Source organism: Amycolatopsis sp. NPDC089917 (assembly GCF_040684635.1).
Classification (GTDB): Bacteria; Actinomycetota; Actinomycetes; order Mycobacteriales; family Pseudonocardiaceae; genus Amycolatopsis.
This window is the reverse complement of the sequence record NZ_JBFBGL010000020.1, coordinates 1-113999: the sequence shown is the minus strand read 5'-3', so window position 1 is coordinate 113999 and position 113999 is coordinate 1. Positions and strand designations below refer to the sequence as shown.

The 113999-nt window shown below is 69.5% G+C and carries 106 protein-coding genes (1 of these 106 running past the window's edge); 62 read left to right on the top strand and 44 right to left on the bottom strand.

The window, feature by feature from the left end; all coding sequences use genetic code 11:
* The 4 genes from AB0N89_RS17190 to AB0N89_RS17175 all read left to right on the top strand — a co-directional run.
* Positions 1-2355, top strand: the 3' portion of a protein-coding gene (locus AB0N89_RS17190; protein ID WP_364205376.1) for an EAL domain-containing protein. It extends 222 nt beyond the left edge of the window; only the last 2355 of its 2577 coding nucleotides appear in the window; the start codon falls outside the window, past its left edge; the stop codon is at positions 2353-2355.
* Positions 2356-2485: 130 nt separating this feature from the next.
* Positions 2486-3073: a hypothetical protein gene (locus AB0N89_RS17185; RefSeq protein ID WP_364205374.1), complete on the top strand. Its 588-nt coding sequence runs from the start codon at positions 2486-2488 to the stop codon at positions 3071-3073.
* A gap of 314 nt (positions 3074-3387) precedes the next feature.
* On the top strand, positions 3388-3951 hold the full coding sequence (locus AB0N89_RS17180) for a TetR/AcrR family transcriptional regulator (RefSeq protein ID WP_364205372.1): 564 nt from the start codon (positions 3388-3390) through the stop codon (positions 3949-3951).
* 1 nt (position 3952) lies between these two features.
* Positions 3953-4315: a tautomerase family protein gene (locus tag AB0N89_RS17175; RefSeq protein ID WP_364205370.1), complete on the top strand. Its 363-nt coding sequence runs from the start codon at positions 3953-3955 to the stop codon at positions 4313-4315.
* Here AB0N89_RS17175 and AB0N89_RS17170 read toward each other — a convergent pair whose 3' ends face one another.
* Complete coding sequence (locus AB0N89_RS17170; protein ID WP_364205368.1) at positions 4316-5011, bottom strand: CDP-alcohol phosphatidyltransferase family protein; 696 nt, start codon at positions 5009-5011, stop codon at positions 4316-4318.
* Positions 5012-5071: 60 nt separating this feature from the next.
* Between AB0N89_RS17170 and AB0N89_RS17165 the strand changes: the two genes are divergently transcribed.
* From AB0N89_RS17165 to ribA, 6 genes are read left to right on the top strand one after another with little or no spacing between them, the layout of a single operon-like run.
* The gene (locus AB0N89_RS17165) at positions 5072-6052 is read left to right on the top strand and encodes a zinc-binding alcohol dehydrogenase (RefSeq protein ID WP_364205366.1); all 981 of its coding nucleotides are present in this window, start codon (positions 5072-5074) and stop codon (positions 6050-6052) included.
* A 21-nt stretch (positions 6053-6073) separates the two neighbouring features.
* Positions 6074-6472: a 6-carboxytetrahydropterin synthase gene (locus AB0N89_RS17160; RefSeq protein ID WP_364205365.1), complete on the top strand. Its 399-nt coding sequence runs from the start codon at positions 6074-6076 to the stop codon at positions 6470-6472.
* Positions 6469-7536: a glycosyltransferase family 4 protein gene (locus tag AB0N89_RS17155; protein ID WP_364205363.1), complete on the top strand. Its 1068-nt coding sequence runs from the start codon at positions 6469-6471 to the stop codon at positions 7534-7536. Before AB0N89_RS17160 ends, AB0N89_RS17155 begins: the two co-directional genes overlap by 4 nt.
* Positions 7533-8351 carry a class I SAM-dependent methyltransferase gene (locus AB0N89_RS17150; RefSeq protein ID WP_364205361.1) on the top strand — a complete coding sequence of 273 codons (819 nt, stop codon included), beginning with the start codon at positions 7533-7535 and terminating at the stop codon, positions 8349-8351. Before AB0N89_RS17155 ends, AB0N89_RS17150 begins: the two co-directional genes overlap by 4 nt.
* Positions 8348-9334 carry a lysylphosphatidylglycerol synthase transmembrane domain-containing protein gene (locus AB0N89_RS17145; protein ID WP_364205360.1) on the top strand — a complete coding sequence of 329 codons (987 nt, stop codon included), beginning with the start codon at positions 8348-8350 and terminating at the stop codon, positions 9332-9334. The genes AB0N89_RS17150 and AB0N89_RS17145 overlap by 4 nt, the downstream gene beginning before the upstream one ends.
* Positions 9331-9936, top strand: coding sequence for a GTP cyclohydrolase II (gene ribA, locus AB0N89_RS17140; protein ID WP_364205358.1), 606 nt, complete (start codon positions 9331-9333; stop codon positions 9934-9936). The genes AB0N89_RS17145 and ribA overlap by 4 nt, the downstream gene beginning before the upstream one ends.
* A 286-nt stretch (positions 9937-10222) precedes the next feature.
* Here the strand turns inward: ribA and AB0N89_RS17135 are convergent, their stop codons facing one another.
* Entirely contained in the window at positions 10223-10918 is a 696-nt protein-coding gene (locus AB0N89_RS17135) for a creatininase family protein (protein ID WP_364205357.1), read from the bottom strand.
* A gap of 17 nt (positions 10919-10935) precedes the next feature.
* Here AB0N89_RS17135 and AB0N89_RS17130 point away from each other — a divergent pair, with 17 nt between their 5' ends.
* The 3 genes from AB0N89_RS17130 to AB0N89_RS17120 all read left to right on the top strand — a co-directional run bounded on the left by AB0N89_RS17130 (position 10936) and on the right by AB0N89_RS17120 (position 13692).
* A complete protein-coding gene (locus AB0N89_RS17130; protein WP_364205355.1) occupies positions 10936-11724 on the top strand; it encodes an inositol monophosphatase family protein in 789 nt (262 codons plus the stop codon).
* An 81-nt stretch (positions 11725-11805) separates the two neighbouring features.
* A complete protein-coding gene (locus AB0N89_RS17125) occupies positions 11806-12900 on the top strand; it encodes a glycosyltransferase family 4 protein (RefSeq protein WP_364205353.1) in 1095 nt (364 codons plus the stop codon).
* 54 nt (positions 12901-12954) lie between these two features.
* A complete protein-coding gene (locus tag AB0N89_RS17120) occupies positions 12955-13692 on the top strand; it encodes a Long-chain-fatty-acid--CoA ligase (protein ID WP_364205352.1) in 738 nt (245 codons plus the stop codon).
* Positions 13693-14203: 511 nt separating this feature from the next.
* Here AB0N89_RS17120 and AB0N89_RS17115 read toward each other — a convergent pair.
* The 10 genes from AB0N89_RS17115 to AB0N89_RS17070 all read right to left on the bottom strand — a co-directional run bounded on the left by AB0N89_RS17115 (position 14204) and on the right by AB0N89_RS17070 (position 27306).
* Positions 14204-15169, bottom strand: a complete 966-nt coding sequence (locus AB0N89_RS17115; RefSeq protein ID WP_364205350.1) for an LLM class flavin-dependent oxidoreductase — start codon at positions 15167-15169, stop codon at positions 14204-14206.
* A 17-nt stretch (positions 15170-15186) separates the two neighbouring features.
* Positions 15187-17109, bottom strand: coding sequence for a translation factor GTPase family protein (locus AB0N89_RS17110; RefSeq protein WP_364205348.1), 1923 nt, complete (start codon positions 17107-17109; stop codon positions 15187-15189).
* A gap of 177 nt (positions 17110-17286) precedes the next feature.
* The gene (locus AB0N89_RS17105; RefSeq protein WP_364205346.1) at positions 17287-18729 is read right to left on the bottom strand and encodes a glycoside hydrolase family 3 protein; all 1443 of its coding nucleotides are present in this window, start codon (positions 18727-18729) and stop codon (positions 17287-17289) included.
* A gap of 3 nt (positions 18730-18732) precedes the next feature.
* Positions 18733-19563 (bottom strand): carbohydrate ABC transporter permease, encoded by an 831-nt coding sequence (locus tag AB0N89_RS17100; protein WP_364205344.1) that lies wholly within the window; start codon positions 19561-19563, stop codon positions 18733-18735.
* Complete coding sequence (locus tag AB0N89_RS17095) at positions 19560-20546, bottom strand: sugar ABC transporter permease (protein WP_364205342.1); 987 nt, start codon at positions 20544-20546, stop codon at positions 19560-19562. Before AB0N89_RS17095 ends, AB0N89_RS17100 begins: the two co-directional genes overlap by 4 nt.
* Positions 20543-21835: an extracellular solute-binding protein gene (locus AB0N89_RS17090; RefSeq protein WP_364205340.1), complete on the bottom strand. Its 1293-nt coding sequence runs from the start codon at positions 21833-21835 to the stop codon at positions 20543-20545. The genes AB0N89_RS17095 and AB0N89_RS17090 overlap by 4 nt, the downstream gene beginning before the upstream one ends.
* A gap of 299 nt (positions 21836-22134) precedes the next feature.
* Positions 22135-22557: a DoxX family protein gene (locus tag AB0N89_RS17085; protein WP_364205338.1), complete on the bottom strand. Its 423-nt coding sequence runs from the start codon at positions 22555-22557 to the stop codon at positions 22135-22137.
* A 500-nt stretch (positions 22558-23057) separates the two neighbouring features.
* Positions 23058-24260, bottom strand: a complete 1203-nt coding sequence (locus AB0N89_RS17080; RefSeq protein ID WP_364205336.1) for a ricin-type beta-trefoil lectin domain protein — start codon at positions 24258-24260, stop codon at positions 23058-23060.
* Positions 24261-24377: 117 nt separating this feature from the next.
* Positions 24378-26432 carry a hypothetical protein gene (locus tag AB0N89_RS17075; protein WP_364205334.1) on the bottom strand — a complete coding sequence of 685 codons (2055 nt, stop codon included), beginning with the start codon at positions 26430-26432 and terminating at the stop codon, positions 24378-24380.
* A gap of 79 nt (positions 26433-26511) precedes the next feature.
* The gene (locus AB0N89_RS17070; protein ID WP_364205333.1) at positions 26512-27306 is read right to left on the bottom strand and encodes a thioesterase family protein; all 795 of its coding nucleotides are present in this window, start codon (positions 27304-27306) and stop codon (positions 26512-26514) included.
* 58 nt (positions 27307-27364) lie between these two features.
* On the opposite strand from AB0N89_RS17070, the gene AB0N89_RS17065 reads away from it, so the two are divergent.
* The gene (locus AB0N89_RS17065) at positions 27365-28060 is read left to right on the top strand and encodes a TetR/AcrR family transcriptional regulator (protein WP_364205331.1); all 696 of its coding nucleotides are present in this window, start codon (positions 27365-27367) and stop codon (positions 28058-28060) included.
* 10 nt (positions 28061-28070) lie between these two features.
* On the top strand, positions 28071-29276 hold the full coding sequence (locus tag AB0N89_RS17060) for a GAF domain-containing SpoIIE family protein phosphatase (protein WP_364205329.1): 1206 nt from the start codon (positions 28071-28073) through the stop codon (positions 29274-29276).
* Between the two features lies 1 nt (position 29277).
* Here the strand turns inward: AB0N89_RS17060 and AB0N89_RS17055 are convergent, their stop codons facing one another.
* The gene (locus AB0N89_RS17055; protein ID WP_364205327.1) at positions 29278-29640 is read right to left on the bottom strand and encodes a hypothetical protein; all 363 of its coding nucleotides are present in this window, start codon (positions 29638-29640) and stop codon (positions 29278-29280) included.
* Between the two features lie 92 nt (positions 29641-29732).
* Here AB0N89_RS17055 and AB0N89_RS17050 point away from each other — a divergent pair, with 92 nt between their 5' ends.
* Complete coding sequence (locus AB0N89_RS17050) at positions 29733-30092, top strand: arsenate reductase family protein (RefSeq protein WP_364205325.1); 360 nt, start codon at positions 29733-29735, stop codon at positions 30090-30092.
* A 281-nt stretch (positions 30093-30373) separates the two neighbouring features.
* Here AB0N89_RS17050 and AB0N89_RS17045 read toward each other — a convergent pair whose 3' ends face one another.
* Both AB0N89_RS17045 and AB0N89_RS17040 read right to left on the bottom strand, forming a co-directional pair.
* Positions 30374-33457, bottom strand: a complete 3084-nt coding sequence (locus tag AB0N89_RS17045; protein WP_364205323.1) for a BTAD domain-containing putative transcriptional regulator — start codon at positions 33455-33457, stop codon at positions 30374-30376.
* Positions 33458-33674: 217 nt separating this feature from the next.
* Positions 33675-34832: an epoxide hydrolase family protein gene (locus AB0N89_RS17040; RefSeq protein ID WP_364205321.1), complete on the bottom strand. Its 1158-nt coding sequence runs from the start codon at positions 34830-34832 to the stop codon at positions 33675-33677.
* A 61-nt stretch (positions 34833-34893) separates the two neighbouring features.
* On the opposite strand from AB0N89_RS17040, the gene AB0N89_RS17035 reads away from it, so the two are divergent.
* On the top strand, positions 34894-35853 hold the full coding sequence (locus tag AB0N89_RS17035) for a YafY family protein (protein WP_364205319.1): 960 nt from the start codon (positions 34894-34896) through the stop codon (positions 35851-35853).
* 170 nt (positions 35854-36023) lie between these two features.
* Here the strand turns inward: AB0N89_RS17035 and AB0N89_RS17030 are convergent, their stop codons facing one another.
* Positions 36024-37685 carry a sulfatase gene (locus tag AB0N89_RS17030; protein WP_364205317.1) on the bottom strand — a complete coding sequence of 554 codons (1662 nt, stop codon included), beginning with the start codon at positions 37683-37685 and terminating at the stop codon, positions 36024-36026.
* A gap of 84 nt (positions 37686-37769) precedes the next feature.
* Between AB0N89_RS17030 and AB0N89_RS17025 the strand changes: the two genes are divergently transcribed.
* From AB0N89_RS17025 to htpG, 3 genes are read left to right on the top strand one after another with little or no spacing between them, the layout of a single operon-like run.
* Positions 37770-38387 carry a hypothetical protein gene (locus AB0N89_RS17025; RefSeq protein ID WP_364205315.1) on the top strand — a complete coding sequence of 206 codons (618 nt, stop codon included), beginning with the start codon at positions 37770-37772 and terminating at the stop codon, positions 38385-38387.
* Between the two features lie 49 nt (positions 38388-38436).
* Positions 38437-40023 carry an alkaline phosphatase D family protein gene (locus AB0N89_RS17020; RefSeq protein WP_364205313.1) on the top strand — a complete coding sequence of 529 codons (1587 nt, stop codon included), beginning with the start codon at positions 38437-38439 and terminating at the stop codon, positions 40021-40023.
* 29 nt (positions 40024-40052) lie between these two features.
* Positions 40053-41918, top strand: coding sequence for a molecular chaperone HtpG (htpG, locus tag AB0N89_RS17015; RefSeq protein WP_364205311.1), 1866 nt, complete (start codon positions 40053-40055; stop codon positions 41916-41918).
* A gap of 60 nt (positions 41919-41978) precedes the next feature.
* Here the strand turns inward: htpG and AB0N89_RS17010 are convergent, their stop codons facing one another.
* The 8 genes from AB0N89_RS17010 to AB0N89_RS16975 all read right to left on the bottom strand — a co-directional run bounded on the left by AB0N89_RS17010 (position 41979) and on the right by AB0N89_RS16975 (position 51070).
* Positions 41979-44057 carry an iron ABC transporter permease gene (locus tag AB0N89_RS17010; RefSeq protein ID WP_364205309.1) on the bottom strand — a complete coding sequence of 693 codons (2079 nt, stop codon included), beginning with the start codon at positions 44055-44057 and terminating at the stop codon, positions 41979-41981.
* Positions 44057-45034: an iron-siderophore ABC transporter substrate-binding protein gene (locus AB0N89_RS17005; RefSeq protein WP_364205307.1), complete on the bottom strand. Its 978-nt coding sequence runs from the start codon at positions 45032-45034 to the stop codon at positions 44057-44059. Before AB0N89_RS17005 ends, AB0N89_RS17010 begins: the two co-directional genes overlap by 1 nt.
* 18 nt (positions 45035-45052) lie before the next feature.
* Positions 45053-45868 carry an ABC transporter ATP-binding protein gene (locus AB0N89_RS17000; RefSeq protein ID WP_364205306.1) on the bottom strand — a complete coding sequence of 272 codons (816 nt, stop codon included), beginning with the start codon at positions 45866-45868 and terminating at the stop codon, positions 45053-45055.
* A 72-nt stretch (positions 45869-45940) separates the two neighbouring features.
* Positions 45941-46810 carry a metal ABC transporter permease gene (locus AB0N89_RS16995; RefSeq protein WP_364205304.1) on the bottom strand — a complete coding sequence of 290 codons (870 nt, stop codon included), beginning with the start codon at positions 46808-46810 and terminating at the stop codon, positions 45941-45943.
* Entirely contained in the window at positions 46807-47550 is a 744-nt protein-coding gene (locus AB0N89_RS16990; protein ID WP_364205302.1) for a metal ABC transporter ATP-binding protein, read from the bottom strand. Before AB0N89_RS16990 ends, AB0N89_RS16995 begins: the two co-directional genes overlap by 4 nt.
* A complete protein-coding gene (locus AB0N89_RS16985) occupies positions 47547-48461 on the bottom strand; it encodes a metal ABC transporter substrate-binding protein (protein ID WP_364205300.1) in 915 nt (304 codons plus the stop codon). Before AB0N89_RS16985 ends, AB0N89_RS16990 begins: the two co-directional genes overlap by 4 nt.
* Before the next feature lie 48 nt (positions 48462-48509).
* Positions 48510-50609 carry a (Fe-S)-binding protein gene (locus AB0N89_RS16980; protein WP_364205298.1) on the bottom strand — a complete coding sequence of 700 codons (2100 nt, stop codon included), beginning with the start codon at positions 50607-50609 and terminating at the stop codon, positions 48510-48512.
* A 23-nt stretch (positions 50610-50632) separates the two neighbouring features.
* Positions 50633-51070 (bottom strand): hypothetical protein, encoded by a 438-nt coding sequence (locus AB0N89_RS16975; RefSeq protein ID WP_364205297.1) that lies wholly within the window; start codon positions 51068-51070, stop codon positions 50633-50635.
* A 466-nt stretch (positions 51071-51536) separates the two neighbouring features.
* Between AB0N89_RS16975 and AB0N89_RS16970 the strand changes: the two genes are divergently transcribed.
* The 9 genes from AB0N89_RS16970 (at position 51537) to AB0N89_RS16930 (ending at position 65414) form a co-directional block, all read left to right on the top strand.
* Complete coding sequence (locus AB0N89_RS16970) at positions 51537-52130, top strand: hypothetical protein (RefSeq protein WP_364205405.1); 594 nt, start codon at positions 51537-51539, stop codon at positions 52128-52130.
* Between the two features lie 17 nt (positions 52131-52147).
* On the top strand, positions 52148-54157 hold the full coding sequence (locus tag AB0N89_RS16965; protein ID WP_364205295.1) for a flotillin family protein: 2010 nt from the start codon (positions 52148-52150) through the stop codon (positions 54155-54157).
* Complete coding sequence (locus AB0N89_RS16960; protein ID WP_364205293.1) at positions 54154-59037, top strand: DNA repair ATPase; 4884 nt, start codon at positions 54154-54156, stop codon at positions 59035-59037. The genes AB0N89_RS16965 and AB0N89_RS16960 overlap by 4 nt, the downstream gene beginning before the upstream one ends.
* Before the next feature lie 266 nt (positions 59038-59303).
* Entirely contained in the window at positions 59304-61502 is a 2199-nt protein-coding gene (locus AB0N89_RS16955) for a bifunctional SulP family inorganic anion transporter/carbonic anhydrase (protein WP_364205291.1), read from the top strand.
* A 104-nt stretch (positions 61503-61606) separates the two neighbouring features.
* Positions 61607-62329, top strand: a complete 723-nt coding sequence (bioD, locus tag AB0N89_RS16950) for a dethiobiotin synthase (protein WP_364205289.1) — start codon at positions 61607-61609, stop codon at positions 62327-62329.
* Positions 62330-62412: 83 nt separating this feature from the next.
* Positions 62413-63429, top strand: coding sequence for a biotin synthase BioB (gene bioB / locus AB0N89_RS16945; protein ID WP_364205287.1), 1017 nt, complete (start codon positions 62413-62415; stop codon positions 63427-63429).
* Positions 63416-63619, top strand: a complete 204-nt coding sequence (locus AB0N89_RS16940) for a hypothetical protein (protein WP_364205285.1) — start codon at positions 63416-63418, stop codon at positions 63617-63619. Before bioB ends, AB0N89_RS16940 begins: the two co-directional genes overlap by 14 nt.
* A gap of 84 nt (positions 63620-63703) precedes the next feature.
* Positions 63704-64309, top strand: a complete 606-nt coding sequence (locus tag AB0N89_RS16935; RefSeq protein WP_364205283.1) for a DUF2567 domain-containing protein — start codon at positions 63704-63706, stop codon at positions 64307-64309.
* A 46-nt stretch (positions 64310-64355) separates the two neighbouring features.
* Complete coding sequence (locus tag AB0N89_RS16930) at positions 64356-65414, top strand: M48 family metallopeptidase (RefSeq protein ID WP_364205281.1); 1059 nt, start codon at positions 64356-64358, stop codon at positions 65412-65414.
* 79 nt (positions 65415-65493) lie between these two features.
* On the opposite strand, the gene AB0N89_RS16925 is transcribed toward AB0N89_RS16930, so the two are convergent.
* Both AB0N89_RS16925 and AB0N89_RS16920 read right to left on the bottom strand, forming a co-directional pair.
* Entirely contained in the window at positions 65494-66210 is a 717-nt protein-coding gene (locus AB0N89_RS16925; RefSeq protein ID WP_364205279.1) for an LON peptidase substrate-binding domain-containing protein, read from the bottom strand.
* Between the two features lie 40 nt (positions 66211-66250).
* The gene (locus AB0N89_RS16920) at positions 66251-66886 is read right to left on the bottom strand and encodes an NUDIX domain-containing protein (protein WP_364205277.1); all 636 of its coding nucleotides are present in this window, start codon (positions 66884-66886) and stop codon (positions 66251-66253) included.
* Between the two features lie 122 nt (positions 66887-67008).
* On the opposite strand from AB0N89_RS16920, the gene nadA reads away from it, so the two are divergent.
* The 4 genes from nadA to AB0N89_RS16900 are packed head-to-tail and all read left to right on the top strand — an operon-like array spanning position 67009 to position 71786.
* A complete protein-coding gene (gene nadA / locus AB0N89_RS16915) occupies positions 67009-68019 on the top strand; it encodes a quinolinate synthase NadA (protein WP_364205275.1) in 1011 nt (336 codons plus the stop codon).
* Positions 68016-69671 (top strand): L-aspartate oxidase, encoded by a 1656-nt coding sequence (locus AB0N89_RS16910; protein WP_364205273.1) that lies wholly within the window; start codon positions 68016-68018, stop codon positions 69669-69671. Before nadA ends, AB0N89_RS16910 begins: the two co-directional genes overlap by 4 nt.
* Positions 69668-70558 (top strand): carboxylating nicotinate-nucleotide diphosphorylase, encoded by an 891-nt coding sequence (nadC, locus tag AB0N89_RS16905; RefSeq protein ID WP_364205271.1) that lies wholly within the window; start codon positions 69668-69670, stop codon positions 70556-70558. The genes AB0N89_RS16910 and nadC overlap by 4 nt, the downstream gene beginning before the upstream one ends.
* Positions 70559-70604: 46 nt before the next feature.
* Positions 70605-71786: a S8 family serine peptidase gene (locus AB0N89_RS16900; protein ID WP_364205269.1), complete on the top strand. Its 1182-nt coding sequence runs from the start codon at positions 70605-70607 to the stop codon at positions 71784-71786.
* A gap of 64 nt (positions 71787-71850) precedes the next feature.
* On the opposite strand, the gene AB0N89_RS16895 is transcribed toward AB0N89_RS16900, so the two are convergent.
* From AB0N89_RS16895 to AB0N89_RS16870, 6 genes are all read right to left on the bottom strand, one after another.
* On the bottom strand, positions 71851-72228 hold the full coding sequence (locus tag AB0N89_RS16895) for a hypothetical protein (protein ID WP_364205268.1): 378 nt from the start codon (positions 72226-72228) through the stop codon (positions 71851-71853).
* Between the two features lie 10 nt (positions 72229-72238).
* Positions 72239-73585, bottom strand: a complete 1347-nt coding sequence (locus AB0N89_RS16890) for an alpha/beta hydrolase (protein ID WP_364205266.1) — start codon at positions 73583-73585, stop codon at positions 72239-72241.
* Positions 73586-73615: 30 nt separating this feature from the next.
* On the bottom strand, positions 73616-74929 hold the full coding sequence (locus tag AB0N89_RS16885; RefSeq protein WP_364205264.1) for a WXG100 family type VII secretion target: 1314 nt from the start codon (positions 74927-74929) through the stop codon (positions 73616-73618).
* Positions 74926-75330, bottom strand: a complete 405-nt coding sequence (locus AB0N89_RS16880) for a hypothetical protein (RefSeq protein ID WP_364205262.1) — start codon at positions 75328-75330, stop codon at positions 74926-74928. Before AB0N89_RS16880 ends, AB0N89_RS16885 begins: the two co-directional genes overlap by 4 nt.
* A 109-nt stretch (positions 75331-75439) precedes the next feature.
* Positions 75440-75742 (bottom strand): hypothetical protein, encoded by a 303-nt coding sequence (locus AB0N89_RS16875; protein ID WP_005155348.1) that lies wholly within the window; start codon positions 75740-75742, stop codon positions 75440-75442.
* Positions 75743-75763: 21 nt separating this feature from the next.
* Positions 75764-76105, bottom strand: coding sequence for a WXG100 family type VII secretion target (locus AB0N89_RS16870; protein ID WP_073848466.1), 342 nt, complete (start codon positions 76103-76105; stop codon positions 75764-75766).
* Between the two features lie 230 nt (positions 76106-76335).
* On the opposite strand from AB0N89_RS16870, the gene AB0N89_RS16865 reads away from it, so the two are divergent.
* From AB0N89_RS16865 to AB0N89_RS16855, 3 genes are all read left to right on the top strand, one after another.
* Positions 76336-77289, top strand: a complete 954-nt coding sequence (locus AB0N89_RS16865; RefSeq protein ID WP_364205404.1) for a hypothetical protein — start codon at positions 76336-76338, stop codon at positions 77287-77289.
* Between the two features lie 79 nt (positions 77290-77368).
* A complete protein-coding gene (locus tag AB0N89_RS16860; RefSeq protein ID WP_364205260.1) occupies positions 77369-78166 on the top strand; it encodes a hypothetical protein in 798 nt (265 codons plus the stop codon).
* An 11-nt stretch (positions 78167-78177) separates the two neighbouring features.
* Entirely contained in the window at positions 78178-78483 is a 306-nt protein-coding gene (locus AB0N89_RS16855; protein WP_364205259.1) for a hypothetical protein, read from the top strand.
* Between the two features lie 69 nt (positions 78484-78552).
* Here the strand turns inward: AB0N89_RS16855 and AB0N89_RS16850 are convergent, their stop codons facing one another.
* Positions 78553-79251 carry a trypsin-like serine protease gene (locus AB0N89_RS16850; protein WP_364205258.1) on the bottom strand — a complete coding sequence of 233 codons (699 nt, stop codon included), beginning with the start codon at positions 79249-79251 and terminating at the stop codon, positions 78553-78555.
* A gap of 387 nt (positions 79252-79638) precedes the next feature.
* Between AB0N89_RS16850 and cpt the strand changes: the two genes are divergently transcribed.
* Positions 79639-80250, top strand: coding sequence for a chloramphenicol phosphotransferase CPT (gene cpt / locus AB0N89_RS16845; RefSeq protein ID WP_364205256.1), 612 nt, complete (start codon positions 79639-79641; stop codon positions 80248-80250).
* 10 nt (positions 80251-80260) lie between these two features.
* Here the strand turns inward: cpt and AB0N89_RS16840 are convergent, their stop codons facing one another.
* Complete coding sequence (locus tag AB0N89_RS16840) at positions 80261-81298, bottom strand: DUF222 domain-containing protein (protein ID WP_364205254.1); 1038 nt, start codon at positions 81296-81298, stop codon at positions 80261-80263.
* A gap of 223 nt (positions 81299-81521) precedes the next feature.
* Between AB0N89_RS16840 and AB0N89_RS16835 the strand changes: the two genes are divergently transcribed.
* Entirely contained in the window at positions 81522-81908 is a 387-nt protein-coding gene (locus AB0N89_RS16835) for a hypothetical protein (protein WP_364205252.1), read from the top strand.
* A 234-nt stretch (positions 81909-82142) separates the two neighbouring features.
* Positions 82143-82832, top strand: coding sequence for a GAF and ANTAR domain-containing protein (locus AB0N89_RS16830; RefSeq protein ID WP_364205250.1), 690 nt, complete (start codon positions 82143-82145; stop codon positions 82830-82832).
* 11 nt (positions 82833-82843) lie between these two features.
* Here AB0N89_RS16830 and eccCa read toward each other — a convergent pair whose 3' ends face one another.
* The gene (gene eccCa, locus AB0N89_RS16825) at positions 82844-86785 is read right to left on the bottom strand and encodes a type VII secretion protein EccCa (protein WP_364205249.1); all 3942 of its coding nucleotides are present in this window, start codon (positions 86783-86785) and stop codon (positions 82844-82846) included.
* A gap of 153 nt (positions 86786-86938) precedes the next feature.
* Here eccCa and AB0N89_RS16820 point away from each other — a divergent pair, with 153 nt between their 5' ends.
* From AB0N89_RS16820 to eccD, 6 genes are read left to right on the top strand one after another with little or no spacing between them, the layout of a single operon-like run.
* Complete coding sequence (locus AB0N89_RS16820; protein ID WP_364205248.1) at positions 86939-87718, top strand: WXG100 family type VII secretion target; 780 nt, start codon at positions 86939-86941, stop codon at positions 87716-87718.
* A gap of 20 nt (positions 87719-87738) precedes the next feature.
* Positions 87739-88794 carry a hypothetical protein gene (locus AB0N89_RS16815; RefSeq protein WP_364205246.1) on the top strand — a complete coding sequence of 352 codons (1056 nt, stop codon included), beginning with the start codon at positions 87739-87741 and terminating at the stop codon, positions 88792-88794.
* An 18-nt stretch (positions 88795-88812) separates the two neighbouring features.
* Entirely contained in the window at positions 88813-90162 is a 1350-nt protein-coding gene (locus tag AB0N89_RS16810) for a WXG100 family type VII secretion target (RefSeq protein ID WP_364205244.1), read from the top strand.
* 14 nt (positions 90163-90176) lie between these two features.
* Positions 90177-90686 (top strand): hypothetical protein, encoded by a 510-nt coding sequence (locus AB0N89_RS16805; protein ID WP_364205402.1) that lies wholly within the window; start codon positions 90177-90179, stop codon positions 90684-90686.
* Complete coding sequence (locus AB0N89_RS16800; protein ID WP_005155307.1) at positions 90683-91012, top strand: YbaB/EbfC family nucleoid-associated protein; 330 nt, start codon at positions 90683-90685, stop codon at positions 91010-91012. The genes AB0N89_RS16805 and AB0N89_RS16800 overlap by 4 nt, the downstream gene beginning before the upstream one ends.
* Positions 91009-92385, top strand: coding sequence for a type VII secretion integral membrane protein EccD (gene eccD / locus AB0N89_RS16795; RefSeq protein WP_364205242.1), 1377 nt, complete (start codon positions 91009-91011; stop codon positions 92383-92385). The genes AB0N89_RS16800 and eccD overlap by 4 nt, the downstream gene beginning before the upstream one ends.
* A 96-nt stretch (positions 92386-92481) precedes the next feature.
* On the opposite strand, the gene AB0N89_RS16790 is transcribed toward eccD, so the two are convergent.
* Entirely contained in the window at positions 92482-93546 is a 1065-nt protein-coding gene (locus AB0N89_RS16790; protein WP_364205400.1) for a type VII secretion protein EccE, read from the bottom strand.
* A 169-nt stretch (positions 93547-93715) separates the two neighbouring features.
* Between AB0N89_RS16790 and eccB the strand changes: the two genes are divergently transcribed.
* Genes eccB through AB0N89_RS16775 form a run of 3 tightly spaced genes read left to right on the top strand, consistent with a single transcriptional unit; the run spans position 93716 to position 96530 of the window.
* On the top strand, positions 93716-95140 hold the full coding sequence (gene eccB, locus AB0N89_RS16785) for a type VII secretion protein EccB (protein WP_364205240.1): 1425 nt from the start codon (positions 93716-93718) through the stop codon (positions 95138-95140).
* A gap of 14 nt (positions 95141-95154) precedes the next feature.
* Positions 95155-95877 (top strand): response regulator transcription factor, encoded by a 723-nt coding sequence (locus AB0N89_RS16780; protein ID WP_364205238.1) that lies wholly within the window; start codon positions 95155-95157, stop codon positions 95875-95877.
* Positions 95874-96530, top strand: a complete 657-nt coding sequence (locus AB0N89_RS16775; protein WP_364205237.1) for a response regulator transcription factor — start codon at positions 95874-95876, stop codon at positions 96528-96530. The genes AB0N89_RS16780 and AB0N89_RS16775 overlap by 4 nt, the downstream gene beginning before the upstream one ends.
* An 18-nt stretch (positions 96531-96548) precedes the next feature.
* Here the strand turns inward: AB0N89_RS16775 and AB0N89_RS16770 are convergent, their stop codons facing one another.
* Positions 96549-97445, bottom strand: a complete 897-nt coding sequence (locus AB0N89_RS16770; protein WP_364205235.1) for an SMP-30/gluconolactonase/LRE family protein — start codon at positions 97443-97445, stop codon at positions 96549-96551.
* Between the two features lie 68 nt (positions 97446-97513).
* Here AB0N89_RS16770 and AB0N89_RS16765 point away from each other — a divergent pair, with 68 nt between their 5' ends.
* On the top strand, positions 97514-98002 hold the full coding sequence (locus AB0N89_RS16765; protein ID WP_364205233.1) for an Lrp/AsnC family transcriptional regulator: 489 nt from the start codon (positions 97514-97516) through the stop codon (positions 98000-98002).
* Here the strand turns inward: AB0N89_RS16765 and AB0N89_RS16760 are convergent.
* A complete protein-coding gene (locus tag AB0N89_RS16760; RefSeq protein ID WP_364205231.1) occupies positions 97950-98744 on the bottom strand; it encodes a carbon-nitrogen hydrolase family protein in 795 nt (264 codons plus the stop codon). The genes AB0N89_RS16765 and AB0N89_RS16760 overlap by 53 nt on opposite strands.
* A gap of 84 nt (positions 98745-98828) precedes the next feature.
* Between AB0N89_RS16760 and hisD the strand changes: the two genes are divergently transcribed.
* The 5 genes from hisD to AB0N89_RS16735 all read left to right on the top strand — a co-directional run bounded on the left by hisD (position 98829) and on the right by AB0N89_RS16735 (position 102787).
* Positions 98829-100154 carry a histidinol dehydrogenase gene (hisD, locus tag AB0N89_RS16755; protein ID WP_364205230.1) on the top strand — a complete coding sequence of 442 codons (1326 nt, stop codon included), beginning with the start codon at positions 98829-98831 and terminating at the stop codon, positions 100152-100154.
* Entirely contained in the window at positions 100151-101251 is a 1101-nt protein-coding gene (locus AB0N89_RS16750) for a histidinol-phosphate transaminase (RefSeq protein ID WP_364205228.1), read from the top strand. Before hisD ends, AB0N89_RS16750 begins: the two co-directional genes overlap by 4 nt.
* The gene (gene hisB / locus AB0N89_RS16745) at positions 101248-101847 is read left to right on the top strand and encodes an imidazoleglycerol-phosphate dehydratase HisB (RefSeq protein WP_005155296.1); all 600 of its coding nucleotides are present in this window, start codon (positions 101248-101250) and stop codon (positions 101845-101847) included. Before AB0N89_RS16750 ends, hisB begins: the two co-directional genes overlap by 4 nt.
* 162 nt (positions 101848-102009) lie before the next feature.
* Entirely contained in the window at positions 102010-102165 is a 156-nt protein-coding gene (locus AB0N89_RS16740; RefSeq protein WP_005155295.1) for a hypothetical protein, read from the top strand.
* 61 nt (positions 102166-102226) lie between these two features.
* Positions 102227-102787 carry an NADAR family protein gene (locus AB0N89_RS16735; protein WP_364205226.1) on the top strand — a complete coding sequence of 187 codons (561 nt, stop codon included), beginning with the start codon at positions 102227-102229 and terminating at the stop codon, positions 102785-102787.
* A 51-nt stretch (positions 102788-102838) separates the two neighbouring features.
* Here AB0N89_RS16735 and AB0N89_RS16730 read toward each other — a convergent pair whose 3' ends face one another.
* Positions 102839-105025 carry an MMPL family transporter gene (locus AB0N89_RS16730; RefSeq protein ID WP_364205224.1) on the bottom strand — a complete coding sequence of 729 codons (2187 nt, stop codon included), beginning with the start codon at positions 105023-105025 and terminating at the stop codon, positions 102839-102841.
* Between the two features lie 160 nt (positions 105026-105185).
* Between AB0N89_RS16730 and AB0N89_RS16725 the strand changes: the two genes are divergently transcribed.
* The gene (locus AB0N89_RS16725) at positions 105186-105758 is read left to right on the top strand and encodes a TetR family transcriptional regulator (RefSeq protein WP_364205222.1); all 573 of its coding nucleotides are present in this window, start codon (positions 105186-105188) and stop codon (positions 105756-105758) included.
* Positions 105759-105804: 46 nt separating this feature from the next.
* Positions 105805-106677, top strand: a complete 873-nt coding sequence (locus AB0N89_RS16720) for a hypothetical protein (RefSeq protein WP_364205220.1) — start codon at positions 105805-105807, stop codon at positions 106675-106677.
* On the opposite strand, the gene AB0N89_RS16715 is transcribed toward AB0N89_RS16720, so the two are convergent.
* The gene (locus AB0N89_RS16715; RefSeq protein WP_364205218.1) at positions 106651-107217 is read right to left on the bottom strand and encodes an RNA 2'-phosphotransferase; all 567 of its coding nucleotides are present in this window, start codon (positions 107215-107217) and stop codon (positions 106651-106653) included. The two genes, AB0N89_RS16720 and AB0N89_RS16715, sit on opposite strands and share 27 nt — an antisense overlap.
* A gap of 46 nt (positions 107218-107263) precedes the next feature.
* Positions 107264-107725, bottom strand: a complete 462-nt coding sequence (soxR, locus tag AB0N89_RS16710; RefSeq protein ID WP_005155287.1) for a redox-sensitive transcriptional activator SoxR — start codon at positions 107723-107725, stop codon at positions 107264-107266.
* A 52-nt stretch (positions 107726-107777) separates the two neighbouring features.
* Here soxR and AB0N89_RS16705 point away from each other — a divergent pair, with 52 nt between their 5' ends.
* From AB0N89_RS16705 to AB0N89_RS16695, 3 genes are read left to right on the top strand one after another with little or no spacing between them, the layout of a single operon-like run.
* Positions 107778-108470, top strand: a complete 693-nt coding sequence (locus tag AB0N89_RS16705) for a transketolase (RefSeq protein ID WP_364205216.1) — start codon at positions 107778-107780, stop codon at positions 108468-108470.
* A gap of 4 nt (positions 108471-108474) precedes the next feature.
* Positions 108475-109365 carry a transketolase gene (locus AB0N89_RS16700; protein WP_364205214.1) on the top strand — a complete coding sequence of 297 codons (891 nt, stop codon included), beginning with the start codon at positions 108475-108477 and terminating at the stop codon, positions 109363-109365.
* A gap of 10 nt (positions 109366-109375) precedes the next feature.
* Complete coding sequence (locus AB0N89_RS16695; RefSeq protein WP_364205212.1) at positions 109376-109804, top strand: NUDIX domain-containing protein; 429 nt, start codon at positions 109376-109378, stop codon at positions 109802-109804.
* Here the strand turns inward: AB0N89_RS16695 and AB0N89_RS16690 are convergent.
* From AB0N89_RS16690 to AB0N89_RS16680, 3 genes are all read right to left on the bottom strand, one after another.
* Positions 109790-110473, bottom strand: coding sequence for an NIPSNAP family protein (locus AB0N89_RS16690; RefSeq protein WP_364205210.1), 684 nt, complete (start codon positions 110471-110473; stop codon positions 109790-109792). The genes AB0N89_RS16695 and AB0N89_RS16690 overlap by 15 nt on opposite strands.
* A gap of 39 nt (positions 110474-110512) precedes the next feature.
* Positions 110513-111685 carry an acyl-CoA dehydrogenase family protein gene (locus AB0N89_RS16685; protein WP_364205208.1) on the bottom strand — a complete coding sequence of 391 codons (1173 nt, stop codon included), beginning with the start codon at positions 111683-111685 and terminating at the stop codon, positions 110513-110515.
* 72 nt (positions 111686-111757) lie between these two features.
* Positions 111758-111937 (bottom strand): hypothetical protein, encoded by a 180-nt coding sequence (locus tag AB0N89_RS16680; protein ID WP_364205206.1) that lies wholly within the window; start codon positions 111935-111937, stop codon positions 111758-111760.
* A gap of 135 nt (positions 111938-112072) precedes the next feature.
* Between AB0N89_RS16680 and hisH the strand changes: the two genes are divergently transcribed.
* The 3 genes from hisH (at position 112073) to AB0N89_RS16665 (ending at position 113870) form a co-directional block, all read left to right on the top strand.
* Positions 112073-112696 (top strand): imidazole glycerol phosphate synthase subunit HisH, encoded by a 624-nt coding sequence (gene hisH, locus AB0N89_RS16675; protein WP_364205398.1) that lies wholly within the window; start codon positions 112073-112075, stop codon positions 112694-112696.
* 9 nt (positions 112697-112705) lie between these two features.
* Positions 112706-113443: a bifunctional 1-(5-phosphoribosyl)-5-((5-phosphoribosylamino)methylideneamino)imidazole-4-carboxamide isomerase/phosphoribosylanthranilate isomerase PriA gene (gene priA / locus AB0N89_RS16670; RefSeq protein WP_007029948.1), complete on the top strand. Its 738-nt coding sequence runs from the start codon at positions 112706-112708 to the stop codon at positions 113441-113443.
* Positions 113444-113522: 79 nt separating this feature from the next.
* Complete coding sequence (locus tag AB0N89_RS16665; protein WP_364205203.1) at positions 113523-113870, top strand: DUF1330 domain-containing protein; 348 nt, start codon at positions 113523-113525, stop codon at positions 113868-113870.
* The last annotated feature ends 129 nt before the right edge of the window (positions 113871-113999 follow it).

Genomic DNA, 113999 nt, shown 5'->3' with positions numbered 1-113999 from the left:
GACGGCGGGACATTGGGCACCCAATATCTCACGATGGTCGAGGCGAGCCCTTACGGGATCTGCGTCCATCAGCGCGGCAAAGTCGTGTTCGTGAACTCCGCCGCCATGCGGTTCGTCGGCGCGAAGGTGTCGACCGAGATCATCGGGATGCACATCACGGACCTGGTCGACGCCGGTTCGCAGGACGCGTTGCTGGCGCGGATCGGTTCGCTGGTCTCGCCCGGCTCGTTCAGCGAACCGACCGAAATGACGCTGCGCACCTTGAAGGGGGGCGGTGTCGCCGTCGAATCGCAGGCGGTGCTGACGACCTGGGAGGGCGAGCCCGCCTACCAGGTGATCATGCGCGATCTGACCACGCAGAAGGCGGCCGAGGCCGGACTGCGGTTCCAGGCCGCGCTGGTCGGGCACGCGAGTGACGCGATCATCGCGACCTCGCCGGACGGCTTGGTGACGAGCTGGAACCCGGCGGCCGAAGCCGTCTACGGACACGAACTCGACCAGGTCATCGGGGTTCCGGTGGCCGAGGTCGTCGGCGCGCCGATGAGCCCGCGGCAGGTCGTCGCGGCGGGCGGGGTCGTGCAGGCGACGCATTTCAGCGCCGACGGCACGGCGCTGGCGGTGCGCGTCTCCGCGGCCGAGATGTTCGACGGCTACGTGCTGCTGTGCGCCGACGAGACCGCGCAGCGCCGGGCCGAGGCCGAATTCGCCACCGTCGTCGAAACGCTCGACGAAGGAGTGCTGGTGGTCGGTCCCAGCGGGCGGATCGAGCTGGCCAACACCGCGGCGCACCGGATCGCCGGCGTCCCGGAAGGCTCCCTCGTCGGCTTGGAGAGCCGGACGCTGCGACTGCACGACGAAAGCGGCGCCCCGGTGCCGGTCGAGGATCTGCCGTCCGCGCGGGTGCGGCGCTCCGGGAAGGTCGAGACCGGGCGGGTCGTGCAGGTGCGGCGCCGCGACGGCGCGCACCGGTGGCTTTCGCTGACCTCCGGTCCGCTGATGGCGCCGGGGCAGAGCGTGCCGTCGGTGCTGACGTCCTTCGCCGACATCACCGAACGGCGGGCGATCAGCGAGCGGCTGGCCTACGAGGCCACCCACGATCCGCTGACCCGGCTCGCGAACCGCACGCTCGCGCTGAACCGGCTGCACCGCACGATCGCCGATCCGGTCCGCACGACCACCGTGATGTTCATCGATCTCGACAAGTTCAAGATCATCAACGATTCGCTCGGTCATACCGTCGGCGACCAGGTGCTGCGCATCATCGGCGACCGGCTGCGGGCCGCCGCCGGCCCGTCGGACCTGGTCGGCCGGCTCGGCGGGGACGAGTTCCTGGTCATCACCACCGGTTATACCGAAGCAGCCGAGGTACGGGCGCTGGCCGATCACCTGCAGCGACGGCTCGCGGAATCGCTCACGGTGCACGGCCGCGAACTGCATATAAATACAAGTATCGGAATAGTGATCGCCGAACCCGGTGATATCCGCAGTGCCGACGAATTGCTGGAAGACGCCGATTTGGCGATGTACCAGGCGAAAACATTCGGGCCGGGCCGCTACGCCTTCTACGATCCGACGATGCGGAAACGAGTGCGGGATCGTTTCGCGCTGGAGCAAGATCTGCGGAACGCCGTCGCGGAAGGCCTGGTCGAGACCGTTTATCAGCCCGTCGTCGATTTGCGGACCGGCGAAACGGTCGCCGTGAAGGCGAAGTCCCGGTGGGATCACCCGGTCCGGGGATCGATCGATCCTGCGGAATTGGCCGAGATCGCCGACGACGGCGATCTTTTGACGATCATCGGTGCGAAAGTCCTTGCCAAGGCCGCCGGCGAGATCTCGCGATGGCGTGCCGATCATGGTGTGCACTGTAATGTGAATGTGAGCCTTTCGGTCCGCCAACTGGGCGATCCCACGTTGCTGCAAGTGGTACAGACAACTTTGGAGAGCGCGGGGCTGGGGCCGCAGGACCTCAGTCTCGACGTCGACGAGACGGCGCTGAAGGACGCGGCCGACGCCGTCGACGCGCTGCGGAAGACCGGTGTCCGGGTGACCGCGGAACGGTTCGGCGCCGGGTATTCCTCGCTCGCGCAGCTGTGCAGGCTCGATCTGAACGTGATCGAAGTCGACCGGTCGTTCGTGGCGGGGCTCGGGATGTCGAGCGACGCCGAGCCGATCGTCGCCGGGATCATGGCGATGGCGCACGCGGTCGACCTCGTGGTGGTCGCCGAGGGAGTCGAGACCGCGCAGCAGTTGACGGTGCTGCACGAACTCGGCTGCGATTGGGCGAAAGGGCCGCTGGTGGCGCCGCCGGGCCGGGTCGAGGACCTGAAGGCCGCCTACCCGCACGTCGTGCGGTGAACCGGACCGCCGCCGCGTACGTGCTCCCGGGTGAGATCGTTCCTCGCCGCTGACGGGACCAAAGCCTCCTATCACTCCGGCTCTTCGCGACGCAGTCTTGTCGGTGGGGAACAGGTGAAGGAGGCCCGTCGTGTCGTTCGTTTTCCTGTGGCGCCGGATTCACCCCGGCCGGAATCCGCTCGCCCGGATCACCGACCGGATCGAGGCGGTGATCCTCGTCGGCGCCGTCGTCGCCGCGCTGCTCGGCATCCCGCTCGCCGCCGCGGCCGGTTCGGAGGCCTACGCGACGATGATGGCGCGTTCGGCGTTCGAGACCGCCACGCGTCACGCGACGAACGCTGTCCTCCTCGAAGACGCTCCGCCGGCGCGGGTCGGTTTCGACGGCACCCCCGCCGCCGAGACCGCTCGTGTGCCCGCCCGCTGGGAAGTGCCGGACGGGAGGATTCAGGACGGGCTCGTCACGGTCGACCTCGGCGCCTCGGCGGGGGACAAGGTGACCGTGTGGCTCGACGGGTCCGACGCCGTCGTCGAACCGCCGGTGATGCCGCTGGACGCGGCCGGCACCGGGATCGGCGTCGGGGTGGGGGTGTGGCTGATCGCGGCGATGCTGCTGGCGTCGGGGTACCTGGTCGCCCTGCGTCTGTTGAACCGGGCGCGGCGGGCGGCGTGGGACCGGGAGTGGGAGCGGCTCGGCCAGGACTGGACGCCAGGCGGCTGACCCTTGCCGCATTCAGAGTTCAGTCTTGGGGGTGTTTGCTTAAGTCCGTGAAGGCCTCCTTGAGGGACCCTGGGTCCCTCAAGGAGGCCTTCACGGACCGCCGAATCGCCTCAGGAACCTCAGGGGCCACAGAAACCCCATTAATCTCGTGCGTCACTTCCTTCGCGGTGGTCCAAGTACATGAAGGGGGCCTTCGCGGAGCTAGGCGCAAGGAAGGGGGCCTTCATGTACTTGGGAGGTAGTGAGGCTTGGCCGGCGCCGCATTCAGAGGACGTCGGGTTGTCCCTGTACCTACTAGTATGTACGGTCAGAGTGTGGACAAGAGGGAACGGCTCATCGAGAGCACTCGCGAGCTCCTGTGGGAGCGCGGGTACGTCGGCACCAGCCCGAAGGCGATCCAGGAGCGCTCCGGCGCCGGCCAGGGCAGCATGTACCACCACTTCCAGGGCAAGTCCGACCTCGCGCTCGCCGCGATCAGCCGCGACGCCGAGGACCTGCGGACCAGGGCGGAGGCCGAGTTCGCCGGGCCCGGCACGATCGTCGAGCGGATCACCGTCTACCTGCGCCGCGAGCGCGACGTCATCAAGGGCTGCCCGGTCGGCAGGCTCACCCAGGACCCCGGCGTGATGGCCGACGCGGACCTGCGAAAGCCGGTCGAGGAGTACTTCGGCTGGCTCACCGGCCGTCTCGCCGAACTGCTCGGCGAAGGTCGCGGGGCCGGCGAGCTCGCCCCGGAGCTCGATCCGCTCGCCACGGCGACCGCGCTGGTCGCGATGCTGCAAGGCGGTTACATCCTCGCCCGCGCCGCCGGTTCCCCGGACGTGTTCGCGAAAGCCGTCGACGGCGCCCTCGGCTTGCTCGCCACCAAGGAGAACTGATATGCCCTTCGTCCGTATCGACGCCGTCGGGACCGACAAGCTCGAAGCCCTCGGCAACGCCGTCCACGACGCGATGGTCGAGACGCTCGGCATCCCGGCCGACGACCGCTTCCAGGTCCTCAACGGCCGGAGCACCCTGAAATTCGACGACTACCTGGGGATCCACCGCGACGAAGGGGTCGTGTTCGTCGCGATCACCATGCGGCGCGGGCGCACCGACGTGCAGAAGAAGTCGCTGTACCGGCGGGTCGCGGAACTGGCCGAGGAGTACGCGGGGACCGAGCCGCGGAACGTGCTCGTCACGATCACCGAGAACGAACCGGTCGACTGGTCGATAGGGAACGGCGAAGCGCACTACGCCTGATCAAGCGGGAGCGGGGGCGAAGGTGTGCTGCTCCAGCAGCCACCGCGTATCACGGCCGAATGACCACGTCAGCAGCCCCAGCGCGCCGAGCGTGACCACGAAACCGGTCCAGAGCGGCAGCACCGTCGAGGCCACCGCGACCAGCACGACGCCCTGCACCGCCGCGACCGTCTTGCGCGCCATGCTCGGCGGCAGCGGCGCGTTCAGCCACGGCCACAGCCTGCTCGCGGCGACGAAGACGTAGCGCATCGCGCCGATCGTGAGCACCCACGGGCCCAGCGACTGCGCGACGACCACGCTCAGGATCAGGATCAAATACGCGTCGACCTCCATGTCGAACCGCGCGCCGAGCGGCGACGCCGTCCCGGTGCGGCGCGCGACCTGGCCGTCGACGGCGTCCAGCGCGAGCGCGACCGACGCGATGACGACCATCGTGACGATCTCCCGCCCCGCGGTGTCGACGACGAGCGCGGTCACGCAGCCGACCAGCCCGGACCGGGCGAGCGTGACGGCGTCGGCAGGCCCCAGGGAGCGCGCGGTGCTCCGGTGCAGGCCGTAGGTCAGGAATCCGCCCACGGCGATGCCGTAGGCCGCTCCGGCGAGCCAGCCCAGCGGGCCCAGCCCGGCGACGGCGTCCAGCGTCCCCAGCAGCGCCAGCTGGACGAGGACCCCCAGGAAAACTCCGGGGTTGATCACGAGGCCTCCTCGTTATGGTGGCGGCGACCCCGTCTCCAGGGTCCGACAGGAGAGGACACGATGGAACGCGCCTTCTGGTTCAGTGGCTCCGGTGACGGCGAACTCAGGCCGGTCACGCTCCCTCCGGTCGGCGACGGCGAGGTGCTGGTCCGCACCCTGTGCTCCGGCGTGAGCCGGGGCACCGAGACGCTCGTCTTCCGCGGCGAGGTCCCGGCCAGTCAACGAACGGCCATGCGCGCGCCGTTCCAGGAGGGCGACTTCCCGGGGCCCGTGAAGTACGGCTACCTCAATGTCGGCGTGGTCGAGCAGGGCCCGGAACACCTGGTCGGGCAGGTCGTCTTCTGCCTGTACCCGCACCAGACGCGCTACGTCGTCCCGGCGTCGGCCGTCACGCCGGTGCCGCACGGCGTTCCACCGGAGCGCGCGATCCTCGCGGGGACGATCGAGACCGCGGTCAACGCCGTCTGGGACGCGGCGCCGAAACTCGGCGACCGGATCGCCGTGGTCGGCGCCGGCATGGTGGGCGGCAGCGTCGCGAAGCTCCTGTCCGGCTTCCCGGCGACCAGGGTGCAGCTGATCGACGTCGACCCGGGACGCGCGAAGGTCGCCGAAGCGCTCGGTGTCGACTTCTCGACACCGGAGGACGCGCTGGGCGACTGCGACCTCGTCGTGCACGCCAGCGCGAGCGAAGCGGGGCTCGCGCGTTCACTGGAGCTCCTCGCGCCGGAGGGCGAGGTCATCGAGCTGAGCTGGTACGGCGACCGCCGGATCAGCGTCCCGCTCGGCGAGAACTTCCACTCACGACGGCTGGCGATCCGCTGCAGCCAGGTCGGCATGGTCTCGCCCGCCCGGAGGTCGAACCGGAGCTACGCGGACCGCTTGGGGATCGCGCTGGAAATTCTCGCCGATCCCACCTTTGAAGTGCTGGTCAACGGGGAATGCCGGTTCCATGAGCTCCCTGACGTCCTTCCGCGTCTGGCCGCGAATGAACCAGGAACGCTCTGCCTCCGTGTCACCTATCAGAGGGAGAACACGCGCTAAGGGCACTACCCGGGAGGTCCGTTGTTCAGCATCACCGTCCGCGACCACGTCATGGTGGCCCACAGCTTCCGCGGCGAGGTCTTCGGGCCCGCGCAGAACCTGCACGGCGCGACCTTCGTGGTGGACGCGACGTTCCGCCGGTCCGAACTGGACACGGACAACATCGTCGTCGACATCGGCAAGGCGACCGAAGAGCTCAAAGCGGTCCTCGCCGACCTGAACTACCGCAACCTCGACGACGTTCCCGAGTTCGCCGGGATCAACACCTCGACCGAGTTCCTCGCGAAGGTGATCGCCGACAGGCTCGCCGGGCGCGTCCACTCGGGAGCGCTCGGCGAAGGGGCGCGCGGGCTCGAAGGAATCACCGTCTCGCTGCACGAATCCCCTGTCGCGTGGGCGAGTTACGAGCGTGCGCTGTGACCGGCCTCCACTTCGTGCTGCCGAACGACATCGACGACGCGAGCGCCCCGAGCGGCGGGAACGTCTACGACAGACGGCTGTGCGACGGCCTCGCCGCGGCGGGCGTGGAGGTCCACGCGATCGCCGTACGCGGGAACTGGCCGCGGCCCGACACCGAGGCGCGCAAGGTCCTGGCGCGCACACTCGCCGATCTCCCGGCCGGTTCGACGGTCCTGCTCGACGGACTCGTCGCCTGTGGAGTGCCCGAGGTGATCGCCCCGGCGGCGCGGCGGCTGGCGATCGCGGTGCTGGTGCATCTGCCACTGGCCGACGAAACGGGACTTTCGCCTTCGCTCGCCACCGAACTCGACAGGCTGGAGCGGGAGACGCTCGGCGCCGTCGAGGTCGTGGTCGTGACCAGCGACTGGGCGGCGCGACGGCTGGCCGAGCACCACGACCTGGCGCCGCATCGCGTGCACGTCGTCCCGCCCGGGGTCGACAAGGCCGAAGTCGCTTCGGGGAGCCTGAGCGGGACGAACCTCGTCTGCGTCGCCAATGTGACTCCGCGCAAAGGCCAGGGCCTGCTCGCGGACGCGCTGAAGTCGCTCACGGATCTCCCGTGGACCTGCGCATGCGTCGGCGCCATCCGCCGCGAAACCCGCTACGTCGAACGCCTGCGACGGCACACCCTCGGTGATCGCTTCACGCTTACCGGCCCCAGATCCGGCGAAGCGCTCGAAGCGACGTACGCGGCCGCAGACCTCCTCGTGCTGCCTTCGCGTGCGGAGACCTACGGCATGGTCGTCACCGAGGCGCTCGCGCACGGCCTTCCCGTCCTGGCGACCGCCGTCGACGCCTTGCCGGACACCCTCGGCCGGTCGCCCGACGGGAGCGTGCCCGGGCTGCTCGTCCCGGGCGAGGACGTCAGCGCGCTGGCGAAGGCCCTTCGCCGATGGCTCACCGAACCTGACCTGCGAGACCGGCTTCGCGCCTCCGCCCGCCTTCGCCGCGAAACGCTGACCGGCTGGGACGAGACGGCCCGCGGCGTCGCCGCCGTCCTGCTGAGCGAAAGGACGGCGGCATGACCAAATACGCCCCGAGCTGGCTGCAGCTGAGGGAAGACGCCGACGCCGCCGCCCGCGCGACCGAATTGATCGAACCGGTGCGAGCTTTCCTGCGCGGACAGGACGAGGTCGTCGTCCGTGACCTCGGCTGCGGGACCGGTTCGCTCGGCCGCTGGCTGGCCCGGCGGCTGCCCGGCAGGCAACGGTGGATCCTGCACGACCGCGACCCCGGCCTGCTCACCCACGCGCTGGCCCGCACCAGCCGTCCGGGGAACGCTTTGGACGGCAGCGAGGTCATCGTCGTCACCGAAGAGCGTGACATCACCGAGTTGAGCGCCGGGGATCTCGCCGGGACCACGCTCGTGGCGGCGTCGGCGCTGCTCGACCTGCTCACCGCCGAGGAGATGTCGAGGCTGGCCGTGGCCTGCGTCGAGGCGAGATGCGCGGTCCTGTTCACGTTGAGCGTTTCGGGCCGGGTCGTGTTGTCGCCCAAGGACAAATTCGACATCGAGATCTCCGACGCCTTCAACGCGCATCAGCGCCGGGTCACCAACGGCCGGTGGCTGCTCGGCCCGGACGCGGTGGACGTCGCGTCCGGCGTCTTCGAACGGCTCGGCGCCACCGTGCGGCGCGCCCCGAGCCCGTGGCGGCTCGGCGTGGATCAGGCCGCGCTCACCGCGGAATGGCTCACCGGCTGGGTCGGCGCCGCCTGCGAGCAGCGGCCGGAGCTCAAGCACGACGGCGACGCCTACCTCCAATGGCGGCTCGCGCAGTGCGCGGCGGGCGAGCTGAACGCGACGATCCAGCACGAGGATCTCCTGGTGGTGCCGTCGTGAGGCGACTTTGGCCCTGGCTGCGGATCCTCGGCGCGCTCGCCATCCTCGGGGTGCTCGTCTGGCAGCTGGGCACGCGCGCGTTCCTGGACGGGATCCGCGAGGTCGACGCGGGCGGTGTCGCCGCCGCGCTCGGGATCGGGTTCGCCACCACGGTTTTCAGCGCCTGGCGCTGGTGCCTGGTCGCGCGGCGGCTCAGCCTGAGGTTGCCGCTGCGGACGGCCGTCGGCGAGTACTACCGCGCGTTGTTCCTCAACGGTGTCCTGCCCGCCGGGGTGCTCGGCGACGTCAACCGCGCCGTGCAGCACGGCCGCGGCGCCGGTGACGTCCTGCGCGGCGTCCGCGCGGTGGTGCTGGAGCGGACGGCCGGGCAGGTCGTGGTGATCGGCGCGTCGGTCGCCGTCGTGCTCAGCACGCCTTCCGTGGTGCCGCCGCCGATCGACGGGGTCGTCGTGGTCGCCGGGATCGTGGTCGTCGCACTCGCTTTCGCGGCCGTCGTCACCGGGATGACGGCGGGGAAGCACTGGATCCACAGTGGATCGAAGTGGCGCCGCGGGTTCGCCGTCACCCTCGCCGACGTCCGGCTCGGCCTGCTGACCAGGGAGACCTGGCCCGGCGTGAGCCTGCTTTCGGTGGCCACGCTGGCCGGTCATCTCACCTTGTTCGTCGTCGCCGCGCGGGCGGCCGGGGTCACCGCGCCGGTCGGCGAGCTGCTGCCGCTGATGATCCTCGCCCTGCTCGCGATGGGGCTGCCGCTGAACATCGGGGGCTGGGGCCCGCGCGAAGGCGTTTGCGCGCTGTTGTTCGGCGCGGCCGGCCTCGGTTCGGCGCAGGGCGTCACCGTGGCCGTCGTCTACGGCGTGCTCGCGCTCGTCTCCAGCCTTCCCGGTGCCGGCGTGCTGCTCGTCGGCTCCTTCAAGACCCGCACGCCCGCCGCACCGCGCTTCGCGGCCAGGACACCCGTACAGACAGGAGACACGCGATGACCGTCGAGAGGGTCGTCGAGACCAGGCTGCCGACCCGGTACGGCGTGTTTCGCGCGTACGGGTACCTGGACGCCGACGGAATCGAGCAGATGGCGCTGGTGCACGGCGACATCGAGGGCTTCGGCACGCTGGCGCGGGTCCATTCGGAATGCCTGACCGGTGACGTCTTCAGCTCGATGCACTGCGAATGCGGGGACCAGCTGGCCGCCGCGCTCATGGCGATCGTCAAGGAAGGCGCCGGAGTTCTCGTGTACGCCCAGGGGCACGAAGGACGCGGCATCGGCCTGCTCGCGAAGCTGAAAGCGATGCGGTTGCAGGACGAAGGGCTCGACACCGTCGAGGCGAACCTCGCGCTCGGGCTGCCGGTGGACGCGCGCGACTACCGCGCCGCGGCCGCGATCCTGACCGATCTCGGCGTGCGTTCGGTGCGGTTGCTGTCCAACAACCCGACGAAGGTCGACCAGCTGAAGCTGCACGGCGTGCGGATCAGCGAGCGGGTGCCGCTGCTGGTGGCGCCGAACGACGAGAACCTGCGGTACCTCCGGACGAAACAGGAGAGGATGCACCATTTCCTGCCGCATCTGGACGGGGTGGGGTCCTGAGGACGGGTGGTCGTGAGTGGCGATCCGGGTAATCGAGACGCGGTCGCGGGGCTGCGGATGACGTCTCGAGCGCCACGCCCGAGACGTTGAGTGTCCCCGGCGAGGCGCACGAGACACTCGCCCCCGGACCAACGCACCACCCGGGCACGACCGTTCGCCGTACCTCTCAAGAGAAAGACACTTACCACTCACGACGACCCGCACCGCCGCGTGTCGTCCCTGCAAGCACACGAAACCGCGTGACTGCAGGTGCCTGAGACCCAGCGACGCCGACCCGAATCGCCACTCAAGCGAGCGCGGCCAGGGTCTCCCCGAAGCCCTCCACCAGTGACTCCAGCACCAGCCGTCCCTTTTCCGCCGTCGCCAGCGAAGGCCGCCCCACCACCCCGGACTCCGAATACGGCCGCAGCCCGGCCGTGAGGAGGTGCCGCCGATCGTCGGCCAGGTGGTCCGCCGCCGCGAAACCGGGCCGGACCAACGACGGATGCGCGTGCAGCAAAAGGGAAGTCTCCAGCTCCCCGGCGTGCATGTCGCTGTCCAGCGACGTTTCCAGCCCGGCCGCGTCGTGCGCCGCCTGCCAGCCTTCGACCCCAGGGAACAGCGCCATCGGCGACGCCGACTCCTGGACCACATGGGACAGGACGTAGTTGCCGCCGTGCGCGTTCACCAGCACCAGTTTCGGTACGCCGGATCGGCGCAGTGAAGCGGCGACGTCGTTCACCACGGCGTACAGCGTCGCGGCCGAGATGCTGACCGTCCCCGGCCAGTCCGCGTGTTCGTGCGAGCAGCCGATGGTGATCGGCGGGAGCCGCAGCACCGGATACGCCGACGCGACGGCGTCGGCGATCGTCGTCGCGATCACCGCGTCGGTGGCGAGCGGGAGGTGCGCGCCGTGCTGTTCGAAACTGCCGACGGGCAGCACCGCGACGCCGGCGCCCCGGGCGCGCTCGTCGGCCGTCGTGGCCGTCGGGAACAGGTCCATCGGGCTACGGTACCCACATGACCGACCACGCCGCATTGTTGTCCGTCGCCCGTGAAGCCGTGGCCAAGGCGACCGGGATCATCCGCTCGATGACGTCGTTTTCCGTTGCCGCCAAAGGTGATCGCGATATGGTGACCGATGTCGACCTGGCCGTCGAAGACGCCGTCCGCGAGTTCCTGGCGCGCGAGACCCCGGAGATCGGCATCCTCGGCGAGGAACGCGGGCACGAAGGCAACCAGGACCTGTGGTGGGCGCTCGACCCGGTCGACGGCACGGCGAATTTCGCGCGCGGCATCCCGCTGTGCGGCGTCTCGCTCGGGCTCGTCGACGGCCTGAAGAGCACGGTCGCGGCGATCTCCCTGCCGTTCCTCGATGTCACGTACACCGCTGCGGAAGGCCAGGGCGCGTACGCGGGCGAAGAGCGTCTCGCGGCGTCGAAGGCGACGGAGCTGTCCGACGCGATCGTGAGTATCGGCGATTTCGCGGTCGGTGAGGAGGCGGAGGTCAAGAACCGCGTCCGGATGGCGTTGCTGGCCGAACTCGGCGGCCGCGTGCAGCGGGTCCGGTTCCTCGGTTCCGCGGCGATCGACCTGGCCTGGGTCGCGCACGGCAGACTCGACGCGAGCGTCATCCTCGCCAACAAGCCGTGGGACACGATGGCGGGCGTCCTGCTCGTGCGCGAGGCCGGGGGAGTGGTCGTCGACACCGACGGCGGCGATCACACGGTGCGTTCGGAGGCCACCATCGCGGTCGGCGCCGGACTGCGGGACGGGATCGTGGCGGCGATCGCGCGCGTGGGAGGGTGAAAAGTTTGTCACCCCCGGGATGAACCGGGCGGGCGCCGCATCCGTGTTCCCAGGTAAGGGCGCCCGCACCAGGAGGTAACCGTGTTCACCTCGAATGTCCGCGTGACCGAACCGGTCGTCTTCGTCCTGCCGGGTGACACCGAGGACCTCAGCGGCGAATACGACCGCCGCATGTGCCAGAACCTTCCGGGCACGGGCCTCCCGTTGCTCGAATTGCCGATCGCCGGCGAATGGCCGATGCCGGGGGCCTTGTCGCGGTCGCGACTGGCCCGTTCGCTCGCCGCGCTGCCCGACGACACCGTCGTCCTCATCGACGGCACGGTCGCCTGCGGCGTCCCGGAGATCGTCGTCCCGCACGCGCGGCGACTGCGGCTGGCCGTGCTGGTCCATGAGCCGATCGCCGACGACCCCGCGCTCGATCCGGCGCAGGCCGCCGAACTCGACGCGTGCGAACGGGAGACGCTGCGGCTGGCGGGCATGATCGTCGCCACCGGGCCGTGGCTCGCGCGGCAGCTGATCGACCGGCACGACCTCGACCCCACCCGCGTCTACGTCGCCACACCCGGCACCGACGCGGCCCCGCTCGCCGCCGGTGCCGACGGCGTCTCCCGGCTGCTCTGTCTCGCGCCGATGACCGCGCGCCACGGCCAGGACGTGCTGATCCGGGCGCTTTCGACGGTCGACGAACTGGCGTTCAAATGCGTGTTCGCCGGGGCGACGCACCACGATCCCGCGTACGTCGACGAGCTGCGCTGGACGGTCGAACGGCTCGGGCTCGGCTCCCGGATCAGCCTCATCCGGCCGCCGGACGACCTCGATCTGGTCTACGACGGCGCGGATCTGCTCGTCCTGCCCGCCCGCGGCGGCACGTCCGGGCTGGTCGTCGCCGAGGCGCTGGCGCGCGGGATCCCGGTGGTGGCCACCGACACCGCCGGCGCGCACGACGCGCTCGGCACGGCGCCCGGCGGCGGAGTGCCCGGAATGCTGGTGCCGCCGAACAACCCGGCGGCGCTCGCGACCGCGTTGATGCGCTGGTCGCTCGACGCCGAACTCCGCCATGCGCTGCGGACGGCGGCGCTCGCGCGGAGCAGCGCGCTGGAGGAATGGGACGTGGCCGCGGGCAGGCTCACCGACGTCCTCTCGCGTCTGCAGGCCACGCCGCGTCAGCTGGCTTGATCATCGCCCGGAAGCAGCTATCGGGGCGATCTTCGGCTCGGTTGACTGAGCGGCATGCGAATCGTCGATCTTGCGTCCCGTCCCGATCTCCTCGATCCCGCGCTGAATCTCGGCGACGTCGGTGGTGAGTTCATCTATGCCGGGTTCAGCGGGAAGATCATCACCCCGGAACGGTTCCTGCGGCACTGGTCCCGGTATTTCCTGATCGCGCTGGACGACGACGGCGTGCCGATCGCGCGGGCGCTGTCGGTGCCGCTGACCTATCCCGCCGACGATCGCCCGGAGCTGCCCGCCCACGGCTGGGACGAGGCGATCCAGTGGGCCGCGCAGGATCTCATGGACGGCCGCGCGCCGGATACCCTGTGCGCGCTGGAAGTCGTTGTGGCGCCTCATATGCGGGGTACCGGACTGTCGACTCCGATGCTGAAGGCGCTCAAGGCGCGGGCGGCCGAGACGGGGCTGAAGCGGCTGATCGTTTCGGTGCGCCCGATCGGCAAGGAGGACGAACCGGACGTCCCGATGGAGGACTACGCCGTGCGGCGCCGCGAGGACGGGCTGTTCGCCGACCGCTGGCTGCGCACCCACGAACGGCTCGGCGCGCGGATGATCAAGATCTGCCCGTTCGCGGTGACCATTTCGGGCTCGATCGCGGATTGGCACGACTGGACCGGTGTCGAACTCGCCGACGGCGACAACGTGATCCCCGGCGGGATCGCGCCGGTGCACGCGAACGTGGAGCGGGACTGCGGGGTCTACGTGGAGGCGAACGTGTGGATGGAGCATCCGTTCTGAGCACCTCGGCGAGCGTGTGGGGAGGATTCCGGCCGCTGAACGTCCGGAATCCTCCCCCGTCACGTCCTCTGCCACCGGCCAGCGGCCGGGATCGCCGGCCCCGTGCAGGTCAGCGGCAGGCAGGCAAATCGACATTTACCGCTCGGAGACGGTGACGAAATGCCGGGCGCCCTCGGTGTCGGGCATGTGGTGATCCCCTCTGTGATCGGTACCCCGACGACGTCAGGGATCACCACCCGTCGCGACACGGGTGGAACGGACCGGCTTTCGGGTGACCGGAAGGGCATTCCTCGCGACTTCCGGCGGGATCGTCTCATCGGCCACGCCGCCTGCCGGGCTCTCGAAGCCCGCACGGAACTCGCGTGATCGGAGGCGGAACTCACGTGCTTGAAGACGGAACTCACGTGATCAGAAGCCGCACACCCGAGTGCGGCGTTCAGTCACGCGAGTTCCGCCTCCGCGCACACGAGTCACGTGTCCGATCACGCGAGACTCGCCTTGGCGCCCCCCGCTACCCGCGCAGGGCGGCCGCGATCCGGCCGGCCGCCGCGAAGGACTCCTCCTCCGGCTCGCCCAGCAAGGGGAGCAGGACGACGGATTCGGTCCCGGCCGCGTACAGCGCGCGGATCTGCTCGGCACAGCGGTCGAGCGTGCCGCTGATGCTGAGCCTGTCGATCCACTCCGGACGCAGGCGCCGGGCCAGCCCGGCCCGATCGTCCCCCGCGGCGGCGACCTCGGCCAGCAGTTCGGCGCCGAAGTCCAGCGGCTCCAGCGCCGGTCCGGAGTTCGGCCCGATCGCGGACGCGACGTCCGACCGTGCCCGCTCGCGGGCCCGTTCGGGATCGTCGTCGAGGGCCAGCCAGTTGTAGGTGGCGATCGTGTGGTCCTCGACGCCGATGAGGTCCCGCGTCGCGCGGACGTATTCGGGCGTCGCCGGTTCCGCGAGGAGCGTCCCGTCGGCCACCCGGCCCGCCGCCGCGAGGGACTTCGGGCCGCGGACACCGGCGACGAGCTTCGGCGGCACCGCGGGCGGGAACTCCAGTTCGACCTCGTCGAGCCGGACGTGCTTGCCCTCGAAGGAAACCCGCTCACCCGCCAGCAGCCGCCGGACGACCGTCAGCGTCTCCTCGAACGCGGCCAGCGCCGACTTCGGCCACGCGTCGATCTGCCGCATCCAACTCGGCACGCCGTGCCCGAAGCCGACGATCAGCCGTCCCGGGTGCAGCTCCGCCAGCGCCGCGATCTCCATCGCCACGATGGCCGGGTTCCGCGCCACGGCGGGCATGATGCCGATGCCGAGGGTGATCCTCTCGGTCGCCGCCAGCACGGTCGCCGCCGTGGCGATCCCGCCCGCGTAGAAACAGTCCTCGACGATCCAGACCTCGTCCAGGCCCTCTTGTTCCGCGCGACGGGCCAGACCGGGCAGCCGGGCGGCCGGTAGCTCGCGCGGGATCCTGACTCCGAGCCGTGAAACCATGACGATTCTCCGTTCCTTCAAACGCGCCGCAGCACGCGTCGCAGATATTCCTTGCGGTCCAACGGGTTGCGATCGGTCCTCGGTCGTGACGGCACCGCTCCCCGAACGGGCCGGTAGCCCTGGAAAGCGGTCTCCATCGCGCCTTCTCCCCGGGTCACGGACGGGAGAAGCTGGTGCACCTCATGGGTTTTCGCCGCCGGGATCTCGCCGTCGAGCTCGGCCGTCGCGTCTTGCGTCGACGTCGTGCGCGGGACGGCGCGAGCCTGTGCCAGCAGCGCGTTGACCGGACCGAGCGTGTCGGCCGGGGCCTGGAGGGTGAACCGGTGCATCGGTTCGTGCACCGTCGTCCCGGCCTCGCGCAGTGCCGCCATCAGCACCAGCGGCGTCAGGTCGCGGAAGTCGCCCGCGGTGCTGGACATGCTCTTGTCGAAGGTGCCGTGAGCGTGGCTTTGCCTGGCGTAGTACCCGGAACGCGTCATCGTCACCACGCAGTCGAGCACCTCCCAGCCGTGGACGCCCTCGCGCAGCGTCTCCTTCACCGTGTCTTCGACGGCTTTGACGAAGGAGTACGGCATCGAGCCGAGTTCGATCTCCAGCCGGAACGAGATCCCGCTCCCCGGCGCGCCGGGTTCGACGCGCAGCCCGACCGTCGCCAGGAAGGGGTTGGGTTCCTTGCCGATGAGTTCGGCGGCCGACCCGGTGCCGGCGAGGCGTTCGACGCAGATCGTGGTCGTCTCGCTGAACGTGACGTCGATGCCGTACTCGTCCGCGAGCGTCTCCTGTATGACCTCCTTCTGCACTTCTCCGTACAGCGAAAGGGAAGTCTCCTGGCGGACCTCGTCGTGGCGCAGGCCGATCAGCGGGTCCTGTTCGGTGAGCCAGGTGAGCGCCTGGTGCAGCGGCCCGCGATCGGCCGGGCGGACCGGGGAGACGACGGTTTCCAGTGTCGGCGGCGAGAACAGCGCCGGTTGTGCTTGTGCGGGCGGTGTTCCCAGCACGTCGCCGATCCGGACGTCGAGGCCGGACAGTTTCGCGATCCGACCGGCCCCGGCCGATCCCGACGGGACGGCCGAGCCGTTGTCGAAGACGCTGATCGCGGTGACCTTGCCTTCGCCGTCGCCGAGCGGGACCTTGTCGCGGACGGCGACGCTGCCGGAGAACAGCCGTACGTAAGCGATCTTCTCGCCGCCCGGAGCGCGTTCGACCTTGAACACCGTGCCGGACAACGGTCCTTCGGTGTTGTTTTCCTTGGCGGGTAACAGATTCTCGATCCCCGCGCGGAGGGTGTCGACACCGGCGCCCGTGATGGCGGATCCGAAGTAGACCGGATACACGTGCCCGCCTGCCACTTTCGTGGTGAGCTCGGCATGGAGCCGCGACGGCGTGAACTCGTCCGGGTCGGTGAGATACCCGGTCAGGAAGTCCTCGTCGAGTGCCGCCAGCACGTCGATCACCCGATCGGGTTCCAGGTGGTCCATCGCGACCACCGAGGGCGTGAGTTTCTGCGCTATTTCCCGGAAAACGCGGTCCGGGTCGGCACCGCGGCGGTCCAGTTTGTTCACGAACAGCAGGGCGGGGATGCCCAGCCGTCGCAGCGTCCGCATCAGGACGCGGGTCTGCGCCTGGACGCCTTCGACCGCCGACAGCACCAGGACGGCGCCGTCGAGCACGCCGAGCGCGCGTTCGACCTCGGCGATGAAATCGGGGTGGCCGGGGGTGTCGATCAGGTTGACGGTGACGTCGCCGAGGGCGAACGACACCACGGCCGCCTTGATGGTGATCCCGCGGGCGCGTTCCAGTGCCAGCGTGTCGGTCTGGGTGCTGCCGTCGTCGACGCTGCCCAGCTCGCCGATGACGCCGGCGGTGTGCAACAGCCGCTCGGTCAGGCTCGTCTTCCCGGCGTCAACATGCGCCAGAATCCCCAGGTTGAGGGTCTTCACGAGGTGTCTTGTCCTTGAGGTAGGCGGAAGTTACCTGTGGGAAGGACGCAGACACCGGCAAGACGATCATCTCCTAGGTCCAGTCGACTACAGCACTCTCGCCTCGGTCCCGCAACCGAAATACGTGAAGGCCCCCTTCATTGCGTCTAGCGCAATGAAGGGGGCCTTCACATACTTTCAGGCCAGGTACTCCGCGGCGGCGCGAAGGCTGACGTAGGACCCGCTGAACGTGTCGATCCGCGGCCCCTCGGTGTCCGGTCCCGGCGCGCCGGTCTCGACCCGGATGTAGTCCACGCCCGCCTCCCGCAGCCAGCCCAGGAACTCGCGGACCTCGGGGTGCCGGTGCGCCTCCCGCGTCACGATGACGAGGTCGCGCGCGCCGTGGACGGCTTCGATCGCGGTCGCGATCCCGTCCGCGCCGACCTTGACCGCGCGGGTGCCGGGCACGAGCTCGGTCAGGTGCGACCCGAGCCCCCACGGCATCGGACCGGCCGCGATGATCGGCTCGGTCTCGATGTCGATCACCAGCGGCGGGCCGTCCAGTTTCGGCGTGTCCTGGATCCGCAGCGCCTTGCGCGCCGCCTCCAGGCCGAGCCGGTGATCCACCGGCGAGATCGGCGTCGACACCGGGGGAGCGCCCAGCGCGGCGACCCGTTCGGACGCCTCGACGAGCCGCTCCAGCGGCAGTTCGCCGGACTCGACCGCGGCCGCGATGACCGCCGCGATCCGGTGCAGATCGTCGTCGTCGAACGACACCCCGCCCAGGCAGAGCGCGTCGGCGCCGGCGATGAGCGCCCGCACCGAAGCCCGGCCGACGCCCTCGGTCTTGCCGAGTTCGCCCGCGACGGCGCCCATGTCGAGCGCGTCGGTGATCACCGCGCCGGTGAAGCCGAGTTCACCGCGCAGGACGTCGGTGAGCGCCTTCGGGTTGAGCGTGGCGGGCAGGTCACCCCAGGCGGGCACGACGAGGTGCCCGGTCATCACCGCGCGCACGCCCGCCGCGATCGCCGCCTTGAACGGGACGAGCTCGATCTCGTGCAGTTCCGCCTCGGTCCGCGGCAGCACCGGCAGCGCGTGGTGCGAATCGTCGGTCGCCGCCCCGTGCCCGGGGAAGTGCTTGGCCGACGCGGCCACGCCGTACTTCTGCATCCCGGTGATGTACGCCGCGACGTGCGGCGACGCCTTCACCGGATCCGATCCGAACGCGCGGACCCCGATGGAGGGATCCTCCGCCGCCAGGGTCAGATCCGCGCACGGGGCGAAGTTGATCGTCACCCCGCAGGCGGCCAGCCGTTCGCCGAGCGCCGCGGCGACCGACGCCGTCAGCTCGACGTCGTCCGCGGCGCCGAGTGCGAGTGGTCCCGGGATGAACGAGCCGGTGGCGACGTCGAGCCGGGTGACGTCACCGCCCTCTTCGTCGATGCCGATGAGCACGTCGGGCCGCTCGGCCCGCAGCTGCGCGGCGAGCGCGGCCACCTGCTCGTCGTCGACCACGTTGCGGCCGAACAGGATCACGCCACCCAGGCCGCCTGCCACCTGGCGGCGCAGCCACTCCGGCGAGGTGGTGCCGTCGAAGCCCGAGACGAGAACGGATGCGGCGAGCTTTTCCGGTGAAGACAAGGATTACCCCTTCACTGCGCCTGCGGTCAGGTTGGACACGAGCTTGCGCTGGACGATGATGAAGAACACCAGTGCGGGCACGGCGTAGATGACCGACGCCGCCATGATCCCGCCCCAGTCCACGGAGAACGCCGTCCGGAACGAGGAGAGCCACACCGGCAGGGTCTGCTTGTTCTGGTCGCGCATGAACACGAACGCGAACAGGAACTCGTTCCACGCGGTGATGAAGCTGAACACCGAGGTGGTCACCAGGCCCGGCGCGAGCAGCGGCAGCGTCACCCGGCGGAACGCGCCCGCGCGGCTGCAGCCGTCGATCATCGCGGCCTCTTCGAGGTCGTACGGGATGCCGTTGACGAAGCCGTAGAGCATCCAGCACGTGAAGGGCAGCGTCGCCGCGAAGTACACCAGCAGCAGCGACGGCAGCTGGTTGAGCAGCCCGGCGTCACGCATGAGCAGGTACATCGGGATCAGCAGCGCCTCGAACGGGGCGAGCTGGGCGACCAGCACCAGCAGCAGGAAGCCCTTGCGGCCGCGGAACCGCATGCGGGACAGGGGAACCGCGGCTAGCACACCCGCGACGAGCGAGCACAGCACCGCGCCGAGCGTGACGATCAGGCTGTTGGTGAGGTACGTGGTGAACCCGGGCTTCGTCAGCGCCGTGACGAAGTTGTCGAGCGTCGCCGCGGACGGGATCAGGTCGTAGTCCGGGGACAGGACCTGGCCCGGCGTCTTCAGCGAGGACGTGACCATCCAGTACGTCGGGAAGACGAACAGGAGGGCCACGATCACGCCGAACGTGCCGAGGCCGATCCGCTGGGTCAAGGACTTCTTCATGACAGGTCGGCCTCCTTCGAGCGCACCAGCAGCTGGACGTACCGGGCGGTGAGCAGGATCAGCACGAGCATCATCAGCAGGGCGGCGGTGGCCGCCAGGCCGAAGTGGTTGCCCGCCAGGCCCTTGAGGTACATGTAGACCGGCAGCGTCGTGCTGGCGCCGTCCGGCCCGCCCTGGCGGATCGCCCACACCTGGGCGAACAGCTTGAAGTCCCACAGCACCGACAGGAACGTGACCATGGTCAGGATCGGCCGGATCGCCGGCCAGCTGACCGCCCAGAACGCCTGCCAGGCGTTCGCGCCGTCGATGCCCGCGGCCTCGTACTGCTCCTTCGGGACGCCGAGGAGCCCGGCGTAGAGCGTGAACGCCACGAACGGCACGGCCTGCCAGACGACCAGCAGCCCGATCACGGTCAGCGTGCTCGGGCCGGTGGAGAACCAGGAATGCCCGATGAAGCCTTCGAAACCGAGCTTCGCGAGCGTCTTGTTCAGGATCCCGTACTGCTGGTCGAAGATCCACTGGAAGACCGTGGTCGTCGCGAGCACCGGGGTCGCCCACGCGAGGATCAACGCGACCTGCAGGATCACCCGGACCACCGGGTTCAGATGCCGCATCAAGAGCGCCATGAACAGCGCGAGCAGCAGGGTGGCGATCACGACCGCGGCGGTGAACACCAGCGTGCGGATCGTGATCTCCCAGAATTCGGAGTCGGACAGGATCTCGGAGAAGTTCTCGAATCCGACCCAGACCATCTCTCCGGAGACCAGCTCACGGAGGTCGAGTTTGCGGAGACTGATCCCGATCAGCTGCATCGTCGGCCAGCCCAGCAGGACCAGGATCGCGACCAGCGCGGGCAGGATCAGCAGATACGGCGCCGTCCGTTCGCCGAGACGGAGACGCCGGTTGGACTTCGGGGGTTTGATGCGCGGCGATGCCGGCGGGGTGGCCCCCGCCGGCATCGTCACATCTTTGGTCGTGGTCATCCGCCGATGAGCTTGTCGAGCGCTGCGTTGGCGTCGGCGGTCGCCTGGTCGAGCGTCTTCGTTCCGGTCAGGTAGGCGGTCAGCATGTCCTTGATCGGGTTCTGACCGGACTCGACGTCACCCCACTTGGGGCTGGTCGGGACGGCACGGCCGTTCTTGGAAGCCTCGGCCATGACCTTGGTGAGCGGGTTCGCGTCGAGCGCGGACACGTCGGTCGAGGTACCGGGGACGTAACCGGCCTTGGCCAGCTCGGTCTGGTACTTCGGGGTGGAGAAGAGCTTGACGTAGTCCTTGGCCGCGGCCGCGTTCTTGCTGTTGGCCGGGATGACCAGGTTCGAACCGCCGAGGAAGACCGGCGCCGACTTGTCGGCGGCCTTGCCCGGGATCGGGAACGCGCCCGACTTCTCCTTGATCTTCGGGTCGGTCTTCGCCGCGGTGTCGGCCTCGCCCGGGACGGCGACCATCATCGCGACCTTGCCCGCGCCGTAGATGCCGGCCTGCTGCGGGGTGGCCTCGTCGGCGTCCTTCGGGGCCTTGGTGCCCGAGGCGTCGGTGAGCTGCTTGTAGAACTCGAGCCCGGCCTTGGCCTGCGCGGAGTCCAAAGTCGCCTTGAAGGACTTGCCGTTGGCCTGGGCGATGTCGCCACCCTCGTCCCAGATGAACGACAGCAGCTCGTACCAGTTCTGACCCGGCTGGTAGAGGGCCTGGAACTCGGGGTCGCTGCCGAACTTCGCCTTGAGCTTGGTGATCGCGTCGAGCCACTCCGCGCGCGTCTTCGGCGTCGCGGTGATGCCCGCCTGCTCGAACATGTCCTTGCGGTAGATGACCTCGCGGTTCGCCGCGTAGAACGGGACGCCGTAGGTCTTGCCGTCGAACTCGCCCGAAGCCTTGAGGCCCTGCAGCCACTGCGCGCCGTTGAAGTCGCCCACGCTGGAGGTGAGGTCGGCGAGCACGCCCTGGTTCGCGAACGCGGGGGTCTGGGTGTTGCCCAGCTCGATCACGTCCGGCGGGTTGTCACTGGCCAGCGCGGTGGTCAGCTTCTGCTGGATGCCGTTCCACTGCTGGATCTCGTACTTGACCTTGACGCCGGGGTGTGCGTCTTCGAATTCCTTGTGGAGCGAGTTCGTCAGCGATTCCGGGGCGGTCCCGGTCATGAGCCAGACCGTGAGCGAGCCGTTCGAGGCCGGAGCGCTCGAATTCGTGCTGTCGCCACTACCGGAACCGGCGCAGCCCGCCGTCGCGAGGGTGATGGCGGCGGCGCCCGCAGCCATCTTGAGCCAGCGCTTCACTCGTGCCGTCCTTTCGATGCCCGGCCACTATGCCGGGCTCCCACAAAATGGTGTAGACCAATGTCGGCAGCGTGGTACGTACCACTCCGACTGTCAAGCGGGTGGCCGGTTCGTTGTAAACGCGCCGCAATCTTTCACCTTGCGTGAGCGCGTGATCACGCTGATGATCGGTTTTCGCCGCTGCCGTCAGGTGCTCGCGAGGCGGGCTGACATGCGGTTTTTCGTTGACTGTTCCGGTGATCGGTGCATTCGGACGGCAGTCTTTGCGCCGTTTGGCGGAGTGAAGGCCTGGCGTTTGCCTAGTGGTGGTTCTCGTCGTCGGCGGGCGGCTCGATGCCGAAGAGCTCGCGGGTCTGATCCTGGAGGAACCACGCCAGCGTCGCGGTCATGATCAGCAGGACGAGCGGGAGGACCGGGCCGCCGTTGGCGAGGATGAACAGCTCGGTGACGCTCGCGCCCACCATGACGCCCGCCAGCAGCAGCGCCGCCGGCCCGCCGAGGCGGGGGACCAGCAGCCCGATCGCGCCGCCGACCTCGAGGACGCCGGTGACGTACCGCAGCCACTGTCCGAGGCCGATCTCGTCGAAGGTCTGTTCCGTGTGGCCGCCCGTGAACAGCAGGTATGCGCTCAGGAAGAACTCGGCGGCGAGCGCGACACGCACGATCCACAGCACGATCGAGCCGATCGGCAGGCTTCGGATACCGCTCGCTCCTCCGGACATGCCGGGGATCTTTCTCCTGGTGCGGGGTGGGTGGCAAGGACGCGTCGAGAGGACTGAACGCGCGTTTGACCGGGTGCCGGCGCCTGGTGTTCGGCTGACTTCGGGAGCCGTGCCGACGTTCTTGCCGATTGACACTCAACAGTCGGGGCCCGCGCGAGATAGTCTGCTGTGCAAGGACGAACCAGGGGTACCGACCCTTTCGGGCCGACGGACGTAACTTTACCCCTTGACGAGGGGCGACTTCGGGGGAACACGAGTGGTTTTGGACAGCAGTGTCGTTAGAGCGGACCAGTATTTACCTACCCACGCCTGACCTGCGCGAGAGTCCGCCGTCCGGCACAAGCTCCGCTCGGCACCGAGACGAGGCCGAGCGTGAAGGATCAGGACGTTGAACGTCCTGATCCTCCACACACGACCGCCAGTCGTACCAGTGGGTAAGCACATACGAGTCCGCTAGAGACACTTACCACTCACGACCTGGACCGAGCTGGGACCGCGCCTCAGGCGGGGATCTGCCAGGACTGGCCCGCCGCGCCGGTGCAGGTCTGGATCACCAGACGCGTCCCCTCGCCGGTGCCGCCGCCTTCGACGTCGAGGCACTTCCCGGACTGCGGGTTGACCAGCGTCGAGCCCTTCCGCTGCCAGGTCTGCGCCCCGCTCTTGTTGCAGTCCCACAGTTGTACCTTCGTGCCGTCCGCGGTCCCGCTGTTGTCGACGTCGAGGCACTTCCCCAGCGCGCGCAGGGTTCCGTTCTGCACCGCCCAAGTCTGCGCGCCGGAGCCATTGCAGTTCCACAGCCGCACCGCCGTGCCGTTCGCGATCTGCGAATGGTCGACGTCGACGCATCTGCCGGTCACGCCGGTGATCCGCCCGGCCGGATACGGGGAACCGCCGCGGATCAGGTATTCGCTGTTGGCCACGTTCCAGTGTGTGGCGAGGTAGCTGCCGGGGGCAGGGTTGGTGTGGAAGTAGTCGTCGCCGAGGCAGTCGATCTGGTTCTCCGGCGCGCCGGGACAGACCTTCTTCAGGCCGCCGGGCGGGAGGCCGCCGTCGTCGTAACACATGATGTCTTCGTCGTCCCAGCAATGGCCATACGGCGTCGCGTTCGGCGCGCTGCCTTGGACGGCGCCGAGGGTGTGCAGGAGTTCGTGCCCGCTGGCCTGCCAGCTCCAGCATCCAGTGCCGACGGTCGCGTAATGCGGGCCGGCGTTGTACGGGTTGCTCGCGCCGGGACTGTCGTTGCCGCCGTTGCCGAACGCGAGCCCGCAGCCGCCCGCGTCGTACCAGACGATGTACTTCCGGTCGGCGCGGTTGTACCCCTGTGCCTTGATGGCGTCGGTGATCTTGTCCACGTCGGCCATCGCGGACTGGGCGATGACGACGTTCCCGATCGTCGCCTTGCAGTTCGCGTCGTGCACATACCGGACGTGCCGCACGCCGCCGCCGAGCCGGGCCGCGGCTTCGACGAAGATGTCGTCGATCTGGCTCGTGAAGGTCTGGAACTGGCCGACGAGCTGTCCGTACCGATCCGCTTGCGTGTTCCCGCGGACGTAAAGCGCCTGGACGCGTTTTCCGCTGACGCCGTCACCGTCGCAGACCGCCGAGGCCGGAGCCTCAGCCGCCGTCGCGACGGGAGCGGGCAAGGAGAGGACGCCGAACGCCAACGCGGCGCCTGCGACGAGTCTGAGGAATCTTCTGGTCATGCCGAACCGCCTTTTCCTCACGGGGGATGAGGCATCCGGATGCAGCAAAGAGGTCTGGACCGGCAGGAATCATAAGCAGCTCGAAGTGGGCGTGTCACTGACAGAACAGGACACACGTCACTTTTGTTCACCGAGGAGTATCTGTTCGAGCAAGAGGCCGACGTCGCGGGCGGACTCGGCTTCGCCTATCCGGTGGAACGTTTCGGCGGCGCTGAGCGCGCGGCGGGCGGCTTCCCGGATCCGGCCCGCGGCGCTGAGCACGTGGGCGGCGACGTGGTCGAGCTGCGCGACGAGATGCTCCCTGGCGGGCGCGGTTTCGGTTTCGACGGCGTGCACGGCGGATTCCGCGGCGTCGAGCGCGGTCAGCGCCGCGTCGAGGTCGCCCGACCGCAGGCGGGAGAGCGTCGCGGCGTTGCGGCAGGTGGCGGCCACGTAACCGCCGCCGATCGCCACGGCCGCGTCGGCGGCCCGCGCGTAGAAGTCGGCGGCGTTCGCGCCGTAGCCGAGCAGGTCCAGTTGTTCGGCGGCGGCCATGCTCACCGAGATGTAGGAATGCCCGGTGTCGCCCGACTTCTCCAGGATCTCGGCGAGGACGGCGTATTCGTTGAAGGCACGCGAGGATTCGCCGAGCGCGCGATAGGTGTCGGCGTACATCCAGCGGCAGCGGTGGCCCCAGTCCGGCAGCCCGCCGAGCAGGTCGATGGCGCGGGGCGCGACGTCGAGCACCTCGTCGTAGCGGCCGGCGCCGTGCAGCGCGGTGACGAGGACGTACCAGTGTTCAGCGTTGTCCTTGCCCTTCGACGCGGCGACACCGAGGGACGCGTAGGCGTCGTCGACGGCGTCGGCGAACCGCCCGGTGCCGATCAGGGACAGCGCCCGGAGCTGGCGGAGATGCCCTCGCAGCCGTTCCGGCCCGCCGACGGGCAGCGTCGCCAGCAGGTTCTCCACGAAGACGTCCAGTTCGTCGAGCGATCCTGTGCGCTCGTAGGCGATCCGGACCTGTTCGACGGCTTCGACGGCCTTCTCGCCGACGTTCCCGACGATGAACGCGTCCGTCGCGGCCTGCGCGAGTTCCAGGGTGGTCGCCGGATCCTCGCCGTCGCCGTTGCGCAGCGACGCCTCCAGGCACAGAAGAGTGCCGTGCAGCAACGGATCGCCCGCTTCCTGCGCCCGTTCCGCCCCGCGCCGCAGTGCTTCGTACGCCTCGGGCGTGCGGCCCTGTCCGGAAAGCACGTGCGCCAGCCAGTACTCGCCCCAGCAGGCGGCGCGATCGTCGGTCCCGGCGCGCAACCGAGCCGCGGCCACCGTCGCCAGCGCGACCCCGGTCTCGGCCTGATCGTCGAAAACGAGCCACAAACCGAGCCAGCATTGGTTGAGAAGAAACCGGGTTTCGTCGCCCTGACGCCGGAATCCGGCCGCCGCCCGGCGCAACCGTTCCTCGGTGTCGCCGCCCTGGAAGAAGATCGCGCGCAATTCGGCCAGACGCGGCGCGATTCCTTCCGGGACGGTTTCGATCGCGGCGAGACAGGCCCGCGCCTCCTCCGGTTCGCACCGGTGATTGTGGATTTCGGCGCGGGTGACGAGTTCCTCGGCCGTGAGGTCCGGCGGCGGGAGGATCGGGACCCGGGGGAGCGCGGAAGGCAGGAGCGGGACGAAGTCCGCGACCGGTTTCGCGGCCATCTTCCGCTCGGCGTGCGCGGTGAAATAGCCGGTGGGATCGCCTTCGTCGAGTTCCTCGGCTTCGACGAACGCCGCCGCCCGCATCCGCCGGTGCAGCATGGCCAGGGTGAGGCCGTCGTACGGTCCGTCGAGAACGAACCGGATCTCACCGTATCCGGTTTCCGACAACCGCCGGGTGAGCACGGCCGCCGAGGCGAAGAACTCCAGCCTGTCGACGGCGTCCGCGTGGTCACCGACACCGTCCAAAAGCGACAGAAGATCGAGACCGCCGTGTTCGTTGCCGGTGAGCGCGCAGAACTCCAGCCGCAGGGCGTGGTCGCCGTACCGGAGCGGGGCCCCGGTGGAGGCCCTCGCCACCCAGCGATAGGTCGACGCGGCCTCGGCGTACTTGCCCGCGGCAGCCAGCGGCACCAGGGTCCGGCAGAGCCGGGTGATCTCGGCCCCGTCCCCGTCGGAGCCCTCCGCGTCCGCGCGGCGTGGTTCCACTTCCATGGTCCTGCCCCCAGAACAATGACGTCGACGCCGGATCTTAACTCCCTCCAGGCGCGTCATGGCCCCGTTTTCGGGCGGATCAGGGCACGCGGACCGCCGCGATCTGGGTGGCTTGCCCGATCAATCTGTTCTTTTCGTCCCAAAGCTCCGCGACCTCGTCCATCCGGTCGCCGCCGATCTCGCCCGCGCGCATCCGCACCCGCACCGGACCCGGCGCCGGGAGCCCGCGCAGGTACGCGGTGAACTGGACGGTCGGCGCCCAGCCCGCGATGCCGAGGTCGTAGGAGATCGGCGGCACCGGGTCGAGCGCCACGAGCAGGCTCATGGGGTCCCAATCGGAGCCGTCGGCGAGCCGCAGCCAGGACGCGATGACGCCCTTCCGGGACGGCTGTCCCACCGCGAAGCCCGCCGCGGCCGGGTCGATGCGCTGCTCGACGACGTCCATCAGGCCGATTCGGAAGCCGCCGCCGTCGGCGGGCACGGGCAGGCAGTCCTGCTCCGGCGGGATCTCGACCGGGTCCACTCCGGACCACCACGCGTCGCCGTCCGTCAGGACGCCCTGGGTGATCAGGGCTTCGGTGCAGGGCGCGCCGTTCTGGCTCAGCCGCGCGCGCAGCTGCGTGAGGCCACGGCCTTCGCGCAGCACCTCGACCTCGACGACCGCGGGACCGGGCTCCGGCGCCACCGAGAACGAACCGCTGATCGCGGTCAGGTGCGGATGCGAGGAGACCTCGGCGGCGGCCTTGGCGAGCACGGCGAGCAGATAGCCGCCGTGCAGCTTCGGTCCGATCGTCCACTGTGGATCGAGTTCGGTGTCGAACACCGGGCCGTCGCCCCGGCGGACCAGGGCGGTCGCGGTCTGGAAGTGCGCCATGCCTCAAGCTGACATCGTCAAGTTGACGGTGTCAAGTCAATGCTGGCAGCATCACCGCATGGGCGCGAAGCGGACGAAAGCGCGGCCGGGCGAGGGGGAGAAGCTGCGGGAGGAGATCCTGTGCGCCGCCGACGCCCTGCTCGGCGAGGAGGGGACCGACGAGGCGCTGACGCTGCGCGCGGTCGCGCGGCGGACGGGTGTTTCCACGCCGTCGGTGTACGCGCACTTCCCCAGCCGGGACGCCTTGCTGGAGGCGGTTTGCCTGCGGGTGTGGGATGAACTCGCGCACCGGATGCGCGAGCACGCCGCCGGGGTCGCCGACCCCATGCGCGCGCTCAGCCGCTGCGCGCGGGTCTACGCCCGGTTCGCCCTGGACCATCCGGTGCAGTACCGGGTCCTCCTGATGCGTCCGACCGGTGGCTCGTCGCCCGGCGCGCTCGCCTGCTTCCGGCATCTGGCCGACGCGACCGCCGCGTGCGTGCGGGCGGGGATCCTGCGCGGCGAACCGGAAAGCCTCGCGATGGGCCTCTGGTCGGCGATGCACGGCTGCGTGAGCCTCATGATCGCCCAGCCGGGGTTCGACTGGCCCGAGGAGCCGGAGGCGCTGATCGACGGCGTGATCCGGATGGCGGGGCTCGGGACCGCGCTCGCCTGCCGGGTCCCGAGGGACGCGATTCCGCCAAGTGCCGAATTGGCGGCCGATCTGGACGAAGTGGCGGCGGGCTGGGCGACGTCACGTGACCGGACTGGCTAGGCTTTCGCGCATGTCCGGGACATCGACGGCCGACGAACGGCTTCAGGTGCTCGAAGCCATCACCGACACCACGCTGGGACACCTCGGCCAGGACATGGTGATCGCCAAAATCCTCGCCAGGGTGCGCGAGGTGCTCGGGGTCGACACGGCCACCGTGCTGCGCCACGACCCGGACGCGCGGCTGTTGCAGGCCATCGCCGCTTCCGGCATCGAGGAAGAGGTCTACCAGGACGTCCGGATCGCCGTCGGCGCCGGTTTCGCCGGCCGCGTGGCCGCGGACCGGCGCCCGGTGATCCTCGACCACGTCGACGAGACCACCGTGGTCAACGCGCTGCTGCAGGAACGCGGGCTGCGCACCCTGCTCGGCGTGCCGATGGTGGCGGGCGACGAACTGATCGGCGTGCTGCACGTCGGATCCGTGACCCCGCGAGAATTCCCCGAGGCCGACGTCGAACTGCTGCGGCTGGTGGCCGCGCGGCTCGCGCTGGCGCTGCAGCTCGACAACTCCGCCACGGACCGCGCGGCCGCGGCGACGTTGCAGCGGAGCCTGCTGCCCGGACGGCTGCCCGCCGTCGCCGGGATGGAGTTCTCCGCGCGGTACGTGCCGGGCACCGAGCCCGGGGTCGGCGGTGACTGGTACGACCTGTTCCCCCTGCCGGGTGACCGGCTCGGCATCGTCATGGGCGACGTCGCCGGGCACGGGCTCAACGCCGCCGTGATCATGGGACGCCTGCGCAGTGCCCTTCGCGCCTACGCGCTCGAATCGGACAACCCGGCGGAAGTACTGTCCAAACTGGACCGGAAAGTCCAGCATTTCGAGCCGGGGACGCTGGCCACCGTCGTGTACGGCCTGGTGCCCGCGTCGCGGAACGAAGTGGCGATCTCGCTGGCCGGACACCTGCCCCCGGTGCTCGTGGCGCCCGGTCTGCCGTCGGCGCTCGTCGACGTCCCGGTGGATCCGCCCATCGGGGTCACCGGGCCGCGGCGACGGACGGCGATGGTCGGGCTGCCGCCCGGCGGTGTGCTCGCCTTCTACACCGACGGTCTCGTGGAACGCCGGGATCAGCTGATCGACGCCGGCCTGCGGCGGCTCACCGACGTGGTCACCCCCGACCTGCCCGGCTCGGTGTGCGCTCGGGTGATGGCCGCGCTCGTCGGCGCGACCCCGGCGCAGGACGACATCGCCCTCCTCGTGGCGCGCCGGGACCCGGCCTGAGTCACCCGGCCGGGTCCCAGCGGCCCTTCTTCTTGGCCAGGTCGATCGCCGCCTGACCGCGTTCGGTCATCAGTCCTTCGGCGATCAGGCGGGTGGCCCGTTCGCGGTTGAGCGCGCTCCACGAACTCCGGGGGCGGCGCGGGGTGAACCGCAGCCGGGAACTGGTGGCGTCGTTCTTGCGGTGCAGTCCGTCGATCCAGCCGAAGCACAGGGCCTGCTCCATCGCCTCGTGGATGCGCACGCCGGGGATTCCGCTGTTCTTGTGCCGGATGACCAGCCAGACCGCCTTCGCGGAGTCGGCGTGCTCGGCCAGCCACGCGCGCCATTCGGCGGGAGTGGCGGCGGTGAAGGTGGGCTCGTCCATGACCGGATTCCTTCCGTCGTAACGTCTGTGACCATCATCGGAAGCAAAGCGCTCACCGAGTGAGCACTTTTCGAAAGAGAGGGCGGTCTCGGATGGAGATCTGGGTGAACCCGGCGTGCGCCAAATGCCGGTCCGCGGTGTCGATGCTCGACGAGGCTGGGGCCGAGTACACCGTGCGGAAGTACCTTGAGGACCCGCCGACCGCGAAGGAGCTGAAGGCCGTCCTCAAGCGACTCGGCCTCGAGCCGTGGGACATCACCCGCACCGCTGAGCCGATCGCGAAGGAACTCGAACTGAAGAACTGGGGACGCACGCCCGCCGACCGCGACCGGTGGATCGAGGCCCTGGCCACGCATCCGAAACTGATCCAGCGGCCGATCATCACCGCCGACGACGGGACGACCGTCGTCGGCCGGACGCCGGAGTCCGTGCAGTCGGTGCTGCCCGACTGAGAAGCGGCGGTGAGCCTTGGGACTCGTGAGTGGTAAGGCCGGTTATTGCGACGCTGGGTCAAGTGGTCGTGAGTGGCGATTCGGGTCAGGGCCAACCGTGTCTCAGGTACTTGCGGGCGGGCGGTTTCGCGTGACCGGTGGGACGACACACGTGATCAGACGGACGACACGGGTGACTGACCGGACGCCGCCGAGTGTCGTCCGTCTGATCACACGTGCCGCACACTCAGCCACGCGAAAGTACCGGCTCGGCCCGCGCGGGTCGTGAGTGGCGATTCGGGTTAGAACCCCATTTGCCACTCACGACCCCGCTCACGAGGTGTCCGGCGGCTGAGCGCCCGGGCCCGTTCCTCTGGCAGCCGCCGTCCCCGCTTCGAGGCGAGCCGCACCGCCTGACCGGCCAGTTCCCGCGCGGCTTCCCCCTCGCCGAGGTCCAGCCGCGCGTGCGCGATCTCGGTCAGGGCGTCCGCCTCCAGCAAGAGCTGACCGTTCTCCCGGAGCGTGGCCAACGCCTTTTCGGCGTACTCCAGCGCTTTCGCGGGATCGCCGAGCTTCCGGTGCGCGAAAGCGAGACCGATCCGCGCGGAGCCCTGGCCGTAGCCGAGGCCGATCTCCGTGAACACTCGCAGCGCCTCGTGCAGGCCCGCGATCGCTTCCGTGTGCTCGCCCCACCGGTTCCACACCGTCGCGATGACCTCGACGGCCGCCGCCTCGCCGCGCCGGTCACCGATCTGCACCGAGCGGGTGTGGCATTCGACAGCGAGCGTCATCGCGAGGTCGAGGCGCCCCGCGTCGGAGTGGGTTTCGGCGAGGCAGTTCAGGGTCGAGGTCTCCCCGAAGCCGAGTCCGGCCTCACGCGTGTACGCGAGCACCTGCTCGTGATCCGCGATGGCCTCGTCGAACCTGCCCAGCGCCCACAACGCGATCCCGCGGCCGTTGAGCGCGCGGAACGCGGCTTCCTTCTGGCCGGTTTCCCTGGCCAGCCGCAGGGCCCGGTCGTGCCAGCCGACCGCGGTCCTCGGCCTGCCGGAGAAGGTGTGGATGACGCCGATGCAGTTCAGCGCCAGCGTTTCCGCCCCGGTGTTGCCCGCCCGGCGGCCGACCGCCAGCGCCTGGCCGTGGAAGTGCAGCGCCTGCCTGGCCTTGCCCTGCTGACTGGAGGCGCGGCCGAGGTTGCGCAGCGCGTCGGTCTCCGCGTCGAGGTCCTCCAGCGCCCGCGCGGCCGCGAGCGCCTCCTGGAAGTGCTCGATGGCCGGGCCGTAGTCGCTGAGGTTGTAGGACATCTGCCCGAGGACGTCGAGCAGGGACAGCCGGGCCCGCGCGTCGCCCGTCTCGGTGGCCGACCGCAGCGCGGCCGTGCAGGTCGCGACCGCTTCGCGGGCGTGCCCGCTCGCCTGGAGGTAGCCGCGCAGGACGTCGATCAGCCGCCACGCGGCGGGCTGGAACGCGGGATCCGTCGTGGCGCAGGCGATCGTGTCGACCAGGTTGTCCCGTTCGGTGTCCAGCCAGCGCAGCGCGGTGTGTTCGTCGAAGACCGGCGAGGCGGCGCCGGCGTAGAGCACGCGGGTGGCCGCGGCGGAGGTGTCCACATAGGACTCGATAAGCCGGGATAAGGCCGTCAGCGCGGCCTCCCGCGGGTCTTCGGCGTGCCCGCGTTCGACGGCGTACTCCCGGATGAGGTCGTGGAACTGGTAGCGGCCGGGCGCGGTCCGCTGCAGCAGGTTCGCGGCGGCCAGCCGGTCGAGCGCGCGGCCGGTCGCCACCCGCGAGGCCCCGGCGACCGCGGCCGCCGCGGGCGCGCCGAAGTCCGGACCCGGCGCGCGGCCGAGCATCCGGAACAGCAGCCGGTCCGGTTCGGACAGCCGGAGATAGGACTGGTCGAAGGCGATCCGCACGGCCGAGGACGAGTCGCCGTCGATGGCCAGTTCCTCCAGCCGCCCGGACCGGGTCAGCTCGGCGGCGTACTCCGCGATGCCGCGGCCGGTGTCGGCGGCGAGGTTCGCTCCGGCGATCCGCAGCGCCAGCGGCAGATGCGCGCAGGCCGCGGCGAGGGCGCCGACCGCTTCGGGTTCGGCGGCCGTGCGCGCGGGACCGAGCAGTTCGGCGAGCACCGCGCGCGATTCGTCCTCGGCGAGCACGCCGAGCGGCAGGTGCACGGCGCCCGGGTTGACCGCGAGCCCGCGCAGGTCGTTGCGGCTGGTGATCAGCACGCCACAGCCGGGCCGCCCCGGCAGCAGCGGCCGGACCTGGTCGACGTGCACCGCGTTGTCCAGCAGCAGCAACATCTTCTTGTCCGCCAGCACACTGCGGAACAGGGCCGCCTGGTCCGCGGTTTCGGCCGGGATCCGGTCCCGGTGCACGCCGAGCGCGCCGAGGAAGCGGGTCAGCGCGGCCGACGGATCGAGCGGCGGGCCGGTGGCGTAACCCTGGAGGTTCACGTACAGCTGACCGTCCGGGAAATACGGCCGGAACCGGTGCGCCACGTGCACCGCGAACGCGGTCTTCCCGACCCCCGGCGGCCCGGAGATCACGACGTTGCGCCCGGTCGCGGTCAGCCGCAGGCCGGCGAGTTCGGCGATCGGATCCGCGCGGCCCACGAACCGGTGGACGTCGGGCGGTAGCTGGCTGATCGCCTCCCGGGGCGGAGCGGCGCCCTCGTCGAGGATCGCGGCGTGGACCTGCCGCAACCGCGGGCCGGGTTCGATCCCCAGCTCGTCGGCGAACATCCGGCGCATCGAGCGGTACGTCTCCAGCGCGTCGGCGCGGCGGCCGGACCGGTCGAACGCGGTGATGAGCTGCGCCCAGAACGTCTCCTGCCACGGATGTTCCTTGGTGAGCGTGATGAGCTCGGCGACCAGCTCGCGGTGCCCGCCCGCTTCGAGGCCTGCCTCGATCCGGTGCTCCAGTGTGCGAAGGCGGTCTTCGTCCAGCTGTGCGGCTTCGTCACGCTGGAGGGATTCCGACGGGACGTCGCACAGCGCCGGGCCGCGCCAGCACTCCAGCGCTTCGGCCAGCAGGGCGAGTTCTTGGGCGGAATCGCCCGCTTTGCCCGCTTCCCGGCCCGCGTCGGCCAGCCGCCGGTAGCGGAGCAGGTCCAGCTGCTCGGGTTTCAGCCGGATCAGGTAGCCGTCCGGGCGGGTTTCGATCAGCCCGTCGCCCAGCATCCGGCGCAGCCGCAGCGCGTAGACCTGCGTGCTCTTGCGGGCGGTGGACGGCTGGTCCTCGCCCCAGAGCCGGTCCGCGAGCCGGTCCAGCGAGACCGTCGAATTGGCCCGCACCAGCAGCGACGCGAGCAGGACCCGCAGTTTGGGCCCGGCGATGTCCACCGGCTTCCCGTCGCGGGTCACCTCCAGCGGCCCGAGCACACCGAAACCGAAACAGGGAATACGCGCTCACCTCCCGGACCATCAGGTTACTGCTGTTGCCCGGTTGAAACCGGCACCTGCCACGATCACCCCCGCGAGGCCTCCCAGAAAGGCCTCCGTCAGGACGAGCCCGAGTATCTGGGGGTTACGCGGGCTTCGTCCGCTCGTGAGTGGTGAGGACGGTGCCCCCTGTCCTCACCACTCACTCACGAATCCGTCAGGCCAGCTTGCGGAAGAAGTCCCGGATGTCGCCCAGCAGCAGGTCCGGCGCGTCCTGGGTCGCCCAGTGGCTGCCGCGGTCGAACTCCCGCCACGAAACGATGTTCGTGTGGTCCCGGTCGGCGAACCGGCGCAGCGGGCGGAAGTCGTAGGCGAAGCTCGCCAGCCCGGTCGGCGCGGTCGTCGGCTCGGCGGGGTGCTCCGAGTGCTTGTCCTCGTAGTAGAACCGCGCCGCCGACGCCGCCGTGTTCGTCAGCCAGTACAGCGTGGCGTTGGTGAGGACGTGGTCGTCACTCGTGCCCGACAGCAGTTGCGCGCTCCACGCCAGTTGCCCGGTCGGCGAGTCGGCCAGGGCGTGCGCGAGGTTCTGCGGCGCGCTCTCCTGGAGCTTCGCGTAGCCGGACATGTCGTCGTTGAAGGTCTGGAGGAACTGCATGTACTCCAGCTCCTTCTCGGTCATGCCCTCGAACTCGGCCGGGTCGCCGCTCGGGAACGAGAACAGCTGCGTGACGTGCACGCCGATGACGTGCTCGGCGTCGGCGCGGCCCATCTCGGGGGCGACGAACGAACCGGCGTCGTTCCCGTGCGTGCCGTAACGCTCGTAACCCAGGCGCCGCATCAGCTCCGCCCACGCGCGAGCCGTGCGGTACCGGTTCCAGCCCTTCTCGCGGGTGGCGCCCGAGAAACCGAAACCGGGCAGCGACGGGATCACGACGTGGAACGCGTCCGCCGCGTCCCCGCCGTGGGCCTTCGGGTCGGTCAGCCGGTCGATGAGGTCCAGGTACTCGAAGACCGAGTTCGGCCAGCCGTGCGTGAGGATCAGCGGAGTGGCGTCCGGCTCCGGCGAGCGGACGTGCAGGAAGTGGACGTTCTGCCCGTCGATCTCGGTGGTGAACTGCGGGTACTGGTTGAGCTTCGCCTCCCACTCCCGCCAGTCGTAGCCGTCACGCCAGTAGGCGACCAGGCGCTGCACGTAGTCCAAGGGCACGCCGTACTCCCAGCCCGGCGTGACCGGTCCACGCTGCACCCCGTCGGTCACCTGGTCGGCGGGCAGTTCGTTCGCCCAGCGGACCCGCGCCAGGCGGTCGGCCAGATCGTCCAATTCGGACTGCGGGACGTCGACGGTGAAGGGTCTGATCTCTGTGTTCTCGTTCATGAGACAAAGGTAAGCTTTCATTAGGAACATGCCGTTCCTAATGGGAAGGCAACCTCAAAATATGTTGGAAACTTCGGCAAGGCTGCTCCGTCTGCTCTCCCTTTTGCAGACTCCCCGTGACTGGACCGGCACTGAACTGGCACAACGCCTCGAAGTGAGCTCCCGGACGATCCGCAACGACGTCGAGCGCCTGCGCGCGCTCGGTTACCCGGTGAACGCGACCCGCGGGTCCGTCGGCGGCTATCGGCTCGGCGCGGGCGCCGACCTGCCGCCGCTGCTGCTGGACGACGAGGAGGCCGTCGCCGTCGCGATAGGACTCCGCACCGCCGCCGGCGGCACCATCGCGGGCGTCGAGGAGACGTCGCTGCGCGCGCTCGCGAAACTGGAGCAGGTGCTGCCGTCGAGGCTGAGGCGCCGCGTCAACGCGTTGCAGGCGTACACGGTCTCGGTGCCGAGGGACGAGCCCGGCCCGCGCGTCGACGCGAAGACGCTCACCGTGCTGACGGCCTGCTGCCGGGATCACGAGGTGCTGCGGTTCGGCTACCGGAGCCATGACGGTTCGGAGAGCGTCCGCAAGGTCGAGCCGTACCGCCTGGTCAACTGGGGACGCCGCTGGTACCTGGTCGCGTGGGACCTCGACCGCGCCGACTGGCGCACGTACCGCGTCGACAGGCTGACTCCGCGTGTCCCGATCGGACCCCGGTTCACCCCGCGCGACCTGCCCGAGGACGTCACGGACCGGGTGCGGCGCGGGGTGTCGTCCGCGGCCTGGCGGTACCGGGCCGACGTCATCGTGCACGCGTCCGCCGAGGAGGTGTCCGCGCGGATCAACCCGGCCGTCGGCACGGTGGAGGCCCTCGACGAAGGCACCTGCGTGCTGCACACCGGCGCGGACAGCATCGAGACGCTGGCCGTCCACTTGGGACTGCTCGGGTACCCCTTCCGGGTCACCGAACCCCCGCAGCTGGTCGGCTACTTGCGCACGTTGGCCGATCGGTATCGCGACGCGACCCGCGTTTAGTCCGCTGAACGCGGTCACGGGGTGCGCTCACGGGCGTTGGTGTGACCGGTGGGGTGTGATCAGATGGCGATCATGCGTGATCAGATGGCGATCTCGCGTGATTGAAGGCGTAACTCGAGTGATCGGGCGACGTTCACCGTGTTCGCCGTCTGATCACGCGCGACCCGCGTTCAGCGCGCGAAAGTGGTCAGGAACCGGTCCCGGAACGTGTCCATCCGCGACACCGGCGCGTTCCGGTCCGGGTGCAGGCCGTCCTGCCAGCCCCAGCCGGCGATCTTGCCGAGCACGGCCTTGTCCCGCGTGACGACGCTGATCGGCACGTCGCGGTCCGCTCCCGCGCCCGCGACGATCGGGTTCGGCTGATGGTCGCCCAGGAACACGAGCACGAGGTTGTCGTCCCCGTACGTCTCCACGTACGAGACGAGCGCGTTCAGCGAATAGGCGATCGAGTCGCCGTACGAGGCGCGCACCTTGGCGGGGTCGGTGAACACCTCGTCGGGCGTTTTCCCTTGCGACGGCATGGGGTTGTAGATCGAACCGTCGCCGACGGCGTTCCAGTCGACCATGCGGGGGAGCGGTGTCCACGGCCAGTGACTGGTGACGAGGTCGATTTCCGCCATCAGCGGCGGGCGATCCGGTTTGCCGCGTTCGGCGCGCTGGAAAGCCGAAAGCGTGAACTGGTCGGGCATCGTGGCGTAGGAGAACGGCGGGCCGTGATACCCGATGGTCCGCGAGTCGTAGTAGCGGTCGTAGCCGTAGACCTTGCCCTCCGGCCAGTCCTCCGTATGCGCCGGGACGACGCCGACGGTCTGCCAGCCCGCGCGTTCGAACGCCCCACTGAGGGTGAACCGGTCGGTCTTCACGAAGTCGTCGTAGCGGTGCTGGCTGTCGACCCAGACCCCGGACTGGAGCGTGGAGTGCGCCAGCCAGCTTCCCGCGCTCGTCGTCGGCGACGTCAGGAACGCGCTGCGCGAGCCGTACCCGGCGTTCTTCAGCCGCGCCGTCCCGGCGTCGAGGACCGCGTCGACCTTGGGCGCGATGTCGGAATCCTGGACGGCCACCCGCCCGTAGCTCTCGATGAAGGTGAACAGGACGTCCTTGCCGCGCAACGCGTTCAGCAGACCGGACGCCGGGGCGTCGCGGAAGGCGTCGGTGGCGACTTCGGTGGCGAAGGCGTCCCGGTCGCGGATACCGGCCCGCACCTGGCGCAGGTCTTCGTAGGCGAAGGCGGCCGCGCTGCGCGACGCGAGCGGCTGCCCCGGGGCGAGCTGCGCGCCGGACACCGCGCACATGATCCAGATCACGCTGAGCACGGCGATCACCCTGGTCGACGCGGTACGCCGTCCCGCCACCAGCCTGCTCAGCCGCAGCGTCGCCAGGGCCATCGCCACGATGACGCCGATCGCCAGCAGCGTCAGCCCGAGGAACGACGCGATCGCCCCCGCCCGGCCGATCGACGTGCCGAGCAGGTCGACGCCGTTGCCCAGGACACCCCAGTCGAAGACCGGGTCGAACCCCCGGTTCAGCGCCAGCCCGAAACCGATGTCGATCGCCTTGACCACGGTCAGGAGCCCGAGGAGCGCACCGGCGGACACCGTGACGATCCGCCGGGCGCCTTCGCGCAGCATGAGCACGACCGCCACCCCGAGCAGCGCCTCCACCGGCAGCCGCACGAACGCTTCGGGGGTGAGCCGGTCGAGGTCGTCCGGCGCGAGCAGGGCGAACAGCACGAGCACGGCGGACAGCGTGGTCACCGCGCTGGACGCGATTTCGCGGGCGGCCGTCCGGTCGCCCGGCAGGCCCACCAGGGCGGGGCGGGTGAAAACCGACAACGCGGGCACCTTTCCGAGGGAAAGCCTTCACCGGGTTACACGGAGTGCGGGACCGGGCGGTTCAAAGCTCGGTAGTCTGCGCCGGTGAGTGACGAGATCTGGGCGGCCCTCGGTGCGACGACCCTGGACGAGGTGCGGCGGCGTGCCGCGATCATCGACGCGGTCACCGAGATCGAGCCGGTCGAGGTGGACGGTGCGACCCGGTTCGCCTGGAACGACGGTGGCGGGCAGTCGGCCGTCTGGTACTTCACGCCGGACAAGCACGCGCTGCTGCTGACCTTCGACCACGAGTCGGCCTTGAACCTGTTCGCCGAAGGCACCTACGAGGACCAGGTGGCGCTCTACGGCGGCGTCCCCGAGCACCTCGTCCGGCTGGTGCGCGACCGCCCGGAGAACTACGAGTCCCTCAACATCGTCGACGACGACACGGGAGCCACGATCCTGTACGCCGGCGGCGTGTTCTGGTTCGACGGCGAGCGGTGGGCGCAGGCCGAAGGTTTCCTGGAGCACTGCCGCAGGGAAGGCTTCGACGCGTTCGGCGAGTCGGGGTTCACCTACTGCCTCGGCGACTACCGGTTCGGCGAGGAGCTCACCCCCGAGGCGATCGTCGAAGCCCGCGCCGAGGACGGGTACTACGAAGACGACGCCGACCGGCGGAAGAACCTGGCCGAGATCAAGGAGATCTTCGCGAAGCTCGGTTGATTCCCGGCTCAGCGAACGAACTTCGCCCGGCTGTGGCACCGTTTCAGGAATGACTCTGCGCCTGGGACCCCTGTTGAGACATGTCGACGCGACCTCCGCGACGGTGTGGGTCGAGACCGGCACCGCGAGTGAGGTCGAAGTCCTCGGGACGACCGCGAGGACTTTCGAAATCCGGGGCCATCACTACGCGTTGCTGGTGCTGACCGGCCTCGAACCCGGATCGAGCGTCGAGTACGAAGTGCGCGTGGACGGCGAAAAGGTGTGGCCGCTGGAGGATTCCGCGTTCCCGCCGAGCCGCATCCGGACGCTGCCCGAGGAGGAGTCGCGGGTCCGGCTGGTGTTCGGCTCCTGCCGCAAACCCCACGACGGCGACTCCTTCGGCCCGGACGCGCTGGCCGCGTACGCCCGCCGGATGGCCGCGGGCGAGGAAACCGAATGGCCGCAGGCGCTGCTGATGCTGGGCGATCAGGTTTACGCCGACGAGACCACCGACGAGACCCAGGAGTGGCTCGCCCGCCGTCGCGACACGTCGGAGCCGCCGGGGACCGAGGTCAAGGATTTCGAGGAGTACACCCACCTCTACTTCGAGGCCTGGGGCGAGCCGGCGATCCGCTGGCTGCTGTCCACCGTGCCGACGTCGATGATCTTCGACGACCACGACGTCCGCGACGACTGGAACACCTCCTACACCTGGCAGAAGCAGATGCGCGCGCAGCCGTGGTGGAAGGAGCGCCTGCGCGGCGCGATCATGACCTACTGGGTGTACCAGCACCTCGGGAATCTCGGCCCCGCCGAACTCGCCGAGGACGAGACCTTCCAGAAGGCCATCACCTCCGGCGGTGACAACGCGGACCTGCTCACCGCGTATGCCGACGAGGCCGACAACGAACGCGACGGCACCAAAGGCGCGCGCTGGAGTTACCGCCGCGACTTCGGCGGGGTGCGGCTCCTGGTCATCGACAGCCGGGCGGGCCGGATCCTCGCGGGCGGCACGCGGTCGATGGTCGACGACGACGAGTTCGAGTGGATCGAGGAGAACGCCGCCGCCCCGTGCGACCACCTGCTCATCGGGTCCTCGCTGCCGTGGCTGCTGCCTCCGGTCATCTCCCACCTGCAGTCGCTCAACGAACGTGCCTGCGACCGGCCCGGATGGCGAGGGCGGCTCGCGGAGAAGATCCGGCAGGCCGCGGACCTCGAACACTGGGCGGCGTTCCGGGCCTCGTTCGAGCGGCTGTCCGCGATGATCGCCCGCGAAGGACGGCGGGACGAACCACCGGCCACCATCGCGGTGCTCTCCGGCGACGTCCACCACGCCTACATCGCCGAGGCGCGCTATCCCGAACCGGTGACCTCGGCGGTCTTCCAGCTCACCTGCTCCCCGGTCCACAACGCCATGCCGCGTCCGCTCCGGCTCGCGTTCGCCGCCACCTGGTCGTCCGCGGTGGCGTCGCTCGCGCGCCGGTGGGCGACCCGCGGCGGTGTCGGACCCGATCCGCTCACCTGGTCCAAACTGTCCGGGCCGCATTTCGGCAACGTCATCTCCACGGTCGAGGCCGAGGGCAGATCCGCCGTCACGACGATCGAACAGGCCACCGAAGACGGGCTCGTCGAGGTGGCCAGGCAGAGGCTGGCTTGAGCCGGTTTCGCGCTGGGTAATATCGCCGCGTGACCACCTCTGCCGAAACACTCGAGTTCCAGTCGGAGGCACGTCAGCTCCTGCAGCTGATGATCCACTCGATCTACTCGAACAAGGACACCTTCCTGCGGGAACTGGTGTCCAACGCCTCCGACGCACTGGACAAGCTCCGCCTCGAAGCGTTCCGCGACAAGGAACTCCAGGCGGATACCGACGATCTCCACATCGAGATCGACACCGACCCCGAAAAGCGCACCCTCACCGTGCGGGACAACGGAATCGGGATGAGCCGGGACGACGTCGTCGCGTTGATCGGCACGATCGCGAAATCCGGCACCGCCGAATTCCTGAAGAAGCTGAAGGAAACGAAGGATTCCGCGGCCTCGCAGGATCTGATCGGCCAATTCGGCATCGGTTTCTACGCCAGCTTCATGGTGGCCGACAAAGTCACGCTGCTGACGCGCCGCGCGGGATCGGACGAAGGCGTCCGGTGGGAATCCGAAGGCGAAGGCACGTACACCATCGAGACGGTCCCGGACCTGCCGCAGGGCACGTCGGTCGTCCTGCACCTCAAGCCCGAGGACGCCGAAGACCAGCTCTTCGACTACACCTCGGCGACCAAGATCAAGCAGATCGTCAAAAAGTACTCGGACTTCATCACCTGGCCGATCCGGATGACCGAGGGCGAAGAGACCGCCACGGTCAACTCGATGAAGGCGCTGTGGGCCCGTTCCTCCAGCGACGTCACCGAAGACGAGTACAACGAGTTCTACAAGCACGTCGCGCACGACTGGAACGACCCGCTGGAGACGATCCGGCTCCAGGCCGAGGGCACCTTCGAGTACCAGGCGCTGCTGTTCCTGCCGGGGCACGCGCCGCTCGACCTGTTCATGCGGGAGCGCAAGCGCGGCGTCCAGCTGTACGTGAAGCGCGTCTTCATCATGGACGACTGCGAAGCGCTGATGCCGGAGTACCTGCGCTTCGTGAAGGGCGTCGTCGACGCGCAGGACCTCTCGCTCAACGTCTCGCGCGAGATCCTGCAGCAGGACCGGCAGATCCAGCTGATCCGCCGTCGCCTGGTGAAGAAGGTCCTCTCGACCGTCAAGACCATGATGGCGGACGAGAACCCGTACAAGTACGAGACGTTCTGGAAGGAGTTCGGCCGGGCCGTCAAGGAAGGCCTGCTGGACGACCACGAGAACCGCACCGCGATCCTCGACATCTGCTCGTTCGCCTCGACGAATGACCCGGAGAAGCCGACTTCGCTGCGCGACTACGTCGAGCGGATGAAGGACGGCCAGGAGCACATCTACTACCTGACCGGTGATTCGCGGCAGAGCATCGAGAACTCCCCGCATCTGGAAGCCTTCCAGGCCAAGGGGTACGAGGTGCTCGTGCTCACCGACCCGATCGACGAGATGTGGGTCGACGCCGTCTCCGGCTACGAGGAGAAGCAGTTCCAGTCGGTCGCGAAGGGCGAGGTCGAACTCGACTCCGACACCACCGACGAGCAGAAGGAAGAGTTCTCCGGCCTGCTGACCTGGCTGACCACGACCCTCGGGGAGCAGGTCAAGGAGGTCCGGCTCTCGTCGCGGCTGACGACGTCGCCCGCCTGCATCGTCGGCGACACGAACGACCTCACCCCGACGCTGGAGAAGATGTACCGCGCGATGGGCCAGGAAATGCCGCAGATCAAGCGGATCCTGGAACTCAACCCGGGCCACCCGCTGGTCTCCGGGCTGCGGTCCGCGTTCGCTTCGCAGGGTGAGAACGACGGGCTCGCGGAGACCGCGGAACTGCTTTACGGCATGGCTCTGCTGGCCGAGGGCGGGGAACTGGGCGACCCCGCCCGCTTCACCAAACTCCTGGCCACGCACCTCGAGAAGACCCTGTAGTAGTTCCGTGAAGGACTCCTTGAGGGACCCAGAGTCCCTCAAGGAGTCCTTCACGGACTGCTACGGCCGGGTCCGCCAGAGGACCAGGATGAAGTAGGGCGTCCCGACCATGGCGATGACCAGGCCTGCCGGGATCTGGGCGGGCGCGATGACCGTCCGCCCCAGGGTGTCCGCGACGCTCACCAGCACCGCTCCGAGCGCCGTGGCCACCGGGATGACCCGGCCGTGCCGTCCGCCGACCAGCGACCGCGCCAGATGCGGCGCGACCAGCCCGACGAACGCGACGACGCCGATCGCGGACACCGCGGTGGCCGCCAGGATCCCGGAAGCCCCCAGCATCACCAGCCTCGACCGTTCGATCCGCATCCCGAGCACGCGCGGGGTGTCTTCGTCGAGGGCGTGCAGGTCCAGTTCGCGGTGCTTGACCCACAACAACGGCGTCAGCGCGACGAGCGCCAGTGCCACCGGCGCGATCTGTTCCAGCGTGCGGCCGTAGGTCGATCCGGAAAGCCAGGTGAGCGCCTTGGCCGAGTTCCACGGGTCGGAGACGACGATCAGCAGCGTGATCAGCGCCATCCCGGCCGACCAGACCGCGATGCCGATGATCACCAGCCGGTCCGAATCCAGCCCCGACCGCCACGCCAGCCCGTAGACCAGCAGGAACACGATCGCCGCGCCGAGACCGGCGGCACCGGCGATCGCCCACGCGCCGACCGCGGGGACGATGGTGATCAGCGTGATCGCGCCGAGCCCGGCGCCCGCGGTGATGCCGAGCAGACCGGGTTCGGCGAGCGGGTTGCGGCTGACCGACTGGATCCCGCAGCCGGACACCGCCAGCGCGGCACCGGCGAGCAGCGCGGCCAGCACGCGCGGAAGTCGTTGGTCCAGCACGAAAGTGAGCGCGGTCCCGGTGTCGCCGGTGACCCAGTTCGCGAGATCGCCGAGCAGCACCATCCGGTCGCCCAGCATCAGTCCCGCCACCGGGACGACGACGAGCAGCACGGCCAGGGCGACGGAGATCGTCACGAGCCGCCGCGTCGATCCGGCGACCCCGACGCGTCCCGCCGGCGCCGGACGCCGCGAACCACTGGCCCGGCCGCGCCGTGCCAGCCACACCATCACGACGGCGCCGACGATCGTCGTCACCACCCCGGTCGGCACGCGCACGGCGGCGGCCGACCCCATGATCGCCCGCAGGACGACGTCGGCGCCGAGCACCGTCACCACACCGACCAGCCCGGACACCGGCAGCAGCGCGCGATGTTTGGCGATCGGCAGCAGCAGCCGCGTGATCACCGGCGCGCTCAGCCCGACGAACCCGACCGGCCCGGCGACGGTCACCGCCGCCGCGGTCAGCGCGACGGTCAGCACGACCGCGCTGACCCGCGTCCGGCGGACTCGCAGGCCGAGCACGGTCGCGTTGTCGTCGCCGAGGGCGAGGACGTCGAGTTTGCGGCCCATCGCGATGAGCGCCGCCACGGCGATCACCACGATCGGCGCCATCTGCCCGGTCGCGCGCAGATCGGACACGGTGAGCGAGCCGCTGCCCCAGGCGAACAGCCCGGACGTCTCCTGCTCGAACATGAGCAGCAGCAGGATGGTCACCGACTGGACCGCCAGCAGCACCGCCGAGCCGACGAGCACCAGCCGCGGGCTCGCGGATCCGCCGCCCGCCAGGCCCAGCACGATGACGGCCGCGGCGAGCCCGCCCACGAACGCCGCGCCGCCGACCGGGACGAGCGGCAGCGAAAGCCCGAACGCGGAAATGGCCACCACGGCGAAATGCGCGCCCGCGTTGACCGCGAGCGTGTCCGGCGAGGCGAGCGGGTTGCGGGCCACGGACTGCATGCCCGCGCCCGCGACGCCGAGCGCGACCCCGAGCAGCAACGCGGCGAGCAGCCGGGGGACGCGCGAACCCTCCAGTACGGCGAGGGTTTGCGCGTCCCCGTGACCGAAGATCGCCTTCACCACGTCCAGCGGACCGGACGTCGAAGTGCCCTGGGTCAGGTGGATGCCGGCGAGGACGGCGATCAGCACCACCAGTCCCGTCGACACCACGGCGGTGCGGATCGTCTGCGGCGACCGCACTGTTTCGACGAGTCCTCGGCGGGAAGAAGTACCTCGGACCTTGGTGGTCATCAGGCGGTGATGGCCTTCACGATCTGGTCGGCGGTGCCGATGACCGACTTCGGCCCGCCGAAGGTCCACGTGCCGGATTCCAGCTTGTGGATCTTCTTCGACACCACGAACGGCAGCCGCTGGTAGACGGCGTTCTGCGCGAGCCCGGTGGTGAACACGTCCTCTTCGGACGCGCTGTAGAACAGGACGGTCTTCGGGTCGGTGATCGCGGTCAGGCCCTCGACGTCGGTCTGGCCGAGACCCCACTGCGGGTCGACCTTGCCGGTCCAGACGTTCTTGAGACCGACGGCCTCGGCGGTGTCGGAGACCAGCGAGCCCTTGCCGAACGGGCGGATACTGACGGTGCTGCCTTCGAGGTAGCCGTCGGCCATCAGGAACGGGGTGCCCGCGGCGCCCTTGCCCTCGACGGCCTTCTTGCCCTCGGCGAGTTTGGCGTCCATTTCGGACAGTTGCTTGTCCGCCTCGGCCTCTTTGCCGACCGTCTTGGCGATCAGCTTGAAGTCCTCGCGCAGCCGGTCGAAGTTCCGGGCCGCGTCGCTGGACTTGGTGACCACGACCGGCACGTACTTCTCGATCTGCGGTACCAGGGTCGAGTCGCGTTCGTCGGCGATGATGACGACGTCGGGGTTCAGCCCGACGATCGCGTCGACGCTGGGCTCGTTGCGCTTGCCGACGTCCTTGACCTCCGCGGTCAGCGGAACGGCCTTGTCCCAGACGTTGTAGCCCGCGACGTCCGCGGCCCCGACCGGCATGACACCGAGCGACGCGACCATCTCGGCCTCGCCCCACTCGAGCGCGACGACGCGCTTGGCGGGAGCCTTGAGGTTGACGGCCTTGCCGCGCGCGTCGGTCACCGTGACCGGTCCGCTCGCGGCGGCGGACTCGCTCGGCGCGGCCGCCGTGTTCTCGGTGGTGCCGCAGGCGGAGAGCAGCAAGGCCGTCGCCGCGAAGAGGGCGGCGGTGGTTGGCAAACGCATGGGTTCTTCCTGGTTTTCTCAGGCGGGCCTGGGCGAATGCCGCCCGAGTGGCCTGCAGTGGATCGCGCCCGTCACCGGGTCGTTCGCGACGTGGACGGTGACGCCGTAGGCCTGGGAGAGGTACTCGGTGGTGAGCACCTGCCCGATGTCACCCGTGGCCACGATGGTTCCCTCGCACAGCAGCACGACCTCGTCGGCGATGATCGCCGCGTGGTCGAGGTCGTGCAGCACCACGCCGACCGCGACGCCTTCGTTGGCCAGATCGCGGACGACGTCGAGGATCTCGACCTGATAGCGCAGGTCGAGATGGTTGGTGGGCTCGTCCAGCAGCAGCACGGAGGTCTGCTGGGCGAGACAGGACGCGAGCCAGACGCGCTGGAGCTCGCCGCCGGACAGTTCGTCGACGCCGCGTTCGGCCATCGGCGTCACCCCGGTCAGCTCCATCGCGCGGCGGATCGCGGCGGCGCCGTCGACGTCGACCCCGCGCCAGCCCGAGCGGTACGGGTACCGGCCGTAGGAGACGACGTCGCGTACGGACACCCCGCTCGGCGTGGGCCGGTGCTGGGTCAGCAACGTGACCTGGCGGGCGAACTCCTTGCCGGACAACGCGTTCCCGCCCCAGACGGGGCGTTCGCGCAGCTGGACGTTGCCTTCGCGGGGCTTGTGCAGCCGCGCCAGCGAACGCAGGAGCGTCGACTTGCCGGAGCCGTTCGGCCCGACCAGCGCGGTGACCGTGCCGGCGCGCAGCGACAGGGACACGCCGTCCACCACGGCCCGCTCTTGGTGCGCGAGCACCAGGTCATGGCCGGTGAGCAGCGCGTCTTCCGTAGACATGAGGGGAGCCTAACCTAATGATCCGGTCATCCCCATGTCGCGAGAGACACAGAGCGCGGGGTGATTGTCCGGTTACCCGGCCCGCGCGACTTCCCGGCGTCGCCTGGCCAGCCGTTTCCCGACGATCCCGTGCCGCGGCCCGAACAGGTACACCAGCGTGAACCCGGCGCCCTGCACCAGCACGATCATCCCGCCGGACGCGGTGTCGAGGTGGTAGCTCAGGTACAGCCCGGTCACCGCCGCGAGCACCGAGAACGACGGCGCGATCACGAGCATGCGGCCGAACCGGTCGGTCAGCAGGTACGCCGTCGCGCCGGGGATGATCAGCATCGCCACCACCAGGATCACGCCGACCACCTGCAAGGCCACCACCGCGGTCAGCGCGAGGAGCCCGAGCAGCGCGGCGCCGAGCACCCGCGGGTTCAGGCCGAGGGCGTGCGCGTGCGTGGGATCGAAGGCGTACAAGGTGAAATCGCGGCGCTTGAGCACCAGCAGGGTGAGCGTGATCGCGCCGAGGACGGCGATCTGGATCAGATCCGAGGTGTCGACGCCGAGCAGGTTGCCGAAGATGATGTGGTTCAGGTCGGTCTGGCTCGGCGTCACCGAGATCAGCACGAGGCCGAGCGCGAACAGCGTGGTGAACACGATGCCGATCGCGGCGTCCTCCTTGACGCGGCTGGTGTCGCGGACGACGCCGATCAGGGCCACGGCGAGGAACCCGAAGACGACGGCGCCCAGCGCGAAGGGCGCGCCGAGGACGTACGCGAGCACGACGCCGGGCAGCACCGCGTGCGAGACCGCGTCGCCCATCAGCGACCAGCCGATCAGCACCAGCCAGCACGAGAGCACCGCGCAGACCGCGGACGCGATCACCGTGGAGGCCAGGGCCCGCACCATGAAGTCGTAGCTCAGCGGTTCGAGGAACAGGTCGTAGAGGTTCACGCGGGTTCCTCTTCCCGTTGCAGGACGTCGAGTCCGAAGGCCAGCGCGAGGTTCTCGGGCCGGAGCACCTCGCCGGGGGAGCCGTGCGCGAGCACCTTGCGCATCAGCAGGATCGCCTCGTCGGCGAGACCGGGCAGCGCGTGCAGGTCGTGCGTGGAGATCAGGACCGCCGCGCCGTCGGCCGCGAGTTCCTTGAGCAGCCGGGTGATCGTCGCTTCGGATCGCTTGTCCACGCCCGCGAACGGCTCGTCCAGCAGCAGGACCCGGGCGCCCTGGGCGATACCGCGCGCGACGAACGCGCGTTTGCGCTGCCCGCCGGACAGCTGGCCGATCTGCCGTCCGGCGAGTTCGGTCAGCTCGACCCGTTCCAGCGCCTCGTCGACGGCCTCGTGATCGGCGCGGCGCGGCCGCCGGGTGAAGCCGAGACGCCCGTAGCGGCCGGTCATCACGACGTCGGCCACCGACAGCGGGAACGACCAGTCGACGTCCTCGCTCTGCGGCACGTAACCGATCGCGCCGGTCTTGCGGGCGAGGGCGGGCGTGCCGCCGTCGACCCGGACCGTGCCGCTGTCCGGGCGGACCATGCCCATGATCGTCTTGAACAGGGTCGACTTGCCGGAGCCGTTCATCCCGACCAGACCGCAGACGCGGCCGTGTTCGAGCGTGACGTCGACACCGTCGAGCGCGAGGACGTCGCCATAATGGACGGTGACGCCTTCGACGCGGATCGCGGCGGTCACGGCTTCGCTCCGGTGAGGCCGGCCACGATCGTCTTCGCGTCGTGGCGGATGAGGTCGAGGTACGTCGGCACCGGACCATCGGGACCGGACAGGGAATCGACGTAGAGGACACCGCCGAACGCGGCGCCGGTCGCGGAGACGACCTGGCGCATCGGCGCGTCGGAGACGGTCGACTCGCAGAACACCGCGGGGACCTTGTTCTCCTTGACGAACCCGATCGCGCGGGTGATCTGCTGCGGCGTGGCCTGCTGTTCGGCGTTGACCGCCCAGATGTACCGCTCGGTGAGGCCGGTGTCGCGCGCGAGGTAGGAGAAGGCGCCCTCGCAGGTGACCAGCGCGCGCTCGTTCTTCGGCAGCCCGTTCAGCGCGCCGGCCATCTCGTCCTGGACCGCCTGCAGTTTCGCCTTGTAGGCGTCGCCGTTCGCCTTGAACACGGCGGCGTCGCCCGAGGAGACCTCGCTGAACGCCTTGACCATGTTGTCCACGTAGATCCCGACGTTCTTCGGCGACATCCACGCGTGCGGATTCGGCTTGCCCTGGTAGGAGTCCTCGCCGATGGCGATGGGCTGGACGCCTTCGCTGACCACCTTGTGCGGCGCGTCGCTCTCCTTGACGAAGCGCGCGAACCACGCCTCCAGGTTCAGTCCGTTGTCGAGGATCAGGTCGGCCTTCGCGGCCTTCTTGATGTCGTCCGGGGTGGGCTCGTAACCGTGGATCTCGGCGCCGGGTTTGGTGATCGACTCGACCCTGAGCTTGTCGCCCGCGACGTTCGCCGCGACGTCCGCCAAGACCGTGAACGTGGTCAGCACCACGGGCCGCTTGTCGTCCGCGCCGCCGGCGGGACCGCCGCACGCGGAAAGGACGAGCGCCGACGCGGCCAGCCCGCAGACGGCCTTGAAAAGATTCGCCATCCCGTGAGTCTAGAGTTCGGTGCGCCGAACTTCCAACTCTCGTGTGCCTTAAATCTCCGTGGCCGTCCGGTCCCGCTCCTTCACGGCCTCCAGCAGGAGCTGGGAGACGTCGCGCACGGTGACGTTCTCGCCACGCTGCTCGCTCTGCCGCTGGACGAGACCGTCGTTCAGCATCACGCGGCAGAACGGGCAGCCGGTGACGATCGTTTCGGCGTCCGTGCCGAGCGCTTCGTCGACGCGTTCGAGGTTGATGCGCTTGCCGATCTGCTCCTCCATCCACATACGCGCGCCACCGGCGCCGCAGCAGAGGGAGCGGTCGGCGTGGCGGGGCATCTCGCTGAGCGTGGCGCCGGTCGCGCCGACGAGTTCGCGCGGCGGTTCGTAGACCTTGTTGTGGCGGCCGAGGTAGCACGGGTCGTGATAGGTCACCGGGCCGGCGTCGACCGGTTTGACCGGCGTCAGCTTGCCCGCTCGGACCAGCCGGTTCAGCAGTTGCGTGTGGTGCAGGACCTCGTAGTGCCCGTCCAGTTGCGGGTACTCGCGGCCGAGCGTGTTGAGGCAGTGCGGGCAGGTGGTGACGATCTTGCGCGTGCCCGGTTCACGGCCTTCGAACACCGCGTTCAACGTCTCGACGGTCTGCTGCGCGAGCATCTGGAAGAGGAACTCGTTGCCGGACCGGCGGGCCGGGTCGCCGGTGCAGGACTCGTCGGTGCCGAGGATCGTGTACTCGACCCCGGCGAGATGCAGCAGCTCCGCGGTGGCGCGGACGGTTTTGCGGGCGTTGTCGTCGAACGCGCCCGCGCAGCCGACCCAGTAGACGTACTCGACGTCGTCGGCGAGGTCGCCGTCGAAGATCGGTACCTCGAAGCCGAGGTCCTTCGTCCAGGCGAGCCGGTCGGAGTTGTTCTGGCCCCAAGGGTTCCCCTTGGTTTCGAGGTTCTTGAACAGCACGCCGAGCTCGCTCGGGAAGGCCGACTCGATCATCACCTGATAGCGGCGCATGTCCACGACGTGGTCGACGTGCTCGATGTCGACCGGGCACTGCTCGACGCACGCGCCGCAGGTGGTGCAGGACCAGAGGACGTCGGGATCGATCACGCCGCCCTCGTTCTTGGCCCCGACGAGCGGACGCTCTTCCGAAGTCTCCTTGCCGTCGAGGATGTAAGGGGCGCTGTCGAAGAGGTGGTCGCGCAGATCCATGATCAACAGCTTGGGGGACAACGGTTTCCCGGTGTTCCACGCCGGGCACTGCGATTGGCACCGGCCGCATTCGGTGCACGTGGCGAAGTCGAGCATGCCCTTCCAAGTGAAGTCCTCGATCTTGCCGCGGCCGAACGTGTCGTCCTCGCCCGGATCCTCGAAGTCGATCGGCTTTCCGCCGGACTCCATCGGCAGCAACGGGCCGAGCGCGTCCGGGAGCCGTTTGGCCGTGACGTTGACCGGCGCCAGGAAGATGTGGAGGTGCTTGGAGTAGAGCACGATCGACAGGAACGCCAGCATCACGCCGATGTGCAGCAGCAGCCCGACGGTCTCCAGCGGCTCGGTGACCGGAAGTCCCAGCGGTTCGAGGAGTTCGCCGACACCGAGGGAGACCCACGCGCCCGACTCGTACGGGAAGACGCCGACCGCCGCCGACGCGCCCCGGAAGAGGAACATCGTCCAGATCACGGTGAAGATCATGAACAGGATCAGCCAGGCGCCCCCGGTGTGCGATCCGAAGAACCGGGAAGCGCGGTCTTTGCGTTCGGGTGCCTGGCGGATCCGGATGACCGCGAAGACCGCGAGCGAGACGAGCACCGCGACCGCGATGAAGTCCTGGAGGAAACCCAGGACCGTCCAGTGCCCGATGAGCGGGATGTGGAAGTCGTGGTCGAACAGGGCGCCGTACGCCTCGACGTAGACCGAGCCGAGGATCACGAAACCCCAGAACGTGAACAGATGCGCGACCCCGGGGACGGACCACTTGAGCAGTTTGCGCTGTCCGAAGACCTCGGCCAGATGCGTTTTCGCGCGGACGGCCATGGCGTCGGAGCGTTTCTCGTCCGGCTGGCCGGACCGGATCAGTTTGGCGAGCCAGACGGCGCGGCGGGCGGCGAACGCGAGGCCGGCGACGGTGATGAGCAGACCGAGGATGAGACGAACGAGCACGAGCCCTCCGGGGGAGAATCGGCTCAGTGAGAGCCGGTGTAGTACCGGCACGCCTTGCAGGCGTACCGCATTTTGGCCACTCGCCACCGTTTTCGGTAGGCCTCGAGATGTCCCGGCCGTGGCGGATGCACGCCGAGTCTGTGGTGACGGCGGATCCGCCGTCCCGCTTCGAAGAGTTCGGTCGCCAGGCCGAGATAAGCGCGCCTGAGCGCGATCCCGGCGTCCGTGCCCGCGTGGTCGCGGCAGAATCTGTGCAGGAGCGCGAGATCCGGCAGCCCGGGGGTGCTCGCGCCGGGGAGGTGCTCCACGACACCGAGGCCGGGATGTCCGGCGGGAAGGGAGAACCGGGCGGGGAGTCCACAATGGACGCAGGTGAGCGTGCAGCTCAGGCATCGGGTGACGTGGCGGATCCGCCGTTCGCGCTGATCCCCGTCGATCGTCTCGCGAACGTGCCAACCCAAGGGAGCCTCCAAGACCGTGGTGTGTCCTGTGTCACTCTCAATACTGGAGAGTAGGGCCCGCTCGTGTGGTGCGACAGGTCCAACCGGATGGCTTCCGGGCCGCCGGTCGGCGTAACGCTGGGCACCCGCCCGCGCACCGATCACGCGAGTTCCGGCTTCCGTCACGTCACTCGCGACTGACCGTGCCAAGCCGGCGGTTTCGCGTGACGGGACGGACGACACGTGTGATCCGATGGACGACACGCGTGCTTGGAGGGACGACACGCGCGCGGCCAGGTCCTGCCGCGAGTCGTCCGGCTGGACACAGGTGTCGTCCATCGGATCACGGGTGTCGTCCATTCAGTCACGCGAGACCGCCCCGCACGCTTCCGCGCACCGTGACCCACTCGTAGCCGAAAACGATCCGCCCGGCGTCACGCGCTGGTTATAGTCCTGACTCGGGGTAATGGGGGAGGGAACGACGGCGATGGGCGGGTTCGTCACCGCGGCTCTGGGGTTCCCGGCCGTGCTCTTCAGCTTCCTGCTGATCGTGGTGATCGGCTACTGGCTGCTGGCACTGCTCGGCGCCATCGACACCGACGACGCCGTCGACTTCGACGGTGGAGACGGGCTCCTCGCGGGCTTCGGCGGGGTCCCACTGTCCATTTCGCTCTCTCTGCTGATCGCATTCACCTGGTTCGCCAGCCTGGCAGGAACGGTTCTACTCGATGATCTGGAGCTTTCGACGCCATCGAGGTTCGGGTTCGGGGTCGGCGTGCTCGCCGTCGCGCTCGTCCTCGGCACACTCGGGACGAGGGTGATCGTGGTGCCACTGCGCCGGGTATTCGGCCCCGCGAAGGAGCCGAGCAGGCGGGACTTCGTCGGTCGCGCCGCCGTCATCCGCACTTCGTCGGTGACCCACGACTTCGGCCAGGCCGAGGTCGCCGCCGCCGACGGGTCGACGGCCATTGTGGACGTTCGGCAGGCGGGTCAAGGCAACCTGACGGCGGGCAGCCGCGTAGTTCTCTATGACTACGACTCCGAAGGCGAGTTCTTCTGGGTCGAGTCCTTGGACATCTGAAGCAGAAAAGGAACACTATGGGTGCCATCAGCGTGGGGGCCGGCGTACTGATCGCCGTGATAGTTGTCATCCTCCTGGTCTTGCTCTTCACGATCACCAGGTTGTTCAAAAAGGTGCCGCAGGGGAAGGCGCTGATCATCTCGAAGGTCCGCCGCGTCGACGTGACGTTCACCGGCGCGATCGTCCTGCCGGTGCTGCACAAGGCCGAGATCATGGACACCTCGGTCAAGGCCATGGAGATCACCCGCACCGGCCGCGAAGGCCTGATCTGCCGGGACAACATCCGCGCCGACATCCGGATCTCGTTCTTCGTCCGGGTCAACAAGACCGTCGAGGACGTGATCAAGGTCGCGCAGGCGATCGGCACCGAACGCGCCAGCCACGAGGCGACGCTGCAGGAACTGTTCAACGCCAAGTTCTCCGAGGCGCTGAAGACCGTCGGCAAGCAGCTGGACTTCGTCGATCTCTACACCAAGCGTCACGAGTTCCGCGACCAGATCATCCGTGTCATCGGCACCGACCTCAACGGGTACAGCCTGGAGGACGCGGCCATCGACTACCTCGAGCAGACGCCGATGGCGCAGCTCGACTCCGCGAACATCCTCGACGCGCAGGGCATCCGCAAGATCACCGAGCTGACCGCGATCGAGCACGTGCGCACCAACGAGTTCCGCCGCAGCGAGGAAAAAGAGATCACCCGCCAGAACGTGGACGCCAAGGAGGCGATCCTCGAACTGGAGCGGCGGCAGGCCGACGCCGAGATCAAGCAGCGCCGCGAGGTCGAGACCATGCGGGCGCGCGAAGAGGCCGAGATCGCCAAGGTCCAGGCGGAGGAGCGGCTCAAGTCGCAGGCCGCCGGACTGCGCACCGACGAGCAGCTCGGCATCCAGCACCAGAACCAGCAGCGGGAGATCGAGGTCGCGGGCAAGAACCGCGAGCGCGTCATCGCCATCGAGAGCGAGCGCATCGAAAAGGACAGGCTGCTGGAGGTCATCGGCCGCGAACGCGAGACCGAGCTGTCCCGCATCGCCAAGGACAAGGAAGTCGAGACCGAGAAGCGGTCCATCGCCGAGGTGATCCGCGAGCGGATCGCGGTCGAGAAGACCGTGGCGGAGCAGGAAGAGAACATCAAGAAGCTCCGCGTCGTCGAAGAGGCGCAGCGTCAGCGCGAGACCACCATCATCCGGGCCGAGGCGGAGGCGCAGGAGAACCTCGTCAAGGACATCAAGGCCGCGGAAGCCGCCGAGGCGGCCGCCAAGCACAAGGCCCGCGAGGAACTGACGCTGGCCGAGGCTCGCCAGCAGGCCGCCGAGCTGGAGACCCGCGCGAAGATCCGCCTGGCCGAAGGCATCCAGGCCGAGGAGGCCGCCGTCGGCCTCGCCGCGGCGCAGGTCAAGGAACGCGACGCCGACGCGCTGGAGAAGGTCGGCCGGGCCGAGGCGATCGTCGAACGCGAGAAAGCGGTCGTGCTCGCCGACGCGATGCGCGACAAGCTCAAGGGCGAGGCCGAAGGTCTCACCGAGAAGGCCGCCGCGATGGCCGCCCTCGACAGCGCCAGCCGTGAGCACGAGGAGTACCGCCTGCGCCTGGAGGCCGAGAAGGAGATCCGGCTCGCCGCGCTCAACGTCCAGCGCGAGGTCGCCGAGGCACAGGCCACGGTGCTCGGCATCGGGCTGGAGAAGGCCGACATCGACATCGTCGGCGGCGAGACGATGTTCTTCGAGAAGGTCATCGGCTCGATCGGGCTCGGCAAGAGCGTCGACGGCTTCGTCGAGCACTCGGACGTCGTCCAGACGCTCGGGAAGTCGTGGCTCGACGGCACCGGCAGCTTCACCGACGACATCGGCAAGCTGCTCGGTTCGGTGAGCACGGAGGACGTGAAGAACCTGACGCTGTCGGCCTTCCTGGCCAAGCAGCTGCAGGCGGGCGGCCCGGACAGCGGCAAGGTGCAGGAACTGCTGGCCATGGCGCAGCGGCTCGGCCTGGCCGACAAGTCCGTCGCCGCCCTCGCGCCCGCGAAGCAGTGACGGCGACCGAACCGGCGGCGGGAGCTGAGCAGCTGGACGCGGGCACCTACGAGGTGCTCCGTGCCCGGCTCGCCGCGCAGGCCGCCGAACTGGCGAAACGCGCGGACGAGCTCAACACCGCCCGGCTCGGGGTCTTCGGCAGCGCGCAGCTCGCGCTGATCGGCACGGAACGGATCCGCACCGCGAACAACTGCGTGCCGCGGGACGTCGTGTCGGTCGGCGGGCGGATGTTGTTCGGCTACAACGTCTTCATCGGGCTCAAACCCGAGACGACGGTCGACGACGTCTTCTCGCTGCACGGCTTCAGCCATGACGACGAAGCCTTCCGCTTCGACGACGTGCCCGCCGAGGAACTGCCGGGCCTGTTGCGTGACGAGCAGTTCGTCCGCGACTTCGCCGAGCTGTACCGCTACTACCGGCAGGCGAAGCTGCTGCAACTGCGCCGGGTCGAGGGCAAACTGCTCGCGGTGTTCCAGATCGGCCCGCGGACCGAGGACATCCGCGTGCTGCGCTGGGGCGTCGCCGCCGACGGCGCGGTGTCCTATGTGGACAGCCGGGGTGAACGCGACCACGTCTTCCCGCCGTCGCACGACTTCGAATGGATCGAGACCAGCCGCGAGCAGCACGTGCTCGGCAGGCATCCGCATATCTCGATCGAGGACGAGGTGTTCGTCGAGACCGTCGGCGGCAACCTGACGATCAAGGTCGAGAACAACACCGAGACCGGCGAGGGCGTCTACTCCGAACCGGTCGACGAGCCGTTGCAGAGCCTGGCCGACGCCGAGGTGTCCTACGCCAGGATCGGCCCGCTGATCCTGCTGCGGATGCTGCCGTACAAGGAGACCGAGCACCGGTACCTGGTGTTCAACACCCGCACCCGCGACGTGGTGCGCCTCGACGGGATCGGGCAAGCCTGCCAGCGGCTGCCCGAGGACCACGGCATCATCTTCCCCGGCGGCTACTACCTCGACACGGGCGTCAGCAAGACGTTCGACACCACGGTGGACGAGCTCGAATTCGAGCGCGTGATCCGCTCGCCCAACGGGGAGGACGTGCTCTACGTCTTCCACGCGCGGGCCGAGGGCCGCTCGCTGCTGCTGCCGTACAACGTGATCCGCAAAGAGGTCTCGAACCCGATCCCGTGCCACGGGTACTCGCTGTTCGACGACGGCACGATGGTGCTGTTCCGTGCGCTGTCCGACGAGCCGAGCCGGGTGCACCCGATGCAGGTGTGGCGGACGCCGTTCCACTCGGACACGTACGCCGCGTCGCAGCCGGCCGGGACGGGCCCGCTGGAGCGGGTCGGCAACGCCGATCTGGTCCGGGGGATCTCCGACTGCCTGTCGATCGGCCGGATGGTCGGCGAGATGGCGCCGTCGGCGGCGGTGTTCGAGGCGCTGATCGCCGCGTGCGCCAGGGTTTTCGATCACTACCACTGGCTCGGCGAGTCCGAACTGGGTGATCTGCGGACGCCGTTGTCGGATGTCCGGATCACCGCGGAGCAGGTGCTCGACGAGTTCGAGACGGTCACCTCGCTCACCGCTCAGGCGGCCGAAGCCGTCGAAGAGGCGGCCGCCGAAACCGCGTCGCTCGTGCGGAAGGTGCGCGGCGAGGCGCTGAACGCGGCCGACGCGTGGGTGCGCAGGCTCGCCGAGATGCACCGCGCGCGAGGGCATCTCGTCACCGTGCGGGAGCTGCGGTACGTCGACATCGACCGGGTCGACAAGGTGATCGCCGACCTGGACACGGAATTCGGCGAGGCCGCGCAGCGGGCCGTCCGGTTCCTCCAGGGCGAGGACGCGTTCACGAGCTACCACGCCGAGGTCGACAGGCTGATCGAGGCCGCGGGCACGATCTCCACCGTCGCGGAGGCGGTTCCGGTCGCCGAGCAGCTGGACGAACAGTCCGGCGGGCTCGAAGTCCTCACCGACGTCGTCGGCGGGCTGGAGATCGCGGACGCCGTGGTGCGGACGAAGATCCTCGAACGCGTCGGCGAGGTCATCGGCGCGGTCAACCGCGCCCGGGCCACCCTCGACGCGCGGCGCAAGGAGCTGCTGGAGACCGAGGGCCGGGCGGAGTTCGCCGCCGAGTTCGCGCTGCTCGCGCAGGCCATCACCGGCGGGCTCGCGGTCGCGGACACCCCGGACCGCTGCGACGAGCAGCTCGGCCGGTTGCTGCTGCAGCTGGAAAACCTCGAATCGCGGTTCGGTGAGTTCGACGACTTCCTGGTGCCGCTGGGGGAGAAGCGCACCGACGTCTACGAGGCGTTCTCCTCGCGCAAGCAGGCGTTGCTCGACGAGCGGGCGCGGCGCGCGGACAGGCTGGTCGATTCGGCCGAACGGATCCTGACGAGCGTCACGCGCCGGGTCGGCACGCTCGGCTCGGTCGACGAGATCAACACCTACTTCGCCTCCGATCCGATGGTCGCGAAGCTGCGCAGCGTCGTCGCCGAACTGCGTGACCTCGGCGACCAGGTGCGCGCCGAAGAGCTCGAAGGCCGGGTCAAGGCCGCCCGCCAGGAAGCGGGCCGCGCGCTGCGGGACAGGCTCGACCTCTACGGCGAGGGCGGGGAGACGATCCGCCTGGGCCGCAACACCTTCGCGGTCAACACCCAGGACATCGACCTCACGCTGGTGCCGCACGACGGCGGGATGAAGTTCGCGATCACCGGGACCGACTACCGCTCGCCCGTGCGCGACGAGTCGTTCGAGGCGACGCGGCCGTACTGGGATCAGCTGCTGGTCTCGGAGTCGCCCGAGGTCTACCGCGCCGAGTACCTGGCGACGTCGATCCTGGCCGAACAGCCGGAGTTGCCGGAGACGGACCTGCTGGACGTCGTCCGGCGCGCGGCGGGAGACCGCTACGACGAGGGTTACGCGCGCGGTGTGCACGACCACGACGCCGCCGCGATCCTGGCGGCGCTGCTGCGCCTGCGTTCCGCCGCCGGATTGCTGCGATACCCGCCCGCCGCGAGGGCCGCCGCTCAGTTGTTCTGGGCCTTCGGTGTCGAAGAGGCCGCGAAGTCCGCCTGGACGACGCGTGCCGCGTCGCTCGCGCGCGTGCGGGAGGCGTTCGGCCACACCACGGCGATCGACTCGCTGGCGGGCGAGTTCACCGAGGCGATGGCCGCGTTCGCCGCGTCGTCCGGGCTGACGCTGGACCTCGAACTCGCCGGTGAGTACCTGTTCGAGGAACTCGCCGACGCGTCGCCGGGATTCGTCACCAGCGGTGGCGCACGCGCGCTGCTCGACAAGTTCCGGCTCGACCGCCGGAGCTTCGCCGAAGACCTGCGTGCCCTCGAAGATCTGGCGGATCGCCACCAGCTCGCCGAAGCCTGGCTTTCGTCCTTTGTGGATTCGGCGGGGATTCCGGGCGACGAACTGGCCGAGGCCGTCGCGATGGAACTCGCCGATTTGCCGCGCTACGACTCCTCGGCGGACCTTTCGGCCACTGTGGACGGTCTGCTCGGCGCGCATCCGCGGATCGTCAACCGTTCGCTGACTTTGCGGCTCGACGAGACGCTGGCCAGGACGCGGCGGTTCCGGCGTGACCGGGTGCCGGGTTTCCGCGCGTACCAGCGGCAGCGCAACGAACTCGTGGCGGCCGAACGGGACAGGCTGCGGCTGGCCGAGTACAAGCCGAAGGTGATGAGCGCCTTCGTGCGCAACAGGTTGCTCGACGAGGTCTATCTGCCGCTGATCGGCGACAACCTCGCCAAGCAGCTCGGCGCGACAGGCGATGCCCGGCGCACCGACCAGTCCGGTCTGCTGCTGTTGATCTCGCCGCCCGGGTACGGCAAGACGACGCTCATGGAGTACGTCGCGAGCCGTCTCGGCCTGGTGTTCGTCAAGGTGAACGGCCCGGCGCTCGGGCACGAGGTCACGTCGGTGGATCCGGCGGACGCGCCCAACGCGACCGCGCGGCAGGAGGTCGAGAAGATCTCGTTCGCGCTGGAGCAGGGCAACAACGTGCTGCTGTATCTGGACGACATCCAGCACACTTCGCCGGAGCTGCTGCAGAAGTTCATTTCGCTGTGCGACGCGCAGCGGCGGATGGAAGGCGTGTGGGAAGGCCGCACGCGGACCTATGACCTGCGGGGCAAGCGGTTCGCGGTCTGCATGGCCGGTAACCCGTACACGGAGCAGGGGAAGCGGTTCCGGATCCCGGACATGCTCGCCAACCGCGCGGACGTGTGGAACCTCGGCGACGTGCTTTCGGGCAAGGAAGAGCTGTTCGCGCTGAGTTATATCGAGAACTCGCTCACCGCGAACACCGTGCTGGCGCCGCTGGTTTCGCGGGAACGGTCCGATGTGGACGTTCTCGTGCGGCTGGCCCGCGGCGACGGCGCCGTCCGGGCGGATCAGCTGAAACACGCCTACTCGGCGACCGAACTGGAACAGATCCTCGCCGTACTCCGGAAACTGATCCAGGTGCAGCGGATCGTCCTGAAGAACAACCAGGCGTACATCGCTTCGGCCGCGCAAGCGGACGCGTCCCGGGTCGAACCGCCGTTCCAGCTGCAGGGTTCGTACCGGAACATGACCAAGCTCGCCGGCCGGATCGTGCCCGCGATGAACGACGCCGAACTGGAAGCGCTGATCGACGACCACTACGCCGGCGAGGCGCAGACGCTCACGTCGGGCGCGGAGGCGAACCTGCTGAAGCTGGCCGAATTGCGCGGACGGCTGAGCGCTTCGGAGGCGCAGCGATGGGCGGACGTCAAGGCGGCTTACCTGCGGGCGCAGGCGCTGGGCGGAGAGGACGAGGACCCGATGAGCCGCGCGGTCGGTGCCGTGGGGCTGCTGGCTGATCGGGTCGGCGCGGTGGAGGCGGCCATCGAACGGGCTTCGGAACGGATGGTCGTTCGGGACGTGATGTAGCTGCGGTGCCAGGTCCGTGAAGGCCTCCTTGAGGGACCCAGGGTCCCTCAAGGAGGCCTTCACGGACATTCAGGACGTGACCCGGAGTTGGCCGGGCGGCCGATCGATAGATCCCAGGATTTGGGAGCCGGCAAGGCTTTTCGCAATACCGGGGACATCTCCAGGCAACAAAACGGCCCAAAAGTGGGCCATGCCACCCGCCTGAGGGACGATGTTCACTCGATCAGGTGGTGCATAGCGGACAAATCACCAGTTTCCTGGTGATCATGTTGGTGTCCACGAAGAAACCTCTTGCCGTGCTTCGTCACGACCTGCCCGCCTCGTTGGTGGTGTTCCTGGTCGCCGTCCCGCTTTCACTCGGGATCGCTCTCGCGTCAGGGGCACCGATCGTCGCGGGGCTGATCGCGGCCGTGGTGGGAGGTGTGGTCGCCGGAGCGCTCGGCGGCTCCCCGCTTCAGGTCAGCGGCCCGGCCGCCGGGCTGACGGTGATCATGGCCGAAACGATCGCGACCTTCGGCTGGGCGACCACCTGCGCGATCACCGTCGCCGCGGGCGCGCTCCAGATCCTGCTCGGGCTGAGCCGCATCGCCCGCGCGGCGCTCGCGATCTCGCCCGCCATCGTGCACGGCATGCTCGCCGGTATCGGCGTCACGATCGTCCTCGGCCAGCTCCACGTCGTGCTGGGCGGATCGGCGCAGAGCTCCGCGCTCAAGAACATCGCCGAACTGCCCGCGCAGATCGTCGGCCACCACGACACCGCGGCGCTGATCGGCGTGCTCACCATCGGCATCCTGCTGCTGTGGCCGCGGCTGCCGAAATCCGTTCGCAAGGTGCCCGGCCCGCTGGCCGCGATCGCCTTGGTGACCGTGCTGTCCGTCGTCGCCGGGATGACCCTGCCCCGTGTCAACCTGCCCGGTGACCTGCTGAACATCCGCTTCGCGCCCGAGTTCCCGGACACCGGCTGGGGCGCGTTCGCCCTCGCGGTCATCACCATCGCCCTGATCGCCAGCGTGGAAAGCCTGCTGTCGGCCGTCGCGGTCGACAAGATGCACACCGGGCCGCGGTCGAACCTCGACCGCGAACTGATCGGGCAGGGCGCCGCGAACATGACCTCCGGCGCGCTGGGCGGCCTCCCGGTCACCGGCGTGATCGTCCGCAGCTCGACCAACGTCGCCGCCGGCGCCCGCACCCGCGCTTCGGCGGTCCTGCACGGGGTCTGGATCCTGGTGTTCGTCGCCGCGTTCGCCGGGCTGATCCAGAACATCCCGCTCGCCGCGCTGGCAGGCCTGCTCGTCCACGTCGGCGCGAAACTGGTGAACCCCGGCCACATCAAGCAGGTCCTCAAACACGGTGACCTGGGGCTGTACCTGGTGACGCTCGCCGGTGTCGTCGTCTTCGACCTGCTCACCGGCGTCCTGCTCGGCATCGGGCTTTCGGTGCTGCTGATGCTGCGGCGCACCGTGTGGTCCGGGATCCACGCCGAACGCGACGGTGACGAATGGCGCGTCGTCGTCGAAGGTGTCCTGACGTTCCTCTCGGTGCCGAGGCTCAGCCGCGTGCTCGCGACCGTGCCGGACGGCGCGAAGGTGACTCTGGAGCTGGTCGTCGATTACCTCGACCACGCCGCCTTCGAAAGCCTGTCGAACTGGCAACAGGGCCACGAACGCGCCGGCGGCGAGGTGATCGTCGACGAGGTCGGGCATCCGTGGTTCGCCAACGGCAAGTCCGGCGATCCCACCCTGTCCAGGACGGCCGCCGCGCGGTCGGTGCCGCGGTTCCTCGCGCCGTGGTCCGACTGGCAGGCCAAGGACGTCGAGCTGCCCGGCCAGCGTGGCGGGCCGACGCTGCGCGGCGCGACCGAGTTCCAGCGGCGCACCGCCGCGCTCATGCAGCCCGCGCTCAGCAAGCTGGCGGGCGGACAGTCTCCGCACACCCTGTTCATCACCTGCGGTGACGCGCGGATCGTGCCGAACATGATCACCACGAGCGGTCCCGGCGACCTCTTCACCGTCCGCAACATCGGGAACCTGGTGCCCGCCCGCCGGGCCGACCCGTCGATGGGCGCCACCGTCGAGTTCGCCGTCGGCGTGCTGAAGGTGCGCGAGATCGTGGTCTGCGGGCATTCCGGCTGCGGCGCCATGCAGGCGCTGGCCACCGGAGCCCCCGACGGCGCGCCGATGCTGTCGTCCTGGCTGAAACACGCCGAGCCGAGCGCCAAGCGCAAGGTCTCGGTGACCATCGACGGCGAACACCCGGACACGGAGACCAACCGGCTGGCGCTGCAGAACGTGCTGCAGCAGCTGGAGCACCTGCGGCACTACCCGCTGATCGCCGAGGCGGAGGCGCGCGGCGAACTGCACCTGACCGGGATGTACTTCGACGTCGGGGCGGCGCAGGTCTACCTGTCGGACGAGGGGAGCCCGTCGTTCACCCCGGTCGGCGCCGTCACCACTTCCGGGGGCTAGGAGACGCCGTTCAGTGGGACTCGATCCGGACCGACTAACCCGGACCCCGCCCCGCCACCACCCTCAACGGAGAGGCTGCGCCCCGCAGACTAGATTCAACGCACGTGAGCATGCTGGTCATGACCGGCACCGGTACGGGTGTCGGCAAGACGATCACCACCGCCGCCATCGCCGCACTGGCCGCCGGGCAGGGCCAACGCGTCGCCGTGCTGAAACCGGCGCAGACCGGGGTCGGTCCGGACGAGCCGGGTGATCTCGCCGACGTCCTCCGGCTCGCCGGGCCGGTCACCACTCGTGAGCTGCGGAGATACCCGGATCCGCTGTCGCCGGAGGCGGCGTCCAGGCTTTCGGGCCTGCCGACGCTGCCGCCGAGCGAGATCGCCGCGGCCGCGAGCGACCTGGACGGCGAACACGACCTCACGCTCATCGAGGGCGCGGGCGGCCTGCTGGTCCGGTTCGACGCCGACGGCGCTTCGCTCGCCGACGTCGCCTGGTCGCTGGGCGCGCTGGTGATCATCGTCGCCGAGGCCGGGCTGGGCACGCTCAACGCGACCGCCCTGACCGCCGAGGTCGCGACCAAACGCGGGCTCACCGTGGCCGGGGTCATCATCGGCTCGTGGCCGGAGGACCCGGATCTGGCGTCGGTGTCGAACCTGCGGGACCTGCCGGTCGCCGCCGGCGCTCCGCTGCTGGGCGTGCTGCCCGCCGGGCTCGGGGACGCCGAGCCCGAGGAGTTCGCGGCCAAGGCCAGGGCGGGGCTCTCGCCGTGGTTCGGCGGCGAGTTCGATCCGGAGACCTTCGTCGGCCGCGCGTCTGCCCAGAAGTGATCTGCGTCGCTGTGGCCGGGGCGCCCGGTCATGCACGATGATGTGCCTTCGCTCTACCGCCCCACCCGAACAGGAGCCGCCTCGTGACCACAGCCCCGGAGACCGTCGACATCCTCGCCGTGGCGCGTGAGCAGGTCCTCGAGCGCGGTGTCGGGCTCGGCGAAGAGCAGCTCGTCGAGGTCCTGAAGCTCGACGACGACCACTTGACCGACCTGCTGGCGCTGGCCCACGAGGTCCGGATGCGCTGGTGCGGCCCCGAGGTCGAGGTCGAGGGCATCATCAGCCTCAAGACCGGCGGCTGCCCCGAGGACTGCCACTTCTGTTCGCAGTCCGGCCGCTTCCCGACGCCGGTGCGTTCGGCGTGGCTGGACATCCCCGGCCTGGTCAAGGCCGCCCGCCAGACCGCCGAGACCGGCGCGACCGAGTTCTGCATCGTCGCCGCCGTCCGCGGTCCCGACAAGCGGCTGCTCTCGCAGGTCCGCGAGGGGATCAAGGCCATCCGCGAGGACGGCAACGACATCCAGATCGCCTGCTCGCTCGGCATGCTCACCCAGGAGCAGGTCGACGAGCTCGTCGAGATGGGCGTGCACCGCTACAACCACAACCTGGAGACCGCGCGCTCGCACTTCGCGAACGTCGTCACCACGCATACGTGGGAAGAGCGCTGGGAGACCCTGCGGATGATCCGCGAGGCGGGCATGGAGGTCTGCTGCGGCGGCATCATCGGCATGGGGGAGAGCGTCGAGCAGCGCGCCGAGTTCGCCGCGCAGCTGGCCGAGCTGAACCCGGACGAGTGCACGATGAACTTCCTCATCCCGCAGCCGGGGACGCCGTACGAGGGCTACGAGGTCGTCGAGGGCAAGGACGCGCTGCGCACCGTGGCCGCGTTCCGGCTGGCGATGCCCCGTCCGCTGCTCCGCTTCTCCGGCGGCCGTGAGCTGACCTTCGGCGACCTGGGCACCAAGCAAGGCATGCTCGGCGGGATCAACGCGATCATCGTCGGCAACTACCTGACCAACCTCGGCCGCCCGGCCACTGCGGACCTGGAGATGCTCGACGAGCTGAAGATGCCGGTGAAGGCGATCAGTGACGTCCTCTGACCGGCCGGCGTTCTGTGTCCACTGTGGACAGACGTCCGACGGCGGCGCGGAGCATCCCGTCTGCCACAACCCGAGAACGGCACTCGAACCGCCGCGCTACTGCACGTTCTGTGCGCGGCGGATGGTCGTCCAGATCACCCCGGTGGGCTGGACGGCCCGGTGCAGCCGTCACGGTGAACTCGCCGGCTGACTTCCGCGATTCGGTGCCGGGTTGCGTGCGCTGGGGGCGTCATTGGTTACGCTCTGCACAAGCAGCGTGAGGGAGGAGTCCGGGTTGGGCGAGACGACGGGCAAACCGGCACACCTGTCTTCCAGCGTGCCCGATCCCTGGTCGGTGCCCATGCTGCCGAGGCCGCGCCGCCCGTACCCCAAGGTCGTCATCAAGGCCGATCTGCTGCCGGCGGTCAGTGTCCTGTCGACGGCGGGGCTGCTCGGCTTCCCGCTGGCCTGGCTGTGGTCGCGGCTCGCGCCGCCGCAGCGGATGCGGGTCATCAACGACCGCGGCGGCCTCGCGCCGCTGGAACTCGAGAGCTGGCACCGCTTCGACGATCTCGCCATCTACGGTTTCCTCGCGCTCGGCGCCGGACTGCTGATCGGCATCGTGACCTGGCTGCTGCGGGAACGCCGCGGCCCGGTCGTGCTGATCGCCGCGACCGGCGGCGCCGCGCTCGCGGGCTGGCTGGGGACGACGATGGGCGTCTCGTTCGCCAACGGCCGCTACGAGATCGGCTCGGCGCCCGCCGTCGGTGACATCATCGCGAAGGCACCGCAGATCGAATCGCCGTGGATCCTGCTCGCCGCGCCGCTGATGACCGCGCTGGCCTACACGCTCCTGACCGCGTGGAACGGACGAGAAGACCTCGGTCGCCGCCTCGGCTGACGAATTTCCTCTAGGGTGGGCGGCAACTTCTCTAGGGGGCTTTCTCTTGACCGACGACATCGAGGTTTCCCGGCACAACGCCGTCCGCTTCCCGGGCATCAGCCCGCGCGCCTACGAACACCCCGTGGACCGCGGCGCTCTGGCCACGCTTCGCGCAGTCCCCGGATTCGCGCAGGTGGTGAAGGCTGTTTCGGGCTTCTACGCCGAACGAGGCGAGCGGCTCATGGCACTCGCGTCCGCGATCCGGGTCGGCCCGAAGCAGTATCCGGAACTGGACAAGCTGCGCCACGAATGCGCGGAGACGCTCGACCTCGATCGCGTGCCGAACCTGTTCGTCGCCCGCAGTCCCGAGGTCAACGCGCAGACGATCGGGATGGACGAGCCGTTCATCGTGCTCAACACCGCGGCCGTCGAGGCGATGGACCTCGCGTCGCTGCGGTTCGTGATCGGGCACGAGATGGGGCACGTGCTGTCCGGGCACGCGGTGTACCGCACCATCATGATCCGGCTGATCGGCCTGCAGATGTCGATGTCGTGGACGCCGGTGAGCGCGATCGGCATCCGCGTCGTCATCGCCGCGCTGCGCGAGTGGTACCGCAAGGCCGAGCTGTCCTGCGACCGCGCCGGGCTGCTGTGCTCGCAGGACCCGACGGCGGCGCTGCGGTCGCAGATCCTGGTCGCGGGCGGGATCGACCCGGCGAAGATCGACATCCCGGCGTTCCTGCAGCAGGCGTCGGAGTACGAGTCGGTCGAGGACATCCGCGACAGCTACCTGAAGCTGCGCTACGTCGAGACGATGTCGCATCCGCTGGCCGTCGTGCGTGCCGCGCAGCTGCAGAAGTGGGCCGCTTCGGAGGAGTACCGGGCGATCCTGGCCGGCGAGTACCCGCGCCGCGACGCGGACGCGCCGTCGTCCACCTGGAGCGACGACCTGAAGTCGGCCGCGAAGTCGTACAAGGACTCCTGGAACAGCTCGGCCGACCCGCTGACGAAGGTGTTCAGCGACGTCGGCGAGGCGGTGTCCGGGGCCGCGGGCAAGGTGTGGAGCAAGTTCGGCGGGGGCAACGGATCGGACGACGGTCCCGACCAGGAGTCCGGCAAGTAAGTCGTCCCGCGAGTGTCATGAAAGGGTCGTTCAGGACGTTTCTTGTCCTGAACGACCCTTTCATGACACAGCGCTGAGGTCAGTTCAGGTTCGACGGGCGCGTGAACTCGCCCAGTTCCCCCGGCGGCATCGGCACGGCGCCCAGTGTGCTCAGGAACCCGGCCTCCCGCGTCAGCAGCCGGCACGCGATCCGCAGGCGCCGCAGGGGGTTGGTCTCCTCCAGCAAGCGCTGCCGGTCCTCCATCGGGAGCAGGCAGTCCGCGGTGAGCCGGTACGCGAGCGCCGCGATGTCGCCGTCCTCGGGCGGTGTGGTCCAGTCGTCGGCGTCCCAGGCGGACTCGCAATAGCGCCGGTGCGCGGCCTTCGCGACGTCGGCGAGCCTGGTCACGGTGTCGCCCTGCACCGAGGTGACCCGGTCGTCGGGCACCCACTCGACCGAGCCGATCAGGTACGGCGCGGAAACGCGGTCGATTTCGAGCAGCCGGAAGCGGCGCCGCGCGGTGGTGACGACGTCGAATCTGCCGTCCGGCAGTCGTTTCGCCTCGCGCAGCACCGTGCTGCAGCCGATCTCGTGGACGTGCTCGGGCCCGCTCACCTCCCTGATCATCGCCGAACGCAGCGCGATGACGCCGAACTCGCGATCCGGGACGACTTCGCCGACGAGGTCGGCCATCAGCTGCCGGTACCGCGGTTCGAAAATGTGCAACGGGAGGTGTGTTCCGGGCAGAAGCACGGTCTGTAGCGGGAACAACGGCAAGATCGCCTTCCCGGAGGACTCATCGCTCGGCTCGGTCACCCGTTCAAGGTACGGGGACCGCGAGGACTTCGCAGGACGGTCACTTTCCGGTGGGCGGACGGAACACCGCGAACGGGTCGGTGATCTGCATCCCCTTGCCCGCGAAGGAGAAGAGCGCCGCGGGACGTCCGCCGCTGCGCCCGGGAGGCGCGGTGTGGCCGGTGGGGAGGAGCAGCCCGCGCCGGGACAGCACGCGTTGCAGGTTCGTCGCGGACACCCGGTAACCGAGCGCGGCCGAGTACAGCCCCCGGAGCGCCGAAACGGTGAACTCTTCCGGGGCGAGCGCGAACCCGAGATTCGTGTAGCAGAGCTTCGAGCGGAGCCGGTCCCGTGCGCGCAGCACGATGGACTCGTGGTCGAACGCCGTCCGCGGCAGCTCGGAAACGTCGTGCCACTCGGTGTCTTCCGGGATCTCGGGGTCCACATCGGACGGTACGAGACCGAGGAACGCCGTCGCCACGACGCGCGGGCCCGGCACCCGGTCCGGCGCGCTGAACACCGCCAGCTGCTCCACATGCTTCAACTGGCGTACGTCGACCTTCTCCGCGAGCTGCCGCCGAATGGACGCCTCGACGTCTTCATCCGGGCGAAGCCTGCCGCCCGGAAGGGACCAGCGGCCCAGGTGGGGATCGAGCGCGCGCCGCCACAGCAGGACTCGGAGTGTGTCCGAGCGCACTTGAAGGACCGCTCCCAAAACCTCGTGGGCCAGGGGGGTCTGGGTGTTAAGATGACTTCGCACGGTTTTCGATTGTAAGGCGAAAACCGACAGTGGGCAAATCGGTCCGGAGGGCCAGAACGATGACGATCACGTTTGAGAACGACCTGACTCCCTACGGTGGCGTCGTCGCCGACGCGGCTTGGGCGGAGGAGGTGCGGAGCCTCGCTCGCAAGCGTGACGCCGTCCTGCTCGCGCACAACTACCAGGTTCCCGAGATCCAGGACATCGCCGACTTCACCGGCGACTCCCTCGCGCTCAGCCGGATCGCGGCGAGCAGTGACGCGTCGACCATCGTCTTCTGCGGCGTGCACTTCATGGCCGAGACGGCGAAGATCCTGGCGCCGGAGAAGACGGTCCTGATCCCGGACGCGCGGGCCGGTTGTTCGCTCGCGGACTCGATCACCGGCGCCCAGTTGCGCGCCTGGAAGGCCGAGCACCCCGGCGCGGTCGTCGTGTCGTACGTGAACACCACGGCCGAGGTCAAGGCGGAGACCGACATCTGCTGCACCTCGTCGAACGCCGTCGACGTGGTCGCTTCCATCCCCGCTGACCAGGAGGTTCTGTTCCTGCCGGACCAGTTCCTCGGCGCACACGTCAAGCGCGTGACCGGCCGGGAGAACATGCACGTCTGGGCGGGCGAGTGCCACGTGCACGCCGGAATCAACGGCGCCGAGCTGGCCGAGCGCGCCTCGGAGAACCCGGACGCGGACCTGTTCATCCACCCGGAATGCGGCTGCGCGACGTCGGCGCTGTACCTCGCCGGAGAGGGCGCCGTCGCCCCTGAGCGGGTCAAGATCCTCTCGACCGGCGACATGGTCCACGCCGCCCGCGACACCAAGGCGACGTCGGTGCTCGTGGCCACCGAGATCGGGATGATCCACCAGCTGCGCAAGGCCGCGCCGGAGATCGACTTCCGCGCGGTGAACGACCGGGCGTCCTGCCGGTACATGAAGATGATCACGCCGGCGGCCCTGCTGCGGTCGCTGCGCGAGGGCGCCGACGAGGTCCACGTCGACGTCGAGACCGCCGCCCGAGCCCGCGCTTCGGTGCGGCGCATGATCGAGATCGGACAGCCTGGCGGCGGAGAATGACCGGCCCGGTTACCGCCCTCCAGGCGAAAACCAACCCCGTTTGGGAGGCCGCCGCCGATCTCGTGGTGATCGGCAGCGGAGTGGCCGGGCTCACCGCCGCGCTGCGCGCCCAGGAGCTCGGACTGCACGTCCTGGTGGTCACCAAGGCGGCGGTGTCCGACGGGAACACCCGGTGGGCGCAGGGCGGGGTCGCGGTCGTGCTGGAGGGCGAGCACGAGGAGGGTGACTCGGTCGGCAAACACGCCGAGGACACGCTCACCGCCGGCGCAGGGCTCTGCGAGGAGGACGCCGTCCGTTCGATCATCGCTGGCGGCCCGGCCGCGGTGGCCAGGCTGCGCGCCGAGGGCGCCCGCTTCGACCTGGCGGCCGCGGGACGGGCCGAACTCGCCCGCACGCGCGAAGGCGGGCACAGCGCGTTCCGCGTCATCCACGCCGGTGGCGACGCGACCGGCGCGGAGGTCGAGCGGACGCTGGTCGCGAAGGCCGGTGGCAGCCGGATCCCGGTGCTGGAGCACCACATCGCCGTCGACGCGATCCGCACGCCTTCGGGCGAGGTCGTCGGGGTGACCGTCCTGGACCACCATGGTGTGCCCGGAGTCGTCCGGGCGCCCGCGGTGGTGCTGGCCAGCGGCGGACTGGGGCAGTTGTACCACGCGACGTCGAATCCGGAGATCGCCACGGGGGACGGGCTGGCGCTCGCGTTGCGCGCGGGAGCGCGGATCGCGGACGTCGAGTTCGTCCAGTTCCACCCGACGGTCCTGTTCACGCCCGGTGCGCGCGGACACTGTCCGCTGGTCACCGAGGCGGTGCGCGGCGAGGGCGCGACCCTGATCGACGCGACGGGCGCGTCGGTGATGCGCGGGGTGCATCCGCTCGGTGATCTCGCGCCCCGGGACGTCGTTTCGGCGGCGATCACGCGGCACATGGCCGAAGCGCCCGGCGGTATCGATGATCACGTTTTCCTCGACGCCACCGGGATCTCCGGGTTCGCCAAGAGGTTCCCGACCGTGCGAGCGGCGTGCGGGGTGCTCGGTCTCGACCCGGCGAAGGATCCGATCCCGGTCACCCCCGCGGCGCATTTCTCCTGCGGCGGTGTGGTGACCACTGTGGACGGACGTTCCGGCGTCCGCGGTCTCTACGCGGCCGGCGAGGTCGCGAGGACCGGTCTGCACGGCGCGAATCGCCTGGCCTCCAACAGTCTGCTCGAAGGACTGGTCGTCGGGCGGCGGGTGGCCGAGGCGGTCGCCGCGGACCTCGCCACCGGGCAGCTCGGCGATTCGAGCCGCGGTGTGCTCGCGCACCGGGCGACCGTTCCCGTTGCCGACCGCGACGCGGTGCAGCGCGCGATGAGCCGCTACGCCGCGATCGGCCGGGACGCGGAAGGCCTGTCGGTCGTCGGTTCGGTGCTGGATCTTTCGACGGTCGAGAGTCCTTTGTGGACAACTCGGCTCGTCGAGGACGCGGCGCTCACGCTGGTGGCGGAAGCCTTGATCGCGGCGGCCGCGCGCCGGACGGAGTCGCGCGGCTGCCACGTGCGGACCGACTTCCCCGAACGTGACGACAACACTTGGCAACGCGGCCAGCTCATCCGGCTCAGCCCGTCGGGGCAGCCGGTGCCGGCCGATCCGATCGCTTTGGAGGTTGTGGCATGAGCGAATTCTCCCCGTGGGTCACCGAGGCGCTGGCCGAGCACGGTCTCGACGTCGCCGACGTGCGGCGCGTCGTCACCACGGCTTTGGCCGAAGACCTGCGCTACGGGCCCGACGCGACGACGAGCGCCACCGTGCCCGAGTCCGCCGAGGCGCTGGCCGAGCTCACGCCGAGGACGGCCGGCGTGGTCGCCGGGATCCCGGTGGCGCTCGCGGTGTTCGACGTCGTGCTCGGTTCGGGCCTGGAGATCCTGGCCGCCCGCGACGACGGTGACCGGCTGACCGCCGGCGAGCCCGCGCTGGTCGTCCGCGGTCCGGTGCGTGGCCTGCTCACCGCCGAACGCACCGCGCTGAACCTGGTGTGCCACCTGTCGGGCATCGCCACCGCGACCGCCGCGTGGGTGGCCGCCCTGGAGGGGACCGGTTGCCGGGTCAGGGATTCCCGCAAGACCCTGCCCGGGCTGCGGCTGCTGGAGAAGTACGCCGTGCGCGCGGGTGGCGGGGTGAACCACCGGCTCGGGCTCGGTGACGCGGTGCTGATCAAGGACAACCACGTGGTCGCCGCCGGTTCGGTGACGGCCGCGCTCGCCGCCGCGCGCGAGCACGCGCCCGAACTGCACTGCGAGGTCGAGGTCGACGACCTGGCCCAGCTGGAGGAGGCGCTCGCCGCGGGCGCCGACGAGGTGCTGCTGGACAACTTCACGCCCGACGAATGCGCGAAGGCCGTCGACCGGCGCGACGAGGTCTCACCGAAGACCAGGCTGGAATCGTCGGGCGGACTGCGGCTGGACGTCGCGCGGGCGTACGCGGAGTCCGGTGTGGACTTCCTCTCCGTCGGAGCGCTCACCCACTCCTCACCCGCACTCGACCTCGGGATGGACCTGCGCTGACCTCCGGCACTAGAATTCCCTTGTGTGACAAGGGAATTCTGGAGGAATGGTGGGCTTTGCCGGTAAAAGTGCCGTCGCGGGCAGCGCCGGTCTCATGGCACTGCTCAGCGTGGCACCGGTCTGGGCCCCGGTCCCGGCGGCGGTCGCCGAGCAGTGCGCGAACCCGACCGGCACCTACACCGAGGCCGTCCCGTGGGGGCAGCGGCTGATCGATCCCGCGCGGATCTGGCCGCTGTCCCGCGGCACCGGGCAGCTGGTCGCGGTGATCGGCACCGGGGTCGACGGGAGCAACGGTCAGTTCGCGTCCGGTCAGCTCGTCGGTGGCCAGGGCACGCAGCCCGACGACTGCGACGGCAGGGGCACGATCGCCGCCGGGATCGTCGGCGCGCAGCCGGATCCGTCCACGACGTTCGTCGGGATCGCGCCCGGCGCCAAGATCCTGCCGATCCGCTACACCCAGGCGAACGGCGGCGGCGATCCCGGCCAGCTCGCGTCCGCCATCGAAACCGCGCTGAACCGCGGGGCCGGTATCATCCTGGTCGCCGTCCCAGCCGCTACTGACAGCCCCGCGCTGGGCGGCGCCGTCTCACGCGCCAAGGAGAAAGGCGCGCTGATCGTCTCTCCCGCGGCGGGGACGCAGCAGGGCCAGACGTCGTACCCGACCGCGACACCGGGCGTGCTCGCCGTCGGTTCGACCAACCAGGCCGGCGAGGCGGTGCAGACAGAATCCGGTTCCTACGTGGGGATTTCCGCGCCCGGCGCCGAACTGGTCAGCACGTCCGCCGGCGCGGGCGGAACCGTGGCGCACCGATGGCCGGTGAGCGATCCGAGCCTGGCCGCCGCGCATGTGGCGGGCGTCGCGGCGCTCGTGCGCGCGTATCACCCCGAGCTGTCGCCGGAGCAGGTCGTCGCACGGTTGACGCTGACCGCGCATCGCGGTCCGAGCGGCGCGCACGATCCAAGGCGGGGCTGGGGCGCGCTCGACGCTTACGCCGCCGTTTCCGCGGCGATCCCGGCCGGTACGCCCGGTCCGGGAGGGCCGCCGAGCGTGGGCCCGGGCACTTACGTCGTCCCGGCGGCGGCACCGGCGCGTGCGGGAACCGACAAGGTTTCCGGCGTGCTCGCGATCGTCGGGGTGGCCGCCGCGATCGCGGCGGGAGTGGTGGTGGCCGCGGTCCGTCGGGGCAAGCGCCGGGGCTGGCGGCCTTCGCGATTCCGCGCCTCGTGAGCGGCAGCGATGTACTGGGGGACACCACTGCCGCTCACGAGGTCTTTTGCGACCCCCGGGGTTTCTAGGGGACGGATACGCAGGCTGTCGAGCCCACGATGGCCACGCCGTCGCCGGCGCGGGAGACGTGCACGTTGAAGTCGGCGCCGTCGCGGCTGAACTGCGCGATCAGCTCACGCGGGTTGCTGCGGTCGCGCGCCTGCCAGCCCTGACTTTCCAGCAGCGGCAGGACGACGTCGACGAGTTTGCGGACCGCGTCGGACGCGTCCTCCACGCGGAGGCCGTACTGCCAGCAGAGCAGCCTGCCCGGCTGGGTCGGGTCGCAGTCCAGTTCGCCTTCGACGGTGCGTTCCGCGGTGGTGCCGAAGGTGCCCGCGACACCGTCGATGACCGCTGTCAGGTCCTCGGCCAGCGGGTCGAGATCGGTGTTCCTGGTGATCATCTGGTGCTCCTCACAAACCCCGGCCGACGCCCTCGACGACCATCTCGCGCAGCGAGCCGCTCGTGAAGCCTTCGTGTGTGAGCGGTCCGCCCGTGATCACACCGTAGATGTTGTTCCACGAATCCGAACCGGGCTTGAGCACCCCGCTGTGGGAATCGAAGCCCCACTGCAGGTCGCCGTTCGCGTCCCGGCCGGTTTCCAGTTCGACGACGCCGGGGAAGCGGTCGGGGTCCGCTCCGTGCCCGGCGCCGAGCCATTCGATGAGGCCCGCGTTGCCCTGCGCGACCACGATCGGGTCGAAGGGGGCCGTCATGGAGTAGCGCTGCACACCGGCCTGGCTCGCCGGGAGATCGCTCGGGCTCCAGATCCCGTGTCCCATGCCCGCCGACTCGACGTGCAGCACCCGGTCGGCCCTGAGCCCGAGCTGCTCCGCGAGCCCGACGGTCGCGCCGCCGTAGCTGTGCCCGACCGCGGTGACCACGGTGTCCGGCCCGGCGTGGCTGTCGATCTGGCCGCGCAGCTCGTCGCCGAACGCCTTGAGATCGGGTGCCATCGTCTGCGCGTAGTGCGCGGCAGGCCCTTCGGTGACGACGTTCTGGGGGAAGACCCCGTCGGCCCAGACCACCATCGCGGTCCGCCCGGTGGCGTCCGCGGCGACCAGGCTCTTGCCGAGATCGGCGTAGCTCTGGAAGTTCTGGAACGAGGTGTTGACACCGGGGACGAAGAGGCCGACGTTGCGGGTGCCCGGCTCGATCCGGCCGACCAGTTCGGCGATGCGCCCGTTGCCGGACGGATCGAACCGCAGGATCTGCCGATTGTTGGCGAGGATGTCCTCGTACAGCGCGATCCGGGTGCGCGCGTTCGCGATGTCGTCGGCTTTCCCGCCGTTCGCCAGGAGGTCCGCGAGGCGCTCGCGTTCGGAGGTCAGCGCGTCGGAGACCTTCGTGCGGTTCTCGGCGATCGCGGTCGCCCACTGGCCGGTGTCGGCCGCGCCGCCGACGCCCGCCGGATTCCCGGCCTTGGGCAACGGATTTTCCGGCATCAGTGCCCGGTACGACGCGGCGACCTGGGCGTCGGTGCGCCGGTAGCCGCCCGCCGCCGACGTCAGACCCTGGTGGATCACCGTCGCCTTGGTGATCTGGCCGTCGAGTTTGCCCGCGACGTCCTTGATCGTCTTGGTATAGGTCGCCGAAGCCGCGCTGGACGCCGAAACCTGACCGAACGCGGTGGCGGGGACGTTCTCACCCGCGAGCGCGGTCTGTGCCGTCTTGAGCACGCCGGCACGCTGTTCGAGTTCCGCCGCCGCCGCTTCTAGCCTGGCGGGGGCGACTCGGTAACCGCCCGCACTGGATGCCATCACCGAGCCGCCTCTCCGATTTCAGGGGAATCAGTACTGTTCGGGTTCTTCGCCGAGCACGGCGGGAGCGACCGGGGAGGACTGCCCCCAGACGTTCTCGGTCTCCACGAGCCACGGCGGGATCCGACGTCCGGAGCCCATGTCGCCGCCCGCGCCCATACCCATCGGCATCATGGGCATCATCGGCATCGCGCCCTTGGCCGCCACCGCGCCCGCGGCACCGGCGGCTCCGCCTGCCAGCCCGCTCATCGCGCTGCCGGAGCCGCCGTCGCCCGCCAGACCGGAGAACGCGGCGGGCACTTCGCCGGGCCCGGAGACCCCGCCCCCGCCGGCGCCGATCGCGCCGCCGTCCAACGAGGGCGCACCGCCCCCGCCGATCGGGATGCCACCGCCCGCGCCACCTGCGGTCGCGCCCGCCGAGCCGGCACCGCCGCCGGTGGGTTCGCCGTTCTTGTCCTTGCCTTCGTTCGGGTTCTTGCCGTTTGCCCACCCGGGAACGCGCGGCATGATCGAACCGAACCGGCCGAACGCGGCGGCAGAGGCGGCCGCGAGACCGGCGGTGAACATGTCGCCGAACAACGGGTTCGACTTGGGCGGCTGGTTCGGCTGCCCGGTGGTGGGCGGAGCCGAGCCGTCCGACGGCAGCGGGTGCGTGTTGTCGCCGGGAACCACGCCGACGCCGGGCGTTCCGCCGATGTTGTTGCCGACGGAGCCGCCACCCGGGGCCGAGCCGCCACCGGTGACCGGCGGCGGGGCGACGGCGTTCGGCGAAGCCGGAATGGACTCCTCCGCCACGGTGTAGTCACCCGCGAGCTGGGTCATCACCACGATCGCCTTGCTGTGCGCCGCGTTGGCCGCGCCCGCGGCCTGCTGCTGCGCTTCGACGTTCGCGATGGCCTGCTGCCGCTGCTGGGCGGCGTTCATGATCGTCGCCGGAGACGAGTCCGCGGGCAGCAGCGGCGGGTTGACCGCCAGCGCGACGTCGGCGGGGGAGACGTCCGGCACCGAGACCGGCGGCGGCATCTCCTTCTTCGCCTTCACCAGCGCGTCCGCCGCGTCCTCGAGGAGGTGGTTCATCGCGTTCGCGGTCTGGGCGACCTTGCGGATTCCGCCGACGAGGTCCGTGATCATCGTGTGGTACTTGTCGGCGGCGCCACCGGTCCAGCTGCCGGAGAAGTCCTTCAGCTCGCCGGTCAGGTTCTCGGCCTGTTCGAACAGCCCCGAGCCGGTGGACTGCCACTTGTGGGCCGCGTGCCGTGCCGTGTTGGGGTCGCCCGCCTGCAGCATCGCGTAGAGCTGCTGGTGGGAGTACGCGGCGAAATTCGTGTGCGCGGTGTCGGTCATCCCTTGTTCCCCCCGCCGTTCGAGCCGCTGTTACCACCCAGCACGCCGCCGAGGACGTTGAGCAGCGGATCGAGCAGCCCGGTCTGCTGGCTGGAGTGGTTCATGTCGCCCGCGACCGAGTCATCGGCGGCGGCGTAGCCGTCCGCGACGGTCGTGGTGACGTCCTGCGCGAAGGTGATCGCGCCCTTGACCTGGTCCAGCAATCCCTGCATCTCGGCGACGGCTGCCTGATGCGCCTTGTTGAGGGAACCCGCTTCCCCGAACTCGCCGAACAACAGCGGCTGCTCGCCCAGGGTCAGCAGGAAGTCGTTCGGCTTGGACATCGCATGGATCTGGGTCTCCAGTTCCCGCACGAAGTCCTTCAGTGATTCCAGATGGACGTAGTACGACTGGTCTTGCATTGATCCCGGCTCTCTCGTGATCGGCCATGCCAACAAAGGACGACTACGCGCAAAGCCGGCCGGCCGGTGCCGAGGGGGGTGAAAGCACCGGCCGGCCGACGGATGGGGATCAGCCGGCGAACAGGCCCTGGTTACGGTTCTCCAGGCTGTGCTGGAGATCGTGGGCGTCGCCGACCTTGCCACCGAACTGCGCGATGATCGCCACGATGTCCGCGGTGGCCTGGCGCAGGCGGGTTTCAGACGCACGGGCGGCCTCACCGGCGGAGCTGCCGGAGGCGTACCAGGTCTGGGTGATCGGCTGCAGGTTGGTGTGCAGCTGTTCGAGCTGGGAGGTGAGCGCCTTGGCCTTGGCGGCCAGCGAGGCCGAGCTGTGCTGCAGCGCGGCGAAGTTGATTTCGACGACGTCAGCCATGATTGGTGGTCCTCTCGCGGATCAGGGGTTCAGCCGGTGGATCACGGTCTGGTCGACGGTTCCGCTGACCCCGGTCAGGCTTTCCCGGACCTGCTCGTCACCCGAGTTGTAGTTCCGGTTGCTTTCGTGCACGAGACGCGACATCGTGTTGAGCTCGTTCACGGCGATGGTCATCTTCTCCTGCAGACGGCGCTGCAGGTCCCAGAACGCGACCGCCTGGTCACCCTTGTAGTTGTGCAGAGTCTGGGTCAGCTCGCTCTCCAAGCTGGCCATCGTGGTCTTGGCGTTCGACGCGGTTTCCTCGAACCCCTGGACGGCGCGCGCCATCGCAGCTGCGTCTGCCTGATATCCCGTACCGGTCATTGATGGGCCACCTCCTCTCATCTCGCTGGAAATCCCGGTGAGCACCAGGGGACGCCCTGTCTGCTCTTGTGAAGGACACGCTAGAAAACAGGGGAGTGTGGTCAAACGGCACAACTGCCGGTTACGGTGACGGCACTATTACCCACAGGTCGAGGGTAGGGCCTTCCCCACCCTCGATCCGGGGGAGTACTCCAGTGTTCGATGTGGAGCTCCCCGGCACCCTCGATTCCATGGTGGACAAGGGATCCAGGACAGTACTGCATCGGCCGCTGATGATCTTGGCGGCGGCGATGGCGGTGCTCGGGGTGATCGCGCTCGGGGGCCTCGTTTTCGACGATCGCAGTCTCGTCAACGCGCCCATTTGGCTCAAACCGCTCAAGTTCACGATCTCCGTGGGGCTCTACGCGGTGACGCTGGCCTGGCTGATCGGGCAGCTGACCCGCGGCAAGCGGCTCGGGTGGTGGCTCGGGACGGTGTTCGCGGTCGGGCTCGGCATGGACATGGCGCTGCTGTTCTGGCAGATCGCCGTCCGCGGCCGGACGCTCCACTTCAACCAGGAGACGCCGACCGACCAGTGGATCAACAACATGGTCGCGAACGGCGCCTTCACCGGCTGGGCGGCGACGGCGGCCATCGCCGTTCTGCTGCTGTTCCAACGTCTTCCCGACCGGGCGATGAACTCCGCGTTACGCGCGGGAGCTGCTTTGTCGGTCGCCGGCATCGGGATCGCGCTGCTGATGTTCGGGCCGAACGAACAGCAGATGGCCCAGTTCCGCTCCGGCGAGCGGCCGTCGATCGTCGGCGCCCACGCCGTCGGTGTGCCCGACGGCGGCCCGGGGCTGCCCGTGCTGGGGTGGAGCACCGTGGGCGGGGACATGCGGATCCCGCACTTCTTCGGGATCCACGCGATCCAGGTGCTGCCCCTGGTCGCTTTCGGGCTGCTCAAGCTCGCCCGGCGGTATCCGGTGCTCGAATCGGACTTCGTGCGGCGGAATCTGGTCCGGACCGCTTCGATGGGCTTCGCGGGGTTGCTGGTGCTGCTCACCTGGCAGGCCCAGCGGGGGCAGTCCATCGTGCACCCCGACTTCTGGACGCTGGTCGCGGGCGCCGGGATCATCGCCGTCGTGGCCGCCGGCTCGGCCCTTTCGCTCCGAGCACCGAGGCCGATGCACCAGCTGACGTGATCTTCACCGGATCTCCACGAAATCCACTCGGGACTTCCTTCGGAGTCGGATAACTTTCGATCCGATGAAGGGGGTAAGCGTGAATCGAACGCGGACTTATGGGCGGTTTTCGGGCAGACACGCGGGCGTCGTGCTCACCGCCGCGGCGGTGCTGATCGGCGGGGTGGCGTGTTCGTCGTCCGGCTCGGACGGTTCGACCGGGTCGCCGGGGGCGTCCGACGCGGGCAAGCCGGCGGCACCCGAGACGTTCGGCGCGGCGGGGTATCGCGGGCTGACGCCGGGGATGGCCAAGGACGCCGCGCTGGCGGGCGGCAAGCTGGCCTCGGCGCCGACGTCCACTTTGGATGGTTGTACTGATTTCTCCTACACCGGCGGCCCGGCACCCGACCCGGCGCGGATGAAGGCGGAGGCCGATGTCGAGGCCAAGGCCAAAGACCTGAACAAGAAGGCCGACGAACTCGAGGCGGATCCGGAGCCGAAACCGGGCGCGTCGGCGGAGGAAAGCGCCAAGTCGGCCGAGAAGTCGGCCAAGGACGCGCAGTTGCTCGCCGACGCCGCTCTCGCGTCCGCCGATCTGGCCGGCAAGCGGGAAGAGCGTGACAAGGCGTTCGTGGCCGCGGGTGGTGCTTCGTTCGGCAAGGACGGACTGCGTGAGCTCGCCGCTCCTTCGGAAGCGAAGACGGCGGAGGGGATCGGCGCGGGTTCGTCGCTGGCGGAACTGAAGACGGCCTACGACGCCAAGGGGATGAAGGTCGGCGGCAACGGCCGGTTCCAGGTGCCTCTCGACGGGAAACCGGACTGGATCTACGAGTTCACCGTCAGCGGGGACAAGGTCGGCTCGGTGTCGATGATCGACCCGAAGTCGAAGTGCTCGTGATTTCTTGAGCCATGGCTGACGAGAAGCACGAGTACTGCAAGATCTTCCTCCGCGTGGGGGAGGCTGGTGCGGTCGTCGATCTCTTGACCGCTTCGCTGGATGCTCAAGCCGATCGTCGCCGCTTCTCCTTGCCCAGCATGGAGGTGGAAGTCCTGGCGAACCCCGACAAGGGGATGACGGAGGACTTCATCGGCTGGCCGATCTTGGGGGTCGTCTCCAGGATTTCGACCGCGGCGCAAGACGCCGGGATAGCGGCGGTGGCGGCGTGCGACTACGAAGACGAACTGCCGTGGCAGGGCCGGGCCGATACGGCGTAGGTACTGAGACAAGGGTAAGGGGCCGGTCGGTTTCGAACGGCCCCTTACCCTTGCGATCGGTTACCGCGATCAGACTCCCGCGGTGGTGCGGATCCAGCTGCGGCTCGCCGCGACGCTGGCGTAGTTCTGGGTGCCCTGCGGGTTCGTGCCGGAGTTGTTGCCGGTCGAGCAGACGCCGACCTGGACGCCGCCCGAGAGCTGCGGGCCGCCCGAGTCGCCGTGCCACGCCGAACCGTTCACGCCGACACTGGCGATGGCCTGGCCGCCGTAAGCGTCGCTGCTGGTTCCGGTGATGCGGACGTTGGCCGTCTTCAGGACGCTCGACGGCGGGTTGTTGCCCTGCGTGCGGCCCCAGCCGTAGATCTGGTTGGTGGTGCCGTTGGCCGGGTTCGCCGTACCGAGCTTCATGTACGTGGTGCTGACCGCGGTCTTGAGGTGCAGCAGCGCGATGTCCCCGCTGGGGGCCGCCTTCTGCTGGTCGACCTCGGCGTTCGTGCCCTGGTTGAGGTTCACGTTCCCGACCTTCACGTGCATGCCGGGGGCGTTGAGGCAGTGCTTCGCGGTGAGGACCCACTGCGGCGCGATGATGGTGCCGGAGCAGTTGAAGCCGCCGTATGCGGTCGCGTCGTTCCAGTAGATCTGGGCGCCCCACGGAGCGGAGCTCACGGTCCCGCCGCCGATGATGTCCTGGCCCGCGTTCGCGGCAGGGGTGGCGGCAACGGTCAGCGCAGCGGCGGCGCCGGCCACCGCTGCGACAATCTTGGACATACGCATGAATACGCCCTTCGGCCTGCGTCGGGGAGTTCGTTTCGCCTTGAAACGGTTTCACCAAGTTATGCGGCGGTAAGGGCTTTTGTAACCTACCGAAGTCGGTAAGCGGTGCGAGGAAAGTATTGGGCCGTCCGGGTGGGATAGTCGGGTGTGGACATCGATGACCGACTGGCTGACGTCAGGTCCCGGCCCTCCGTGTACGGGATCGCGACGCTTCGGGACGCATGCGTCTTCTTGTATGGGTTCAACGCGGCTTCGGAGAACCGTGTTCTGCGAGGATTTCAGGAATGGGTGGATCCGGGCCCTTTGGTGTGGGCGTCCGTTGTATCCGGTTTGCTGGAAAAGCGTGACCCGTCGTTCCCCACCCTCGATGACGGGGCGCAGGTGGCAGCGCTGTTCGATCTGGTCGCCGAGTTCCGCGCGGAGCGAGGCGATCCTCTGCCCGCCCCGCCTTCGCCGCGACGTCTTCGCGCGGCGACCGAGGTGATCTTCCTGAACGGCGGTTCCAGTTCGGGCAAGTCGACGATCGCCCGGTGTCTGCAAACGGTGCTACCGGAACCTTGGCTCACCTTGAGTGTCGACACTTTGATCGACGCCATGCCCGCCTCGGTGGACGAGGGTATCGACTTCGCGGCGGATGGCGAGGTGAGCGTCGGATCCGGTTTCCGGCGACTCGAAGACGCGTGGATGACCGGTGTCGCGGCGATGGCGAGAGCGGGAGCCCGGGTCATCGTCGACGACGTGTTCCTCGGCGGGGTCGCGACACAACAGCGATGGCATGCTGCTTTGGCTTCGATCGAGGTGCTGTGGGTCGGGGTCCGGTGCGATCGTGCTGTGGCCGCGGAGAGGGAGGCCGTGCGTCGGGACCGGATCGCGGGGATGGCGGAGATCCAGGCCGAAGTCGTGCATCGAGGTGTGGTTTACGACCTCGAAGTGGATACCGGCGTGAAGGAAGCCCTGGCCTGCGCCCGGGAAATCGCCGCACGGATCACGTGACTTCCCGACGCTAGGCCGCAGGCTCGTCCTCTTCCGGTTCGGTGCGGGGTTCGTGGAGTGGTTCGGGGGCCGTGGTGTAGGTGTGCCCGCTGGGCGTCGTGATGATCATGCCGCCGTCGCCGGTGGGTACGGCGGACCATCCGGGTTCTTCCTTGAGCAGGTTGTGGAGTTTGCAGTATCCGTGGCCGTTGTGGTGATCGGTCTTGCCGTTGCGGGCCCGGGCGATGATGTGGTCGATCTCGGAGAACTCGGCGGGACGGTGGCAGCCGGGATGAGTGCATTCGCGGTCCCGGGCCTTGATCAGCCGGGCGAGTGAGGCCGGGAATCGATAGGTTTCCGGGCCCGCTTCGACTACCTGTCCGGTGGCGGGGTCGGTGATCAGCCGCGACCACGTCGATCGGGGATCGGACGCGATCTCGCGGACGAGCCAGTCCGGGATGGGCCCGTAGCCGGCGAGGAACGCGGGATCCTTGCGGGCGCCGGTCAGGGTCAACAGATCCACGTAGACGTGGATATGCGAGCGAGGCTTGCCGCGGCCGTTCTCGGCGAGCAGGCGTTCGGCGAAGACGTCCGCGCGGTGCTGATCGAGGGTGCGGGACTTGTCCTTTCTCCGCCTTGTCTCCGCCGCTCGGCTCATCGAGGCGTAGATCGAACCGGCGACCTCGGCGGGGAGATGGCCGGAGAGGGTGGACATGGTCTCGTCCTCGTGTTTCAGCGTCACGCGCCGCAGGGCGCGTTTCTTCGCGGCTCTTTCCCGATAGCCGTCGGGATCGAACTTCTGCACCGCGTAGTTCACCGACCCGCGGATCGCCGCGGGATCGCGTTCGGCCAGGCGTTTGGCCATGAACGCGTCCACCTGCGCGGCGACCTCGTCCGACACGTCCCTGGTCAACTGGGTGACCTTCGACGCCTTGAACAGATCGATCTCACCTTTGTCCAGTGCCGCCAACGTGTTCGGCAGCCGGGAGACCAAGGCGCAGGAGATCTCCAGCAGGAGGACCGCGCGATTTCGAGAGACCGAGAAGCGCAACGCGACTTCCTCGGTCATCGATCTTCGTGAACCGCCTACGGCGGCGAATGCGGCCAACGCTCGGACCTGGCGACCTTGCGAACCCCGAAGCGAAACTTCTTCGGCGAACGCGGTGTCCAGAAAACGAGCGGCTTTCAGGTTGGGAAGAAGAGTTGGGGTCATGTCCATGATCGTACTCAAACGTGAATTCGATCACCAGTGAATTCGTGATCGGGTTTACGCGGAGAGTGAACGGGCATCTGTGAGCAGTTTCGGCGCGAATTCCACCGAACTGACGGCGAAGGCAAACTGGTTTCGGCGCCGCTTCTTTTGGGGAAAACCCAGTCCTGACAGGCACTTTCCGGGAGTGGCGGTCGAGCTTTTCTTCGAGCGGACCATTTTGAGCGAAAACATGCGATCGGCCAAGAAGAATCTGTTCGTGCTCAAGGAAAAAAGAGAATCCATGAGATCTCGTGGAGGCCGTCGAACCCGCGGCGAACACCGGACTGTCCTGATCGCCCGGTTCCCGGACGCACCTGGCGACGGCCGAGTCACTCCGTCATTCGGGTGGGCGAGCAGGCTGTCCGTAGACCTGGATGGCCTTTATACGGCCGTCGGAATCCGGTGTAGCGTCGTGGCGGCATCGTGAGGTCGCGTCACGACCCGGCCCCTGTCGGAGCGGGACCTCAGACGGGTCAACGGAATCCGAGGAGAGCACTCCTGTCAGCGGGCAAGAAACGACCTCCCCCGAGGTCACCCGGTTTCCCGCGTTCTGACGGGTGTGGACCGACCCGACCACGTCGTGCGTGGGCTATTTCCTGATTGGCGACTTCCAGTGCCAGCCACAGAACGAGAAGCATGCATCGCCGAAGCCACCGCAGACTTGTCGAACCGCGCCGCGGATTTCGACGCTCTGGATCTGCTTCACGATCTGACCTATCACGCGAACGTCCTCCTGCGGGTTCAAGCCGCCGGCACCACCGTTGTGGATGATCGCGGCCAGGTGCACTACGCCACCGCGTCCGACGAGCGGTGCCGTGGGCTGGAGGAGGTCCAGGTCGCGCTCGGCGAGGGGCCTTGCCTGGACATCGCCCGCACCAACGCGGTCCTGCCGCCGATCGGGTTCTGCGCCGGCAGCCCGGGGGCGGCGCACTGGCCCCGCTTCGCCCCGCACGCTCGCGAAGCGGGGGTGGTCGCCATCGCGGCGGTGCCGTTGCGCACCAGGGACACCACGGTGGGCGCGCTGAACCTGGTGAGCACCGGGCAGCCGGTGATACTCGTGACGGATCTGCGCATCGCCCAAGCCTTCACAGAAGCGGCCATGGGTTGCTTCGCGCATCACCACCGGCTGACCGGCCTCAAGCAGGTCGTCACCCAACTCGAGGGAGCGCTGCACAGCCGGGTCGCGATCGAACAGGCCAAAGGCGTGCTGTCCGAAAGTTTCCACATCCCGCTGGACGAAGCGTTCGCCCGGCTGCGCGGGTACGCCCGCGGCCGGCGCATGAAACTCAGAGCGCTGGCGACCGACGTCGCCCACGGCCGTGGTCCCTCCGAACTGCACCTTCAGCGATGACGGAACGCCGCTCAGTCCTCCACGGGTTTCGTCCAGGCGACCTGGACCAGTCCGGTCCCGTGACGCCGTGAGACCAGTACGCCCCGCCCCGCGGGCTGAGGGCCAGGCTTGACGTCTCCGAGCAGCGCGCCCTCGTCCCGTGAGCCGGACATCACCAGACCGGGTGAACCCAGCTCGCGAATCCGCTGCAGCACCGGTTCGAAGAGCGAACGCCCGGCGCCGCCGCTGCCGCGCGCGACGACGAGGTGGAGTCCGATGTCCCGTGCCTGCGGCAGGAATTCCAGCAAGGGCAGCAACGGGTTCCGGCCAACGGTCGCGACCATTTCGTAGTCGTCGACGAGCACGAAAAGATCCGGCCCCCGCCACCACGACCGGTTCCGCAACTGCTCGGGCGTGACCTCCGAACCGGGAAGCCGGTTCCGCATGGCCTGCTGGCATTGGTCGACCAGCCCGGTCAACGCCGTTTCGGAACCCGCGTAGCCGAGCAGATGCGATTCCGGTACCGCGCCCAGCATCCCGCGCCGGTAGTCGGCGACCACGATCGCCGCTTCCTCCGGCGAGTACTTCGAGGTGATGCCTTGCGCGATCGCGCGCAGGAGCGAACTCTTCCCGGATTCCACGTCGCCGAAGGCCACGAAATGCGGTTCGGTGGCGAAATCGAGGTGCACCGGCCGCAGATTCGATTCCGCGATGCCGAGGGTGACCTGCTTGCGCGGCCCGGCCTCCAGCGAGTCCAGCGGCACCTCGGCGGGGAGAAGACGCACGGCGGGCGCCGGACTTCCCTTCCAGGCCGCGGAAATCCGCCGGTTCAGATCCAGGCCACCGGCGCCGACCGTGTCCGGCCGCTGGTCCGAGTCGATGCGCGGGAGCGCCGCGAGGAAGTGGAGCTTGTCGGCGGTCAGTCCGCGTCCCGGCCGGTCCGCCGGGACGTTCTGCGCGATCTTGCGGTCGATCAGCGAGTCCGCCGGCTCACCGAGCCGCAGTTCGAACTTGGTGCCGATGGCGTCGCGCAGCGGCGCCCGCATCCCCATCCACTGGTTGATCGAGACGACGACGTGGATGCCGAACCCGAGCCCGCGCGACGCCAGGCTGGTGATCTGTTCCTCCAGCTGTTCGTACTCCTGGCGGATCGTGGTCCAGTTGTCCACGAACAGGAAGACGTCGCCGAATTCCCGGCCTTCGGTGCTCTCCTGGAACTCCGAACGCCGCTGGCGGAACGTCGTGATCGACTCGATCCCGTTGGCGGAGAAGAACTCCTCACGCTGTTCGAGCAGGGTCGTCAGTTCCGCGACCACCCGGCGGCAACGCTGGGCGTCGCGCCGCGTCGCGTAGCCGGACACGTGCGGCAGCCCGGCGATCGGCGCGAGCGCGCCACCGCCCATGTCCAGCACGAACAGCTGGACCTCTTCCGGAGTATGGGTGAGCGCGAGCATCGCGGCGATGTCACGCATCAGCGTGCTCTTGCCGCTCTGCGGCGCGCCGACGATCAGCGCGTGCCCGGCGGCGCCGGAGAAATCGGCCCACAGCATGTCGCGACGCTGTTCGAAAGGCTTGTCCACCAGGGCGACGGGGATCATCAGCTTGCCGTTGCCGCCCCAGCCCAGCGGGCACAGCCCACGTTCGGGATCCTCGCCGAGCGGCGGCAGCAACTGGTCCAGGGTGGGCGGTTCGGCCAGCGGCGGCAGCCAGATCTGGTGCGCCTCCGGGCCTTTGCCTTCGATCCGCGAGATCATCGCGCCGATGATCGTCTCGCCGGTGCCCTTTTCGACCGGTTCCTCCGCCTCGACGGTCACCGGGATCTCCACCGGCGCCAGTGTGAACGGCATCAGACCGAGACTCTGCCCGTCCTTGCGCACGATCTTGCTGCGCGGCGGCAGTTCCCCCGAGACGTACGCGGCCTTGAGCCGGATGAGGGTGTCGTTGTCGGACTTCAGATACGCCGAACCGGGCACCGGCGGAAGCTGATAGGCGTCCGCGACTCCGAGCACCGCGCGGCTCTCCGACGCGGAGAACGTCCGCAGGCCGATCCGGTACGACAGATGCGAGTCCAGCCCGCGCAGCCGTCCCTCCTCCAGCCGCTGCGACGCCAGCAGCAGGTGGATCCCGAGACTCCGCCCCAGCCTGCCGATCGCGACGAACAGGTCGATGAACTCCGGCCGCGAGGACAACAGCTCGCTGAATTCGTCGATGATCACCAGCAGGGACGGCAGCGGCCGCAGGTTGACGCCGGATTCCCTGGCCTTTTCGTAGTCCCGCACCGACGCGTAGTTCCCGGCCGCGTGCAGAAGCTCCTGACGCCGCAACAGTTCGCCGTTCAGCGCGTCCGCCATGCGGTCGACCAGCGCGAGATCGTCGGACAGGTTGGTGATGACGGCACAGGTGTGCGGCAGCCCGGTCATGCCCGCGAACGTCGCGCCGCCCTTGAAGTCGATCAGCGCGAGGTTGAGCTTTTCCGAAGAATGCGTGACGGCGAGCGCGGTGACCAGCGTCCGCAGCAGCTCGCTCTTGCCGGACCCGGTCGCGCCGATGACCAGGCCGTGCGGCCCCATCCCGCCTTCCGCCGACTCCTTGAGGTCGAGGTCGACCGGTCTGCCCTCGGGGTTGATGCCGAGCGGGATCCGCAGCCGGTCCCGCGCCGAACGCGGCGCCCAGGTGACCGCGGTGTCGGTGTCGCGCGGATCGCCGATGCCGAGCAGCCCGGCCAGCCCGAACGTCGCCGACATCGGCGCTTCGCTGACCACCGCCGCCCCTTGGAACAACGGCGTCAGCATCCGGGCCAGCGCCTCGGCGGCCCCGCGGTCCAGTGTGTCCGGCGTGCCGAGGAACCCGAGCCGCTGCTCGGTCCCGTCGCCGACGACCATCCCGAGCTGCTCCGGGCTCGTGTGCAGGCTCAGCAGCCGTTCGCTCGACACCGCTCGCGGCTGTTCCGTGCCGATCTCCACCACCGTGACGCCGAGCCTGCCCTCTTCGGCGACGAGCCGCGCGTCGGCGAGGGTGAGCCCGCCGTCCACGATCACGACGACATGCGGAAGGTCCAGCCGGGAGTCCGGCCGCCGGGTGAACGCGGGCCGGTCGCCGAGGTCGGGGCCGAGGAGGTCGGCGAGCTTCCCGGAGTCGGCGTCGACGAGCCGCCGGGGACCGGCGGCGTCGGCGGCGGTGGAGGCGACGTGCGGCAGCCACTTCGCCCATTCCCAGTCGTGCAGCCGGTCGTTCTTGACGCAGAGCGCGATCCGCAGGTCGCCGGGAGAATGGAAGGTCGCGAGCTGGGTCAGCAGCGCCCGCGCGGTGCCGAGGGTGTCCGGGCGGCGGCCGGACAGGCTGACCTGCGCGAACGACCGCAGCGAGACCGCGACCGGGAGTCCGTCGACCGTCGAGTAGGTCCGGATGAAGTGCTTCAGGTTCGTCGAGCACACCGGGTCGAGGTCTTCCAGCGGCACGGTTTGCGGTGCCTTCAACGGCGTCGCGAGCCGCTGCGGGCCCGTCCCGACGCGCACCTGCGCGAACTGCGAGTCGGACCGGCGGCGATCCCACAGCTTCCCCGTCTCGATGTACGCCCACAGATCCACCGGGTCGGGCTGCAACGCCGCCATGGCCGCGCGCTGGTTGTCCGCGATTTCGCGGACCTGGCCACGCAAACCGGTGAGATATCGCTGGTAGTCCCGGCGCTCTTCGTTGATCTGCGCCTTCTTCGCCGCGCCACCGCGCCCGAGCGACATCACGACCATGCCCGCCATCGCGGTGAGGAACAACGCGCCGAAGATGTACGTCATCACCCCGCCGTCGCGTCCGATGTAGACGAACGACATGGCGCCCATACCCAGCATCATCGGCATGAACATCAGCAGCTGCATGGCTCCGCCGGAGGAGCCCTTCGGCAGCATCGGCGGGGACTGCAGGACGATTTCACCGGGCTGCTCGCCCAGGGCCGGCAGGCGGTCGCGAGGGGTGCTCATCAGGGTCTTTCTGGCCGCTTGTGGGTAATCCTGCCGATCATTCTGGCCACTCGTGCCGCCGTTGCGGTGGGTACTTTTGCCGTCCGCTCACGTCTGGTGGCGAACTTACGCTGCTGGTCAACGCAGACGTGGGGGAACGAGAAAAGGAGAGCCATGGTCGGCACGGGCGAGTACCGGGCGGAGCCCGAGGCCATGCGCTCGGCGGTCGGGAACCTGGGCGGCATCATCATGCAGGGCATCAATGTCGTCGCCGACCTCGAACGCACCGTCCTCCAGCCGATGTCGTTCGCCACGTTCGGCAGCGCGGTGGCGGCGGCCAACACGGCCATGCAGAGCCAGCAGGTGGTCGCGGTCCGCACGCTCCTGCAGCTGCTGCAGCAGATCAACGGCTTCATCAAGAGCAGCGCCGACGCCTACCAGGCAGCCGACGAAGCGGTCGCGGGCGGATACGGCGGCCGTCCGGGCGGCGGTGGCGCGGGGTCGACGTCGTCGATCTGGGGGAACTCGCACGCGTCCGAACTGGCGACGCTGGCCATCAACGACAGCGCCGGCGGCAACGGCGAACCGTCGTCGGTCGGGAACGTGCTGCGCTACCTGGGGGACGCGCAGCTGGGGCAGCTCGGTGACCACCCGATCACCGACACGCGGTTCCACGGTGTCTCGGACTTCAACGACTGGCTGGCCGGTGACGCCGACAACCAGGCGCGGGTCGGGGTCATCGAGGTCTACGCCGGAACGGCGCGCAACTTCGGGGACGTGCCCGGCGGGGTGCACAGCGGCGACGTCGTCGTGGTCGAACCGCTCCTGTTCTCCGACAGCAAGCCGATCATCGCCATCGCCGGAGAAGGCGGGCTGCTCTACAACCACGGAATCGTCCAAGCGGACATCAACGGCCTGGCGAAGGTCAGCGTCTACCGCCCGGCTTCCGTCTGACTTCCGGCCTGAGGAGCGACATGCTGACTTACCCGAATTCCAGCGCGATGGACGCCACGGCGTCCTCGGGCGGGCCGATCACCATCCTGCCGCAGATCCTCACCGGTCAGCCGGAGCAGATCGCGAAGCACGTGCTCGAGGTGCTCAAGAAGGCCAACGAGTTCCTCACCATGTACAACGAGGTGACGAAGGCCGCCGAGCAGCTGAAGAAGATCTGGTCCGGTGGCGCGTCGGACTCGGCGATGAAGAAGATCACCGACTCCCTGAACTCGCTGACCAAGATCATCCAGGTCGTGCAGAAGGGCGCGGAGCTGCTCGGCATGGCCGGGACGCTGATCAAAACGGCTCAGACCGCCTACAAAGCGGTGGTCTCGGCGGTGAACCCGACGGTCGCCGGCCTGATGTCGAATCCGTGGACCTACGGCGCCGCCGTCGCGCTTTCCACCGCCACCAGCGCTTCGCTGCGCGCGTTCATCACCGCGATCGGCGCGCTGCTGAAGGCGCTCGGCATCGTCGACCTCGCCAACCAGATCACGCAGATCGCCACCATCATCGGCGAGGTCCAGAAACTGTTCGGGCACAACGACGCCGGGGACAACGGCGCGGCGGGCAACTCGGCGGTCTCCGGCACCCCGGTCACCAACCCGCAGGCGCCGGGGTCGGTCGCCAGCGGTTCGGGCCAGGCCGCGATCGGCGGTTCCGGTGGCGGAGCGGGCGGCGCTTCCGGCGGTGGGACGACGCCGGGCGACGCACCCCCGTTCACCCAGTACCGGCCGCCCGCGCTGGGCGGCAACGGATCCCAGGGGAACTGGCCGGGTGGCGCCGACTCGTGGATCCCGGTGGACAGACCGGCGGGTGGCGGCGCGGGTTCGGGCTCCAACGGTGGAGCACTGCCGGGCGCGGGCAACGGGAACACGGTCACCATCACCACCGACCTGAGCACCGGCAAGTCCACCGTGCAGGCGCCGGGCGGTCAGGACATCGATATCGACATCGACATGAACTACGGCGGCAAGCACTTCGAGCAGCACATCGACATCGACGCAGGCGCGGATTCACCGGCGAAGGGCAGGTAAACCGTGTCGGGGAGCGGTGTGGTCGACGCTTCGGGCGTCGTCAGCTCGATCCTGTCGAATTACCGGCGGCTCGTGATCGAGTACCAGCGGCGGGTCACCGGTGACCCTTCGGCGCTGAGCGCGGCGGGACAGCGGTGCGGTGAGCGCGCCTCCACGGTTTCGGGCCGGGCGGACGAGATCGGCAAGGCGGCGAAGGCGCTCAACGCGTCCTGGGAGGGCGACGCCTACACCGCGTTCGCCACGTCCGCGGCGAAACTGAGCCAGGAACTCACCGAACTCGGCGCGAAGCTGAGCGACCAGTCGAACCGGCTGCGCGCGGGTGCTCAAGCCCTGCAGGGTGCGAAGTCCTGTGTGGACTCCATTCTCGCCCAGTTCGATCAGTACGCGGCGCAGCTCACCAGCCAGGCGCGGACGGCGAACGCGAACGCGGTCAACGCCTTCATCTCCGCCGCCCGCCAGCTCGGCGAACGGGCCGCGCAGGCGGCGCAGGAGATCGCCGACGAGCTGAGCGAAGAACTCGCGCGGCTGTTCCCGCCGGAGGGCACCGGCCGGATCGAGCACGAACTCGGCAAATGGGGCCGCGGCCCGTTGTACTGGCTCAACGGCGAGGCGCTCGACGGCCGCAAGCGCCCGCGCTCGCATCCTTCCTGGTTCGGCAATTCCGGCTGGAAGAAGCTCACCTGGGACGGTCTCGAAGGCACGCGCGCCCCGCGTGCCGGCGACACCCCGTTCGGCAGGCCGAAGCCGGACGGCTTGCGCGACAAGGCCTGGAACAGCACCGAGATCACCTACGCCAAGTGGAAGCAGGAACAGGACGGCTTCACCCCAGGGTGGGACGCCAAGGTCTCCTCGCAGGGCTGGGACGTCAAGGCGTCCGGTCACGCCGAACTGGCCGCCTTCAAGGAAGAACTCGAAGGCAAGAAGGAATGGGGTGTCGCTTCGGGCAGCGCCAAGGGGACCGCGTTCGTCGGCGGCGAGGTGAACGGTTCGCTCCAGGCGGGCGCGCACGGTGTCGGCGTGCACGCCAACGCCTTCGTCGGAGGTAAGGTCGAAGGCGAGCTCGCGGCGGACGTGGCCGGAGTGGGCGTCGGCGCGAGCGGCACCCTCCAATACGGACTCGGCGCGCAGCTCGACGGCCAGGCGGTCTACGACGCCGGGCACATCAAGGTCAACTTCAAGGCGGGCGTCGCCCTCGGTCTCGGCGCCGGGGTCGGCGCGAAGATCGACATCGACCTGCCGAAGATCGCGGACACCGTCGGCGAGTACGGCGGCGCGGCCGTCGACGCGGTGAGCGGCGCGGCCGGCCAGGCGGCGGACGCCGTCGGCGAGGCGTGGGACGACGCGGTCTCCTACGTGGGCACGTGGTGACGGGAATGAGTGCTATGGCGACGCAGGACCGGGTTTCCCTCCCGCTCGGATTCGACATCCCCGACGGCTGGGTCCCGGTCGAGCCGTCGTCCGTCGGCGCCGAGGGCGCGGTCTTCGTGGCCGTCCATCCCGGGACCGACGCGGAGTTCACCCCGAACATCACCCTGAGCGTCGGGCAGCGGCCCGACCAGGCGCAGATCACCGACATCGCCGACGAGGCCGTCGAACGCCTCGGCCGGTCGATGGCCGCGCTCGAAGTGGTGCGGCGCAAGGTGATCGGCACCGGGATCGCGCCGGGGGTGACGCAGGTGCTGCGCATCCGCACCGGCGAGGGACAGGACCTCGTCCAGACGCAGGTGCAGCTGACCGTGCCGGGGGAGAGCCCGGCCGAGCGGCTGATCCTCGAGATCGCCTGCACCGCAACGCCCGAGGCGGCCCGTGGCCTCGGCGACGACTTCCGGCGGTTCGTGGGCAGCGTCCACGTCCGGCGGGATTTCACCGCAGATGAAGGAGAAGATTCGTGACCACCGACCCCTACGCCATGCCGGACATGGACGAGTTGCTGGACCAGGTCCGCAAGCAGACCGAAGAGGTGCAGCGCATCCAGCGTTCGGTCGAGGCGATGGAGGTCAAGGCGCACTCGCGGCAGAACGAGGTCACCGTCGTGCTGCGCGGTGACGGCCGGTTCACCTCGATCGACATCGACCCGCGCGCGCTGCGCCAGTACGACGCGCGCAACATCTCGGAGATCGTGCTGGAGGCGGTCAACAACGGGCTGCAGAAACTGGCCGAGGCCAGCAGCGCGAAGTTCGCCCCGGTCATCGAATCCGCCAAGTCGATCGAAGCATGACGGCCGCGATCGCGGGCTCCACCCGGCGCGTCACGGTGGTGACACCGAGGGCGCGCGTCGACGTGGCGCTGCCGCAGCAGAGCACGTTCGCCGAACTCGTCCCGCAGCTCGTGCGGCTGGCGGGTGCTTCCGGGCAGGCGTCGGCCGAGCATCCCGGATGGGTGTTGTCCCGGCTCGGCGGCGCACCGCTGGCGCTCGGGCTGACGGTCGCCGCGGCGCAAGTGCGTGACGGCGAAGTCCTCCATCTGACCCCGCGGGAACGCCCGCGGGGTCCGCTGCTGTTCGACGACGTCGTCGACTCGATCGCCAGCGTCGCCGAGACCGGCACCGGCCGATGGGGACCGTCGGTGGCGCGCAAGGCGGGCATCGTCGCGTCCGTGGTGCTGTTGCTCGCCGGTGGCCTGCTGGTGCAGGCGGCGGCGTCCGGCAGTGTGCTGGCGCCGATCGGGACCGGGCTGCTCGCGCTGGTCCTGGTGCTGGGCGGCGGCGCGCTGAGCCGCGCGTACGGCGACGCGGAGGCCGGTGCCGCCGGCGCGCTCGCCGGGGTCGGTGCCGCGCTGCTGGCCGGGATGTCGATCCTGTCGCCGCATCCGCTGTTCTCCCTGTCGGCCGGACCGCTGGCCGCCGGGCTGGCCGTGGTGACCGTGTACGGCGTGATCGCGGCCGTTTCGGTGGCGGACCGGCTGCCGTGGTTCGTCGCGGTGACGGTGTCGGCCGGGTTCGGCGCGATCACCACCGCGATCGTCCTGCTGGCCGACGTCCGCCCGGTTTCGGCGGCCGCCGTGGTCGCCGTCGTGGCGACGGCGCTGGCCGCGGTGGCGCCGATGATGGCGCTGCGGCTCGGCAGGCTGCCGCTGCCGCGCGTGCCCGACGACATGGACGCGTTCCGCGCCGACGAGAACGCCTCGCTCGGCGAGGACATGATCGGCGGCACGACCTACGCGCAGGCGTTGCTGACCGGGCTGCTCGTCGCGCTCGGACTCACCGTCGTCTCGGCTTCGGTGGTCCTGGCGTCTTCCGGCGGGGCCTGGGAAGCGGGCCTGTGCGCGCTGCTGGGATTGGCGCTGATGCTGCGTTCTCGCGCGTTCGCCGGCCGTGCGCAGCGGGTCGTGCTCATCGGTTTCGGAGCCGCCGCTTTGGCCACGGCCGGTTTCTGGCTCGCCGCGAGTGGTCCGCGTTCGTTCGTCTTCGCCGCGGGCTGCGCCGTCGTCGTCGCGGCGGGCGTCTGTCTCACTTACGCGACCCGGGTCGCGAAGGGACGCCGTTCCCCTTACTGGGCAAGGACTCTCGACATCGTCGAGTTCCTGGTGCTGCTCTCGCTGATCCCGTTCGTCGGCATGATCGCCGGTGTCTACGAGGCCGTCCGGGGCTGACCCCCTTCACGCATTTCGGACGAAACGCGTTTTACGTCCGTGGAGGATTCCTTCCCTACCCTCAGAGAGGAAAGGAATCCTCCACGGACCGTCCCCTCAGTTCTCCAGCGCCAGCGGAAGGGTCCGCCGGACCGCCGCCGCGTGCCGTCCGTGCAGCGGGGTCACCGCGATCCCGCCGGGCCGCGCGATCTCCGCACCCGGTCGCCCGCCGACCCGGATGGTCACTTCGGACTTCTCCCGCCCGCCGGGCGATCGGTACAGCGTGTACGAAGTCGCGGTGAACGCCGAGCCCGGGACGTGAAGATCCAGCGTCCGCGCGAGATCCCGCTCCGAGCGGGGCCGGTAGCAGACCTGCGACGCGCCACCCCAGTCCCAGGAACGCCAGCCGTCCACGGGCGCGTCCTGGCCACTGCCGAGCGCGACACGCAGTTCTTCCGCCACCTCACCCGCTTCGAGCACGGTGCTCTCGAACCCGGCTTCGGCCAGCCCGCCCATCAGCGCCAGCGCCGCGCAGGCGGTGCTCCGCAGCGCGCCGAGTTCGCCGCCGCCCCGGGCGAGCGCCGCGATCGGCGCGTCCTCGGGCCGGTATCGGACGGTGAGCCAGCGAACCCGGAGCAGTGACTGTCCATTCGGGACCGTCCAGGTCAGCAGTTGCGCGCTGGACAAAGGGATCCCGGTGCTCCTGTACGCCTCGCGCAGGATGCCGGCCAGCGTGTCCGGGCCGGGCTGCATGGCGCCCGGGGTGAGCCGCACGATGGCGCTCCAGCCGTCACCGACCTCGGCGACGCCGAAACGGTTGCCCGCGCGGTCGACGTGCTGGCGCACCCGGACGGGACCGGCGAGCCGGTGCAGCGGATCGGGGACCTCGTTCTTGTCGCGACGCTTCAGCCGGTAGCCGGCCCAGGTGAGCAGCCAGCCCGCGGCGTGGCGTCCGGCGAACCGGACCGACGTCGTCAGCACGAGGACGCCCGCCGCCGCGGTGATACTGATCTGAGCGGCCTGCGGGATCCCGTCGACGGTGAAGGCCAGCAGGATCGCGATCCCGGCGATCTCCCAGAGCGCCGCCTGCAACGGGCGGATCGGCAGCAGCCAAGGCAGCGGCGCCGCGCCCGCGACGCCATGGGCGGGCGTCTGTTCCGGGGCCTGGCGGGGTGTCCCCACCGCCGGGGCTTCAACCGACAAGGAATTCTCCTCCTCCGTGCACGCGCCCGACGGTAGCCGCGCCCCGCGCGGGGGAGGGGCGTAAAAATTACCCTCACCGCGAAGCGGGGGCGGAACTTAACGTGAGCACCCTCGAACGAGGTGGGCACGAACGGCGGGGGACGGGAGCGTGTGGACGCAGCGGGACCAGATCCAGGCCTACCAATTCCTCCGCCGGAGACTGGTTTCGGCACTGGTCTCGGCTGACGCCAACCATCCGGTCGCCCCGAGCCGCAGGCTGGTCATCGGAACCCTGTGCGGCCTCGGTGTCGCGCTGCTGATCACCGCGGTGTTCGGCGTGATCGGCCTGCTGAACCCCTCCGGCGGCAAGGACTGGCTGGCGGGCGGCAAGGTGATCGTCGAGGAGGGCACCGGCGCGCGCTACATCCTCGGCCAGGACGGCGCGCTGCACCCCGTGCTCAACTACGCCTCCGCGCGGCTGATGGCCGGTGGCAACGGTGAGGCCACAGTGACCGTCCCTTCGGACAAGCTCGCGAAGGCCCCGCGCGGTTCGCAGATCGGCATTCCCGGCGCTCCCGACTCGCTGCCCGCGGCGGCGGCGCTGGTGAACACCCCGTGGACGAGCTGTACGCGGACGACCCAGGACGCGCCCGCGTCGGCCGAACCGGAGACGACGGTGCTCCTCGGCGCGCCCGCCGCCGGGGTCGATCTGCCGAAGGACCAGGCCGTGGTCGTCCGTGTCCCCGAGGGCGAGCGCTATCTCGTGACGGCGGGACGCCGCTACAAGCTCACCTCCGAGGCCGCCACCGCGCTGCAGTTCGACACGTACCCGGCGATCGCGGTGTCGTCCCGGTGGATCGGCACCGTCGCCGCCGGACGCGATCTGGCCTACCGCGCGATCGACGACGCCGGTCGCCCCGGCCCGAAGGTCGGCGGCACGGCGACGAAGGTCGGTTCGGTACTCGGCGTCGTCGACGCGATGGCGTCGCCCAACGACGCGACGTCGTACTACCTCGTCCACGCAGACGGGCTCGAACCGATCGGCCAGACCGCGGCGAGCCTGCTGATCAACACCCCGCAGAACGCGGACGCCTACACCGGTGTCCCGGCTCCCGTCGCGGTGCGCGCGGCGGACGTCGCGGCGGTGGCGAAGGTCGGCGCGGCGCGGACGGGCGGGGCCGATCCCGCCGAGTATCCGGACCGGATCCCGCGAAAAGCGCCCGTTACCGGACAGTCCGTGACGCTATGCGCGCAGGGTTCTCGAATCGTTATCTCCGCACAGGTCCCGCTGCCGCAAGGTGCGAAGGCGATCCCTGTGACGGCACGCACGGACGCGCTGGTCGCCGATGCTGTCTTCGTGCCTCCGTCGGGGGGAGCGGTGGTGGCGGAATCGGGTTCCGGCACGGTCTACGTCGTGACCGACACGGGTCAGAAGTACCCGGTGGCGGGCAATGAGGCACTCGCTTCCCTCGGATACGGCCAAGCCGAACGGCAACCGGTTCCGAATGGATTGCTGGCACTGGTGCCGCGCGGACCCGCACTGGATCCGGCGCAGGCGGGCCGGGCGGTGTCCGCGGCAGGTGGGACGGGGTGAGCGGGAACGTGCAGATGACTGAAGACAGGCCGGAGACCGACCGGGTCGACGTCGCGGTGATCGAGGACCATCCGTTGTACCGCCACGCCGTGGTGCGGGTGCTCACCGAGGCCGACGGGATCGAACTCGGCGCGGTGGTCGATTCGGTCGCCCGGTTCCACGCCCATCCGCAACCGCCCGGCAGCGTGGTGCTGCTCGACCTCGGCCTGCCGGGGACCGCCGGGGCCGCGGCCGTGCTCCAGGTGTGCGAGCTGGGGCATCACGTGCTCGTGGTGTCGGCGCAGGCGGAGCCCGAGCAGGTGCTCGGCGCGATCGCCGCCGGTGCCAAGGGTTTCCTGTCCAAGGACGTCGACGTCGACGAACTGCTGACCGCGATCAGGACGGTCGCGCAGGGCCGGGCCTACGTCTCCGCGGTGGTGGCCGGGATGATCATCAAGGACAACGCCGACCGTCCCGCGTCGGCTCCGGACGTCGCGCTCTCCGCGCGGGAGAAGCAGGTCCTCCGGCTGGTCGCGGCGGGCGAACGCGACGTCGACATCGCCCGCATCCTGGGCATCGGGGTCCGGACGGTTCGCGGTTACCTGGACCGGATCCGTGACAAACTCGGAGAGAGAAGGCGGGCCGGTCTGGTCCGCAAGGCCATCCAGCTCGGGCTCGCGTCTCCGCCGGAGGTGCCCGGCCCGTCTCGGCCGGTCGCGCCCCGCGACGACGCGGGCGGATTCGAAGGACGCCGGTGAACGCAGACGAGCAGCAGCCGAAACGCAGCACGCCGATCAACGTCGGGGTGATCGAAGATCATCCGCTGTACCGGGACGCCGTCGCGCGCGTCCTCACCGAAGCGCCCGACATCGTGCTGGGCGCCGTCGCCGATTCGGTCGCGCGGTTCGCCGTCCAGGACCAGCCTCCGGGCAGTGTCGTCGTCCTCGACCTCAAGCTGCGCGGTGTCCAGGACGCCGCCGCGGTGCTCGAAGTGGGGCAGATGGGGCACAAGGTGCTCGTGGTGTCCGCCCACGCCGAACAGCCCGAAGTGCTGGGCGCCATGCAGGCCGGGGCGAAGGGCTTCCTGTCCAAGGACGTCGACGGCGACGAACTCCTGCGCGCCATCCGCACCATCGCCGAGGACAACGCGTACGTGTCGCCGACGCTGGCCGGAATGATCATCCAGGACAGCGAAGACCGGCACGCCGGACCCAAGATCGTCCTGTCCGAACGCGAGAAGCAGGTGCTGCGCCTGGTCGCGGCCGGCGAACGGGACGTCGACGTGGCGGAGATCCTGAACATCAGCGTGCGGACGGTGCGGTCCTATCTCGACCGGATCCGGGACAAGACGGGCGAACGGCGCCGGGCCGGGTTCGTGCGGGTGGCGATCCGCGAGGGCCTGCTGCGCTAGTTCCACGCATCCAGAGGACTAAACGCGTGGTCCAGAGAAGTTCACCCGCAGCGTATAGACCGAACTGGACGCGGTGACGAACAGGTCGTTCCGCCGCGGACCGCCGAAAGTCAGGTTCGAGCAGACCTCCGGCACGCGCAGCTTCCCGATGCGCGTGCCGTCCGGCGCGAAGCAGTGCAGGCCGTCGTGCGCGGCGGCCCAGACCCGTCCGGCGTTGTCCAGCCTTATCCCGTCGAAACCGCCGGCGTCGGAGGTCGCGAAGACCTCGCCGCCGGAGAGCCGGCCGTCGTTCACCGGGAAAACCCTGATGTGACTGGGGTTCTGCCGCGTGTCCGCGATGTAGAGCAACGACTCGTCGAGGGAGAACGCGAGCCCGTTCGGTCGTGAGAAGTCGTCCGCGACGATCCGCACGGAGCCGTCCACCGGGTCGACGCGGTAGACGTGACAGGCGCCGATCTCGCTCTCCGCCTGATGCCCCTCGTAGTCGCTGTCGATGCCGTAACTGGGGTCGGTGAACCAGATCGCGCCGTCCGAGCTCTCCACGACGTCGTTGGGGCTGTTGAACCTCTTGTCCTGATAGGTCTCCGCGAGCACGGTGGTCGTGCCGTCGTGCTCGGTGCGCGTCACCCGGCGGCCGCCCTGCTCGCAGCTGACGAGCCTGCCCTGGCGGTCGACGGTGTGCCCGTTGTGGAACCCGGCGGGCTCACGGAACACGCCGACCGCGCCCGTGGTCTCGTCCCACCGCAGGACGCGGTCGTTCGGGATGTCGCTGAAGACCAGGTACCGGCCGGCGGGGAAGTACGCGGGCCCCTCGGTCCACCGGCAGCCGGTGTGCAGGCGTCGCATCCACTCGTCCCCGTTGACGCGGGCGAACCGCTCGTCGAGGACCTCGAAGTGTGCCTTGACCATATCCATGAAATCCTCAGTTCTCCGAACGAGATAATGCGGTAATCATGAATTGCCGAACTTGATATGGTCAACCTGTGGATGACGTAGATCGCATGCTGCTCACCGAGTTGCAGCAAGACGCGACCCAGGCGTACGCGGCGCTCGGCAAAGCGGTCGGGTTGTCCGCGGGCGCCGCGCACGAACGGGTCCGCAAACTCCGCGAACAGGGCGTCATCCGGCGCACGACCGTCGACGTCGACCCGGCGGCGGTCGGCCGGGGAGTGATGGCGTTCGTGCTGGTCGAGGCCGGTTCGTGGATGGGCGACGCGCCGACCAAGGCCGCGCTGGAGGCGTTGCCGGAGGTCGTGGAGGCGCACATCATCGCGGGCCCGGCCTCGCTCCTGGTGAAGGTGCGCACGCCGACCACCGAGGAGCTGCAGGCATCGCTACGCAGGCTGTACGCCATCGAAGGCGTCACGGGGACGCAGACGATCGTGGTGCTCGAATCCTTCTTCGAGCGATCGGTGGACGCTAAAGGCGACGATTCGCCAGTGCGCCCGTCGCCGCCCGAGCCTTCCCGCTGACCGCCGGATCCACGTCGACGACCACCAGTTCCGGCCCGGCGCCGAGCTGGGTGTGGACGCGGCCGAAGCCGTCGGACACCGTCGAGTAGCCGATCCCGGTCGGCGCCTTCGGGTTCACCGGGGTCGACGTCGTGGCCGGATCTGCCTGCCCGCAGCCGAGCACCCAGCAGCCGGAGTCGAGCGCGCGGGCCCGCACCAGCACCTCCCACTGCTCGCGTTTGCCCTCGCCCGCGCCCCAGGACGTCGGCACGAGGACGATGTCCGCGCCGTCGTCGGCCAGCTTCCGGAACAGTTCGGGGAAGCGGATGTCGTAACAGGTCGCGACGCCGAACGTGACGCCGTCGACCTCGAAGGTGACGGGCGCGGTCCCCGGGGCGACCGTGTCGGACTCGGCGAACCCGAAAGCGTCGTACAGATGGATCTTGTCGTAGCCGAAGTGATGTCCGGCGCCGGTGACGAGCACCGTGTTGCTCACGCGCCCGTCGGGCGACGGCGTGAACATGCCTGCGACGACCATGACGCCGTGCTCTTCGGCGATGGACGCCACAGTGGACGCCCACGGTCCGTCCAGCGGTTGCGCGAGGGGCTTCAGCGAGACGCCGAAGCGCGCCATCGTCGCTTCGGGGAAGACCACGATCCGCGCGCCTTCGGCCGCCGCGGCCGCCACGCCTTCGCGAATCAGCTTCAGGTTCGTTTCGGGATCCTCGGCCGTCGTGAGCTGGCACAACCCGATTCGCGGCACTGAGGCCTCCCTCATCGTGGGATCGCTGGTCACCACCCCAGTGTGCCTGCTCGGGGCGATCCGGCCACCTCGTACCCTTGACCCATGCTGAACCGTACCGACCTGCGTGGACAGGTCCCGTCCGTTGCCGAACTCAGGAGCACGCTCCCGCGTGCCGAGTACGACGTGGACGCGGCGCTGCATCACGTCCGGCCGGTGGTCGAGGCGGTCCGCGATCGCGGCGTCGAGGCGGTTCTCGAGTACACCGAGAAGTTCGACAAGGTCCGCCCCGCCGGTGTCCGGGTGGCCGCCGCGGAGCTCACGAGCGCGCTCGCGAACCTGGACCCGGCCGTCCGGGAGGCGCTGGAAGAGTCCATCGTCCGCGCCCGGAAGGTCCACGGCGATCAGCGCCGCCAGGACGTCACGACCGAGGTCGTCGACGGCGGAACCGTCACCGAACGCTGGATCCCGGTCGAGCGCGTCGGGCTGTACGCGCCGGGCGGGCTCGCGGTGTACCCCTCGACCGTGGTGATGAACGTCGTCCCGGCGCAGATCGCCGGCGTCGGCACGCTCGTGGTGTGCTCGCCGCCGCAGGCCGCGTTCGGCGGGCTCCCGCACCCGACGATCCTGGCCGCCGCCGAACTGCTCGGCGTCGACGAGGTCTGGGCCGTCGGCGGCGCGCAGGCCGTCGCGCTGCTCGCGTACGGCGGCACCGACACCGACGGCGCGACGCTGGAGCCGGTCGACGTCGTCACCGGGCCCGGCAACATCTACCTCACCGCGGCCAAGCGGCTGCTGCGCGGCATCATCGGCATCGATTCCGAGGCCGGTCCGACCGAGATCGCGATCCTCGCCGACGAGACGGCCGACCCGGTGCACGTCGCCGCCGACCTGATCAGCCAGGCCGAGCACGACCCGCTCGCCGCGAGCGTGCTGGTCACCACGTCCGAAGAGCTCGCGGACGCGGTCGACAAGGAGCTCACCGGCCGGGTGGCCGCGACCAAGCACTCCGAGCGGGTGACGGAAGCCCTGGGCGGCAAGCAGTCCGGCATCATCCTGGTATCCACTGTGGACGATGGCGTCCGCGTCGTCGACGCGTACGCCGCGGAACACCTGGAGATCCAGACCGCGGACGCGCGGACGGTGGCGGCCCGCGTGCGCAACGCGGGCGCGATCTTCGTCGGGGCGTACGCGCCGGTCTCGCTCGGCGACTACTGCGCGGGGTCGAACCACGTCCTGCCCACCGGCGGGTTCGCACGGCACTCGTCCGGGCTCTCGGTGCAGAGCTTCCTCAAGGGCGTGCACGTCGTCGACTACAGCGAGGACGCGCTGCGCGAGATCGCCGGCCGCGTCGTCGCGCTGGCGAACGCCGAGGACCTGCCCGCGCACGGCGAGGCCATCACGGCGCGGTTCGAGGGGGAGCGGGCATGAGCATCGGCGAGGAGATCACGCTCGACGCGCTCCCGCTGCGGGACGACCTGCGGGGCAAGACCCCGTACGGCGCGCCGCAGCTCGACGTGCCGATCCGGCTCAACACCAACGAAAACCCGTACCCGCCGCCGGACGCGCTGGTGGCCGACGTCGCCGAGGCCGTCCGCGCCGAAGCCGCTTCGCTGCACCGCTATCCGGATCGCGACGCCGTCGCGCTGCGACAGGACCTCGCGGACTATCTCGCGGTGTCCACCGGTGTGCTGGTGTCGGAGTCGAATGTCTGGGCGGCCAACGGATCCAACGAGATCCTGCAGCAGGTCCTGCAGGCCTTCGGCGGACCCGGCCGGTCCGCGCTGGGCTTCGAGCCGTCGTACTCGATGCACCCGATCATCTCGGCGGGCACCCGCACCGACTGGCTGCCGGTGCCGCGTCGCGACGATTTCAGCCTCGACACGGAGAAGGCCGCCGCGCTGGTGGGCGAACGCCGTCCGGACATCGTCTTCGTGACCAGTCCGAACAACCCGACCGGCGGCTCGATCCCGTTCGGCGAACTGCGTGGACTGCTCGAAGCGGCGCCGGGGATCGTCGTGGTCGACGAGGCGTACGCGGAGTTCTCGTCGCAGCCGAGCGCCGTCGAGCTGATCGAGGAGTACCCGGCGAAGCTGATCGTGTCGCGCACGATGAGCAAGGCGTTCGCCTTCGCGGGCGGACGGCTCGGTTACCTGGCGGCCGCGCCCGCGATCGTCGACGCGCTGCAGCTGGTGCGGCTGCCGTACCACCTCTCTAAGCTCACGCAGGCAGCCGCACGGGCCGCCTTGCGGCACGCGGACGCCACGCTCGCCTCGGTCGCCAAACTCGCGGCCGAACGCGACAGGGTGGTGGAAGCGTTGCTGGGCTTGGGATTCACGCCGGTCCCGAGCGACGCGAACTTCGTCCTCTTCGGACGGTTCGCGGACGCGCCCGCGACCTGGAAGTCCTATTTGGACAACGGCGTGCTGATCAGGGACGTCGGCATCGAGGGACACCTGCGGGTGACCATCGGGACGCCGGAAGAGAACGACGCCTTTCTCGAGGCCAGCAAGGAGGTGCCGCGATGAGTCGCGTCGGCAAGGTGGATCGCACCACCAGGGAATCGTCCATCTCGGTCCAGCTCGACCTGGACGGCACGGGACAGGTGGAGATCGACACCGGTGTCCCGTTCTACGACCACATGCTCACCGCGTTCGGCGTGCACGGCTCGCTCGACCTCAAGGTGCAGGCGACCGGTGACGTGCACATCGACGCGCACCACACCGTCGAGGACACCGCGATCGTGCTCGGCCAGGCCCTGCGGCAGGCGCTCGGCGACAAGAGCGGCATCCGCCGCTTCGGCGACGCGTGGATCCCGATGGACGAGACCCTCGCGCACGCCGCGATCGACGTCTCCGGGCGTCCGTACTGCGTGCACCTCGGCGAGCCGGAGCAATTCAACAGCTTCACCATCGGCGGTAACTACCCGTTCGTGCTGACGCGGCACGTGTTCGACTCGCTGTCGTTCCACGCGCAGATCGCGCTGCACGTGCGGGTGCTGCACGGCCGGGATCCGCACCACATCGCGGAGGCGGAGTACAAGGCCGTCGCGCGCGCCCTGCGCGCCGCGACCGAGCCGGACCCGCGCGCGGGCGGCATCCCGTCCACGAAGGGCGTCCTCTAGTCCCGCGTTTCGTCCTCCGGATGCGGTGGTCCGCACCGCGGCGCCTGTCATGAAAGGGTCGTTCAGGACAAAAGATGTCCTGAACGACCCTTTCATGACACAGCCGGGAGCGCATCGCACCCGGCGCGGACGGACCGCCGCGGGTGTGGCAGCCTGACGGGCATGAGCAACTCGACCATCGCCGTGCTGTTGTTCGCGCTCGGCGGCTTCCTGATCGGCGGCGTCTACGCGACCTGGAAGAGCGTCAAGTTCATGGCCGTCGTCCTGGGGATCGGCGCGCTGCTGGCGATCGGCGGCGCCATCGCCTGGCTGGCGTAGCGCTTTCCGGTCAGAAGTAAATCGGCTGCGCGTCGCGACGGTGGCGGGCATGCTGTCCGGCATGTCCGAGAACCCGCGCACCGTCGCCGAAGTCGTCCGGCTTCAGCGATCGGGGAGCCGCGTCAAGTTCCTGTTCTTCTGGGGACATCAGCCCCGGCGCGACGGCGCGATCGGGCCGGAATGCTTCAGCCAGTGGTGGCCCGCCCGGTTTACTGTGGACGGCGAAACGTTTCCGACGGCCGAGCATTACATGATGTGGCGCAAGGCGGTCTTGTTCGACGACGCCGTGAGCGCCGCGCGAATCCTCGGAGCCCGGCATCCGCGCGAGGCCAAGGCTCTGGGCCGCGAAGTACGGGGATTCGATCAGAGCCGCTGGGAGGCCGAGCGCTACGGCATCGTCCTCGACGGCACCATCGCCAAGTTCGGGCAGCACCCGAACCTGCGGGATTTCCTGCTCGGCACCAAGAACCGGGTGCTGGTCGAGGCCAGTCCGCTGGACGCCGTCTGGGGCATCGGGCTCGCGGCCGACCATCCGCACGTCGACAATGCCGAACGCTGGCGCGGCCTGAACCTGCTCGGGTTCGCACTGGGCGAGGCCCGCACGGCACTCGCAAGTCCGTGAAGGCCTCCTTGAGGGACCCAGAGTCCCTCAAGGAGGCCTTCACGGAAGTGGCTACTTCGAAGCGTCGACCAGCTCACGCTCGTCAGGAGCGTCCAGCTGCTTCGCGAGCTTCTCGCCTTCGACGTCGACGTCCGGCAGCACGCGGTCCAGCCACTTCGGCAGCCACCAGGCGCCGCGCCCGAGCAGCGACATCAGCGCGGGCACGATGGTCATCCGGATCACGAAAGCGTCCACCAGCACCCCGAAGGCCAGCGCGAACCCGATCGACTGGATCAGCGCGGACTCCGCGAGCACGAACCCGGCGAACACACTGATCATGATCAGCGCGGCGGCGACCACGACGCGGGAGCCGTGCCGGAAACCGGTGACCATCGCCTGCTGCGGGTCGGCGCCGTGGACGTATTCCTCCCGCATCCGCGTCACCAGGAACACCTGGTAGTCCATCGCGAGCCCGAACAGCACGCCGATCAGCAGGATCGGCAGCATGCTCATGATCGGCCCGGTCGTCTTCACCCCGAGCACGTCGGTGAGCCAGCCCCACTGGAACACCGCCACCACGGCGCCGAACGTCGCGACCACGGAACCGAGGAAGCCCAGCGTCGCCTTCAGCGGGACCACGACCGAGCGGAACACCAGCATCAGCAACAGGAACGCGAGCCCGACGATCAGCGCGAGATAGGGCAGCATCGCGTCGGCGAGTTTCTCCGAGACGTCGATGTTGGCCGCGGTCTGGCCGGTCACCGCCAGCGACGCGCCGGTGGCCGAGCCCAGTCCCGCGTTCAGGCCGCGGATGTCGCTGACGAGGTCTTCGGTCGCGGTGCTGCTCGGACCGCTCTTCGGGATGACCGTCAGCAGCGCCAGGTCGCCGTCCCGGTTCGTCTTGGGCGGCGTGACGATCGGGCGTTCTTCGAGTCCGCCGATCCCCGCGGCCGCCTGCTGGAGCGCGCCCTGCCGGTCGGTGCTGCCGGCGAGGTCGACGACGATCACCAGCGGGCCGTTGGCGCCTTCGCCGAAGCTGCGCGCGACGGTGTCGTAGGCCTTGCGCTGGGTGGAGTCCGGCGCGGCGGTGCTGTCGTTCGGCAGGCCGAGCTGCATGCTCGCGGCCGGGACGGCGACGATCGCGAGCCCGGCGATCGCGGCGATCAGCACCGGGATCCGGTGACGGGCCACGAAACGTGCCCAGCGCTCGCCGTGCGTCGTCGTGCTTTCCTTGCGCCGCAGGCGGATCTTGCCGCCGGCCAGTTTGCCGCCCGCGAACCCGAGGATGGCGGGCAGCAGGGTGAGCGCGATGACGACGGCGATGGCGACGGTGATCGCCGCGGCGATGCCCATCTCGCCGAGGAACGGGATGCCGACGACGGTCAGGCCCGCCAGCGCGATGATCACGGTCAGCCCGGCGAACACCACGGCCGAACCCGCCGTGCCGGTGGCGCGTCCGGCGGCTTCCTCCGGATCCCGGCCGATCGTCAATTCGTGCCGATAGCGGGAAACGATGAAGAGCGCGTAGTCGATGCCGACCGCGAGGCCGATCATCAGCGCGAGCACCGGCGTGTTCGTGTTCAGTTCGAGGAAACCGGACGCCGTCGTGATGCCCGCCATGCCGATGCCGACGCCGATGAGCGCGGTCAGCAGCGGGATCCCGGCCGCGAGCAGCGAGCCGAAGGTGATGATCAGGACGACGGCGGCGACGGCGACACCGAGGCCTTCGGTGGCGTTCGTGGCGGGCATCGCCTGGACCGCGTCACCGCCGAAGTCCACGGTGTACCCGGCCTGCCGGGCGGGATCCGCCGCGGCCATCAGGGCTTCGCGGTCGGAGTCGGTGAGCTCGAAACCCGGGACGCGGTAGCTGACCTGAGCCAGCGCGACGTGCTTGTCGGGCGAGATCGCCTGTGCCTGCAGCGGGTTGAGCACGCCCGCGACCTTCGGCGCGCCTTCGAGCCGGGACACGATGCCGGCGATGGCGGCCTGACCGGGGGCCTCGGTGATGTCCTGGCCGCCGGGCGCGGAGATCACCACGCGCGCGGTCGCGCCACCGGCCGCGGCCTCCGGGAACCGGTCCGCGAGCTGGTCGATCGCCTTCTGCGACTCGGTGCCGGGGATGGTCACCGAGTTCGAAAGCTGGCCGGACAGGGTCAGCGCTCCCGCGCCGAGGGCCACCAGGACGGCGGCCCACACCGCCGTCACCAGTGCCCGGCGCCGGAACGAGAACCGGCCCAGGCGGTACAGGAAGCTGGCCACAGAAGTCTCCCGTTCACTCGATCAGGTTCATTCCAAGCTAGCCGATCGGCTGGGGCGCTACAAGCCGATCGGCAAGTGTGTGACTAGCCGCACGGCTAGTACTCGTTTGGCCCGACGGGCCCGCTTGACGTAATCTCCGACGGCTGAACGAGGAGGGATCATGGACGTCGTCCAAGCGGAGGACACCCGCACGCGACTACTGAACACGGCGTTGCGGCTGTTCACCGAACACGGCGTGGAAGGCACCTCGCTGCAGATGATCGCGGACGCCCTCGGCGTCACGAAGGCAGCCGTCTACTACCACTTCAAGACGAAGGCGGAGATCACCGAATCCGTCGCCGAGCCCGTGCTGCTCGAACTGGAAGGCATCGTCGACGACGCCCGCGCCCAGCGCACCCGGGGTGCGCAGATCGACCACCTTCTCGACGGTTTCGTCGATCTCGTGGTGCGGCACCGCTCGCTGGTCGCCCTGTTCTCCAGCGACCCCGGCATCGCCCGCGCGATCGAGAAGTCCGTGCACAGTTCGGCCAGCTTCAAGAACCGGCTGCTGGAGATCCTGGTCGGCCCGGATCCAGACCTCACCGCGATCGTGACGGCCCAGGTGCTGCTGGCGGGGATCGCCGTCGCGGGCGGCTCGCCCGAGGTCGCCTCGCTCGACGACGAGACGCTGCGCGAGACGCTCCTGACGGTCGGCCGCAAGCTCTACAACCGCCCGCGCCGCCGCACCACGTGACCGATGTGTTCAAGACAGGCGCCGCGATCCGCGCGACCCTGTCGGCATGAACATCGACATCGATTCCGCGGCCGCCTTCATGGCCACCCAGGCCCGCCTGCTCGACAGGCGGCGTTTCGAGGTCCTTTTCCGCGACGGTGACCCGGCGGCGGCGCTCGCCGTGCTGGAGGGGTACCGCAATCCCGACGGCGGCTACGGTCACGGGCTCGAACCCGACTGCCGCTCGGCGACCAGCCAGCCCGGTGGCGCGCTGCACGCTTTCGAGGTCTTCGCCGACATCGGTCCGGTGACCAGTCCGCGGGCGGCCGAACTCTGCGACTGGCTCGCTTCGATCTCCCTCCCCGACGGCGGGATCCCGTTCGCGGTCCCGATGCCGGATCCGTTCGGCAGCGCGCCGTTCTGGGCGGGCGCCGACCCGTCCATCTCCTCGTTGCAGATCACCGCGATCGTCGCGCTGGTCGCGCATCGCGTCGCGGCGCACGATCCGGCGGTGGCCGCGCATCCTTGGCTGGCCAAGGCCACGAGCTACTGCCTCGACGAGATCGAGAAACTCGACGAGGCGCCACACGCGCTCGTGCTCGCCTTCGCGATGAAGCTGGTGGACGCGCTGGGCGACGCGCGCCTGGTCGGGAAGCTCGGCCGGTTCGTCCCGGACGACGGTGTGGTCGCCGTCGGCGGCGGGATCGAGGGCGAGGCCATGCGCCCGCTCGACTTCGCCCCGGACCCGGACGGACCGGCAAGGAAGCTCTTCCGGCCGGAGGTCATCGAAGCGGATCTGCGCCGGGTGGCGGGCGGGCAGCACGAAGACGGCGGCTGGCGAGTCGACTACACGAGCTATTCGCCTGCCGCCGCGCTGGAGTGGAACGGGATGTTCACCGTGGGCACGCTGGGACTACTGCGAGCCAACGGCCTCGTCTAGGCGCCGCAAGAACTCCGGCGGAACGACGGTGGCGAGCCAGACACCGTTGGCGCTCACCTGGAATTCGTGCCCGGCGGCCGTCATGCCCCGCGCGTCCACGAGGAGCACGACCGGGACGCCGCGCCTGCCGCCGACCGTGCGCGCGGTCTCGATGTTCGCGGAAAGATGCACGGCGTGCCGGTTCATCGGCCGGAGTCCCTCGTGCAGGATCGCGTCGAGGAACCGGGACACGGTGCCGTGATAGAGCGCGTCGGGCGGCGTGGCGGCGGGTAGCGCGAGGTCGACCTCGACGCTGTGGCCCTGGCTGGCGCGGATCCGCAGGCCGTCGTCGTCGAAGGCGAAACGCCGCTTGTCGTTGCCCTCGACCACTTCGTCGAGTTCGGCGCGGGTGAGGCGCAAGCCGTTGCGCCGCAAGGCGGCCAGGAGCGTGTCGACGTCGACCCAGCCGTCCGAGGTCAGGGTGATGCCGATGTCGCCGGGTGCGTGCCGCAGGTGACGTGAGAGCCGTTTCGAGGCTCGGATGAGGTGTTTCTTGTCCATTTCGCGTCCCAGTGACGCACATCCGGTACCCGCGTGGCAACGGAATTCAGATGCCGCCCTCGGAAGCCGGGCGCAGTTTCCCCGCGCCGGGGCCGAAGCGGGACATCTGGTCGTCGGCGTTGTAGAGCCCGCAGCTGCGCAGGGACAGGCAACCGCAGCCGACGCAGCCGGTCAGCCTGTCCCGCAGGCGCTGCAACGCGTCGATCCGCGCGTCGAGTTCGTCCTGCCAGCCCCGCGAAAGGCGGGCCCAGTCGGCCTTGGTGGGGGCGTGGTCCCTGGGCAGGGTCTCCAGTGCCGAGCTGATGTCGTCCAGGCTGAGGCCGACCCGCTGCGCGGCGCGGATGAAGGCGATCCGGCGCAGCACCGACCGCGCGTAGCGCCGCTGGTTGCCCGCCGATCGCTCCGAGCTGATCAGCCCTTTGTCCTCGTAGAAACGCAAAGCCGTGTGGGGCACGCCGCTGCGGTCGGCGACCTGCCCGATGCTCAGGTGTTCAGCCAGTCTCGTCACGTCGCCAGGCTAGCCTTGACTTCGACCTAAGTCGAGGTTGCACGCTCGGTTCATGACCACCGACACGAAGACCGGCTACGAGGATCTGCCGCGGCTGATCTCGCTGATGACCGGGGACGAGAAGCATCAAGCCGCCGCGGAGTCCACTGTGGACGTCTTGTGGGTGCTCTACGACCGAGTGCTCGACATCACTCCGGAGACCTTCCGGGATCCCGGGCGCGACCGCTTCCTGCTGTCGAAGGGGCACGGGCCGATGGCCTACTACGCCGTCCTGACGAAGAAAGGGTTCATCCGCGAAGAGGAACTCGCCGATTGGACGTCGGCGGAGTCCCGGCTGGGGCACCATCCCGACCGGGCGAGACTGGCGGGTGCCGAGATCGCCAGCGGCTCGCTCGGCCACGGGCTCCCGCTCGCCATCGGCACCGTGTTCGGCCTGCGCGCCAAGGGATTCCGGGACGCCAAGGTCGTCACCCTGGTCGGCGACGCGGAGCTCGACGAAGGCTCCAACCAGGAGGCCATCGCGGTCGCGGGCCGCATCGGCATGCCGCAGCTGACCGCCGTCGTCGTCGACAACTCTTCGGCCACTCACGGCTGGCCCGGCGGGATCGCCCGCCGGTTCGAGGTCGAGGGCTGGGTCACCCGCACCGTCGACGGCCGCGATCACGAGGCGCTCCACGAAGCCTTCACCACACCCCACCCGGACCGGCCGCTCGCCGTGGTCGCAACCGTCGAGCGAAAGGGCTGAAACCGTGGACATGCGTGAGACGTTCCTCAGCGCCACCGCCGAGATCCTCGACACCGACCCGAACGTCGCCGTCGTGCTCGCCGACATCTCCGCGGCGCAGCTCGCCTTCGCCGCCCGGAAACATCCGGACCGGGTGCTCAACGTCGGCATCCGTGAGCAGCTGATGATGAGCACCGCGGGCGGGCTGGCGCTCGCCGGGATGCGCCCGATCGTCCACACCTTCTCGTCGTTCCTCGTGGAGCGGGCTTTCGAGCAGGTCAAACTCGACCTCGGGCATCAGGACGTCGGCGCCGTTTTGGTGTCTTCGGGCGCGTCCTACGACATGCCCACGGCCGGGCGGACGCACCAGGCGCCCGGGGACGTGGCGCTCATCGACACGCTGCCGGGCTGGACCGTGCACGTGCCCGGGCATCCCGAAGAGGCGCGGCGGCTGCTGCTGGAGTCCATCCCGGGCGACGGGCGCGTCTACCTCCGCCTTTCCGCGCAGGAGAACGCGAAACCGCATCTGGGCGCCGGCCTGCAGACGCTGCGCGGAGGCGGCCGCGGTGTCGTGGTGGCCGTCGGGCCGATGCTCGACCGGGTGCTGGAAGCGACCGCCGATCTCGACGTGACCGTGCTCTACACCTCGACGATCCGGCCGTTCGACGCCGCCGGGCTGCGCTCGGCCGTCGAGGCCGCGGGCAGCACCGACGTCGTGCTGATCGAGCCCTACCTCGCGGGCACCTCGGCGCACGTGGTGGGGAGCGCGCTGTCCGAGACGCCGCACCGGCTGCTCTCGCTCGGTGTCCGGCGCGACGCCGAAGTCCGGATCTACGGTGAGATGGCCGATCACGATCTGGCACACGGCCTCGACGCCGGTTCGATCGCCTTGTCGGTCAAGGAATTCCTCCGCTAGCGTCGCCGGAATGACGAAGATCCGCCCGCTCGCGCTCGGGATCGTCCGTCGGGGCGAAGACCTTCTCGTGTTCGAAGGCCGCGACAACGCCAAAGGGGAGACCTACCACCGTCCGCTCGGCGGCGGGATCGAGTTCGGGGAGACCGCCGTCGAGGCGCTCCACCGCGAATTCCAGGAGGAGCTCGCGGCGGAGCTGACCGGGGTCGAGCAGATCGCCGTGCTGGAGAACGTGTTCACCTTCGAGGGCAGGCCGGGACACGAGATCGTCTTCCTGTTCACCGCCGAGCTGACCGACAAGTCGTTCTACGGGCGCGACGAGGTCGGCGTGGTGCTCGATGACGGCGCGCGCGTGCACTGGCTGCCGATGGCCGACGTCGTGAGCGGCAAGGCGATCCTGTACCCGGACGGACTCGCGGACCTCCTTTCAGCGCAGGACTGACCGCGCGGTCGGGGCGAGTTCCCGCTGCAGCCAAGGGCGTTCGAGCCTGCTTTCGAGCCCGGCGCCCAACCGGGCGAGGAGCTCCCGGTGCGCGCCCAGGGCTTCGACGCCGGGGAACTTGGCGAACCAGACGAACACCGTTTCGCCCTCCCGCACGGGAAGCCGGGGGAAGGTGTTCTCCGCGGGCTCCGTTTCGAGGTGGCCGAACGTCTCCACACCGGATTCCCGCAGGGCGGGGGCCACGGTCTCCGCGAAATGCTCGGAGAACTCCTTGACGGGGCCGATCGGATGGCACACCGTCGCCAGCACGACCGATCCCTCGGCGCCGTCCGGAGCGGGGAAACCCGGCCCGGACGGGCGCAGCAGCAGGACGTCCGAGGAGTCGATCATCGTGTCGTTCGCCGCCGGACCGTGGTCACGCCACACGGGCCCGGTATAGAACGCTTCGAGCGCGGCCCGCCTGGTCTCCATGTCCCGGAAACCGCGCAGCCACACGAACCCGTCCGGTTCCGCCGGTTCGCGGAACAGGCCGAACAGGCGCATGCCACAGGCTTCCTGGCTCTCCACGAACTCGCGTTCGAAGAGCGCGATCAGCTCGTCGCGGCGGCCGGGGCGCAGGGTGTACCGGCGCAGCTCGACGGCGGACTGGAACTCGGCGGAATCGGTCATGCGCGGACCCTAGAGGCCCGCACCGACAGTTTCGGCGGCTCAGCGGAAGGCGGCGATCCCGGTGACCGACTGGCCGAGCGAGAGCGCGTGCATCTCTTCGGTGCCTTCGTAGGTCAGCACGGTTTCGAGGTTCGACATGTGCCGCATCACCGGGTACTCCAGCGAGATCCCGTTGGCGCCGAGCATGGCGCGCGCGGTCCTGGCGACCTCCAGCGCCGAGCGGACGTTGGCGAGTTTGCCGAAGCTGACGTGGTTGTGGTGCAGCGTCCCGGCGTCCTTGAGCCGTCCGATCCGCAGCGCGACCAGGCCCGCGCGGTTGACCTCGACGACGAGGTCGGCGAGCTTGCGCTGGGTGAGCTGGAAGCCGGCCAGCGGCTTGCCGAACTGCTCCCGGCTCAGCGTGTACTCCAGTGCGCTTTCGTAGCAGGAGCGGGCGGCGCCGACGACGCCGAACAGGATCCCGTAGCGCGCCTCGTTCAGGCAGGACAGAGGTCCGCGCAGTCCCCGGACCTCGGGGAACGCCGCCGAATCCGGCAGGCGGACGCCGTCGAGCACGAGTTCCGCGGTCAGCGAGGCACGCAGGGACAGCTTGTGCTTGACCTCGTTCGCGGTGAAGCCCGGCGTGTTCGTGGGGACGACGAAGCCGCGCACGCCCTCGTCGGTCTGAGCCCAGACGACCGCGACATCGGCCACGGTTCCGTTGGTGATCCACATCTTCGAGCCGCTCAAGACCCAGTCCGAGCCGTCGCGCCTCGCGCGGGTCCGCATGCTGCCGGGGTCGCTGCCCGCGTCCGGTTCGGTCAAACCGAAGCAGCCGAGCGCCTCACCGGCGGCCATCCGCGGCAGCCACTCCTGCTTCTGCTCCTCGGTGCCCCACTTGTGGATCGCGTACATCGCCAGCGAACCCTGCACGGAGACGAAGCTGCGCAGCCCGGAGTCGACGGCCTCCAGTTCGCGGCAGGCGATGCCGTAGGCGACGGCGCTGGTGCCGGCGCAGCCGTACCCCTCCAGGTGCATGCCGAGCAGCCCGAGCTGCCCGAATCCCTTGGCGAGTTCGGCGGCGGGCAGGGCGCCGGTTTCGTACCACTCGGCGATGTTCGGCAGGAGCTGGTCGTGCGCGTAGGAGCGCACGGCGTCGCGCATGGCCCGGTCCTCGGCGGAGAGTTCGGCGTCGAGATCGAGGAAGTCGCGCGGATCCGGGCTGCTGCTCATGCGGTCACTCCTGGTCGGCTCGGTTCGGCACCTACCCAAGAAGAAAACCACACACCGGACCGGAGTCGGGTGTCAGCGATCGCGCCATCCGGTGGTCTTCGTCACCTGAACCGATGCCGAGGCCACCACCCCGGGAGCGGAGCGCTTCTTCTGCGCCGGGATCAGCAGCTCCGCGAAGGTAGGGAAAGGCACGCTGTCGATGTCCTCGCGCCAGGCGCGGAGCAGGCAAGTCAGCTCGTCTGCGTCCTGCATTGTTCCTCCAGAAGTGCAGGGCGGTCCTGCGCCGGCCTTTCACTCGGAGGCCTTAATACCCAGTCGAGTGAAGGCCGAAACAGGGAATCCGCAGAAAATCCGGTCCGCTAACCTGGGCACGTGGCTACTCCTCGCGTGGTGATCCTGGACTACGGGTCCGGCAACCTCCGGTCCGCCGAACGCGCCGTCGAGCGCGCCGGCGGAGGCGTCGAGGTCACCGCCGACCCGCATGCCGCGCTCGAGGCGGACGGCCTGGTCGTCCCCGGTGTCGGCGCCTTCTCGGCCTGCATGGAGGGGCTTCGGTCGGTGTCGGGGGAGAAGATCATCGGCAAACGTCTCGCCGGTGGCCGTCCCGTGCTGGGCATCTGCGTCGGCATGCAGATCCTGTTCGAACGTGGCGTCGAGCACGGTGTGGAGGCCGAGGGCGCCGGTGAGTGGCCGGGCACGGTCGACAGGCTGGAGGCCGACGTCCTGCCCCACATGGGCTGGAACACCGTCCGTGCCCCCGAGGACTCGCAGCTGTTCGCCGGGCTCGACGCGGACACACGGTTCTACTTCGTGCACTCCTACGCCGCGCGGACCTGGGAACTGGACTCCGGCCTCGCCGGGCAGCAGCCCAAGGTGACCTGGGCGAACCACGGCCAGGACTTCGTCGCCGCCGTCGAGAACGGGCCGCTGTGGGCGACGCAGTTCCACCCGGAGAAGTCCGGGGACGCCGGGGCGCACCTGCTGCGCAACTGGCTGCGGACCCTCGCTTAGAGTGTGCGCGTGACTTTCACGCTCCTTCCCGCCGTTGATGTGGCCGATGGCCAGGCCGTGCGACTCGTCCAGGGCGAGGCCGGCACCGAAACCTCCTATGGCAGCCCGCTGGAGGCGGCGCTCGCCTGGCAGCGTGACGGGGCGGAGTGGATCCATCTGGTGGACCTCGACGCCGCCTTCGGCAAGGGTTCCAACCGCGAACTGCTCGCCGACGTCGTCGCGAAGCTCGACGTCCAGGTCGAACTGTCCGGCGGCATCCGCGACGACGCCTCGCTGGAGGCCGCGCTGGCCACCGGCGCCCGTCGCGTGAACCTCGGCACCGCGGCGCTGGAGGACCCGGAGTGGACCGCGAAGGTCGTCTCCTCCTACGGCGACCGCGTCGCCATCGGGCTGGACGTGCGGATCACCGAGGCCGGGCACCGGCTTTCGGCCCGCGGCTGGACACAGGATGGCGGTGACCTCTGGGAGGTCCTCGACCGGCTCGACCGCGACGGCGCGCAGCGCTACGTCGTCACCGACGTGAGCAAGGACGGCACCCTCCAGGGCCCGAACATCGACCTGCTCCGTGAGGTCGCCGCCCGCACCGACGCACCGGTCATCGCCTCCGGCGGAGTGTCCAGTGTGGACGACCTCCGCGCGCTGGCCGCCCTGGCCCGCGACGGTGTCGAAGGCTCCATCGTCGGCAAGGCGCTCTACGCCGGGGCGTTCACCCTGCCCGAGGCGCTCGCCGCCGTCGCGGAGTTCTGAGCTTTACCTCCCGGGTAATCGACGCCGCACGTTCGCTCGGACAGGATTCCTTCCAGGACGACCAACCTGGGAGGACGACATGAACGCGTACGGCATCGCTCACCTTCGCCCCACCGGCGCGCCGACCGAAGAGGTCTTCGAGTACCTGGAGCGGATCCAGGCCACTCTCGACCCCTTCGGCGGCGAGTTCCTCGTGCACGGGGCCGGGGTCGAGGTTCTCGAAGGGGAGTGGCCGGGGGCGCTGGTGATGATCGGGTTCCCGAGCATGAGCGTGGCGCGCGAGTGGTACGCGTCGCCCGCCTATCAGGAGATCCTGCACCTGCGCGCCGACCACATCCCCGGCGACCTGATCCTGGTGGAGGGGTGCGGGCCGGAGCACGATTCGGCGGCGATGGCTGCAGAGCTGCGGGCGCTGCAGACCTCGTGACCGGGTTGTCGTGTTGACCGCACTGGGTCGAGGGCTCACCGGCCTGTCCGCCCGGGGCCGCTACCTGCGTCTCGTCGGGACCAAGCGCGCCACCAGTTACGGCTACTCCCTTTGGGAGATGCAGGTCTA

What these genes read in the sequence shown, in the direction of transcription:
- AB0N89_RS17175 (WP_364205370.1), top strand. Translation starts at nt 3,953, where the DNA reads ATGCCCTTCGTCCGTATCGACGCCGTCGGGACCGACAAGCTCGAAGCC.
- AB0N89_RS17165 (WP_364205366.1), top strand. Translation starts at nt 5,072, where the DNA reads ATGGAACGCGCCTTCTGGTTCAGTGGCTCCGGTGACGGCGAACTCAGG.
- AB0N89_RS17150 (WP_364205361.1), top strand. Translation starts at nt 7,533, where the DNA reads ATGACCAAATACGCCCCGAGCTGGCTGCAGCTGAGGGAAGACGCCGAC.
- ribA (WP_364205358.1), top strand. Translation starts at nt 9,331, where the DNA reads ATGACCGTCGAGAGGGTCGTCGAGACCAGGCTGCCGACCCGGTACGGC.
- AB0N89_RS17135 (WP_364205357.1), bottom strand. Translation starts at nt 10,918, where the DNA reads ATGGACCTGTTCCCGACGGCCACGACGGCCGACGAGCGCGCCCGGGGC.
- AB0N89_RS17130 (WP_364205355.1), top strand. Translation starts at nt 10,936, where the DNA reads ATGACCGACCACGCCGCATTGTTGTCCGTCGCCCGTGAAGCCGTGGCC.
- AB0N89_RS17120 (WP_364205352.1), top strand. Translation starts at nt 12,955, where the DNA reads ATGCGAATCGTCGATCTTGCGTCCCGTCCCGATCTCCTCGATCCCGCG.
- AB0N89_RS17115 (WP_364205350.1), bottom strand. Translation starts at nt 15,169, where the DNA reads ATGGTTTCACGGCTCGGAGTCAGGATCCCGCGCGAGCTACCGGCCGCC.
- AB0N89_RS17100 (WP_364205344.1), bottom strand. Translation starts at nt 19,563, where the DNA reads ATGAAGAAGTCCTTGACCCAGCGGATCGGCCTCGGCACGTTCGGCGTG.
- AB0N89_RS17095 (WP_364205342.1), bottom strand. Translation starts at nt 20,546, where the DNA reads ATGACCACGACCAAAGATGTGACGATGCCGGCGGGGGCCACCCCGCCG.
- AB0N89_RS17085 (WP_364205338.1), bottom strand. Translation starts at nt 22,557, where the DNA reads ATGTCCGGAGGAGCGAGCGGTATCCGAAGCCTGCCGATCGGCTCGATC.
- AB0N89_RS17080 (WP_364205336.1), bottom strand. Translation starts at nt 24,260, where the DNA reads ATGACCAGAAGATTCCTCAGACTCGTCGCAGGCGCCGCGTTGGCGTTC.
- AB0N89_RS17075 (WP_364205334.1), bottom strand. Translation starts at nt 26,432, where the DNA reads ATGGAAGTGGAACCACGCCGCGCGGACGCGGAGGGCTCCGACGGGGAC.
- AB0N89_RS17070 (WP_364205333.1), bottom strand. Translation starts at nt 27,306, where the DNA reads ATGGCGCACTTCCAGACCGCGACCGCCCTGGTCCGCCGGGGCGACGGC.
- AB0N89_RS17065 (WP_364205331.1), top strand. Translation starts at nt 27,365, where the DNA reads ATGGGCGCGAAGCGGACGAAAGCGCGGCCGGGCGAGGGGGAGAAGCTG.
- AB0N89_RS17060 (WP_364205329.1), top strand. Translation starts at nt 28,071, where the DNA reads ATGTCCGGGACATCGACGGCCGACGAACGGCTTCAGGTGCTCGAAGCC.
- AB0N89_RS17055 (WP_364205327.1), bottom strand. Translation starts at nt 29,640, where the DNA reads ATGGACGAGCCCACCTTCACCGCCGCCACTCCCGCCGAATGGCGCGCG.
- AB0N89_RS17050 (WP_364205325.1), top strand. Translation starts at nt 29,733, where the DNA reads ATGGAGATCTGGGTGAACCCGGCGTGCGCCAAATGCCGGTCCGCGGTG.
- AB0N89_RS17040 (WP_364205321.1), bottom strand. Translation starts at nt 34,832, where the DNA reads ATGAACGAGAACACAGAGATCAGACCCTTCACCGTCGACGTCCCGCAG.
- AB0N89_RS17035 (WP_364205319.1), top strand. Translation starts at nt 34,894, where the DNA reads ATGTTGGAAACTTCGGCAAGGCTGCTCCGTCTGCTCTCCCTTTTGCAG.
- AB0N89_RS17020 (WP_364205313.1), top strand. Translation starts at nt 38,437, where the DNA reads ATGACTCTGCGCCTGGGACCCCTGTTGAGACATGTCGACGCGACCTCC.
- AB0N89_RS17010 (WP_364205309.1), bottom strand. Translation starts at nt 44,057, where the DNA reads ATGACCACCAAGGTCCGAGGTACTTCTTCCCGCCGAGGACTCGTCGAA.
- AB0N89_RS17005 (WP_364205307.1), bottom strand. Translation starts at nt 45,034, where the DNA reads ATGCGTTTGCCAACCACCGCCGCCCTCTTCGCGGCGACGGCCTTGCTG.
- AB0N89_RS17000 (WP_364205306.1), bottom strand. Translation starts at nt 45,868, where the DNA reads ATGTCTACGGAAGACGCGCTGCTCACCGGCCATGACCTGGTGCTCGCG.
- AB0N89_RS16985 (WP_364205300.1), bottom strand. Translation starts at nt 48,461, where the DNA reads ATGGCGAATCTTTTCAAGGCCGTCTGCGGGCTGGCCGCGTCGGCGCTC.
- AB0N89_RS16970 (WP_364205405.1), top strand. Translation starts at nt 51,537, where the DNA reads ATGGGCGGGTTCGTCACCGCGGCTCTGGGGTTCCCGGCCGTGCTCTTC.
- AB0N89_RS16965 (WP_364205295.1), top strand. Translation starts at nt 52,148, where the DNA reads ATGGGTGCCATCAGCGTGGGGGCCGGCGTACTGATCGCCGTGATAGTT.
- AB0N89_RS16955 (WP_364205291.1), top strand. Translation starts at nt 59,304, where the DNA reads ATGTTGGTGTCCACGAAGAAACCTCTTGCCGTGCTTCGTCACGACCTG.
- nadA (WP_364205275.1), top strand. Translation starts at nt 67,009, where the DNA reads ATGACGATCACGTTTGAGAACGACCTGACTCCCTACGGTGGCGTCGTC.
- AB0N89_RS16910 (WP_364205273.1), top strand. Translation starts at nt 68,016, where the DNA reads ATGACCGGCCCGGTTACCGCCCTCCAGGCGAAAACCAACCCCGTTTGG.
- nadC (WP_364205271.1), top strand. Translation starts at nt 69,668, where the DNA reads ATGAGCGAATTCTCCCCGTGGGTCACCGAGGCGCTGGCCGAGCACGGT.
- AB0N89_RS16900 (WP_364205269.1), top strand. Translation starts at nt 70,605, where the DNA reads ATGGTGGGCTTTGCCGGTAAAAGTGCCGTCGCGGGCAGCGCCGGTCTC.
- AB0N89_RS16895 (WP_364205268.1), bottom strand. Translation starts at nt 72,228, where the DNA reads ATGATCACCAGGAACACCGATCTCGACCCGCTGGCCGAGGACCTGACA.
- AB0N89_RS16890 (WP_364205266.1), bottom strand. Translation starts at nt 73,585, where the DNA reads ATGGCATCCAGTGCGGGCGGTTACCGAGTCGCCCCCGCCAGGCTAGAA.
- AB0N89_RS16885 (WP_364205264.1), bottom strand. Translation starts at nt 74,929, where the DNA reads ATGACCGACACCGCGCACACGAATTTCGCCGCGTACTCCCACCAGCAG.
- AB0N89_RS16880 (WP_364205262.1), bottom strand. Translation starts at nt 75,330, where the DNA reads ATGCAAGACCAGTCGTACTACGTCCATCTGGAATCACTGAAGGACTTC.
- AB0N89_RS16875 (WP_005155348.1), bottom strand. Translation starts at nt 75,742, where the DNA reads ATGGCTGACGTCGTCGAAATCAACTTCGCCGCGCTGCAGCACAGCTCG.
- AB0N89_RS16870 (WP_073848466.1), bottom strand. Translation starts at nt 76,105, where the DNA reads ATGACCGGTACGGGATATCAGGCAGACGCAGCTGCGATGGCGCGCGCC.
- AB0N89_RS16865 (WP_364205404.1), top strand. Translation starts at nt 76,336, where the DNA reads ATGGTGGACAAGGGATCCAGGACAGTACTGCATCGGCCGCTGATGATC.
- AB0N89_RS16855 (WP_364205259.1), top strand. Translation starts at nt 78,178, where the DNA reads ATGGCTGACGAGAAGCACGAGTACTGCAAGATCTTCCTCCGCGTGGGG.
- AB0N89_RS16850 (WP_364205258.1), bottom strand. Translation starts at nt 79,251, where the DNA reads ATGTCCAAGATTGTCGCAGCGGTGGCCGGCGCCGCCGCTGCGCTGACC.
- AB0N89_RS16840 (WP_364205254.1), bottom strand. Translation starts at nt 81,298, where the DNA reads ATGACCGAGGAAGTCGCGTTGCGCTTCTCGGTCTCTCGAAATCGCGCG.
- eccCa (WP_364205249.1), bottom strand. Translation starts at nt 86,785, where the DNA reads ATGAGCACCCCTCGCGACCGCCTGCCGGCCCTGGGCGAGCAGCCCGGT.
- AB0N89_RS16820 (WP_364205248.1), top strand. Translation starts at nt 86,939, where the DNA reads ATGGTCGGCACGGGCGAGTACCGGGCGGAGCCCGAGGCCATGCGCTCG.
- AB0N89_RS16815 (WP_364205246.1), top strand. Translation starts at nt 87,739, where the DNA reads ATGCTGACTTACCCGAATTCCAGCGCGATGGACGCCACGGCGTCCTCG.
- AB0N89_RS16805 (WP_364205402.1), top strand. Translation starts at nt 90,177, where the DNA reads ATGGCGACGCAGGACCGGGTTTCCCTCCCGCTCGGATTCGACATCCCC.
- eccD (WP_364205242.1), top strand. Translation starts at nt 91,009, where the DNA reads ATGACGGCCGCGATCGCGGGCTCCACCCGGCGCGTCACGGTGGTGACA.
- AB0N89_RS16780 (WP_364205238.1), top strand. Translation starts at nt 95,155, where the DNA reads ATGACTGAAGACAGGCCGGAGACCGACCGGGTCGACGTCGCGGTGATC.
- AB0N89_RS16770 (WP_364205235.1), bottom strand. Translation starts at nt 97,445, where the DNA reads ATGGATATGGTCAAGGCACACTTCGAGGTCCTCGACGAGCGGTTCGCC.
- hisD (WP_364205230.1), top strand. Translation starts at nt 98,829, where the DNA reads ATGCTGAACCGTACCGACCTGCGTGGACAGGTCCCGTCCGTTGCCGAA.
- AB0N89_RS16750 (WP_364205228.1), top strand. Translation starts at nt 100,151, where the DNA reads ATGAGCATCGGCGAGGAGATCACGCTCGACGCGCTCCCGCTGCGGGAC.
- hisB (WP_005155296.1), top strand. Translation starts at nt 101,248, where the DNA reads ATGAGTCGCGTCGGCAAGGTGGATCGCACCACCAGGGAATCGTCCATC.
- AB0N89_RS16740 (WP_005155295.1), top strand. Translation starts at nt 102,010, where the DNA reads ATGAGCAACTCGACCATCGCCGTGCTGTTGTTCGCGCTCGGCGGCTTC.
- AB0N89_RS16735 (WP_364205226.1), top strand. Translation starts at nt 102,227, where the DNA reads ATGTCCGAGAACCCGCGCACCGTCGCCGAAGTCGTCCGGCTTCAGCGA.
- AB0N89_RS16725 (WP_364205222.1), top strand. Translation starts at nt 105,186, where the DNA reads ATGGACGTCGTCCAAGCGGAGGACACCCGCACGCGACTACTGAACACG.
- AB0N89_RS16720 (WP_364205220.1), top strand. Translation starts at nt 105,805, where the DNA reads ATGAACATCGACATCGATTCCGCGGCCGCCTTCATGGCCACCCAGGCC.
- AB0N89_RS16715 (WP_364205218.1), bottom strand. Translation starts at nt 107,217, where the DNA reads ATGGACAAGAAACACCTCATCCGAGCCTCGAAACGGCTCTCACGTCAC.
- AB0N89_RS16705 (WP_364205216.1), top strand. Translation starts at nt 107,778, where the DNA reads ATGACCACCGACACGAAGACCGGCTACGAGGATCTGCCGCGGCTGATC.
- AB0N89_RS16695 (WP_364205212.1), top strand. Translation starts at nt 109,376, where the DNA reads ATGACGAAGATCCGCCCGCTCGCGCTCGGGATCGTCCGTCGGGGCGAA.
- AB0N89_RS16690 (WP_364205210.1), bottom strand. Translation starts at nt 110,473, where the DNA reads ATGACCGATTCCGCCGAGTTCCAGTCCGCCGTCGAGCTGCGCCGGTAC.
- AB0N89_RS16685 (WP_364205208.1), bottom strand. Translation starts at nt 111,685, where the DNA reads ATGAGCAGCAGCCCGGATCCGCGCGACTTCCTCGATCTCGACGCCGAA.
- AB0N89_RS16680 (WP_364205206.1), bottom strand. Translation starts at nt 111,937, where the DNA reads ATGCAGGACGCAGACGAGCTGACTTGCCTGCTCCGCGCCTGGCGCGAG.
- AB0N89_RS16665 (WP_364205203.1), top strand. Translation starts at nt 113,523, where the DNA reads ATGAACGCGTACGGCATCGCTCACCTTCGCCCCACCGGCGCGCCGACC.